The sequence below is a fragment of the Bifidobacterium sp. ESL0732 genome (genome assembly GCF_029395535.1).
GTDB lineage: Bacteria > Actinomycetota > Actinomycetes > Actinomycetales > Bifidobacteriaceae > Bifidobacterium.
Genome location: NZ_CP113920.1, coordinates 1 through 115,343, shown reverse-complemented (window position 1 = coordinate 115,343; position 115,343 = coordinate 1). Strand labels below are relative to the sequence as shown.

61 protein-coding genes, 3 tRNA genes and 1 pseudogene (1 of these 65 running past the window's edge) are annotated in these 115,343 nt (G+C 55.9%); 30 read left to right on the top strand and 35 right to left on the bottom strand.

Annotated elements, in window-relative coordinates:
- Positions 1-1,256, top strand: partial view of a serine/threonine protein kinase gene (locus OZX70_RS00325; protein WP_277181015.1) — the 3' portion only. It extends 1,228 nt beyond the left edge of the window; the window shows 1,256 of its 2,484 coding nt (coding positions 1,229-2,484); its start codon lies off the left edge, out of view; the stop codon is at positions 1,254-1,256.
- A 217-nt stretch (positions 1,257-1,473) separates the two neighbouring features.
- Positions 1,474-2,430 carry a thioredoxin domain-containing protein gene (locus OZX70_RS00320; RefSeq protein ID WP_277181013.1) on the top strand — a complete coding sequence of 319 codons (957 nt, stop codon included), beginning with the start codon at positions 1,474-1,476 and terminating at the stop codon, positions 2,428-2,430.
- A 239-nt stretch (positions 2,431-2,669) separates the two neighbouring features.
- Here OZX70_RS00320 and OZX70_RS00315 read toward each other — a convergent pair whose 3' ends face one another.
- Positions 2,670-3,665, bottom strand: a complete 996-nt coding sequence (locus OZX70_RS00315) for a DsbA family protein (RefSeq protein WP_277181011.1) — start codon at positions 3,663-3,665, stop codon at positions 2,670-2,672.
- A gap of 524 nt (positions 3,666-4,189) precedes the next feature.
- Here OZX70_RS00315 and OZX70_RS00310 point away from each other — a divergent pair.
- The 4 genes from OZX70_RS00310 (at position 4,190) to OZX70_RS00295 (ending at position 8,328) form a co-directional block, all read left to right on the top strand.
- Positions 4,190-4,263, top strand: a tRNA-Thr gene (locus tag OZX70_RS00310).
- 551 nt (positions 4,264-4,814) lie between these two features.
- Complete coding sequence (locus OZX70_RS00305; protein WP_277181009.1) at positions 4,815-6,245, top strand: G5 domain-containing protein; 1,431 nt, start codon at positions 4,815-4,817, stop codon at positions 6,243-6,245.
- 158 nt (positions 6,246-6,403) lie between these two features.
- The gene (locus OZX70_RS00300) at positions 6,404-7,504 is read left to right on the top strand and encodes an rRNA adenine dimethyltransferase family protein (RefSeq protein ID WP_277181007.1); all 1,101 of its coding nucleotides are present in this window, start codon (positions 6,404-6,406) and stop codon (positions 7,502-7,504) included.
- A gap of 194 nt (positions 7,505-7,698) precedes the next feature.
- Complete coding sequence (locus tag OZX70_RS00295) at positions 7,699-8,328, top strand: LytR C-terminal domain-containing protein (RefSeq protein WP_277181005.1); 630 nt, start codon at positions 7,699-7,701, stop codon at positions 8,326-8,328.
- Between the two features lie 98 nt (positions 8,329-8,426).
- Here the strand turns inward: OZX70_RS00295 and OZX70_RS00290 are convergent, their stop codons facing one another.
- Entirely contained in the window at positions 8,427-9,851 is a 1,425-nt protein-coding gene (locus tag OZX70_RS00290; protein ID WP_277182208.1) for a CCA tRNA nucleotidyltransferase, read from the bottom strand.
- 410 nt (positions 9,852-10,261) lie between these two features.
- On the opposite strand from OZX70_RS00290, the gene OZX70_RS00285 reads away from it, so the two are divergent.
- From OZX70_RS00285 to OZX70_RS00250, 8 genes are all read left to right on the top strand, one after another.
- On the top strand, positions 10,262-10,918 hold the full coding sequence (locus tag OZX70_RS00285) for an NUDIX hydrolase (RefSeq protein WP_277181003.1): 657 nt from the start codon (positions 10,262-10,264) through the stop codon (positions 10,916-10,918).
- The gene (locus OZX70_RS00280; protein ID WP_277181001.1) at positions 10,915-13,779 is read left to right on the top strand and encodes a DUF6049 family protein; all 2,865 of its coding nucleotides are present in this window, start codon (positions 10,915-10,917) and stop codon (positions 13,777-13,779) included. The genes OZX70_RS00285 and OZX70_RS00280 overlap by 4 nt, the downstream gene beginning before the upstream one ends.
- Positions 13,776-16,385 (top strand): murein biosynthesis integral membrane protein MurJ, encoded by a 2,610-nt coding sequence (gene murJ, locus OZX70_RS00275; protein WP_277180999.1) that lies wholly within the window; start codon positions 13,776-13,778, stop codon positions 16,383-16,385. Before OZX70_RS00280 ends, murJ begins: the two co-directional genes overlap by 4 nt.
- A gap of 161 nt (positions 16,386-16,546) precedes the next feature.
- Entirely contained in the window at positions 16,547-19,024 is a 2,478-nt protein-coding gene (locus OZX70_RS00270; RefSeq protein WP_277180997.1) for a hypothetical protein, read from the top strand.
- Between the two features lie 451 nt (positions 19,025-19,475).
- Positions 19,476-24,407 (top strand): BspA family leucine-rich repeat surface protein, encoded by a 4,932-nt coding sequence (locus tag OZX70_RS00265; RefSeq protein WP_277180995.1) that lies wholly within the window; start codon positions 19,476-19,478, stop codon positions 24,405-24,407.
- 7 nt (positions 24,408-24,414) lie between these two features.
- Positions 24,415-24,588 carry a hypothetical protein gene (locus OZX70_RS00260; RefSeq protein ID WP_277180993.1) on the top strand — a complete coding sequence of 58 codons (174 nt, stop codon included), beginning with the start codon at positions 24,415-24,417 and terminating at the stop codon, positions 24,586-24,588.
- Positions 24,589-25,057: 469 nt separating this feature from the next.
- Entirely contained in the window at positions 25,058-26,533 is a 1,476-nt protein-coding gene (locus OZX70_RS00255) for a PLP-dependent aminotransferase family protein (RefSeq protein WP_277180990.1), read from the top strand.
- 14 nt (positions 26,534-26,547) lie between these two features.
- Positions 26,548-27,579: a D-alanine--D-alanine ligase gene (locus OZX70_RS00250; protein WP_277180988.1), complete on the top strand. Its 1,032-nt coding sequence runs from the start codon at positions 26,548-26,550 to the stop codon at positions 27,577-27,579.
- 258 nt (positions 27,580-27,837) lie between these two features.
- On the opposite strand, the gene OZX70_RS00245 is transcribed toward OZX70_RS00250, so the two are convergent.
- The gene (locus OZX70_RS00245; RefSeq protein WP_277180987.1) at positions 27,838-28,491 is read right to left on the bottom strand and encodes a rhomboid family intramembrane serine protease; all 654 of its coding nucleotides are present in this window, start codon (positions 28,489-28,491) and stop codon (positions 27,838-27,840) included.
- A 334-nt stretch (positions 28,492-28,825) separates the two neighbouring features.
- Here OZX70_RS00245 and OZX70_RS00240 point away from each other — a divergent pair, with 334 nt between their 5' ends.
- Together OZX70_RS00240 and OZX70_RS00235 are read left to right on the top strand one after the other, a co-directional pair.
- The gene (locus OZX70_RS00240; protein ID WP_277149531.1) at positions 28,826-29,041 is read left to right on the top strand and encodes a hypothetical protein; all 216 of its coding nucleotides are present in this window, start codon (positions 28,826-28,828) and stop codon (positions 29,039-29,041) included.
- A 103-nt stretch (positions 29,042-29,144) separates the two neighbouring features.
- Positions 29,145-29,561, top strand: a complete 417-nt coding sequence (locus OZX70_RS00235) for a sterol carrier family protein (RefSeq protein ID WP_277180984.1) — start codon at positions 29,145-29,147, stop codon at positions 29,559-29,561.
- Positions 29,562-29,614: 53 nt separating this feature from the next.
- Here OZX70_RS00235 and OZX70_RS00230 read toward each other — a convergent pair whose 3' ends face one another.
- The 4 genes from OZX70_RS00230 to OZX70_RS00215 form a co-directional block, all read right to left on the bottom strand.
- Positions 29,615-30,448, bottom strand: a complete 834-nt coding sequence (locus tag OZX70_RS00230; RefSeq protein WP_277180982.1) for an amino acid ABC transporter permease — start codon at positions 30,446-30,448, stop codon at positions 29,615-29,617.
- Positions 30,439-31,122, bottom strand: a complete 684-nt coding sequence (locus OZX70_RS00225; protein WP_277180980.1) for an amino acid ABC transporter permease — start codon at positions 31,120-31,122, stop codon at positions 30,439-30,441. The genes OZX70_RS00230 and OZX70_RS00225 overlap by 10 nt, the downstream gene beginning before the upstream one ends.
- Positions 31,123-31,596: 474 nt before the next feature.
- Positions 31,597-32,562: a glutamate ABC transporter substrate-binding protein gene (locus tag OZX70_RS00220; protein WP_277180978.1), complete on the bottom strand. Its 966-nt coding sequence runs from the start codon at positions 32,560-32,562 to the stop codon at positions 31,597-31,599.
- A gap of 570 nt (positions 32,563-33,132) precedes the next feature.
- Positions 33,133-33,546: a DUF3073 domain-containing protein gene (locus OZX70_RS00215; RefSeq protein ID WP_277180976.1), complete on the bottom strand. Its 414-nt coding sequence runs from the start codon at positions 33,544-33,546 to the stop codon at positions 33,133-33,135.
- Positions 33,547-33,687: 141 nt separating this feature from the next.
- On the opposite strand from OZX70_RS00215, the gene trpS reads away from it, so the two are divergent.
- Positions 33,688-34,797, top strand: coding sequence for a tryptophan--tRNA ligase (trpS, locus tag OZX70_RS00210; protein WP_277180973.1), 1,110 nt, complete (start codon positions 33,688-33,690; stop codon positions 34,795-34,797).
- A gap of 88 nt (positions 34,798-34,885) precedes the next feature.
- Here trpS and OZX70_RS00205 read toward each other — a convergent pair whose 3' ends face one another.
- Positions 34,886-36,688 (bottom strand): threonine/serine exporter family protein, encoded by a 1,803-nt coding sequence (locus OZX70_RS00205; protein ID WP_277182207.1) that lies wholly within the window; start codon positions 36,686-36,688, stop codon positions 34,886-34,888.
- A 653-nt stretch (positions 36,689-37,341) separates the two neighbouring features.
- Between OZX70_RS00205 and OZX70_RS00200 the strand changes: the two genes are divergently transcribed.
- Together OZX70_RS00200 and OZX70_RS00195 are read left to right on the top strand one after the other, a co-directional pair.
- Positions 37,342-40,209: a phosphoenolpyruvate carboxylase gene (locus tag OZX70_RS00200; protein WP_277180971.1), complete on the top strand. Its 2,868-nt coding sequence runs from the start codon at positions 37,342-37,344 to the stop codon at positions 40,207-40,209.
- Between the two features lie 321 nt (positions 40,210-40,530).
- Positions 40,531-41,844: an ATP-binding protein gene (locus OZX70_RS00195; RefSeq protein WP_277180969.1), complete on the top strand. Its 1,314-nt coding sequence runs from the start codon at positions 40,531-40,533 to the stop codon at positions 41,842-41,844.
- 350 nt (positions 41,845-42,194) lie between these two features.
- Here OZX70_RS00195 and OZX70_RS00190 read toward each other — a convergent pair whose 3' ends face one another.
- From OZX70_RS00190 to OZX70_RS00175, 4 genes are all read right to left on the bottom strand, one after another.
- Positions 42,195-44,018: an FAD-dependent oxidoreductase gene (locus OZX70_RS00190; protein ID WP_277180967.1), complete on the bottom strand. Its 1,824-nt coding sequence runs from the start codon at positions 44,016-44,018 to the stop codon at positions 42,195-42,197.
- Positions 44,019-44,188: 170 nt separating this feature from the next.
- Complete coding sequence (locus OZX70_RS00185) at positions 44,189-45,976, bottom strand: FAD-dependent oxidoreductase (protein ID WP_277180965.1); 1,788 nt, start codon at positions 45,974-45,976, stop codon at positions 44,189-44,191.
- Between the two features lie 125 nt (positions 45,977-46,101).
- Entirely contained in the window at positions 46,102-46,665 is a 564-nt protein-coding gene (locus tag OZX70_RS00180; protein WP_277180963.1) for a redoxin domain-containing protein, read from the bottom strand.
- Positions 46,666-47,220: 555 nt separating this feature from the next.
- Complete coding sequence (locus OZX70_RS00175) at positions 47,221-50,415, bottom strand: BspA family leucine-rich repeat surface protein (RefSeq protein ID WP_277180961.1); 3,195 nt, start codon at positions 50,413-50,415, stop codon at positions 47,221-47,223.
- An 872-nt stretch (positions 50,416-51,287) separates the two neighbouring features.
- Here OZX70_RS00175 and OZX70_RS00170 point away from each other — a divergent pair.
- The 5 genes from OZX70_RS00170 (at position 51,288) to OZX70_RS00150 (ending at position 57,735) form a co-directional block, all read left to right on the top strand.
- A complete protein-coding gene (locus tag OZX70_RS00170; RefSeq protein WP_277182206.1) occupies positions 51,288-51,995 on the top strand; it encodes a carbonic anhydrase in 708 nt (235 codons plus the stop codon).
- Between the two features lie 129 nt (positions 51,996-52,124).
- Positions 52,125-53,477, top strand: a complete 1,353-nt coding sequence (locus tag OZX70_RS00165) for a hemolysin family protein (protein WP_277180959.1) — start codon at positions 52,125-52,127, stop codon at positions 53,475-53,477.
- 171 nt (positions 53,478-53,648) lie between these two features.
- Positions 53,649-54,725, top strand: coding sequence for a Fic family protein (locus OZX70_RS00160; protein WP_277180957.1), 1,077 nt, complete (start codon positions 53,649-53,651; stop codon positions 54,723-54,725).
- A 545-nt stretch (positions 54,726-55,270) separates the two neighbouring features.
- On the top strand, positions 55,271-56,824 hold the full coding sequence (locus tag OZX70_RS00155; protein WP_277180955.1) for a helix-turn-helix transcriptional regulator: 1,554 nt from the start codon (positions 55,271-55,273) through the stop codon (positions 56,822-56,824).
- Between the two features lie 413 nt (positions 56,825-57,237).
- Positions 57,238-57,735: a DNA starvation/stationary phase protection protein gene (locus tag OZX70_RS00150; protein WP_277180953.1), complete on the top strand. Its 498-nt coding sequence runs from the start codon at positions 57,238-57,240 to the stop codon at positions 57,733-57,735.
- Between the two features lie 334 nt (positions 57,736-58,069).
- Here OZX70_RS00150 and OZX70_RS00145 read toward each other — a convergent pair whose 3' ends face one another.
- The 3 genes from OZX70_RS00145 to OZX70_RS00135 all read right to left on the bottom strand — a co-directional run bounded on the left by OZX70_RS00145 (position 58,070) and on the right by OZX70_RS00135 (position 61,694).
- Positions 58,070-59,653, bottom strand: a complete 1,584-nt coding sequence (locus tag OZX70_RS00145) for a sugar porter family MFS transporter (RefSeq protein WP_277180951.1) — start codon at positions 59,651-59,653, stop codon at positions 58,070-58,072.
- Positions 59,654-60,022: 369 nt separating this feature from the next.
- Positions 60,023-60,850, bottom strand: a complete 828-nt coding sequence (locus tag OZX70_RS00140; protein WP_277180949.1) for an SDR family oxidoreductase — start codon at positions 60,848-60,850, stop codon at positions 60,023-60,025.
- Positions 60,851-61,097: 247 nt separating this feature from the next.
- Complete coding sequence (locus OZX70_RS00135) at positions 61,098-61,694, bottom strand: YgjP-like metallopeptidase domain-containing protein (protein ID WP_277180947.1); 597 nt, start codon at positions 61,692-61,694, stop codon at positions 61,098-61,100.
- Positions 61,695-61,875: 181 nt separating this feature from the next.
- On the opposite strand from OZX70_RS00135, the gene OZX70_RS00130 reads away from it, so the two are divergent.
- From OZX70_RS00130 to OZX70_RS00110, 5 genes are all read left to right on the top strand, one after another.
- Positions 61,876-61,949: transfer RNA gene (locus tag OZX70_RS00130), tRNA-Ile, on the top strand.
- A gap of 58 nt (positions 61,950-62,007) precedes the next feature.
- Positions 62,008-62,080 (top strand) — tRNA-Ala (locus tag OZX70_RS00125).
- Between the two features lie 213 nt (positions 62,081-62,293).
- Entirely contained in the window at positions 62,294-62,533 is a 240-nt protein-coding gene (locus tag OZX70_RS00120) for a ferrous iron transport protein A (protein ID WP_277180945.1), read from the top strand.
- A gap of 39 nt (positions 62,534-62,572) precedes the next feature.
- Positions 62,573-65,296 (top strand): ferrous iron transport protein B, encoded by a 2,724-nt coding sequence (gene feoB / locus OZX70_RS00115; RefSeq protein WP_348519434.1) that lies wholly within the window; start codon positions 62,573-62,575, stop codon positions 65,294-65,296.
- 190 nt (positions 65,297-65,486) lie between these two features.
- On the top strand, positions 65,487-66,023 hold the full coding sequence (locus OZX70_RS00110; RefSeq protein ID WP_277180944.1) for a hypothetical protein: 537 nt from the start codon (positions 65,487-65,489) through the stop codon (positions 66,021-66,023).
- Between the two features lie 131 nt (positions 66,024-66,154).
- Here the strand turns inward: OZX70_RS00110 and OZX70_RS00105 are convergent, their stop codons facing one another.
- From OZX70_RS00105 to mscL, 5 genes are all read right to left on the bottom strand, one after another.
- The gene (locus OZX70_RS00105) at positions 66,155-69,289 is read right to left on the bottom strand and encodes a CshA/CshB family fibrillar adhesin-related protein (RefSeq protein ID WP_277180942.1); all 3,135 of its coding nucleotides are present in this window, start codon (positions 69,287-69,289) and stop codon (positions 66,155-66,157) included.
- A 504-nt stretch (positions 69,290-69,793) separates the two neighbouring features.
- Positions 69,794-73,549, bottom strand: a complete 3,756-nt coding sequence (locus tag OZX70_RS00100; protein ID WP_277180940.1) for a CshA/CshB family fibrillar adhesin-related protein — start codon at positions 73,547-73,549, stop codon at positions 69,794-69,796.
- 545 nt (positions 73,550-74,094) lie between these two features.
- Positions 74,095-78,039 (bottom strand): CshA/CshB family fibrillar adhesin-related protein, encoded by a 3,945-nt coding sequence (locus OZX70_RS00095; RefSeq protein WP_277180938.1) that lies wholly within the window; start codon positions 78,037-78,039, stop codon positions 74,095-74,097.
- Positions 78,040-78,505: 466 nt separating this feature from the next.
- A complete protein-coding gene (locus OZX70_RS00090) occupies positions 78,506-79,348 on the bottom strand; it encodes a helix-turn-helix domain-containing protein (protein WP_277180936.1) in 843 nt (280 codons plus the stop codon).
- A 413-nt stretch (positions 79,349-79,761) separates the two neighbouring features.
- Positions 79,762-80,220 (bottom strand): large conductance mechanosensitive channel protein MscL, encoded by a 459-nt coding sequence (gene mscL, locus OZX70_RS00085; RefSeq protein WP_277180934.1) that lies wholly within the window; start codon positions 80,218-80,220, stop codon positions 79,762-79,764.
- A gap of 329 nt (positions 80,221-80,549) precedes the next feature.
- Here mscL and gdhA point away from each other — a divergent pair, with 329 nt between their 5' ends.
- Entirely contained in the window at positions 80,550-81,896 is a 1,347-nt protein-coding gene (gdhA, locus tag OZX70_RS00080) for an NADP-specific glutamate dehydrogenase (protein WP_277180932.1), read from the top strand.
- A 222-nt stretch (positions 81,897-82,118) separates the two neighbouring features.
- Here the strand turns inward: gdhA and OZX70_RS00075 are convergent, their stop codons facing one another.
- From OZX70_RS00075 to dnaA, 15 genes and pseudogenes are all read right to left on the bottom strand, one after another.
- Positions 82,119-83,258 (bottom strand): VanZ family protein, encoded by a 1,140-nt coding sequence (locus tag OZX70_RS00075; RefSeq protein WP_277180930.1) that lies wholly within the window; start codon positions 83,256-83,258, stop codon positions 82,119-82,121.
- A 354-nt stretch (positions 83,259-83,612) separates the two neighbouring features.
- Entirely contained in the window at positions 83,613-87,470 is a 3,858-nt protein-coding gene (locus OZX70_RS00070) for a BspA family leucine-rich repeat surface protein (protein ID WP_277180928.1), read from the bottom strand.
- A gap of 416 nt (positions 87,471-87,886) precedes the next feature.
- Positions 87,887-88,489: a signal peptidase I gene (gene lepB / locus OZX70_RS00065; protein WP_277180926.1), complete on the bottom strand. Its 603-nt coding sequence runs from the start codon at positions 88,487-88,489 to the stop codon at positions 87,887-87,889.
- Between the two features lie 154 nt (positions 88,490-88,643).
- Positions 88,644-89,201, bottom strand: coding sequence for a DUF3566 domain-containing protein (locus tag OZX70_RS00060; RefSeq protein ID WP_277182204.1), 558 nt, complete (start codon positions 89,199-89,201; stop codon positions 88,644-88,646).
- A 219-nt stretch (positions 89,202-89,420) separates the two neighbouring features.
- A complete protein-coding gene (gyrA, locus tag OZX70_RS00055; protein ID WP_277180924.1) occupies positions 89,421-92,153 on the bottom strand; it encodes a DNA gyrase subunit A in 2,733 nt (910 codons plus the stop codon).
- 112 nt (positions 92,154-92,265) lie between these two features.
- A complete protein-coding gene (gyrB, locus tag OZX70_RS00050) occupies positions 92,266-94,386 on the bottom strand; it encodes a DNA topoisomerase (ATP-hydrolyzing) subunit B (protein ID WP_348519433.1) in 2,121 nt (706 codons plus the stop codon).
- A 298-nt stretch (positions 94,387-94,684) separates the two neighbouring features.
- Positions 94,685-95,182, bottom strand: coding sequence for a DUF721 domain-containing protein (locus OZX70_RS00045; protein ID WP_277180922.1), 498 nt, complete (start codon positions 95,180-95,182; stop codon positions 94,685-94,687).
- 65 nt (positions 95,183-95,247) lie between these two features.
- Positions 95,248-96,510 (bottom strand): annotated as a pseudogene (recF, locus tag OZX70_RS00040) (DNA replication and repair protein RecF); the annotation flags it as partial.
- 112 nt (positions 96,511-96,622) lie between these two features.
- Positions 96,623-97,744 (bottom strand): DNA polymerase III subunit beta, encoded by a 1,122-nt coding sequence (gene dnaN, locus OZX70_RS00035; protein WP_277180918.1) that lies wholly within the window; start codon positions 97,742-97,744, stop codon positions 96,623-96,625.
- Positions 97,745-98,328: 584 nt separating this feature from the next.
- Entirely contained in the window at positions 98,329-101,043 is a 2,715-nt protein-coding gene (locus OZX70_RS00030; protein WP_277180916.1) for a BspA family leucine-rich repeat surface protein, read from the bottom strand.
- Positions 101,044-101,381: 338 nt separating this feature from the next.
- Entirely contained in the window at positions 101,382-103,697 is a 2,316-nt protein-coding gene (locus tag OZX70_RS00025; protein ID WP_277180914.1) for a hypothetical protein, read from the bottom strand.
- On the bottom strand, positions 103,676-104,410 hold the full coding sequence (locus tag OZX70_RS00020) for a response regulator transcription factor (RefSeq protein WP_277180912.1): 735 nt from the start codon (positions 104,408-104,410) through the stop codon (positions 103,676-103,678). Before OZX70_RS00020 ends, OZX70_RS00025 begins: the two co-directional genes overlap by 22 nt.
- 271 nt (positions 104,411-104,681) lie before the next feature.
- A complete protein-coding gene (locus OZX70_RS00015; protein WP_277180910.1) occupies positions 104,682-110,945 on the bottom strand; it encodes a BspA family leucine-rich repeat surface protein in 6,264 nt (2,087 codons plus the stop codon).
- A 338-nt stretch (positions 110,946-111,283) separates the two neighbouring features.
- Positions 111,284-113,413, bottom strand: coding sequence for a hypothetical protein (locus OZX70_RS00010; RefSeq protein WP_277180908.1), 2,130 nt, complete (start codon positions 113,411-113,413; stop codon positions 111,284-111,286).
- A gap of 6 nt (positions 113,414-113,419) precedes the next feature.
- Positions 113,420-115,339 (bottom strand): chromosomal replication initiator protein DnaA, encoded by a 1,920-nt coding sequence (dnaA, locus tag OZX70_RS00005; RefSeq protein WP_277180906.1) that lies wholly within the window; start codon positions 115,337-115,339, stop codon positions 113,420-113,422.
- Between the last annotated feature and the right edge of the window lie 4 nt (positions 115,340-115,343).

The following is a 115,343-nucleotide window of genomic DNA, read 5'->3' as shown; positions in this document are numbered from 1 at the left end:
CAATGGCAAATCCGCAAACCCAGCCAGCGCAAAAAGCCGGATATAGCCGAAATCAGCCGCTGCAAACGCGGTCAACGCAAGGCAGCAACCCAGCCCCAGATGAGGACGCGACGGAGACCCTGCCCGCTCCTTCGCCGCAGGACCTCACCGCGACTTCCGCGATGGCTCAAGGCGACTCGAGCGCCAACGCCGCCGCAACGATGCCGCTCGGCACACCGATGACGCAAAGCCTCGAGCAGACTTCAACGCTCCCCGCTTCGAATCCGCATGCAGCGCAACAGGCCGAAGACGCCACGATGCCGCTCGCGGTTGCGCCAACACCTTATATATATGGTCAACCGAATAATCAACCGAATAATCAACCGAATGGCCAGCCGGCACCGGGCTACGTGCCGGGGCAGGCAGCAGCGGGAGCCCAGCCAATGCTTCAATCGCCGGAACCTTTGGAGAATCCGGCAAATATCCGGCGCGGCAAGCTCATTTCCCGCTCAATCTTGCCATTGTGGCTTCTGGCGATTCCGCTTGCGCTACTTTCGGCCTCGGCACCAATCATCTCGATATGCTGCGCGACGGCCCTGCTCTGGTTCCTCCTGGCGCTCGGTTACAGCGAAGAAGGGCAACTCGAGCGAGAAGGCCGCCGCGGCGGCATCCGCAAAGGCGGGGACTTTGCATTGCGCACCGTAAGCCTGCCTTGGCACATTCTCAAAGCCCTGATTTTCACCATTCCACGAGCGCTGATCCTCATCGTCATCGCCGGCGTGGGACCGGTGGTCGTGAATCTGGTCTCGGGGCTCCCCACGCACATGGTCGCCCTGACCATCGCTTCCTGGCACCTTCCGCTTCCCCTCCCGGCCGACGTTTCGATTTCATATTCGAGCGCATCGTTGGCAGTATTCATGGCCGCCGCGTGGCTGGTCATCGTCTTCGGCCCGAAAAACACGCTGCTACGCATCGGTGCCGGCAGGCTGCGCGGAGCCGCTTATCCCAAGCCAGACAGCGCGACGCAAACCCAACCGAGACCTCTTGCGCAGTCGCCCGCCGAGAACGAATACGATAATGAACCCGACGACGAGAACGATACGTACGACATCGTTGACGGTATTGATGAAATCGAAGGCGACGGAACCCCCAAACGCCATTCGGCCCGACGCTGGGTGCTTTTGGCGATTTGGGCGGTAGCAACACTGGTGGCGCTGGCGTATGTCCTTATCAACCATCAAATCGACTGGGTACCTCTTCCCAACCCCCAATTGTGATACAATTTTTTTACGAACGCACGTCTAACAGTTATTTGGGCAAAGTGGCAATATCTGCAAGAAAATTTCAGAGTACTCAGCTCTTGGGCTATTTCATCCACCCATACGTGCAAAATAGTAGAGCATTAAGTCTATTTGAGTACGTTAGTTGCTTTAGTCGCTATAACGGTGGACGAACCGGCGATTGACAGCATTTTGCAATCACAAAGAAGGGCATATGGCACAACAGGGCAATAAAAAAGCGCAAAAACGCCAGACACGAGCCCGGCGCAAAGCCGAAGAAGAGGCACGGCAGAAGGCCCTCGAAGAGGCCGCCGCGAAGGAACGCAAGCAGCAGACCATCATCGGTGCCCTTGTCGTCACCATTATCGTCATCCTCATAGCTATTGTCGCCGTGGTCTCGCTTCGTTCCATCCACAAGAAGAACGAGGCAAATAAGGTTACCGCCGACGCTTCATACAGCGCCCTGCAAAAAGTGAAAACCAAGCCCAAGTACGCCGACGACAAAGGCGGCATCCTGATTTCCAAAGACGGCTTCGACAAGAAAATCGACAAAGCGCCAACCCTCGAGATTTACATGGACCCGCTTTGCCCCGGTTGCGGTTCACTTCACCGCCAGATTGATACCGACCTCGATAAATTGGTAGATTCCGGCCAAGTCAATCTCGTTTATCATTTCATGAATTTCCTAGACGCGGATTCAACCGACCAGTATTCAAGCCGCGCTGCTGGTGCCATGCTTTACGTCTCCAGCCATGACCCCAGCACACAGCACCTGCTTGATTTCGTGAGCAACCTTTACAAAAAGGACTATCAGCCCGCAGAAGGCCCCGATTACAAGGCGACCAGCAACGACAAGATCAAAGCGCAGGCGATTGCCGCCGGCGTCCCTGAATCCATCATCGACAAGGCGTTCAACGGAACTTACGGCAAGTGGCTTGAGGCATCCTACAACTACACGATCAAGCGTAAGGAACTTTTGAACAGCTCTGGGCAGATGAGCACTCCGGCCGTCACCATCAACGGCAAGCTCATGGATATGTCTGAAGTCACCCAGTTGGGCCTCACCCAGCAGCAGGCCTTGCTGAAGTCCCTTGGCATCAAGGAATCTCAGGTCGGCAAGGAGGGCGTCATGCCGAAGATCGGCACCGGAGCACCTGAATCCTTGAGCTAACCAGCCAGTTCGGCTTCACGCCACGCGCTCGACGTGCGTCTAAAAAACCGGCGGCAGATTCACGATATTGTTCGTGATCTGCCGCCGGTTTCGTTGTTTGCAGCAAGGTTTTGGCGCTTAACCGACCGTCAATCAAGAACGAACGAAGGCAAATTCGTATCCGATATACCCATCTTGCGGCATAAACTTTAAGGGGAAAGCCAGGAAACGACAACGCCGCAGCAGGCCCGCAGCAGATATCAGGCCGAGGGGTGCGTCTTCGGGAACGTCGGTTCGCCGTTGCTGCCGATGGCCGGCTGCGCGCCAGCCCGGCCGATATTTTCGTTGGAAAGGCCGATGGACTGCAAAACGGCCTCCTTATACGTGAGTCCTATGTCGGAAATTCCCGAAATATCAAGCATCTTGCCGTTGATCACCACCACCGGGGTAGTGAGCTTGCCCTTGAACTGGCCGGCTACGTCCTTGAGCTCAGGCCGGCGCAATGTGTATTGCGCGGCCGCGGAAAGCCAAGGTTCGTACTCATTGCCGAACGCCTTGGCCGCAATAGGCGCGGGAACCCCGGATGCCACAGCCTGTTGCTGCAGCTGATCATTGCTCACGGGCTTGTAGTTGGCTGCTTCCTCAGGTTGGAAAGAATCAGAATGAATATTGGTGAGGAAGTCCAGGAGATGATCAGGGTTCGGATCATTGGAGGAAATATAGGCCACACCGTTATCGGCACGCGATGAATAGTGATCGGATGACATGCTGTCGAGGAACGTCACCGGATGAACTTCAAGGTTTATCTGGCCGGAATCCAGCAGCGCACGGAACGTGGAATCCATCTGCTGGTGGAGGACGGCGCAGCCGGGGCACATAGGATCGGTGTAGATTTCCAGCGTCGGAGCATTGGGGACCTTCTTGCCGTACCCAAGTTTCGAAAGAAGTATGCCACCTTTGTCATTGGCATACTTCGGTTTCAGTTTTACAGCCTGCAAAGCGTTGTAGGCCTGGTCTTCGGTAATATCTTGTGCTGCATTGCGCTTGGCGATGGAACGGTAGCTAACCAATCCAATAACGGCTACGAAAATGACGACGATGGTAAAAGCAATGAAGCCGATGATACGACGCTGTTTGCGCTCCTTGGCTTCCTGAGCCCGGCGCGTCTGAATTAACAAGTCCCCGGCGTCGACACCACCATACCAAGAAGTATTAGCTGCCGACTGTGCGTAGCTATTGCTTGTATGCCGAGCCATACCCCGTCCTCTATACCTTTGCGCTAACAACGTCGTCCATGAACCGGGCCCTTGCGGGAAACCGGCTGATTATGTCCTAACATTCCTACCCGCAACAAACTGTATGACGTTTAAAAAACAACAACGCCAATCAAAATGTGTGAGAAGTAGCGTTTCTAACAATATAATACCAGTTAAAATGCCAACGAATCCTCTATCGTCTAGCGAAGTTGTTTTGCGCGAAACGCAGTGTTGATCGATGTGACGTAAAATGTTATATACTCCAGAAATCAATAAATATCAGCAATTATTCACTTTCGATAATCCAAAATGATTCCTGGTGCAAAAACGTGGAACGATTTATGTTTTTCCGAGATTTTACGAGTTTAACTTTTAAGTGACGTACCTCACAAAAGGTTTATCCAAAGAAAATTATCAATCCCATCTCCCCTCCTTTCGGAACGCCACGAAGCCTGCTAGCGTAATCGAGCCTTGCTGTTAAAGTAATAATCTGTCTGGTTTTGTCGGATACGATTGAAACCAACGCCTCCTTAGCTCAGATGGCCAGAGCGGCCGCCTTGTAAGCGGCAGGTCGTCGGTTCGATCCCGACAGGAGGCTCACCGGCGCGATGTCGCGGTGAGAGACGGTTGAGTAGTTTGCAGTTGAGGTTTGTTTGTGCTGTGGTTGTTCGCGGTTGAAGCGGGCAGTGCGCTTCGATTGAAGCAGTAATGGATTTTGTTGCAGTAAGCCCGCGAAAGTGGGTTGCGTGAGTTGTGGCGGTTCGTAAACCTTACGTCCACAACGATTCCGGCGTGAAGGAGGCGCCGACAGTATTACTCGTGCTCGAGTAAGTAAGCGTTGCTTCTCTTCCATATGAGAGCAACGTCCAAGGGCGAAACTTCCCCCAATTTGCTTCGCCCTTTAGGGGCGGGAATATCCCCTTCTCTCCCGCCCCTTTTCCCTTCTTTAGAGCAAAAACCATTCTGCGGTAAAAGCGCCATTCAGTACGCATACCCACGAACGTTGTGCTTTCTTTGCAAAATCTTGACTTTATAGACCTAATACGTATTGCAATCCCCACGGCGAAACCGATAGACTGTAGACTGGATGAGACAGCGGGCATACGCGGCAATCGCGGTATGTCTGATAAATTACTTCAGGGGGTTTGGATGGCACGTCGATGGACTCCACGACGGTTCGTCACATTGCGCAGGGTTCGCGTAGCGATTTGTGTGGGAGTAGTGCTGCTGGCCAGCATCGTCTTCTTCGCCATTTCCGCACGTAAAACCGTCGCCCTGACGGTCAACGGGCAGACCAAAACGGTCACGACCTATTCTGCTTCTGTGCCCAGATTCCTCGAATCACAAGGTGTAAAAACCAAATCTCACGATTTCATCGACTCCACCGACGATAAGGCAGGCCTCAAAAACCACGACGTGGTCACCGTGCGCAGCGCCTACCAGGCCACCATCAACATTGAGGGCCAGGATGTGCCCTTCTGGACGTACGCCACCAGCGCCAACCAGCTGCTCGGCTTCTTCAAGGCCAATGACAAGAACGCCACGAAGGTGTCGGTCAACGTCACCAACGTATACAACCAGCTCACCGGCGGATTCGTAATCAACAAGGCCGGCCCGGTCACCGTCATCGCCGACGGCAAGACCAGCGTGGCACCCAACGGCAAGCTTACGGCCGCCTCGATTCTCGATTCCAAGAACATCACCATCGGCAAGGAAGACCGCGTCAACGTGAGCGAGGAAGACGGGCAGACCATCCTGCGGGTCCAACGCGTCACGCACGGGCAGGAGACGAAGGACGTCGCCGTGCCGTTCGCTACACGCACCATCGTCGATCCCAACCTGCAACCCGGCCAAACCGAGATTCGTCAAGCAGGCCAGAACGGCAACAAGCAGCAGACCTACGACGTCACCTACGTCGACGGTCAGGCCGAAAGCTCGACGCTCAAATCGGAAACCATTACACAGGCGCCGCTCGAAGAGATTGTGGCCGTCGGGCCCGCAGCGCCTGCCACTCCTGCACCTTCTGCTGGAGGCAGCGACAATGGCAATTCCGGCACTGGTTCAAATAGCGACAGCGAGTCCGGTAAGAGCAAAGACAAGAACAATGGCAAGGACAACTCCAGCAACTCGACTCCTTCCGCTCCCGCGCCTTCAGCACCTGCGGAGCAGCCGAGCCAACCGTCTCAGCCTTCAACGCCTGCTCCAGCTCCAACTCCAACTCCAGCGCCTGCACCTGCACCTTCAGCTCCTTCTGGCGGCGGTGGTCTCTGGCATCCGACCCCAGGCCAGGCACAGGACTACGCCAGCGCAGTGGCGGCACAGATCGGATGGACCGGAAGTAATTGGGATAATCTCGTCTGGATTTGGAACCATGAATCAGGGTGGCGCTGGGACGCTCAGAATCCAAGCTCCACTGCTTACGGCATCCCGCAAATCCTTTATTACAACGAATACACCAGCGAGACCGACTGGCGGGATAACGCCGCCACGCAGATTGCCGCAGGCATAACTTATATCAGAGGCCGCTACGGTGACCCTAATGGTGCACGAGTTTTCTGGAACGCACACAACTGGTATTAAATCCTCAATCAAGGAATCCGGCAGCATATATCCGCCTTCAGCTCCAAGCCCGTCTACCAAAGTTATAGCTGACACTTCTGGCTATTCACCCCTGCCAGCCTCGGGGTCCTTAAGCCCACGAACACATCGATTCGCGCGCCAAGGGTATCTTTGAAACTATGAGTGAGCAGACAACGGACGGGGACAGTTTGACAGACGAGGCGACGGCACATACCGGCCACCTGCTGGGCGCAGGGGATATCAGGCGGATCGCGGCGGACGCCGGCATCAGCCCGACCAAGAAATTCGGACAAAACTTTGTCATCGACCCAGGCACGGTGCGGCGCATTGTGCGCGAAGCCGGCGTTACCGCCGATACGCACGTGCTTGAAGTCGGGCCGGGGTTGGGCTCGCTTACACTGGCTTTGCTTGAAACTGGAGCTGCGGTCACCGCTGTCGAAATTGACCCGGCGCTGGCGGCACGTCTGCCGAGAACCATCGCCGAATTCATGCCAGAAGCAACCGACCGACTTACTGTGGTCACCGCTGATGCGATGAGTCTGAGTCCCGAAACGCTGCCGGAGTTTGCGGCGGACAATGTTTCTCGTCGTAACCAAAATCATTCGGCAACCAATACCAGCACGGGCTCAGATGCCGACGATACCGATGACAAGCCATCGTCGAACATCGAGGAAAACGAACAGACACAACGCGAAACCTCGCCCGCTGACCGCAATGCCGATACCGAAAAATCACTATCTGACCAACCAAATGCCACTGACGGCAATCCGTTCACGCTCGTTTCCAATTTGCCATACAATGTGGCGACGCCAATACTGCTTACACTGCTCGAACAATTCGATAATCTTGATCATTTCCTCGTGATGGTACAGAAGGAAGTGGCCGACCGGCTCGCGGCCAAACCGAGTTCCAAAATCTACGGCACTCCGAGCGTGAAACTGGCATGGTATGGCCGGGCCGAGCGTGTGGGGTTGGTTGGCCGCAACGTCTTCTGGCCTGCACCGAACGTCGATTCCGCACTGGTTTCGTTCAAGCGTTACGACGAAAACGAGCAAAACAAACTGGCCTCGAAAGCCAGCCGCGAGAAGGTGTTCCAGCTTATCGACGCCGCTTTCAGCCAACGCCGCAAGACCCTGCATGCAGCCTTGAAGAAGCTGGTACCAGCGGAAGCATTCGCAAAAGCCGGCATCGATCCAACGAGACGCGGCGAGACTCTGACGATCCATGAATTCGTTGCGTTGGCCGCCGCCGCAATCTAGCCAAGCAATAGCGTGGCACCCACGCCTCTTAACACCGTTCAGCGGCCCAAAAATAGCGCAACCGAGCAAAGCAGCTGAGCGTCACACTCTCACGGTAAAGTGGAAACGTCGATATTCGCCAAATTCTTTGCACGTCGGTTGAGCCCAGCCGCCTGCGAGGAAGCGGCGCAGGCACGGGTTGACAGGAACGAAACATGCAGCAATATAGTGACGAACGCCAGGCACGCAAGCAGTATGTGCATCACCGTCAGGTACGCGTGTTTTCAACGATCGCAGCCATCCTAGTCGTGGCGCTAGTGGTTTCAGTCTTCGTATTTTTCCATACGATCGGCAAAAGCAACGCCGATGTGCCGCAGGCACAAACCAATTACGGAGCGCCGCTCGTTTGCGCTACCAATGATCCGAAAAAAAGTCCGGTAGCCTATATGCAAAACGGCAACGTAGAGGTCAACGTACTCAACGGAACCAAAGCGGTCGGCCTCGCCAGAGCGGTCGGTGACGCTTTGGTCAACCGGCATTTCAACGTATCCAGCGTCGGAGATTTCACTTCTCGAAAAGTCGAACGGACCACCATCTACTACGGAATGAACAATATTGCGCAAGCCTATACGGTCTATAGCAATTTCACCGACGCAAAACTGGTGATGGACAATAGGCAAGATGGGGTTGTGAGCCTGGTCATCGGTTCGACGTTCAACGATCTGACGAAAAAAGGCGCGACGCCCGCCGCCGGTGCCCAGATCAAGAACATCAAGGGTTGCACGCTGCCAAGCAAGGTCGACCAGGCAAAGCTCCCTCAGGATTTCCGCCAGCCCAAGAAGTAACCGCCGCTAGTCGCAAAAGCAGCTTCGTCAGTAAAGACAAACATCAAACCCAAACGCCAAACATTCCTCAGACTGGCTTAGACTGCCGAACAATTCGATCAGGCGCTTAATCCCTCTTCGCCAGCCCAACGCTTGAGCTCCGCGACGGCGGTATCGTGATCGGCAGGACCGTGATCCAAACGGTAATCGAGCATGTGCTTGTAGGCGCGGCCGACGGCCGGGCCCGGCTTGATTCCAAGAATTTCGATGATCTCGTTGCCGTTGACATCAGGGCGAATCGAATCGAAGTCTTCCTGCTCCTTAAGCTCCTTGACACGAGCCTCGAGCTCGTCCATCGCCTCAGAGAACATCAACGCCTTGCGCTTGTTCTGCGTAGTGGCGTCGGCGCGAGTAAGGCGGTTCAAGCGCTCGTAAAGATGGCCGGAATCCTTGACATACCGGCGAACAGCCGAATCCGTCCAAGGCTCATCGACGTAGCCGTGGAACCGCAGATGCAGGTTCACCAGTTCGCTCACGTCGGAGACGATATGGTGGTCGAAACGCAACGCTTTCAGGCGCTTGCGTACCATTTTCGCGCCTACCACGTCGTGATGGTGGAAGCTCACTTTGCCGTGAGGCTCGAAACGACGGGTCGCTGGCTTGCCGATGTCGTGCAGGAGGGCAGCCAAGCGCAACGTCAAGTCGGGCCTAGGTACGGGGCCATCGGGGCCGGTTTCCAATGCAATCGCGCGGTCGAGCACCATCAGCGTGTGCTCGAAAACGTCCTTGTGGCGATGATGCTCGTCGATCTCCAGTTTCAGCGCCGGAATCTCCGGTAATACAATATCAGCCAAACCGGAATCGACCAACGCCTCGATGCCCTCGTGCGGACGTTCGGAAAGCAACAGCTTGGTGATCTCGTCGCGCACGCGCTCGGCGGAGACGATGGAAATACGATCGACCATATCGGTGATGGCTTCGGCGGTGTCCGGCTCGATGCGGAAGCCAAGCTGGGCGACGAACCGCACCGCGCGCATCATACGCAGCGGGTCGTCCTCGAAAGACTGCCGCGGATTGACCGGCGTACGCAAAATACCTTTGGCCAAATCGTTAGCGCCGCCGAACGGGTCGACGAATTGCAGGTCGGGCACGCGCAACGCCATCGCGTTGACGGTGAAATCGCGCCGCGAAAGGTCACCTTCCAGCGAGTCCCCATACTCAACGACCGGCTTGCGGGAATCGGGATCATATTTATCGGAGCGGTAGGTGGTGACTTCGACCTTGACTTCGGTACCGTCCTTGCGACGCCGCATCGCGCCCAAGGTGCCGAACTTGCGGCCCATATCCCAGAAACCATCGTGACCGAAACGCTTGAGAATCGGTTCGAACTGCTCAGGTCGGGCGGAGGAACAGAAATCGAGGTCGTGACTTTTGCGGTGCAACAGCAGGTCGCGCACGGGCCCGCCCACCAGCGAAAGCTCGTAGCCCTGCTCCGCGAACATGTGCCCCAGCTCAATGGCCTCAGGCCACACCTCAAACTCCACGATTTGCCTCCAACGCTCGAATTTCACGCGCCTTCCAGCATACCGTCACCGTTGCACGCACACGCAGGGATCGAAAAATCGACCACATGCACCGCAACCACAGCAGGGAAGCAGAAGATCACAGTAAAAAATAATTCCGTGCTACAGATGCGCAGTAATCGAAAATGCAATTCGTTGATATTCCGACATTTCTCATTTCCAATGATGCCACATATAAAGCAGGGAAACGGTTTTGACGATTGAACGGCGTTCCATGCTATGCCTCGCTACAAATCCGACATAATTACCGCACATATTTACGGCATCAGCAACGCGCCCGCCAAAGCCGCCTGAGAACCTAGCATGGCCTTATCACAGCGAAAAGCATTCCGTTACCCTACCTGCACATCCTTCTGAGTAAGCTGGGAGATATGATTACGCCCGCAGACCTGGCTCGGATGATAGCCAACGCCTCGGGCGACCATGCCCAAAACGAGGATAAGCAAGACAAACTCCTTTATACTTCGGAGTCCGCGGGGCGCACCGTCCGCTTCATCGAGCCGGACGGCGCGCCGACGCCAAAGATGATGCCGCACCACCGCGCCTTCCGCGGACCGATGAAATTCGCCACGTTGGACGCTCAAGAGCTGCCCGTGGCCCGCGAATATTCAGCCGGCGGCTTGATTTTTGATTCCCACAACCGCGTCGCGCTTATCGCGCGCCATTCACGCAGCGGGCACCTCGAATGGTGCCTGCCGAAAGGGCATATCGAAAAGGGCGAGACCCCGGAGCAGACTGCCGTTCGCGAAGTCCACGAAGAGACCGGGATATTGGGCGAGGTTGTGGATTCCATTGCCACCATCGATTATTGGTTCACCGGTCAGTCCGAGCGCGTTCATAAGTTGGTCCATCATTTTGCATTACGACAGATCGGCGGCACGCTGACGGTGGAAGGCGACCCGGATCACGAGGCCGAAGACGCCATCTGGGTGGATTTCGATGACCTTGACAGAGTGCTGAGCTATCCTAACGAACGTAAAATCGCGTGGCTTTACGCCAAGAAACTGAACAGGCAGGCAGAAGGTTGAAACACTCGCACTCCTGCGTTTCCGACAACAATACGCACAAAAAGCAATCGCCCATATCCACTCGGATTTCGGCGATTGTTTCGTCGGTCATAGTCTTGCTGTGCTCGTCCGCGCTCATTTTCTCCCCAAATGCCGCATTCGCCGTGAATCCCGCAGAAGCGACCCCACCTTCTAGCGGTACCTCAGGATCAGACGGATCCAGTACTTCGCAAACCCCCTCGCCTTCCACGCCGAACGGCAATGCCAATACGAACCCGGCCCAGCCTTCGCCCACTCAACCAGATTCATCGCAGCAAAACGGATCTTCGGCAAACCAATCACCGAGCCAACAGACGACATCGCCCCGCTCCTCGAATTCCTGGCCTTCCAAGCGTTCGGTCCAAAACGGCACGGACAACACCGACCAGGACGATCCGTCACCCAGCGGACAAGACACCGCCAACGCCGAGAATGAAGCCACCGTGACCGTTGCGGCCTCGACGCCCGTGGTCACTTCGAATTCCGGCTACCACCTGAGCGTGGCCATCAAAAACCTGAGCAACAACGCATTACCTGCAGGCACATTGAGCGTGGCCGTCAATGACTATTACACCTTTGTCTCCCTGACGGATCTGCAGCAATGGGCACAGGGGAATTCGCGAATCCAGGTACCCAACCAAATCGGGCAGGTCAACGTCCCACCAATCGCAAAAGGCGAGAAAACGAGCGTGACCATCGATGCAAATCCTGACCAGGAAAGCTTGAAAAACATGCTTTCGTGGGGTCCGAAACCGGTACGCATCGACTATTCCTTTGTGCGGGATTCCAACGATGACAGCAACACCTCTTCAAAATCGCAGAGCCCTTACCTCAATGTGACCCACACGTTCCTGACGCGTTCCACCGACGGCCTTCAGACGGCCAATACCCCGCCGATGGACATCACGATGGCCATGCCTTTGACCAGTGACAGCTGGCAGGTCGACGGCCAGAAACTCACGCAGTTCATGACCGCGGGGGAGGGCGATACGGCAAAAATCCTCAGCACCCATAAGCTTTCGCAGACTGTGGAACAATTGGTGAACAAGCATCCGGGCCTACAAGTCATCACGGATCCGACACTGGCCCAAAGCCTTCCCGTACCGCCAAAAACCAGCGGCATCATGCAACCTGGCAATTTCGATATCACCACATATTCGGCCGTTAACGACGGCAGCGCTTACGAAAAAGCCGGCATTGCCGACTCTACGTGGAACGCGGAAACAGGATTGAAAGAATACCGCGACGCTCTCGGTGACGCGAACGCCAACGCGCCGGCTTATGCATGGCCGGGGCGCGGGCAGTGGACGATGAGTTCGTTGACAACGGCCAGACAGCAGGGATATACCACCGTCATCGCGTCCGATGCGACGGGCGCCGGCGACAGTAATACAAATTCCACCATTCGTACGGGAAAATACATCATTCACACCTCTGCGGGCGACGTCACCGTCCTCACCGCGCAGAACGAACTGAGCCGACTGGCGCAAGGCAAACCTACCGACAAAACCGTTGACGGGGAATCGAGCTCCGCCGGCAGACTTGCACGCTTCATGGCCCAGAGCGCCTTCTACCAGATGGAAAGCCCTTACGCCACACGCAATCTGCTGGTCTGCTTCGACACCGCCACCACCGGCTCGGAAAACAGCGCGCAGGATGCGGACACGTTGATGCAGACGGCGGAGCAAGCGCCTTGGCTGAAGCTTAGGAATATGGGCGATCTGGGGCAGGCCGATGCCTATCTTTCCGGGGAAAAGGCAGCCGATATGGTGCCCGATTCATCCGACATCCACGCTTCCACGCTTCAAAACATCCGCCAGACGCTTGCCGCACTTACCGCAAGCAAGAATGACATCGATAGATTCAGCAACTCCATTCTTGATGAATCTTCATCTAATTCGTCAGACTCAGGAACATCCGGGAAATCAGAGACATCAGGAACCACGGGCGATTCCAACAATTCCGGGGCTTCGAAAACGCAAGGTGGGAAAAACGGTTCGTCGGGTACCAAATCGGGAACCGCGGCGGGCTCGGGGTCTGGCTCGACTTCCGATTCCAACTCAGGCACAGGCTCGAGCTCAAACGGCACTGCAAGCCAGCCCGGAGATTCTTCCAAAACCGGCGGCTCCAATAATTCCAATTCCGCGAAAACCGCAACGCCGTCCCCTTCAAACGCAAACGGCAGCAACGGGACCAACGACAACTCCAACAATGCCAACGGCAAAGCCAACGGTGGCAAAACCGATACTGGCGACGCGCAGGCCCTGGCCCGCCAAGACGCAGACACAACGGCAAAGCGTTCCAAGAACGGCTGCGACTGGATCGCTGCCATCTCCACCATGCAAAACTCCATCGCCCTGCATGCACTTTCCGACAGCGACACCACCGCCAAACGCATGAGCGCGAGCGCCCAGAACCTGGCCTCCCAGCTGATGGACGGTATCAAAATCACTCCTTCGGAATCCATCACCGTGTTAAGCGAATCCGCGAAAATGCCGGTGACTGTGAGCAACAACCACCCCTACCCCGTAACGGTCAAAATCTCCTCTCTTTCCGATTCGATGGAAATCGTTACGACGCGTTTCGCAACCCTTTCCATACCTGCTCGCAGCGAGGCTCAGACCACGTTCAACGTCCGAGTCTCCACTTCCGGCACCGCCACGGCACATCTGACGCTCACCGACCGCCGAGGAGACGTGTTCTCCGCCCCACAATCGACACGCATCACCAGCACGTTGCGTTTGAGCGACATGAGCGGCATCATTTTCATAGCCGTTGCGCTGGTCCTGGGCGTTATCGGCCTGTGGCGCCAATTCAACCGTAAGAAAGATCCCGACGAATGAGTTCATCTGTAGGTCATAATTCGATGGTTATGGCCGTGGGGACGGCGGCAAGCCGCATCACGGGCCAAGTTCGCACCATCCTGCTCGCCGCGGCCCTCGGAACGACGGGCATGGCGGCCGACGCCTACCAGGCCGGCTCGCAAATTCCCCAGGTCATCTTCACGCTCGTTTCCGGCGGCATCTTTAACGCGGTACTCGTGCCGCAAATCGTGCGCACGCTCAAGAAAAAGGACGCGCAAGATCGGCTCAACAAGCTCGTCACCCTTGCCATCGTTCTACTGCTGGCCGTGACACTGCTCGTGGCGCTGCTCACCCCTCCGCTAACGCGCCTTTACGTCAACGGCAATCACGACATGCTGGCCCTCGCCACCTCGTTCACCTTCTGGTGCGTCCCGCAAATCTTCTTCTACGGCCTTTACACCGTTCTCGGCCAAATCCTCGCCGCCAAAGACCATTTCGGCACCTACGCCTGGAGCTCGGTGGGCGCCAACGTCATCAGCTGCATCGGATTCACCGCGTTTATCTTCATGTTCGGCCGCGCAAACACGCAGCCCCTGAGTTTCTGGACCAGCGAGAAAATCGCCTTGACGGCGGGCGCATGGACACTGGGTGTCGCTTTCCAAGCGCTTATCCTGTTCCTTCCACTGCGCAAAATCGGACTTCATTACCGGCCAAGCTGGGGCATCCACGGCTTCGGCCTGCGTTCGATGGGTTCGGTGGCGGCCTGGGGCATTGGCATCGTCATCGTCGACCAGCTGCAGACCATCGTCAACCAGCGCGTGCTCACCAGCGTGCCCGGCAAGGCGGCGCAACTTCATCTCAACGCGCTCGATATGGCCGGCAACGCGAGCTATTGGAACGCCAATACCATTTACATCCTGCCCTATTCGCTCATCGCCACCTCCGTCGCCACGGCGATGTTCCCCAAGATCTCGCAGGCCATCGCCGACCACAACATTGACGCCGCGCGAGAGGACCTCAGTGGCTCGCTGCGCAATGTCTGGCTGATGATGTGCCTTTTCAGCGTGCTGTTCATCGTCATTCCCACGCCGATCACGCTCGCTCTACTGCCCAGCGTCAGCGTCAAAGAAGCCGTCCTGATGGCCGGGCCTTTGGCCGCGCTGTCGATCGGCCTACCGTTCTCCTCGACCTATCTCATCATTCAGCGGACGTTCTATGCGTTCGAAGACGGCTACCACCCCTTCTTCTTCACCCTGTTGGTCTCGGGCGGGCAGGCGCTGATGATCGTCATCGCGATCCTGTTCATCTCGCCGTTCAACTGGGCCACCACGGTTGGCGTCACGATGTCGCTGTCCTTCATCTTTGCCTTCCCCGTCATCGTCTATATGGTGCGCAAGCGTTTCAACGGCAGGCTCGACGGAAAGCGCATCGCCACCGCGTTCGCCAAAGGCATTATCGCCTCATTGGTCGCGAGCGCAGGCGGCTGGCTGCTGCGCTACCCGGTCTACGGGCTTTTCGGAGCCGATATCGAGCCGGGCGCAGGCGTGCGCGGCGGGCATATGAACTGGTTCCAGGCCGTCGGCGTCTGCTGCGTGCTCGCCATCGTCATCGGCCTGCTTTATGTGGGTACGTTGTGGGTACTTCGCACGCAGGAATTGATGCCAATTGCCCGCTCGCTCGCCGGTAAATTCGGTATCAGGCTTCCCGGCGCCGGCAACGACAATGGCGAGGATTCTTCCGATAGCCGTCAGAAAGACGATTCTGCGAAGGTGGAGGAAATCGAAAACGCAGGTATTCCCGGCAATATGGATGTACCTACGGAACCTGACACATCACAAACGTTCGATCCAGGTATACCCCACCCAGCCGAGCCGGACACATACCATGCAAATGCCCATAATATGGCACAAAGTCAAGGAAAACTCGACTCGTCACTCACAGACAACACAGCTACAGTAGAGGGCATGCCTTTCACGAACGCCAACAGCACCAACACGGAAACGAGGTCCCCTCAATCCGCAGGGAATAAATTCCCGTTCGGCGTAGGCCGTGCACGGCATTATGCCCCGATCAGCTTCAATCCATTAAATAACATTCCATCAGATGATGATATTTCGCGCGGCAATGCGCTTGCCAATGGAAGCGCAAACGATATCGCCGAATCTGTGCCGGCGTCAGCATCGCAAGATACGAGGCCCTCGATAGGTGATTCCGAACCCGAAGAACAGGGCCGATTCCCGGATTCGGAGATATCAGACGATTTGACGTTCTCTTCCATTTCCGCAATTTCAAGATCAAGGAACGCGAACGAAACGGAGCTTCCGTCGCTTCCCATCGAACCCATCAATTCCGCCAATTCGCCTTATGCCGAGCGCCCGGCTTCGCAGATCAAGCCGCTTTTCGGTTCCGCAGACATGTCGCACGGGCACGCCAATGCCGGTGCCGAAACTGACGCTGATGCCGCCGGCGACGATGCAGATGCTCAATCGCGAACCCCAGCCGAACCCGGCACCGAGCCTCTATCTTCAGCCGATAATTTTGCCTGGCTTACCACGGAGTCGCTGGGCTTGCCGCCCCTGACCGAAAACGAGGAAACAACCGTCGAAGGCGAAGTCTCCAAAACCGCCCGCCACCGCGCACGCTGAAACGACGGTAATTCTGACTAGATCAGGCCAAGAGCATACGACAAATCGACACGAAACATTGCCACAAAAACTTCCGTCACGGCTACGGCCACGGATAGAATAAAAGAGGCGGTTTGCCGCCTGGTACTTTTTACATTTGTTTGCGTAGGGTCGAGGACATTATGAAGCCACAGCTGGGAGATATCGTCATCAGCAGATACACGTTGGTGTCACCGCTGCGTAGCATACCAGGGCTCGAGGCATGGAAGGCCAACGACCGCATCCTCGCGCGTGACTGCCAACTCTTCATCGTCACCAACAAGGCCGCGATTCCCAGCTTTGAGGCCATTGCGTCGACGCTCACTCTTTCGCGCAACCCCCATTTCACCCAAGTCATTCAGATGCAGCACGTCGGCGATATCCCCGTGCTCATCACCCAGCTCGACCAGGGGCTTTCGCTCAATAATTTCATCGGACACGGTTCACGTAAGCTCGGCTACGAAGCCATGCGTTCCATCATCGCCGAAGTCGCCGATGGGCTGGAAACGCTGCTGCGCGACGACGTGAAAATGCGCGCCCTTAGCACCGATATTATTCGTATTACATCCAAGGGTGTTCAGATTGCCGATGCCCCGCTTGAAGCGATGTTCATCAGCAACCCCGACGAACAGAATCTGGAACCGGAAATGCTGGCCGTCCACGAACTTGCCGGCTTGCTTTACGCCATGCTCACCGGCAAATGGACTGCGGAAATCAAGGATTTCGACCTTTCCGCACTTCCCGAAGACACCCCGGAAGAACTACACATCATCTGCGAACGCGGTCTGCCCATCAAAAACGTGAACGGCAGCCCCACTCTTTCCATGGTCTCCTTGGCCGAGCTCGTCGCTTTGCTCGGATCCGTCAAACCGCTGGCAAAGCTTCCTACAAGCGAAGTGAAACGACCGAATTCGGACGGCGAAGCTTCCATTTCGAGGCTTCCGCTGCGCAGGGCACGGCGGGCCAACCTACTTGATTTTCCGCAGGATCTTTCGACCAATCAGTTGCAGTTCCGCGCACGCCAGGCGGCCAGCGCCGCAGAGTCGGCGGTGGCCAATGGCGTCGCTGCGGCGGCGGGAGTTGGCGCTTTGGCCGATGAAGCACAAAAACGGGCGGGCGCAAAGGGCACTCGTACCAATTCTTCTGCGACTCCTGGGACTTCTACTACGGTTACCGCGAAGGGGAACACCAGCCCGGTAAAACCCGGCTCCCAGAACCACGCGAATTCCGCAAACGCGAATACCAACGGCGACGACGGCGACGTGTCAACCGCTCCAAACGCAACTTCGCCGCAAAACGTCTCGTTGCCATTGCCTGCCGAGGGCGCTACGTCAGGCACTACAGCCAGTCCAACGGCTTCCGGCGCAAACAATCCGAGTGCCGATTCCAACGCCACGCAAAACGCGAATCCGGCCTCCCCCGCGCAAGACAAATCCTCGAAATGGTGGCATCAACGCGGCAAGTCCGGCAACAATCAGAACGCTTCCAACGACCTCAGCAACGCCGCAGCCCCGCGTATGGATCTGCACGATCTGACCGCCGCGGAAATGGCGGACGCTTTCAAATCCTTCGATTCCACGGCCGACGATTTCATTTTCCCAGACTTCGACCAGGACACCGTACAGACCACCAATCCCACGATGCAATTCGACTTCGCGATGAAGGGCAACACCGCCAGCGCGCACGACAACACTCCCGGCAACCGCACAGAGGCAACAGGCCGCATCCCGCTGCTCGACGCCGACGGCAATTTCATCGAACCCGGTCATGAATCAGCACAGGCACTTCAGGCCGAGCAGGAGGCCATCGATGCCGCCAACCCGGTGATCACCCCTCCCAGCTTCACACCTGCGCAGAAAACCCAGCAGGAATCTGACAATCCGGGCAGCGACGATATCGCTGACACCCCGCTCCTGGGCAAGCTCACGACCAAGGTCGTCGCCATTATCGCCATCATCGTGCTGATTCTCGCGGCCGCAGGGGTCGCCGCGTTCGTGCTGATCGACCACAACAACAAAAGCACCGGCGGCTACCAGCAATCCAGCTCCGACCCATGGCCCAAGATGAACCTCAACAACGTGCCGTTCGGCGCGGAAGGCAATGGAGGCGGCAACGAGGACCAAAACGCCAACGGAACCGATAATTCCAGCAATGCCAATAAGCAGGGCGGCACTTCCTCATCCGAATCGTCGGACGGATCTGCTTCAAAGTCCGAAGCCGGTTCCAGCGCCAAGGTGAAGACGGCTGACAAGGTCGCCAAGGCCGTGCCCGCGCCTTCGATTCCGATGAACAATACTCCGTTGACCATCGACAAGCAGGAGTTCTATCAGAGTCCGGCCGGACAGAACGGCTTAGCGTATTACATGCACATCAGCCAGCCGGCCACCGTCACCCGCTTTGTCGTTCAGATTCGTACGTCCGGCGGCACGGGCTACCTCATCGCAAACTCCGCGCAGGACCCAAACGCCGGCCAGCGGGTCGCTCAGTTCACCTTCGACCAGAGCGGCACCACCGAGGTCAAGCTGCAGAAGCCGGTCAAGTCGCAGGACTTCCTGCTCTGGGTCCCCATGGACTCCCTGCCGAACCATTCCCTCTACATCAACCACGTCGCGCTGTACTAAGAGAGCGACGCGGGCGCGCGGCACGTGCATTGCATGGACTTTAATATTTCCGACCAATTATCATTAATCATGACTTATAAATTTCAAATCACTGACATAGAAATCTCCACAATCATGACATAGCAATTTTCAAATCACTGACGTAGTGGGCTCTGGGACGCTCAAATCCGCCACCCGCCGACAAGGGCGCGCCACACTTCAAAAGCCTATTCGACGTTTTGCTTTTTCCGCCAATCCTTTGGTAACCTAGTAATAGGCGGTGTCTATACGGCACGGCGATACTGATATCGTGTCCCCGGTTCTTCCGAATCGGGGGCACGGTTGGTTCTTAATCCGTAGCATCTAGAAAGCACGCTGAAGCATATTGTGATGATTCCTTGGCGTAAGACATGTTTGTACCGCAGAAACGTTATTCTTGAATTTGTATGGTTTGTTAGGTGCAGTGTTGGATGTGGCTTTACGAAGAGGTGTGTTGATGATGTTGCGACGCGGTGGAATTACAAGCAAGATTGCGGTTCTGTTTACCGCACTCGCGCTGCTGTCCGCCAATGCCCCCGCGCCGGAAACCGGCGTCGCAGACGTGCAATCGAGCACTCCCCAGTCGTCAATTTCTGAAAATCTGACAGCTCAGCAGACTTCGGAATCCGAACAAAGCAGCAAAAATACTTCAAAACAGCCAAAAGCAATACCCCCAGCGTCAGGCACAACACCTGTAGCCGTTGATGCTTCTAAACCTGATAGTAAGGAATCATCGGCTAAAGGCACTTCTACAAAAAATACCGTTAGGCCGCAAGACGGTACCTGCACGCAACCTGGCGAGCATCCGTGGGAAACACTAACTTGGAGTGAAACCTCCATCAGTGATGGGTGTCGACTGACATTGATCTCTGGCTCGGTGCCAAACCATGCAGGTTCAGATGCCAACACGGGAGTTCCATGGACTAGCCACAACATCACCTCAGTCTATGTCAATTCGGGTGTGAAGCTCTCATCCGGCAGCAGCGGCTTATATCTGTTCGGCAATATTCCCAATCTGACAACCGTCGATGTCACCCATTTAGACGTTACGGATGCCCAGAATTTCTGCAATATGTTCTGGAATGATCCCAACCTAATAAAAATCGACGGACTCAACACATGGAACATGAGCAATGCCACCAACATAAGCTTCATGTTCCGAGATTGCACAAGTCTTTCAGCGCTCAATCTAACTAGCTGGGATACCAGCAACGTTACTTATATTAATTACATATTCGACGGATGCACCAATCTCAAAACCATCGGTAATCCTGGACTCGATGTCCCCGAAACTACCGATCCACAAACCAACATGTATACGGGTTCAGGACTCGTGTGCAGCAAAGCAGGCCGTCACCACTGGAGCAAAAACGGTAACACCCTCAACTGGCAAGAGACCCCGAACGAGGCACTGACCGAATGCACCCTCACCCTCACCAGCGGTATAGCACCCAAAAACTCAGGCACGGATACCAACACGGGAGTCCCGTGGACCAGCGACAATGTCATCACCGCCACCGTCAATTCAGGCGTAAAACTCGCTCCCGGGCAGAGCGGCACATACCTCTTCGGAAACCTTCCCGCACTGACGACTGCGGATGTGTCTCATTTGGATGTCACCGATACCGACAATGTGAGCAACATGTTCTGGAAGGATCCGAATCTAATAAGGATTGACGGTCTTGAAAACTGGGATACCCGTAACATAATCAACATAAGCTACATGTTCTGGGATTCCTCCAATCTACCCACCCTTAATCTGACCAACTGGAACACTAGCCGTGTCATCTACATCGATCACATCTTCGACGGATGTACCAAGCTAAAAACTATTGGCAACCCTGGCCTCGATATCCCCGAAAACATACCCCAAGCCGATATGTACACGGGCTCGGGACTCGTGTGTCCGAAAGCCGGACAACATCACTGGACCGAAAATGGCAACACTCTCAACTGGCAAGAGGCACCAGACGACGAGCTGACTCAATGCGCTCTCACCTTCACCAGCGGCGTCGCGCCCGACCATGCAGGAACCCCCGAAACCCCAGGCTGGCCGTGGAGCGGCGACGTCAGGGTAACAAGCGCAGAGGTAAAAGAAGGCGTAAAACTCGCGCCGACCGGCGGCCGTCTGCTAGTCAGCACGTTGCCCGACCTAAAGACCGCTGATGTCAGCAAACTCACCACTACCGGTTCCACGGACCTGTTTGGCATGTTCTACTTAAACCCTAAGCTCGAGCGGATTGACGGACTCAGAACGTTCGACACCACTCGCGTTACCAACATGATCGGCGTGTTCAACACCACCAATCTTGCCAGCATCGACCTGTCGACCTGGGACACAAGCAAGGCCACCGACGTAGGCAGCCTCTTCGCCAACGACACCAGCCTTACCACTCTTAATCTCAACGGCTGGGACACCCGCAAGGTGACCGAAATGGGCAACATGTTCTTCAACGACACCAGCCTTATTACGCTTGATCTCAACGGCTGGGACACCAGCAGAGTTTCCAGCATGAACGGCATGCTGCCGCCAAATCTGAAAGCGCTCAGGTTGGGCAAGAAGACCATACTTAAGAACGCCATCAACAACGCCGCGTTCGGCCACGTGGCCCAGTCCGGCACTTGGATCGACAAAAGTGGGAGCCACAACCCTCCTAACAGCCTCAACCCGTCCTGGAGCGGCAGCACCGCCCAACTGGCCGCACGCGCGGCGACTGACAACCCGATCGGCGAATACGTCGTCGGCAGCTACACGTTCCCGACCGCCTGCACCCAACCCGGCACACACACCTGGGGCACCCTCACCTGGAGCGAAACGCTCGAAGGCGAGGACGAGAACACGGAATGTGTGCTCACACTCGAAAGCGGCACCGTACCCGAAAACTCCGCGGGCAACACCACGACCACAGGGGTCCCTTGGAGTGACGACAGCGTCACCAAGGCCACCGTCAAGCCCGGTGTCAAACTCGCCCCCAACACCGGCGAAACCACATACGCCGGCGGTGCCTTCCTCTTCGGCAGACTGCCCAAAGTCAAGACCATCGACGTCACCAACCTCTCCACTGCCGGCAACACCAGCATGTTCGGCATGTTCTGGGAAGACCCGGCGCTTACCACAATCACCGGGCTGCAGAACTTCGACACGAGCAAAGTCACCAACATGAACGGCACGTTCAACGTCACCAACCTCGTCAACCTCGACATCAGCAGCTGGGACACCCACAACGTCACCGACATGGGCAACATATTCGCCAACAACCTCAATCTCACCGCCCTCGACCTCAACGGCTGGGACACCCGCAAGGTGACCGAAATGGGCAACATGTTCTTCAACGACACCAGCCTTATTACGCTTGATCTCAACGGCTGGGACACCAGCAGAGTTTCCAGCATGAACGGCATGCTGCCGCCGAACCTGAAGGCGCTGAGACTAGGCAAAAAGACCAAGCTCATCAACGGGGCCTTCACCAATGTCGTACAGGCTGGCACATGGGTTGATAAGAGCGGTAGCCACGGCCCGGCCTGGAGCCTCGACCCGGCGTGGAGCGGCAGCACCGCTCAACTGGCCACACGCGCTGCGACCGACAACCCGATCGGCGAATACGTCGTCGGCAGCTACACGTTCCCGACCGCCTGCACCCAACCCGGCACACACACCTGGGGCACCCTCACCTGGAGCGAGACGCTCAGCGGCGAAGGCGCCAATGCCGAATGCACCCTCAGCCTCGACAGAGGCACCGTACCCAACAACTCCGCAGGAACCACCCGCGTCACAGGGGTCCCCTGGAGTGACGACAGCGTCACCAAGGCCACCGTCAAGCCCGGTGTCAAACTCGCCCCCAACACCGGCGAAACCACATACGCCGGCGGTGCCTTCCTCTTCGGCAGACTGCCCAAAGTCAAGACCATCGACGTCACCAACCTCTCCACTGCCGGCAACACCAGCATGTTCGGCATGTTCTGGGAAGACCCGGCGCTTACCACAATCACGGGGCTGAAGAACTTCGACACGAGCAAAGTCACCAACATGAACGGCACGTTCAACGTCACCAACCTCGTCAGCCTCGACGTCAGCGGATGGGACACCCACAACGTCACCGACATGCAATGGCTCTTCGGACATAACCCCATCACCACACTCGACCTCAACAACTGGGACACCAGCAATGTCACCAGCATGTACGGAATGCTACCCATCAATTTGAACGCACTACGCCTCGGAAAGAAAACCAAACTCGCCAACGACACCGGCAACAAGGCATTTTCAGACGTCACACAAACCGGAACATGGATCGACAAGAGCGGAAGCCACGGCCCGGCCTGGAGCCTCGACCCGGCGTGGAGCGGCAGCACCGCTCAACTGGCCACACGCGCTGCGACCGACAACCCGATCGGCGAATACGTCGTCGGCAGCTACACGTTCCCGACCACCTGTACCCAGCCCGGCACACACACTTGGGGCACGCTCACCTGGAGCGAGACACTCACCGGCGAAGGCACCGCCAACGCCGAATGCACCCTCAGCCTCGACAGAGGCACCGTACCCAACCACCCTGCAGGAACCACCCGCGTCACAGGAGTTCCCTGGGCCGACGACAGCGTTACCACGGCCACTGTGCAACCCGGCGTCAACCTCGCTCCCAACACCGGCGAAACCACATACGCAGGCGGTCGTTTCCTGTTCGGCAGGCTACCCAAAGTCAAGACCATCGACGTCACCAACCTCTCCACCGCCGGCAACACCGACATGTACGGCATGTTCTGGGAAGACCCGGCACTCACCTCCATCACCGGGCTCAAAGGCTTCGACACCAGCAAGGTCACCAACATGGGCGGCGCGTTCAACGTCACCAACCTCGCCAGCCTCGACGTCAGCGGTTGGGACACCCACAATGTCACCGACATGCAATGGCTCTTCGGACACAACCCCACCCTCAACACACTCGACCTCAACAACTGGGACACCAGCAAGGCCGGAGGCAGCATGGACGGGATGATGCCGATAAACCTCAAAGCCCTCCGCCTCGGCAAGAAAACCACACTCACTAACACCACCGGCAACAAGGCATTTTCAGATGTCACGGAAACTGGCAGATGGGTCGACAAAAGCGGCCTGACCAATCCGGCATGGCGAGGAAGCACAAGTGACCTCGCTTCACGCGCCGCAAGCACAAAACCAGCGGGGGCATACGTTGTTGATGGCTTCAATTTTACGTTCCCGACTCCGCTTTCCGCGCTGCCCTTCACGGGTCTTACCCGTCAGCAGATTTTGCGAGGTCTGCTGATCGCTGCCGGCGCAGTCCTCGCCCTCGCCCTGGCCGCCGCCGCCCGCCGCGCCCGCAACCGCCAAGCCACTCGTCGCTGAGACAGCTATGCTAAAAATCCGCGAATACGTACAGGAATTCGTCACTCGTTCCGCTGAAGGCGGTGACATCCGCACTGATACCGTCTGCAAGACACCAGACGAGACCCGCGACTTCTTCAACAAGATTTTCGCAGAGGCTAAGGCTCGTCGCCGCCCAAGATTACGTACGGTTCGAGGGTGAGGGACGAGCCTGAGCCTGCGCACCATCTGCGATTCGTCACCACGATAAACGATAAGTCGGTTGGAATCCGGAATATCCAGAGCGTCGCCAATGTCCGTCAAAATCTTGCCCTGTCGCCCTCGGAAATCACCGGAAGCCTTGACCTCCACAATCCGACATTAGAAGTATCGACAATCCTACATTAGAGACATCAATAATCTGACATTAGGAACATCGATAATCCTACATCAGCAATAGTGACAGATGTCTAAATAATATTATTGTCGGAAACTGACCCAACTTCAAAAACAGTACCGTCACCGTAGCGAATCACCGGAAGCGTGTTGAAGCGGTGCTGTTTTTTCGTTGGCAATTGCGCGGCGACGGATAGGGACTAGAGTCTTCTCTTATATTCTTTAAACACGCGAAATATGTTTGGAAAGCGGCACTCGTTTCAGGCAGGGCCGCAACCGAAGGAAGGGATGGGTTGATGTCTGAGACCAAAAACAATTCCGGGAAACCGAAGGAAGGCAAAGTCAACGCTTCCAAGGCAACGGCAGGCATCGCTAAAGCTGACGACATCAAGGCACCAGTACAGGCAACGGGCCAAAACGCAAACGGTGCAAAAACCTCCGAAAGCTCCAAGCCCAAGGTCTTCAACAGCGACCCGTGGTACGGTTCCTACGCGGCCCGCGCCGACAACATGCGTGCCTCCGAGATCCGCGCGCTTTTCGCCACCGCTTCGCGTCCGGATGTGGTCTCGCTGGCAGGCGGCATGCCCTACCTCGAATACCTGCCGTTCAAGGAACTTTCCCAGCTCATCGCCAAGATGCTCGTCGACAAGGGTGACGTGGCTTGGCAGTATGGTTCGGCGCAAGGCGACCCGCATCTGCGCGAAGACGTGCTGCAGATCATGGCGCTCGAAGGCATCAAAGACGTGCAGCCCGACGACGTGGTGATTTCCAACGGTTCGCAGAACGCCATCGACCTGGTCACGCGCATCATGTGCGACCCGGGCGACGTGGTGATCACCGAGGCGCCGAATTACGTCGGCGCGCTCGGCGTCTTCTCGTCCTTCCAGGTCGACGTGGTCAACGCGCAGACCGACAAGGACGGGCTTATCCCCGAATCGTTCGAGGAGACCATCAAGGCCCAACTTGCGGCCGGCAAAAAGGTCAAGTTCCTTTATACCGTCCCCAATTTCCACAACCCCGCAGGCGTGACCATGAGCGTCGAACGCCGCCCGCGCATCATCGAAATCGCGCGCAAATACCATGTTCTGATCGTGGAAGACAACCCATACGGTCTGCTCGGCTTCAACGGCCAGACCTACCCCGCGCTGCGTTCGATGGACGCTGAAAACGTGGTCTACCTTTCCAGCTTCTCCAAAATCATCGCGCCGGGCATGCGCATCGCGTGGATCGTGGCGCCTCCGGGAATCCGCAAGAAGCTCATCCTGGCCAACGAGGCGTCGATCCTCTGCCCGCCAAACATGAGCCAGATGACCATCACCACCTACCTCGATAACTTCGACTGGAAGCATCAGATCAGCCAGTACCGCGGCATGTACAAAGAACGTTGCGACACCATGGACGCAGCGCTGAAGGAGTACCTGCCGTATTGCTCGTGGAACAAGCCCAAGGGCGGCTTCTACATCTGGCTGAAGATTCCCGAGGGCCTCAATTCCAAGGAAATGCTGCCTCGCGCCATCACCGCGAAGGTCGCCTACGTGGCCGGCACCGGCTTCTACCTCGACGGCAGCGGCACGCACCACATGCGCCTTTCGTTCTGCTATCCGACGCCGGACAAGATCACGCTGGGCATCAAGCGGCTTGCGGGCGTGATGAATAACGAGCTCAAGACCGCCGAACTTTTCGGTACCGCCAAGGCCGATGCAGACACGAGTCACGCAGCCAACGCCGCCGGCAACGCGGCCGCCACCGATAAGACGGACAAGAAAGACTGAAGGAGCATTCCATTATGGCAAAGCACATCAAAGCAACGAAGCACGCGGCCACAATCAAAGACCACGCTCCCATCGACCGCGCAGCGACGAAAGTACTCGTCATCTGCGGCGGCATGAGCCACGAGCGCGACGTCTCGATTTCCAGCGGTCATCGTGTCAGCGGCTACCTTGAAGATGCCGGGTGGGACGTTGCTATACACGATATGGACAGCGAACTGCTGCCGTACTTGAGCAACCCCGAAACCCGTCCCGACATCGTCTGGCCGCTGCTGCACGGCGCCAACGGTGAGGATGGATCGATCCGCGACATCCTCGAAATGGAAGGTCTGCCGTATATCGGCTCGCGCGCGAAGGCCTCGCGCACGGCCTGGAGCAAGCCCATCGCCAAGAACGTGGTGCGCAAGCTTGGTGGTCTTTCCACGCCGGTTTCGGTGGCGTTGCCTGAATCGACGTTCCGCGAGCTGGGCGCGAAGAAAGTAGTCGATCTACTGGTTTCCTCGCTTAAGTTGCCGCTTTTCGTCAAGCCGACGCAGGGCGGCTCGGCGATGGGTTGCACTCGCGTTGACAAGGCTGAAGAGTTGCCACAGGCAATGGTGAATAGCTTCGCATACGGCGACGTTGCGCTGGTGGAGCGGGCCGTCACCGGTACCGAAATTTCGGTATCCGTGCTGGAAATCGACGGCGAGCCGCTCGTTCTGCCGCCGCTCGAAGTGGCCACGCCCGATGGCGAATATGATTACGAAGCCCGCGTGACCCCCGGCCCTACCGATTTCTATGTTCCCGCGCGTCTGCCCGAATCCGTTCTCGAGGCGGCGCAGGAAGCGGCGCTCACCGCGCATAACACCTTGAGCCTGCGCGACATCTCCCGCACCGACTTCATCGTCGATTCCGCCGGCGTTCCGGAGTTCCTCGAGTCGAACGTGGCCCCTGGCATGACCGCAACTTCGCAGCTACCCCAAGCCGCCATCGCCGCCGGTTACAGCCTCTCGGACCTCTACTCGCTCCTGGTGGAATCTGTTCTGCGCCAGCATCGCGCGGATCAGTAGGAAATAGGCACCCTGATTCTCACGTTATTATGTGCAATCCGTCCGTTTCCGGGTTGCACATTTTACGTATTACGTCAAAAAAGTGCACCTTATCCGTGCTTAAGTGCACTTTTTCGACGCTACCGTCAGAAAAATGCAACTTACACACGCTAAAGTGCACTTTTTCGACGCTACCGTGGAAAAAGTGCATGCTGTAGGCCGAGAGCGCAGATTACCGTAATCATGCCCGGAACCGTCCAGCCAATAGGTCACTTGCCCTTACGGTACATACGTCGGAACGACATGCTGCGCTTGCTGCTCGATGCGAATCAGCCATTCCGGAGTCAGCGCCACCGCCAGCACCACCAGCAGCACCACGAGAATCGCACCGTAAATCAGCGTTCGCACCCATAGCGGGCGACGGCGCAGGGCAGGAATCCCGTCCAACAACAACCATCCCAGCACCAAACCAACCACGAAGCCACCGACATGTGCCTGCCATGCCACATGGGGCACGAACAGCGGCATTGCCAAATCGATGACAATCCAAACCACCATTCCGCGGATATCCGCGTGCGTGCGCCGGAAAACGAGAAGCACCACGGCGAAAAGTCCGAACAACGCGCCAGAAGCGCCATACGAGGACATAGCCCAATCGTTGGTGAAATGGCTATAGACGATCTGACCATCGGAGGCACCGAGCCCGCAGATCAGGTAGACGGCAAAGAAGCACCAGTGCCCGAGCAGACCTTCCAGATACGGCCCGATGATAATCAGCGTGAGCATGTTGCCCAGCACATGCAATACATTTGGGTCATGCATGAACATGGAGGTGAACCACGACCAAGGCTTCAAAAGCGCAAAACCGGAGGTGAACGATCCGTTGAAAATCAGACTGTTAAACTGCTGCGGCGAACCATATTTGAATAGCACTTCCACAAGCCATACCGCCACACAGGCAACGACGATCGCCCATGTGATTATTGGGCCGCCAGAACTCCATTGATACCGTAATTTCCGAAACCACCGCTGGATGTCGCCATTCCCATTGCTCATTGTTGCATTTTATCGATTCAAGCGTACAAGGTCTCATGTATTACATTAAGAAAGTCCTGATTGCCGCATCCAAGAATCTTGGTTCCACCTTCAAGAAACCTTGAAGTTTTCGATTTTCATGGGCTTTGCACCCAATTGTCACAAAACATCGGCTAGGATAGAAGCAACGTTGGCTTGGACGCGCAAGCCGGCACTTAAGAAAGGAGCCGTCATGGAGAACAAGTCTTCTAACGGTTGGAAGTTCTTTGCGCTGCTCTTCGGCGGTCTGCTTGCTGCAGTCGTCGGCCTGTATATGTACAAGCAGCAGAACCCCGACTATGATCCGTGGGAAGAGCCGTGGGAAAACAGCTCTTCGCCAGTCGATTTGGGTCTTGATAAGGAAGCAGATCCGAAGCCTGAAGAGGGCCCGGAAGCCGCTACCGCCTGACCTGTATTTATTTCATTATTCAAAACCGCCGCATCGCTCTTGTTAGCAGTGCGGCGGTTTTGCTTTGCTTTTAACCGTCCATAAGGCGAGGGACTATGACGCTATGGCAGCAATACGGGAACAGGATATTTCAAAGGGCATGGCAGCGTTGGACCAATGGCGCAAGGAGGCGGACACGCATCGTGGCGAACCGCTTGAGGCAAGGCTTGCGTTTTCGCCCAACGGTCTGCCGCGCAACACGTGGGCGATGGCGGTGCGATATTCGCTGTATCTCTTGGAGAACAAGGCTCCCGGCCCCGGCGTCGAAGTACGCGTGGCACCGTGGGGAGCGGTGAAAATCCTCGATGGCCCCGCTTCGGACCCGCATAATCTCACTCCGCCCGACGTCATCGAACTCGACCCGGACGTATGGCTGCGCCTGGCATGCGGCCTGACCTCATGGGCCGAGGAGAAGGACGCCGGCCGCATCACTGCGGTGGGCGAGCGCGACGATTTAGCGGCACTGTTACCGCTAGATTGACAATGACGTGGACACTTTTAGGTCCCCGCCCAAAGTGTCCACGACGTCAAACATCAAATCTGGAAATCGAGGCCAATCCGGTCGGAAAGCCAACGCGCGAACCACGAAATCGCGTAATTGATAAGCACGTAGATGATGGACGTCACCAAATAGACCGGCAACAGGCTGTTGTAGTTGGCGATAAGCACCTTCGTGTTCTGCATCATCTCGGGGTAGGTGACCACGTAGCCGAAGGTCGTGTCCTTGACCACAACGACGAGCTGGGCAACCATGGTGGGCACCACGATGCGGAACATCTGCGGCAGAACGATGGACTGATACATCTGCCAGCGGGTGAGGCCCAACGAAAACGCAGCTTCCTTCTGCCCGATCGGTACCGCTTCGACGCCCGAGCGGAAGACCTCGGCGAGCACGGCCGAAGCGTAGCTGGCCACGGGAATGACCACCATCCAATAGGTGCTCATATGAATGCCGAACTGTGCCGGCACGAGGAAGAAGAAGTAGATAAAGAGCAGCGTCGGGGTGCCGCGCACGAACTCGATGACGGCGGTGGAAAGCCAGCGAATCGGCGCGAATCCGGACAAGCGCCCGAACATCAGCACCAGGCCGCACACCAGCCCGATCGCGCCTGCGCCAAACGCTGCGCGTAACGTGCCGACTAGGCCCATTCCAAGGAATCCCCAGACCTTCGGATCGCCGAAAAGGCTCCAATACATGGGCGCAAATTGCCCGTTGATATACAACCGATAAACCACCCAGGCGAGCAACGCCACCAACGCGGCGACGGCCACGGCGGTACCCACGGCGATGCGGCGCTTGGTGCGCGGCCCTCCCGCCTCAAACAGCGCGGCCTCGGTGGGGCTCAACGATCTCGATTTCACCGACATAGTGCCACCTTCTTCTCGAGGAACCGGCCAATTGCAGCGATCACCAGGCCCGTGCACACATAGAACATCGCGGCGACGAAGAAGGTGGGGATGCCGAGCGCGTCTTTGGTGTTGATCTGGTTGACCAGGCCCGTGAGCTCGGTATGGGCCAGCGGCACCATCGCGCCGGTCGAGGAGCTGACAATCACCGAGATGAAGAGGGTGACCATGGGCTGCACCACGGTGCGCAGCGCCTGCGGCATGATGATGGAGGAGACGATGTCAAAGAACGTGAGGCCGAGCGACCGGGCGGCCTCCACCTGGCCCGGATCGATGGCGTTGATGCCGCTGCGCAGGGCGTCGCAGCCGAACGCAGAGGCCACGAGGATGAGCGTGACGATGACGCTGGGCTCGTAGTCGATCACCAGGCCGACCTCAGGAAGCGCGAAGACGATGAAGATGAGCAGCGCGAGCACCGGAATGTTGCGGAAAACCTCGACGTAGAAAGAAATAGCGGCGCGCAACGGGGGGATGGGGCTGACGCGCAGCGTGGTGAGCACGAACGCGAGCGCCACGCCTCCCACGAACGAGAGCACGCCAATGCGCAGCGCGACCCCATAGCTGGAGACGTACTGCCAGCCGTAGTGGGCGAGGAGGTAAACCAGCGACCCCCATAACGATTGATGTGTGGCCATATCTGCCCTTCTTCACCATCCGTGTTCGCGATGTCTGCAACGTTTGCGAGCTTCGCAACGTTCACGATTGTTTGTGATCATTCGCGATGCCTGCGGTGTTCGCCGCATCGCTTCACCGTTTCCGTCGGCTCGCAATCACTTTCATGCGCTTGCCGCATAGTCTTTTATTACATTACGCCCCGTGTGTTTCACGCCGAAGAAGATGTTTCGTAAATCACAGATATTGAGGTGAAACACGGCCAGAGACATTGAAACGATGGGACACAGCGATATCTCTTTCCCACCTGTATTCCACCGACATCTCACCGACATCTCGAACGCGCGAGATGGCGCCGCCGCCTTGCGAGACAGCGACGCCATCGGCGTACATCATGGTTTGATTATATTATCATTTCACCGTGTTCAAAGCTTGGCCGTATCCGTGGGGTGCCCGCGATACCCAGCACCGCGGCCGTATACGCGACCAAGTCTTGCTCACTCCTTGGTGATGGCCGGAGGCGTCGGCACCTTGGTGACGCCAGTGCGCTCGCCCACGGTGAGTTTCCAGAGCTTAGCCCACGTGCCATCGGCCTCGATCTTCTTGAGCCAGGCGTTAACGAACTCGGTGCCGTCGGAGCCCTTAGGCAGGCCGATACCGTACTCGTCCTTGTCGCCGAAAGGCTTGCCGGCGAGCTTCAAAGCCTGCGGATCCTTGGCGATGTCGCCGAGCACGAGCGACTCGTCGACCACGTAGGCGTCGATGCGGCCCTGCTTCAGGGCCTGCACGAGCTCGGCGTCGGTCTGGAATTCCTGTGCACTGGCCTTCGGCGCGAACTTCTTGACGATGGCCGGGCCGGTGGAGCCAGCCTGCACGCCGACCTTCTTGCCCGCCAGGTCACCAACGGAATTGATGGTCTTGTTGGTGGACTTGACGAGAATCGCCTGCTGGCTACTGAGGTAGGGGCCGGCGAAATCGATCTTCTGCTGACGCGCCGGATTAATGGAGTAGGTGGCGAAAACCGTGTTGACGGTGCCGTTCTGCAAGACGGCCTCGCGAGTAGATGAGTCCACCACGCTCACCGAGGTCTTCGCGTCGCCCAGGATGTAGCGGGCGAGCAGCTGGGAAAGGCCCGCGTCGAAGCCACGCACCTTATTGTCGTCAGGGCTTTGCAGCGAGAACAGCGCCGAGGACTTCACACCGCCGACCTTCAGCACGCCCTGCTCCTTGACGGCCTTGGCCCACTTGTTGGCGTTGACGGTGGAACCACTCGCCACCTCGCCGGAATCCACGAGCTTGTCGTAGGCCTTGGTATCAAGCGGCTTGCCCGTGGACTGCGCTGGCGCCGGGCTCTTGGCCGGCGCGGAATTGGTGCCGCCGCAGCCCGAAAGCGCGATGCCCAACGCGGCTACTGCGGCCAGCAAACCAACCGTTACCTTTTTCCTGGATTTCGAAAGCACCATGCGTACTCCTTTATTCTTTCCTGATCGCTTATTGTCGCGGAGCCGGCGCAACCACGCCAATCCGCACATATACCTCTTCGAAGCGCGATGCCTGCCACCCGTTTGTCTCCATTTTGGTTTCGCTGGGTTTGGAGAGAGACAGCTGGTGTCGCGCATCGGTTGTGGTTCAAGTCTAAACGCCGAGGCCGCTCTAATCTAGGGAAAATCATTCCAAATGGATATCGCGAATAGTTATGACGCTTCATCGAATGGTTGCAATCACAGTCAAATCCGCGTGCAATCGCGCCCGCAACACGAGTCACGGCCGCTTAGCCATCAGCGAATTGCAGAGACGCGACAGGGCCGGTTAGAGGCAAACAAGACCGAGACGTTAAGAGAATATCCTGACCCGATACCCCCGATATCGCCGATATCCTTGACGTCCCCAGATTTCCTCGAAGTCACACAAGTCCCTAGCAATCGCCAAAGTCCCTCGAATAAAAAAATCCGCGCGCCAACGAAAATGTGGTCACGCGGAAATTACGGAAATACCATGCCTACTATTGCTGTTCCAGCTCTGCTATCCTGCTATCAGGCCTTGTCTCCCTTGGGCTTTGGCTTACGAAGGGCGCTAGGCACAGGCATGCGAATCGGCTTGTGAGGCTTCGGCATTGGCGCCTTCTTGGCATTCGCGGATTTTGTGTTGTCGCTGCTGGAAGCCTTCGCTGCGGCCTCGGCGGCCCACTTGGCGTAATCGTCCAGGTCGTCGTCTGCAACCGGCAAATTCTCATGCTCGTCTGCGTCATCGGTATGCGCACCTTTATCAGGCTCGCCATGATTCCGCGAATATTCCTTTTCAACCTCAGTGAATGGGTCTGCCGATCCACTGCCCGGTTCCTGTGCGCCCAGCTCCTTCGCCAGCTCGTCATAATCGGTATCGGTTGTCAAATACTTCAGCTTACGGGCCATTTTCTTCTGTTTAGCCTTTTGACGTCCGCGGCCCATTTGACCCCCCGAATTATTTTCAGTCGCAATTTAATCCATCAATATAGTAGAATACCACCCAATCTGTTACGTTTCATTGTCGGCTCAGACTTTTACCATAAAAACAAGATTTTCAAGGATTCCAGACATTAAGGGCAGGTCATGGCGGACACACAGAACAGCGTGGAAAACGAACAAGTCACTGCGGCAGGCAACGAAATAAGCGCAAGTTTTGTCGAGGCAAAGAAGCGTTCCGACGCGGTTTTGGCCAAGCTCGAGAAGAATCCAGATAAGTTCACGATGCTTACCGGCGACCGGCCGACCGGACGCCTGCACCTCGGCCATTATTTCGGCTCGATTCGCGAGCGTGTCGCGATGCAGAACAAGGGCGTGCACACCAACGTGCTCATCGCCGATTACCAGGTGATCACCGACCGCGACACCACCGAGCACATTCAAGACAATACATTGAACATGGTGCTCGATTATCTTGCGGCGGGCATCGACCCGAACAAGACCATGATTTTCGCGCATTCTGCCGTCCCGAGCGAGAACCAGCTGATGCTGCCGTTCCTTTCTCTGGTCACCGAGGCCGAGCTGCTGCGCAACCCGACCGTCAAGGCAGAGGCGGAAGCGAGCGGCCACGCGCTGACCGGGCTTTTGCTCACCTATCCTGTCCATCAGGCTTGCGATATCCTCTTCTGCAAGGCTAACGTCGTGCCGATCGGCAAGGACAACCTGCCGCACGTCGAGATCACGCGCACCATTGCGCGCCGCTTCAACGAACGTTACGCCAAGAAGAACCCCGTCTTCCCCGAGCCGACCGCCATTCTTTCCGATGCGCCGGAGATTCCGGGGCTCGACGGCCGCAAGATGAGCAAATCCTATGGCAATTCCATCATGCTCGGCGCCACTGCGGAGGAAACCGCCAAGCTCATCAAGAAGAGCCCGACCGATTCCGAACGTCGTATTACATTTGATCCGATCAAGCGCCCACAGGTTTCCGCGCTGCTGACCACCGCCGGGCTGGTCACCGACCGCGACCCGAGGGATATCGCCGAGGAGATTGGCGACGCTGGGGCAGGCGCCCTGAAGCAGTACGTCACCAAATCCGTCAACGAATTCCTCGCCCCGCACCGTGAGCGCCGCGAAGAGCTGGCGAAGGACATGGATTCAATCCGCGACATCATCCACGACGGCAACAAGCGCGCCAACGAAATCGCCGCGGAGACCCTCGATCAGGTCCGCAGCGCCATGGGTATGAAGTACTAGAACTTTCAACACAAAGGTCGAGTGATTCGATTTTGGGAATGGCCATTTCTTGCCATTTCCGATCTCTTATCACTCGACCTTTGTGTTATCACACGTCATAGCGCCAAGACTTGTCGGTGATCACGCGGGCCATCGCCAGGCCGATCGGCAGGCAGAGGATGACCATGAAGGCGCGGAAGGCCCAGTCCAACGCGTTCAAAGTGTCGAACTGGCCGAGATAGAACATCGCGCGGTACATATACAGGCCGGGCACCATGATGACGATCGACGGCACGGTCAGGCAGATACGCGGGTAGCCGAGGTAGGGCGGAAGGAAGCCGTGCCGCACCGACGAACGCCAGAGCGAGGCAAGCAGGCCGGCGAGCATCGCGCCAAGGAACGCGGCGGCTTCCGGCGGCATGCCGAAATCGACGATGGTCAGGCGCAGGGTGTCGGTGATCGCGCCGATGACGGCGGCCGTGAAGCACATGCGCTGCGGCGAATTGAACAGTACCGAGAATCCCCAGACCCCGCCGAACGCGCAGACCGCACGCAGGGCGGCGTTGACCCAAGGGTTGAGGCCGAGCGGTTCGAAACCTTGCGGGCTCAGGTGGACGATGGACGCCACCATCCAGCCTGCGAGCGTGGCCATAAGGATGAGCGCGAGCGTATAAACCAAACGCTGAATGCCGCTGGGTAGGTCCATTTTGGCGATATCAAGGCCGCCGGTAATCAGCGGGAAACCGGGGATGACGAAGAGCATCGCACCGATATAGGCGGTGTCATGTCGCAGGGCCACCGGGTCGAAGACGCCGATCAGTCGCAGCGTACCCACACAAGCGAACGCGGCCACAGCAACGGCCACGAACGTAACGAAGAACTGGTTGAGGTGGTAGACGAACATCCGCCGTCGCACCCAATGGCCGATGCCGGCGCCGACGAACGCGCCGATCATGTCGTAAGGGCCACCGCCGAGCAGGAAGACGAAGCACGCGCATGCCACGGCGGAGGCGATGGCCGAGAACCACGGCGCGTAAAGCGGCTTGCGGTGCTGGATAAGGCTCAGCCTCTCGTGCGCCTGACGGACGGTGATGCCGCGGCTGGCGTTGGAAGAGGACTTAGACGTAACCTTGGCCCTGGATTGAGATTCGGATTTTGCCGATTTCGTTGCAGCAGAAGAATTAGCAGCGCTGGCACTATCGACATTTTGGTTTACTAAATCATTGGCATTGACGGAATTATCAGATGTCTGGTTATTACCCTCGACACTGCCAGAACCATTACGAATAGATTCAGAAGCGACATTCTTGTCGACAGCCGCAGCCTCACGCTCGGCGGCAATGTCTTCGCGGGTCTTGCCGATATGCTCGAAATGCGCCGCATACTCGCCCTTTGGTGGACGGAATCCGCGCTTTTGGGCCCGCTTGGCAGCCTTCTCATGCACCCGTTTACGCCGTTCTACCTCATGATGTGCCTTCTGCGTGGCCCGCAACATGGAATGTTCGGCGTCAGGATTGTCAAGCTGCTGCACCATCGCCTGCGAGACCGCGGTCTGGGCGTGGTAGGTGGTCGCCGGAGCGCCGATATTGACACTGAACCAGTCTGCGAAATGCTCAAGCAGCCAGATACGCTCCGTATTGACTCCAGTCGTCGGCAAATCGACAACTTGCGTAATCCTGCTGACACCGTCGCTGCACGACACATCCATATCGGTGAGGTTGATATTCGCCCGAACATGTACGCCGAGCGGGTAGCCGATGCGGTGCATCAGCTCGCGGATACGAAAGCTTCCCGTACCAGCGCGCAAGTCGAGCAGCCCCACCCGCGCGATGATGCTCGCCTTCGCCGCGATGCCGGCGTCCACCACCGGCGTATCCCAATCACGTTCGATGTCGGCGGTATCCAGCGGCATGTAATGCGTCAGCCGGTCATGTACCTTGGCTCGGTGATCGCCGCGAACGCCGCCGCCAGCCCCAGCGTCGTGGTCTTTATTCTCGTCAATCGAAGCCACCGCCTCGGCCACACGCCGGTATTCCTCGGAATCGGATTCATCCAATTGCCCGAAGATGTCATCGATGCCCTCGTCGCTACGCTCGGCATCATTGACGCCATCGGTCATATTGACCGTTTTCTCGATATCCTCAGCCACCGCGTCCATGTCGGCATTCTCGTCCGTCAAACTCGTCCCTTTCCTTGCCATGGCAGCCATGGCGACTTCCCCTCGTTTCGGCATCATTCAGCGCTTGTACACGTGCTTCCAGCCAAAATCTTCACGCTCAAATCGTATGAAAATACAGCGAATACCAATATTTCGTATAAAAATCTGATTTTTCCGACACTATATTTTTAGCACGCGCGAGGTAAGTCTCCGCCTCCCAGAAAACTCGTCCGGAATATGGCCATTATTGGGTTTTGTTACGTAAATGTCGATTAGGTCACCTTACAATCGAACAGGACTCGCCAAGCAATGGCTTTGGGTTCGCAACAGATGGCACCACAACCGCGGAGGAGCCGCGGAATGCCAACAGATCGAACAACCGGAAGCTTGGTTTGAAGGAGGTCTGAATGGCTGAGGATACCAAAAACAACAAGCCAGCAAAAAATCAACCGATCACGCAGCCTGATGCCGCATTATTCACTTCCGGGGTCGGGACCAAAGGCCCCGAGGAACGTGACCTTCCCGAATCGCTGAAAGACGATCTGGCACTCTGCCTTGAGATTCTGCGCACCGTGCTCGGGGAATACGACAAGAATCTGCTTTCCACATTCGACACCGTGCGCGGCTACGCCGTCAAGGCGAGCGCCGAACACTATGCGGAAACCATCGGCAAGGAACAGCCCAAGGAAGACAACCTCGAAAAGGCCGAAAAGGTCATCGACGCTCTGGACGTCCATCAGGCTCAGCTGCTTGCACGCGCGCTCACCACGTATTTCCATCTGGCGAATCTTTGCGAGGAGAACTACCGCGTTTCCGTGCTGCACAAGCGCGAGGCGAACGTGGGCGAGGATGCCGCGACCGATCCGGTCAACGAACTGACCGGTGCATATCACCAGCTCATCAACGAAATGGGCCCGGCCAAAGCCAAGAAGCTTCTGAACAAGCTTGAGTTCCATCCCGTCTTTACCGCGCATCCCACCGAGGCCCGCCGTAAGGCCGTCGAGGGCAAGATCCGCCGCATCGCCACGCTTTTGAGCGCCGGCAAGTTGATGGGAGGATCCGACAAGAAGGAGAACTACCGTCGTCTTTACAACGAGATCGACGCGCTCTTCCGCACCTCGCCGATTGGCGCCAAGAAGCCGACACCGGTTGAGGAAGCCGACACCATCATCGACATTTTCGACAACACGTTGTTCGATACCATCCCGCAGGTCTATCGTCGCTTCGACGATTGGATTCTCGGCGACCAGGCCGGAATCGCTGAGCCGCAATGCCCCGCGTTCTTCCATCCCGGTTCCTGGATCGGCACCGACCGCGACGGTAACCCGAACGTCACCGCCAAGGTCAGCCGCGCCGTGGCCCGCAAATTCAGCGACCACGCCATTGAGGCGCTGGAAAAGGCGACCCGCACCGCCGGCACGAACCTTACGATGGAAGCCGTCACCACGCCTCCGAGCGACGAACTTGTCAACCTCTGGAGCCATCAGAAGGAAATGAGCGAGCGCCTGACCGACAAGGCCGCCTCCACTTCATCGCACGAGTTGCACCGCGCGGTCATGCTGGTCATGGCCGACCGTTTGCATTACACTGTGGTGCGCGACGCCGATCTGATGTACAAGAGCTGCGACGATTTCATCGCCGACCTCAAGATCGTGCAACGTTCGCTGGCGGCAGCCGGCGACAAGCGCGCGGCTTATGGCCCAGTGCAGGACGTCATCTGGAAGGCGCAGACCTTCGGATTCCATCTCGTGGAGACGGAATTCCGCCAGCATTCGCTCGTTCACACTCGTGCTCTGGAGGACATCCGCGAGCACGGCCTGCACGGCGAGCGCGGCGAACTGCAGCCGATGACTCACGAGGTGCTCGACACCTTCCGTGCGCTCGGCGCCATCCAGAAGCGCAACGGTCAGAAGGCCGCCCGCCGCTACATCATCTCGTTCACCAAGTCCGCGCAGAACATCCGCGACGTCTACGAGCTCAATCGCATGGCGTTCTCGAACCCCGAGGACGTGCCGACCATCGATGTCATCCCGCTCTTCGAGCAGCTGCAGGATCTGCAGAACTGCGTTGACGTGCTTGACGAAATGATCAAGATTCCTGAAGTTCAGGCTCGCCTGAAGGCGACCGGCGGCAAGCTCGAGGTCATGCTCGGCTACTCCGATTCCTCCAAGGATGCCGGCCCGACCACTGCAACGCTCGCTCTGCATTCGGCACAGGGGCGCATTGCGGAATGGGCCGAGAAGAACAATATCGACCTGACGCTCTTCCACGGCCGTGGCGGCGCTGTCGGCCGTGGCGGCGGCCCCGCGAACCGTGCGGTGCTTGCGCAGCCCAAGGGTTCCGTCAATTGCCGCTTCAAGCTCACCGAACAGGGCGAGAGCATTTTCGCCCGCTATGGCAACCAGGCGCTGGCCATTCGTCATGTCGAGTCCGTGGCGGCGGCGACGCTCTTGCAGTCCGCTCCGAGCGTCGAGAAGACGACCACCGAGATGACCAAGAAGTACGCGCCGATGACGCAGAAGCTCGACGAATCCGCGCACAAGCGCTTCCTCGACCTGCTCAATACGCCTGACTTCACGCCTTGGTTCTCCACCGTGACCCCGTTGACCGAAATCGGCCTGCTGCCGATCGGTTCCCGCCCGGCCAAGCGCGGCCTCGGCGCCAAGTCGCTCGACGACCTTCGCACAATTCCGTGGGTCTTCTCTTGGGCCCAAGCGCGCATCAACCTGGCCGCTTGGTACGGCCTGGGAACTGCGTGCGAGGAATTCGGCGACCTGAAAACCCTGCGCGGCGCCTACAAGGAGCTGCCGATGTTCTCCACGTTCATCGACAACATCGAGATGTCGCTGGCCAAGACCGACGAGCGCATCGCCAAGATGTATCTGGCGCTGGGCGACCGCGACGACTTGCGCGACAAGGTCCTGAACGAAATGGAACTCACCCGCAAGTGGGTGCTCGCCATCGTCGGCGACGATTGGCCGCTGCAGCATCGCCACGTGCTCGGCCAGGCCGTGCGCGTGCGTTCGCCGTACGTCGATATCCTCTCCGTCATCCAAGTGCTCGCTCTGCGCAGCCAGCGCGAACTGCAGAAGAAGCAGGATGCACAGGCCGCCAAGGCAAAGGCCAACGGCGAGGCCCCGGAGAACGCTGGTGCCGTCGAGCCGAAGAAGACGGACAACGAGGAGCTGGCCCGCGACCAACAGCGCGGCGGCTTCACCTACCTCATCCTCTGCACGGTTTCCGGAGTAGCCGCCGGCCTGCAGAACACGGGCTGAGTTTTGTAAGCTAGTTCGTTAAGAAAGCGCCGCAGACGTTTGCGAATCATCCTTGATTCGGTATTCGTTGGCGGCGTTTTCTTATACCTCCTCTCAATGCAAATCGATGAAAATGTGTAAGCAACCGCCCAAAACAACAGTGAAAACGTGCGCTTAACCACCTAAAAGTGCAGTGAAAACGTGCATGAAAAGGCCTAAAATACCTATGAAAACGTGCAAAAAATAAGTGAATTTCTTCTAAAAGTGTGTAGAATATAGATATATTTGACTATGAAAGCGTGCAATAGTCGCACAGAAACGTTGAAATAAGGCGGAAACGGCATGAAGCGACAACTGATGGCAAAATTGGCCGAATGGCAGAGCAACCCACAACGCAAGCCGTTGGTACTCGATGGTGCTCGCCAAACCGGCAAAACCTGGCTGGCCCGAGAGTTCGGACGGACGCATTTCAAGCATCTTGCCTATGTTTCACTTCAAGACAACGAAGCCATGGAAACCTTGTTCACCGGCTCCCTGCTTCCCGAACGCCTCATTCCCGGCATCGCGTTGGCCGCGGGAACAAAAATCGATCCGAGCGATACGCTCATTGTGCTCGATGAGGTGCAGGAAGTGCCACGCGCAGTGGAGTCACTGAAATATTTTGCGGAACAGGCACCGGAATACCCAATCATCGCCACCGGGTCGACGCTTGGCATCACTATCCACCGCAATGTCTCGTTCCCGGTCGGCAAAGTCGACATATTGCGCCTCTATCCACTCACGTTTCGCGAGTTCCTTGAAGCCTGCGGTCAGGATGAACTGCTGCAGATTCTCGATAATGCGGATACCGACATGATGACCGTCTTCCACGAGAAGTTCATGGAATTCCTGAAATATTATGTGGTCGTCGGCGGCATGCCCGAGGCTGTGCAAACCTTTGTCAATACCTACCCGGGCGTTGATTTTACTGCCATCACTCATATCCAAGCCGCCATCGAGCACGGCTATCGCAGCGATTTTTCAAAATACCCTGACGATATGCCTCAAGGTTTTCCGCTGAGACTGGCGCAATTGTGGGACTCGCTGCCTCGCCAGCTTTCGCACGAAAACAAGAAATTCGCGTATAGCTCCATCAAGAAAGGAGCACGCGGACGCGAATACGACCTTGCGATCCAGCGTCTGCAGGATTCGTCGCTCGTTACAAAAATCCCACGGGTGCAAAACGTCGAATATCCACTGGCGATGTTCGAGGATCAATCGGCTTTCAAGCTTTTCGTGCTCGACGTAGGAATCTTACGTGAAATGAGCGGCATTGCACCACAAGTTATTCTCAACGACAACGAAGTATTCCGCACGGCAAAAGGTGCGTTGGCCGAGCAACTGGTGTGCCAAGAACTCGTCGCAGCCGGTTTCGCGCCATATTACTGGACCGACACCAACGCTACCCACGAGCTTGACTTCATCATCCAGCTCGCCGACAAGGTCGTGCCCATCGAGGTAAAAGCCGGCACGAACCTCAGCGCCGCCAGCCTCAAATATGCGATGAAAAAGTTCGGTCTGTCAACGGCCATCCGTTTCTCGGCCCTGCCCCAGCATCACGATGGAGCCATCTACGATTTGCCGCTCTATGCTGTAAGTACAATACGCAAATTTTGAGAATAACATAAAGCACTAAACTTTATTCATTAAAAAAGCAAAGCCACAGGCAGAAAGACGGTACTTTCGGTGTGTGTTTGACCGGAATTACCATAACTTAAGAAGCGTTGATTTTCCAACGGTTATCGCTGTCTATTCCACAATTAACATAGGGTCTACTACCCAATTAACATAAACTCTACTCCGCAATTAACATAAAAGGCCTCCGCCGGGATGAACCGGGGAGGCCTTGAGAAGATGGACTCGGCGCCTTACGCTCTAAGCCGCAAAACCGGAACATAACCGGTTTCGCCCTCGCACGCTTCAGGCGTGCTCAACGAAGCTACGCAAAGCCCACAGGGCTTTTCGCTTCACGCTTCGTCAATGAGATCGAGCATCTGGGGGACCGACTTCTTGCCGAACTCGACTTTTTGGGTGGTCGTGCCGTCGGCGGCGGTCTTGTTGACGACGATGCAGGGCACGCTCATCGCACCGTACTGCTTCTGCAGCTCGGGGAAGTGCGAGATGTCGTATGCTTCGGCGCGCACCTTTGGGTTGTCGGCGGCGATGCGCTGCGAGGAGAGCACCGTGGTCGGGCACATCGTGCAGGTCAGCGAGACGAGGACCATCACGTCGGTGGAGCCACCGTCCGCGTCCAACGCGTCGATGCGCTGCTGGGTGTCGTCGTCCACCTTCTGGCCCGGTCCGGCCGCATTATAGAGTGCCAGCACGAACGAATTGAACTCATGGCCGCTGGGGACGCCGTGGAACGCCAGACCCGTAGGCTCCACGCCGCCGTCGCCTCCCACCTTGCACAGACGCACGCAGGGGCGGGCCATCGGCATCACTTCCGCGGCATCGAACTTCGCGCGGCCTTCCGCGTCCTCGTCGCCCTCGGTGTCAGCAGAATCCGGCGCGACAACGGCGGAAAGCTTGCCGCCGCTCAAGCCGACCAGCTCGTCGATGAAGCCCTTGAGCTCCTGCGAAAGCTTGGTTTTATCGAGCGAAAGCTCGAGCACCAGCGGCTGGCTCATGCGGCCGAAAACCACATCGAGCTGCTTGCGGATGGCATCGTCGAAGAAACCGGAGATCTTTGCGCGCCCACTTTGAGCAGCAGCGCCGGCATCAGACGAGGACGAGGAAACCGGAGCCGGGGAGGTGCCGGAATTGGCGGCTTTCCTGGCCTCTTCGGCCTCACGCTTCTCGTAATTCGAACTGGTCGGGCGAGGCGGCACCAAGCCGGTCTTCTCGCTCAGGTCCTTGGCGTAACGCTCAAGTTCCACGCCGGCAACGGCACCGTCGGAAACGGCGGTGACCACCTGGCGCAGGTTTTTCTCACGCAGGTCGCCCGCAGCGTACACTCCGGCCGCGGTGGTCTCAAGATAACCGTGCGTGATCACGTAGCCGTATTCGTCAAGATCGACAACGCCCTTCAAGATCTCGGTCTGCGGCACGTAGCCGGCAAAGACGAAAACACCGAAATTCTTGCTTTTGGTCGGTGTCCATTCGGTGTCCTCGCCGGTCTGGTGATTGTGGAACACGGCGCTTACTAGGCCGCCTTCACCGGCCGAAACAGACTTCAGCTCGGTGTTGTAATGAATCTCGATGTTGGGATCGTTTTTGGCTTCGTTGGAGACGGATGCATCACAAGTGAAATCATCGTCGCGCACCAAAATCGTGACTTTGCTGGCATATTTGGTAAGGAACACCGATTCCTCGGCCGCCGAAAAACCGCCACCGACGACAATGACCTCCTGTCCATTGAAGAATTCACCATCGCACGTCGCACAGTAGGAGACGCCGCGACCGGCATACTCGGCTTCGCCCTCGAACCCGATTTTACGAGGATTGGCACCAGAAGCGACCAAAATACCGAACGTTTTGAGGTCGCCGCGATTGGTGTGAACGGTTTTGATGTCGCCTGCAACATCAAGACCCGTCGCATCGGCCGCCATAAACTCCGCACCAAAGTCCTCGGCCTGCTGGCGCATGGTTTCGGTCAATGCTCGACCGTCCGTGCGCGCAATACCGGGGTAGTTCACCACTTCATTGGTGATGTTGATCTGGCCGCCGAAATCCTCCTTCTCGAGGATCATTACACGATATCGAGCACGAGCCAGATACAGGCCTGCGGTAAGCCCAGCCGGCCCGCCGCCAATCACCACTACGTCGTACAAATCGTCTTGCTGCTTCATGTTGTCCTTTATATCGTATTCACTATTCGCAGGTCACCGGCCTTCTACGATACACCGATTCGCCGCAGGCACCAACGTTGGGAGGCATTCACCACCAAACAATTTGTATAACGCCATAGACGTCATACAAAATCTTTAATTATCCTTTTATAGGCCTTGATTTCCAAAGCTCACATTTCCTCAATCAAATCCAGGATTCCCGGAACCCCTTTCTTTCCGAACTTGATCTTTTGAGAGGTCGTGCCGTCAGGCTCGGTCTTGTTGATGACAATGCAGGGCACGCTCATCGCGCCATAATATTGCTGCAGGTCGCGGCAATGCGAGACTTCGTAGGCCTCGGCATGAACCCTGGGATTGCTGGAAGCGATGCGCTGCGTGGCCAGCACCGTCGGAGGGCATACCGTGCACGTCAACGAGACCAGCACCATGATGTCGATGCTGCCGCCGTCCGCACACAACTGGTCGATACGCTTCTGCACATCGTCGTCGAGCACTTGCCCCGGTCCGGCGACGTTGTAAAGCGACAACACGAACGAGCTGAACTCGCGGCCGCTCGGCATACCGTGGAACGCGATACCGGTGGGCACCGGCTCGCCGTCCTCGCCAACCCTGCAGACGCGCACGCAAGGCCGTACCATCGGCAGGTTCTCCTTGATGTCATACGCGACGTTGCCCTTTTCGTCCACCTCAACGCCGTCATCCGCAGGCGTGGAGGAGCGCACGGTCAGCTTGCCGCCGCTCAGCTCCGCGAGCTCGGTGACGAATCCCAGGACCTGCGGGGAAAGCGGGGTCTCGTCCAGCGCGACCTCGAGCATCAGCGGCTTGGCCATCACACTGAAGACGACCTTGAGCTGCTGGCGGATCGTGCTGTCGAAGAAACCGGCGGTCTGCACGTCTTTGGTGACGTCGGAATCCTTGCGCTGCGGCTTGAACTCGGTGTTGGACTCGTAGGCCTGCTCGTGCCGCTCGTACTTGGAATTGGTCGGACGAGGCGGTACCAGGCCGAGCTTCTCGCTGACGTCCTTGGCGTACCGTTCGAGCTCTACGGCCGCGATGCCTCCATCGGAAACAGCGGTGATCAGCTGGCGCAAGGTCTTGCGGCGCAGGTCGCCGGCAGCGTAGACACCGGCAGCGGAGGTCTCAAGATATTGGTCGGTAATGACGTAGCCTTCCTCATCGAGGTCGACCAAACCTTCGAGCAGACGGGTCTGCGGCACGTAGCCCGCGAAGACGAACACGCCGAAATGCGGGTTGCCCTCAGGCTTCCACTCGACGTCCTTGCCGGTCTTGCGGTCAGTGAAGACCGCCGAAACAAGCCCACCCCTGTCGGCGGAAACGCTTTTCATCGTCGTGTTGTAGCGCACCTCGATCTTCGGGTTGCTCTTGGCTTCGTCCGAGATGGATGCGTCGCAGGTGAAGTCGTCGCCGCGCACCAAAACGGTGACCTTGGTGGCGTATTTGGTGAGGAAAACGGACTCTTCGGCAGCAGTAAAACCGCCGCCCACGACGATGACCTCCTGCCCGTTGAAGAACTCGCCGTCGCAGGTGGAGCAATAGGAAATGCCATGGCCGGCAAACTCGGTCTCGCCTTTGAAGCCGACCTTGCGCGGTACGGCACCGGTGGCCAAAAGGATGCCGAACGTCTTCAGATCACCGTGGTCGGTATGCACGATCTTGATGTCACCATCGATATCCACTCCGGTGGCGTTCGCAGACATGAACTCTGCGCCGAAATCAGCGGCCTGCTGGTGCATGGTCTCAGCCAGTGCACGGCCATCGGTGGAAGCGATGCCGGGGTAGTTCACCACTTCACTGAGAATCGTGATCTGGCCGCCGAAATCCTCCTTCTCGAGGACAAGCACGCGGTATCGTGCACGGGCCAGGTAAAGCCCCGCTGTAAGCCCTGCCGGCCCACCGCCAATCACTATGACATCAAACAAATCATCTTGCTGCTTCATGATCCTCTTATCAATAACCGCTTCAACTCCACTAAAATCGCCAACAGCCGTGAGCCCAAGCCTGATCCTTTCGGATTCCGGCACACAGGTTCACGGCTTGACTCTTTGACGATTAATGCTTCGCTTTAGAGCTGGCCGACGAGGTCGAGGCTCGGGGCGATGGTCTCGTCGCCCGGCTCCCACTTCGCGGGGCAGACCTGATCGCCGTGCTCGTAGACGAACTGCGAGGCCTCGACGCGGCGCAGAATCTCTTCGGCGTTACGGCCGACGTTGGAGGAAATGACCTCGTAGGCCACGACCTTGCCTTCGGGACTCAGGATGAAATCGCCACGCTCGGCCTGGCCGTTGACCTCATCGTAGCTGTCGAGATCGCGGGAAAGCGTGTTGGTGGGGTCGGCGACCATCGGGAACTGGATCTTGGCGATCTTGTCGTTGGCCTCGTGCCAAGCCTTGTGGACGAACTCGGTGTCGTGCGAGACGCCGTAGATCTCGCAGCCGGCCTTCTTGAACTCGTCGTAATGGTCGGCGAGGTCCTCAAGCTCGGTGGGGCAGACGAAGCTGAAATCGTTCGGATAGAAGAAAACGAGCGACCAGTGGCCCAGCATGTCCGCCTTGGTGAGCTTGCTGAATTTGTTGTCCTGATAAATATTAGCGGTGAAATCGGTGATTTCATGCTGAAGCATGGTCATAGTTTGTACCCCTTTACCTCGAAAGTGCTATATATGTCTACGCGCGACTCCGGCCTTTATGATTCCGGCTGACGCTCTTTACGAACGTTCGTGACCAATAAACCCAGCACCCTAACAGGAGCGCCTATAGAACCTTTCGTCGTTTCGACCACATCATGGTAACGCCGAAAACAACAATATCGACAGTTAATATGCGTCTGAAGGCACTTCTTTTCGTGAACCGCAATAGACATGGGTTTATAAGCCTATTTGTGCCAAATAAAACATTAATAACTAGTCGAATTATTCTTATTTGCTATAATAAGATTTCTGACTATGAACATTTATTTTGTGCGCTTTTATATTTGATTTCGATATGCCGATTAGCAGTTGACCGACCAATAACGCAATACCGTAGCCGCACACCACAGTCCATGAGCTTCCTGCGCTGATTGTACATGGCCGCAGACCGCGAAACCGCAGGCTTTTCGTCACTAACCCGTACCTATATCACATACACGTAAAGGCGCGTCGGGAATCGCTACTTTCCCGACGCGCCTTCTACGGAAGAAACGATTAGAGCCTCTTGGCCTGATTACGTTTCTTCATCACGATGGCCAAACCCATAACGGCCGCAGCGAGCGCAACCACGACGAGCGTGGAAACCGCCGCCCCCGTCTTAACGAGCTTGCCGGACTTTGAAGCACTGGCGGCCTGACTGCCGGAATCCTTCTGCTGGTTGCCGGCAGGCGTCGACGGTATCTTGGTCCAGAGCGCATCCAGCGCGATGTCACCAGTGACCGGAGTGTTGAAATCATAGAGCGTCTTGCCGTCACCACCGTGAAGCGTCCAGCCAGCGAACTTGTAGCCGTTCCTAGTCGGATCAGCGGGCTTGGTGGCCTCGCCATGACCGTCGCCAACCCAGCTCAAGTCCTGGCCAGGCACCGACGTGCCGCCGTCCGAATTGAATCCGACATGGACCTTGTGCTGCACCGGCAACGGGCTCATCGGCGTGCCCGTGGTCTTGCCACGGCGGATACCCAGATTCTCGGTCTTGCTCCATGTGCCGTCGCCGTTCGAGCCCTGCGTGGCAGGCATGTCAAACGAAGCGCTGGTCCAGTCGCCATGCGCGTCGAACGAACCGCTCGCAGAATCGAAATCGGGGCCGTTGACAGTGTTCTGGAAACCACCGGCCTGCGGGATGCCGGACTCACCGGCCTTGATCCGCACGCGGTAGCCGGTTCCGGCGGGCAGGCCGCCGATTGACCACTTGCCGTTTTCGTCGGTGGTGGTGTGGGCAATCACGTTACCGTTGCCGTCGATGACCTCAACGCGCGTACCCTTCTTCATACGCGGCTCATTCTGGTCGATGGCACCGTTCTTCTGCGTATCGAACCAGACGGTGCCGTTGAGCGTGCGCTGCGCCACTTTGAGCACCGGGGTGAGCACGGAAGGTACGGCCTTCTCGCCGTAGTTCCAGCCAACGGTGTAGTCATATTGGGGATCCGCACTATGCGCCGACCATGGGCCGACTGCGTAGTGCAAGTTGTCACCATTATCGCGCGTGTAATACTCGATGTGAGCGCCATGCGACATCGTAGCGGGCAGGTTCGGGCCGTCGTTGGTCGCAGTTTTGTAGTGGAGTACGGTAGAAGGCTTAACGGTGATGGTCGCGTGCGCGCGGCGCCAAGTGCCCGAAGTCATAATGCCATTGGCCGTCACGTCATTGCCGGCGGTGTTGGGGTCGCGGTCGCGCAGGAAGTGAACCTCACCACCCATCTCGTAGAACGCGCCGCGATCGAACTTGCCGTTGGCACCCACGGAGAGCTTGTCGAGGAACTTGCAGCCCTGGAACATGCTGCCCACGTTGGTATCCGCGGCCGTGCTCCAATTGGTCAGGTCAAGGTCAATCAGAGCCGAATCACCTTGGAACATGCTGTACATGGCCGTTACGGCCGAAGTATCCCAGTCGTCGATACCAGTAAGTGTTTCGAGCTTGGGGCAATTAGCGAACATGCGGTTGTCGTCTCCGGTGAGCGTGGCGTGCCAGCCGGAAAGGTCGAGATGCGTCAATGCGGTGTCGCCATCGAACATGCTATAAGTGGTCGTAAGCGCCGGCGTATGCCAGCCGCCGATGCCGGTGATAACCGTCAGGGCAGGGCAGCTGTTGAACATCCAGCTCGTATTGGTGAGCGAGGTCATGACCCAACCGGTTACGTTCAGGTCGGTTAGCACGGTATCTCCGCCGAACATTCCGCCCATGTTGGTCACGCTCGAAGTCGTCCAGTTTTGAGTACCAGGCAGGCTAGTCAACGCACTGTCTTTTTCGAACATGCCGCTCATGCTGGTGGCTGAGTCAGTGTTCCAATCGGACACGTTCACGCTCTCAAGCTTCGAGCATCCATAGAACATGCTGTCCAGCAACTTGGCTTTGCTCATATCCCAATGCGGCATGCCCACAACCTTGGTAATCTTCGAGCAGCCTCTGAACATACCAATCAGATCGGTACCCATGTGCCAATTGCCCAGTCTGATGTCATTCAATGCTGTGGGCCCCGCGATAACTTGGGGATTACCGTTGGAATCGACAGTATCGGTGTCCATGTTGAACATATAGCTCATATTGAAGTCGCCAGTGACCGTGGTGTTGAGGTGCGTAGCCCAACCCGAAAGATCCATCGATTCCAGCGAGGAGTCTAGCGAAAACATATAGCTGATGTCGGATACTCTACTTGCGTCCGTGAACCAGCCGCCAATACCGTCAACGGAAGTAAGGGCATTGTCTCCGTCGAACATGTGCTTCATGTCGTAGACATAGTACGGGCGCCAACCCGTGGTGTCCACCGTCACCAGCTTGGAATCGTTGGCGAACATATAACGCATGTAATTGGGGGAACCCACATCAAGATTCTTCACGTCCGCACTGACGAGGTTGGGCATATCGGCGAACATGTAGTCAAGGGTTGAGGAGTCAAGCGTATAGACCTTATAGCCATAGGTATTGTTGTCGACGACCACCTTCGTGATGCTCTCGCGCTGACTGTACCAAGGCCAGAAGTCCCGGTGAGCGCTCTGGTGACCTAAAGAGTGATCGCCGTCATCGTTCGTGGCAATCTTTCCCCACCGGTCCTGATCGCCGTTATTGCCGATGTGCAGAACGCAGTCGGAACCTTCCGAGGTGATCTTCCAATACGCTCCTTTAAGCTTGTCGTTATGGTTGGGGTGAGCGTCACCGTCAGGCCCTACGGGATCGTAGAAAGTCGTCTCATCGGTCGGCGCGCACGTGGCTCTCGTCAAAGAACGGCTGCTATCGCTTGCCGTGCCGCTGTTTTTGGTCGTCGCCGCTGTCTGCGTGCTATGCGCGGCGTTACCTGAATTATTCGCATTGCTAGTTCCAGCAGACGAACCAGCTTCAGCAGTCTGCCCAGCACTGCTTGCCGCAACAGACGGGCCGGCTGTACCGCCATGCCGAGTACCGCTGGCCATGGCGGACGAACTGCCCGCACCACCAGACTCCTTCGCGCTCGACTTGACCTGCGTGCCCTGCCCGGCGTCATCGGTCTCACTAGCCACAGCAGACGCGTCTGGCTCGGCGGCGGATGCCCTCATGCTGGTCATCGGCGCAAGCGCCACACACATGGAGACCGCGGACAACAGTGCGATTGCGGCCGCCGCACCTCCGATTTTGTGCTTCAGATTACTGGCGATACCGTCCTCGCCTCGCCTCAATGACCTGTTGTCATACTTGCCATGCGGCCACGACTCACGCATGTCAATCCCTCCATTCCATGGCAGCGTTCCGCCGCCATTGCGACTACATGCCCTCGCTACTTCCAAGACCGAAGGCACTTATAGCAGTCATTCTCTTATTTTCGAACCATACGGATGCAGAGCATCCTCGAGATGCAGCCGTCGAAACGATTGACCGTATCGCCAATGCGTCATCGACACCGGCGAATTGAGGAAATGAACGCAATTGCGTAAGCCGTCGCCCTAAACGACGGCAGTGATTCATGATTCAATCATCATACTTGCGTTGCGATTACGCGACAGACACCATCCGCCGCGGGAAACAACGCTTCACTTCTATTGATGAAATCCCCCAATTTCACGGACTCATCCCCCATTATTTCCCCAAATTCGCCGACAAGCGAATACCAAAACCTCACGGCACGTCTGTATAACATCTCATATTTATTAGTTGTAGTACCTTAAACTGTCTAGCGCAAATTAGCCATCAGTAAACCCATTGATGCAATCTTTACATTTATACGTAACACAACAGGGTGAGGGTTCCACAAGGAGTGAAGCGACGTGGGCGCGCCTTCCAGACAGGTCAATTACCCTTTACAGGATGAAACACAATCGCGATGGCAATCCACAATCATTGCCTCATCCGCAGCAGCAGTTTTCGCAAGCAAGTACGTATAGCGACGACCGACATTTCGCAGGATGACGAACAGAGTAAAATCTTAAGAACCAAGGTGCACTTGCGCCTACGCCGTACGCCAAGGAGAGCCGATATGACCAACACTCATGAGACAGACAAGACCGCCAACGCCGAAAATAACCCACAGGCCAATGGCTCACAAGACAACAACCCGAATTCCGCCGAATCCACGGCCAATGCGACCTGGAGCCGTATGCTGCAGGGCAACGCGCGCTTCGCCTCGGGGCAGGCCGAGCACCCTTGGCAGGATCTTGAGACGCGTAAATCACTGATCGACGGACAGCATCCGGACGCGGCCATACTCTCCTGCTCGGACTCGCGCGTGCCGCCGGAAATCATTTTCGACCAGGGTTTGGGTGACATGTTCACCGTGCGCACAGCCGGGCAGACGCTGGATGATGCGGTCATTGCCTCGTTGGAATACGCCGTGACGCATCTGGGTGTGAGCGTTCTCGTCGTGCTCGGACACCAGCATTGCGGGGCCGTGGCGAGCGCCGTCGCGGAACTTGATACCATCGCTTCCGGAGCCGGCATCGACCTTGGCGCGGCTTTCGCCGCAGAAGTGACGGATTCCGAAATGATCGACCCTGCGGCAAACGATACAGAAGTTTCCCAAGCACGCACGGGTATCGACTCCGACGACGTCTTCGACAAGATGGAAGAACTTATCGCAGCCTCCGAATCCGTACTCGTCCGCTCGGTCGGCGCCTCCGTCCTGGCCGCGCAGGAGGCTGCACTCAGCGATACCGACGATTTCGAACGCGTCCATATCGCCCGCACCATCGAAGCTTTAGTCGATCGCTCAGACGTAATACAACGAGCGTTGGCGGCACAGCGACTCTCCATCGTGGGCGCACGCTACCAGCTGGACACCGGCAAGGTCGAGGTGCTTTCGTTCTAGCAGCACAAAGTTTGTTGGTTGCCAAAAGCAACCAACGGAAATACCGCATAATCACTTTCAGTAACCAGCAACCTTTGTGCTCACCGCCATTTCTATAGCACTATCCCGCGCCTCATCTAGACTTGAACCATGTCTTTGGCCTTGGATATCGTCTTCGTTTTCATCTTCTTCCTGATAGGCGGCGTGTTTTCATGCACCGAACTCGCGCTGGTGAGTTTGCGCGGCTCACAGCTTGACGAAATGGAACAAGGCGACGCGCGCGGAGCGAAAGTCGCCAAAATCGCCCGGGACCCGAACACGTTCCTTTCCACCGTGCAAATCGGCGTAACACTTTCCGGCTTCTTCTCGGCATCGTTCGGCGAGTCCGCCATCGCACCCTGGGTTGTGCCGGTCGTGGAAAACTGGGGAGTCCCGCACCATATCGCGGCACCCGGCACGACCATCGTGCTGACACTGGTCATTTCCTTCTGCGACATCATCATCGCCGAAATGGTGCCAAAGCGCATCGCCATGCAGCGCACAGAACAGATCGCGCGTGCCGCGGTGCCGGCCATTGACGTCTTCGCCAAAATTTGCAAGCCTATCATCTGGGCCATCGGCAAAAGCACCAACGGTTTGGTGCGGCTGCTTGGCTTCGACCCGAGCCAGACCGAAAGCGAGGTCAGCGACAAGGAACTGCGCGTATTGGTCAATTCCAACACCAACCTCAGCAAGGACGAGCGCACCATCCTTGACGACGTGTTCGACGCCTCGGAAACCATTGTGGCCGAAGTGATGCGGCCGCGCGCCGATGTGGTCTTTCTGGAGGGCTCGCAGTCAATCGAAGACGCGGCAAAATACGTGCGCGAGATGCCTTATTCGCGCTACCCCGTCACCGGCCGCGACTTCGATGACGTCATCGGCTTCGTCCACGTTCGTGATCTGCTCGACGTGCGTGACCCGAACGCCAAGACCGTCGCCGACGTGACCCGCGAAGGTATTTCTTTGCCCGGTACTTCGAAAATCCTGCCGAGCCTTGCCCTGCTGCGCAAACGCGGGATTCATCTGGCCGTCGTCATCGACGAATACGGCGGCACCGACGGCATCGTCACCCTTGAAGACATGACGGAAGAACTGGTCGGCGACATCCGCGACGAATACGATTTGCCTGACGACGGGAACGGCAGCGGTGCAACCAACGGCATCGGCGACGGGCACAACGGCAAATCTGCATTCGTGGACGGCGTGGCCACGGTCGATGGCGGCATGACCATCGAGGACTTCGCCGATCTCACCGGCATCGAGTTGGAAGACGGCCCCTACGAGACGGTCGCCGGCTACTTCCTCGCGCACACCGGCCGCATGGGCGAAGTCGGCGAAACCCTCCACTCCGACGACGGCTACGACATGATCGTCACGAAAGTCGACGGCCGCCGCATCGAGACGCTAGAAGTACGCAAAAGCGGTCTCGACGACGCAGACTCAAGCGAAGAGAGCAAATAGTAAAAGCTGATTCGTATAGCGGCACACTGTTCAACAGTTCAAAAAATGCAGTACATGCGGCAAAGAATATATCTCCGTATCTTTTCTGCCTCGATTAGCTTTTTTCTGCATCAGTTTGGTATAATATGATGCAGAAAAGTAATTAATGATGCAGAAAATGGTGCAGATAATATGCATACTTTTGACTACGAGCGGTCCGGGCGCAAACTGTTGACCCCGCAGACCGTGAACTTGCTCAATGCAATTCACGAAGCTAAAGGACGCCAGAATACCCAGCTACAAATCAGCCCGGATCTCGCCAAACCACTCGTCAACGTTGCACGCATCCAAAGCACAGACGCGTCGAATCGCATCGAAGGAATCTCAACCACCGACAAGCGCCTGGCAGGCATCGTCAGTGAAAAAGTGATACCTCGGAACCACGACGAGGAAGAAATCGCAGGCTATCGCGATGTGCTCAATACCATCCACGAAAACTATGCTTATATACCGCTGAAACCGAACGTCATCCTGCAACTGCACCACGATCTCTTTCGCCATACGCCACTTGCTTTCGCCGGCCATTGGAAAGACACCGACAACATGATTGTTGAGTCCGACGGGACAGGCCATGCAAAAGTCAGGTTCACACCGCCGTCTGCGCTCCAAACTCCGGAACTCATGGCGGAAGCCTGCAACGATTACAACAAAGCCAACGAATCTGGCAACATCGATTCCTTATTGCTAACCTGCATGTTCGTTTTCGACTTCACCTGCATCCACCCGTTTAATGACGGCAACGGTCGTATGAGCCGGCTGCTGACACTGCTTCTGCTCTACCGTTCTGGTTACGAAATCGGAAAATACATCAGCATCGAACACCTCATCGAGCAAAGCCGGGCCACTTATTACGAAGCGCTGGCAGCAAGCACCATCGGCTGGAACGAAAACACCAATGATTACGCGCCATTCGTCAACTATCTGCTCGGCACCGTTCTGACGGCCTACCGTCAGTTCGACGAACGGGCCGCAATCGTAAGCGCAAACGTTCCGGTTTCTTTGCACCATCCGACAACCAAAAAGCAGCGCATCGCCGACGTTCTCGCCCAAAGTCTCAGCCCACTTTCCAAGGCCGATATCCAGCAGACCCTTCCCGATATCAGCACTTCGACCATCGAACGCACGCTGAAAACCCTGCTCGACGACAATCAAATCCAGAAACTCGGCGCAGGCCGCACCACCAGATACGTGAGCCTGCATCGCCAATAAATGCATTAGATTCAGCCCGATCGAAGATATCGTGCGGCAACCAGAAAGAGCCTTCGTAACGTTTTGCCCAGCAACAGTGAGACTTAGTTACACTACCAATAAAATGGCGGAATAACAGGAAACCGGCAATAATGTTCAAAAAACAAACGCCCAATGTTCAAGTTTGCAAACGGCCAATGTTCAAAAAAGCAAATGACTGACGTCAAAGTTTGTAAATTGCCGATTAATAAAACACGGCCGAAACCAGGCTAATCTCAAAAAACGTGCAAATACCAATATCTGAAACATCGACCCCTCAGCAGTCGTTTGCTGGCACGAACTGAACAACATTGCCAATGAAGTGCCACTGACAGTTCGTCAACGGCCTTTTACCTGCACAACCGTCCGGATCCTGCCAACGAACAGTCACTGAGATGATACAAGTCCGATGCCAGCTCGCTGAATCGCAAAGGCCAGCACCCCCCCCCCCCGATTTTGACATGCCACGGCAATGCGGTACCATTTACTCTCAATAAGAGTACTAATAGTTAGAGTAAGGATAGTCTATGGCACTGCCTTCCATTGAACTCATGACACTCGGGGCGTTGAAAGACCATCCGATGAGCGCCTATGACATCAACAAATTCCTTGCCTCACGCGGTGTCAGCAACTGGGTTCAGGTCAGCGAGCAATCCGTCTATCGCATCGCCATCAAACTCTGCGACGACGGCTACACTGCAATTGACACAGATGATTCCGCAGCTTCCTCGCAAAAACGCGTCTATTCCATAACGCCAAAAGGCAAACGACATTTCAACGACCTTATGGACGAAATAGCCTCGGCACCGCCGCACATCGCCTTCGACTTCGTAGCGATGGTAGCAAATCTGTATCAAACCGACGAGGCCACCGGCCGCAGGCTGCTCACCACGCTCGAAACCAACCACCGCAGCGTTTCACAATGGCTCCGGCACTCAGTGGACGGCATGCCGTTCAGCGAGGCGAGCGAGACGGTACTGCTTTGCGCTGATACCTACGCCCTCATCGCGCGCTGGGCGCACCACTTTCAGGAACACTTTTACTCTGACTCGGCATCCGCTGATTCCGGTGAACACGCTGATTCCGATAACGGCGACGCCAACGATACGGAAAGCGCGAATCATTTAAGCAACTCCACCGATTTCGTCATCGTCGATTCGCAGCAAACCCGAAGCGACACAACAAACTCCGCAACGTCTTTTAGGCAAGAGTTCAGCGACACTCGCAGCAAAGTCGATCACGCAACGAGCACACCAAATACACCAAAATCTTCTGACCAAGAGCCAAACGAGAACGCCACTAAAACAAACGCCATCTCAAACAGCTCGATGGCTTTCAGCCAGACTCCGCATCAGAGCCAACCAAAGGCGAACGCCGACACGAACCAAGATGGCACACACAACAGCCCAACCGTCATAGTGAAGAATCAACGGTTCACCGGCTCGTTGCCGATTACGAAACTGGATTTCCACCTGCACTCCATGGCAGGCCACATCACCACTCGGTCGAATACAATCGCCGCAGCCGACGATTTCGAGATCCACTTCCATCACTGCCATGCTTCCGATTTCCAAATCGCCAACACCGCAGGGACGCTACACATCGCCAATACCGGCACGCCCTGGGACCATTTGTCGCTGACCGAAATCTTTAATCCAGCGCAATGGAACGCCTATGTCGAGGTCATCATCCCGGCCGGCCAGTCTCTGAGCCAAAGCTCCATCGAACTGCACAGCTGCGGACTGCTTGTCGCCGGTCTCGGCACCGACTCGCTCGACTTAGGGCTTCATAGCAGTTCCGCCAAGATCAGCGGCATATCCACGGACCTGGCCACCGTCGATCTTTACAGCAGCAGCATGAAGTGGGAAGGCATCGTCCGCGAGCGCATGGACCTGACCTGCCATAGCGGCAGTGCCCGCATCAGCGGCCTGCCACAAGACTTCGGCTATCGTGCGAACATCCACAACGGCTCGTTCACGGTCGCCGGCCGACCAATCATCAGCGGTCAATCCACTCTCGTCAGGCCTGGGACGCCGGCGGTGACGTTGGACCTGCATTCCGGCAGTGTCGCAATAGACTAAGACGCCCTGCTCGATGCCGCGGAACGTGTAGAATCCGCATTACACAGCACGCGTCTAAGCGGTTTCACAACCTATATGCATGTCTGCACACCAACACCAGCCTGCGTGTACGGCCATCGCGACGCAAGCCGGCCAACCGCGGCAAGACGGAAGGACACCCGCAGTCCATCCGACCGTCCGTCTCATCTAAGAACTCGACACCGAAAGTAACGTTGCACAAGCGCATGATTCAAACGTTGCAAGTAACGCAAATATTGCCGATATACGACGATGAGACTTATCTCACACATAGCGCAAAAACCCCGACATTTCAACCCTTTCAGCGATATTGGGCTACTGATGAATTTCTGTGTCCAATATCATAAATGACTAGAATGGAAACCAGCAATTATCCTCAACGAAAGGAAACAATTATGGCAGATGAATTTTTGAGCCCTGGCATTGATCAGGCAGCATCCGATAAGATCGTCTCGATTCTGCAGAACCGTTTGGCGCAGGAGGAAGAGGCTTCACTGATTCTCAAGCATGCTCACTGGAACGTCTCCGGTCCGAGCTTCATCGGCGTGCACGAAATGATCGACCCTGAGGTCGACGCCGTGCGCAACATGGCCGACGAGACCGCAGAACGCATCGCGACCCTCGGCGGCAGCGCCGAAGGCACCCCGGAGTCCATCATCAGCAACCGCACCTGGAGCGAGTTCAAGCTCATGGGCCGCCAGAACACCCAGGATTATCTGAAGGCTCTGGTCGACTACTACGCCGACTTCATCGTCGCCGAGCGCAAGGCCTATGAGGAGCTCGATCCGATCGACGTCATCAGCTCCAACATCATGCAGGACCACGTGCAGGAACTCGAGCACTTCAACTGGTTCATGAACAGCCACCTGATCGAAGAGACTCCGCACGCCTGAGCTTTAGGGCCTTTTGGTTCCGTGAAGTAATGTCAAATAATCACATTCGCACGAATCTTAGCGGATACCGATAATCGGATAAGCGATACACTCGCCGCACCCTTTCCAATATGGGTGACGGCGAGTTTTTATTGGCTCTTGTTCCGTCTCACCGCATCTTATTACGCAACTACTTCATTGCGAATCAGGCGACAGGCCCCGTGGAACTTCGATTTTGCGATTCCTAGGACACGGTGGAATTCCAACGGTCTCGAATGAGGCCCATCGGTAGAGCAGCGATTCAATCTGCCCAGCGAACGAAACCGAAGACGCAATCACCCACTCCAAGCATGCGTCAGGCGGAAACGCGTGCCCGCGCCTCATGCTCGATCTGATCCAGGGTTTTGCCGCGGGTCTCAGGCACGTACACCTTGCTGAAGCATGCGGAACCAACATTGATGAGCGCGAATATGAAGAACGTCCCCGCCGAGCCGACCGTGTTGAGCAACGGCAGGAACACCAAAGAAATGACGAAATTCGTAATATTGATGACGACATTCGCGTAACCGACACCCTTGCCACGCACAAAACTCGGGAATATCTCGGTTATCAGCAGCCAGGTAACGGGCGAGACCATCCCCTGCGCAAAAGCGAGGTAGCACATCACGAGGCCAATCAACACCCACGATAGCGCGGGATTCGGATGTTTCGAATCAATGAAAAGATAGCACAGACCAACTGCGGCCAAGAAGAACGAGGAACCGCACAAACCGACGATCAGGAACGTGCGACGGTTGATTCTGTCGATGAAAATGAGCCCGCCGATTATGGCCGCGACTGCGGAAGCGGCCATGACCGGCACCATTGCTACGACGGAGTTGTGGGGGTCGATACCGAGTGTGCTAGAAAACATGGTGGGAGCAAAATAGTTGATTGCATTACACCCGATGAGCTGATTAATCATCGCGACGCCGATGCCTACAAACAACACGCGACGCAACCAGGGGGCACGGAACGTCGGAGCTTTTGCCGCGCTCCTGTTTGCCTGATTCGCCGAGCGCGGCGATGTAGCCTGCTCCAGAACAACATTTGTATCAGAATCCGCTTGCGACGAAGAGTCTTGTTTGGGGGACGAAACCGTAGTCACGTCACGTTTATTTGACACATCGCTCTGCCGACCGCTGAAAGTCGGAGCCTCCTTGATGACCAGCGCAACGACCGTCAGCAGAACCGTAGGCACCACGGCCGCCCACACCATCGCGTGCCAGTCGGCGACGGACACCAAAACCGCGTTGACCAGCGAGGCCGCCAATTGCGCGACATTAATCATGACGGAATTGACCGAAACAATGAAACCACGACGATTGGCGGGAGCCATCTCACCGAGGTAAATGGGAATGACGCATTCGGTAATACCGATAGCGAATCCGACGATAAAGCGGCCCGCCAGAAATCCTCCGAAACTGGTCGCGAGCGCACACAGCAACGCACCGACCACCGCGGTGATGCCCCCGGCGATAATGAGCCGTTTACGACCGAAACGGTCCGCAAGCTCCCCGCCGACATATGACCCGATAGCACTGCCCAACAGCATCACAGCCGTCAGCACGCTCTGATCCCAGGCACTCAGCGGACGGTTGGAACCGTCGAAGTTCATGGAGACCAGCGCACCGGAAAGGAAGGTCAGCGTATAGCCATACAGTCCGCCGCCGCAAATGCCCAACGCAACAAGCACGGCCATATAGTGCCGGTGCGAAGAGGGAGGCGATACCACCGATGGGAGCTCGACAGAATCAGCAGACCCGGCCACCTCCACAGGTTGGGTTACACCAGCAGGCCTGGCCGAACCCGCGGAATCTATGGAATCTACTGAACCCGCGGAATCTACCGAGCTCACTGAATCAGCCGCACTTGGCCATCGAATCTGTTCAGATAGCATCAAAATCCCCTTTCTTAACAACCTCGCGTTCGCACTTCCATGCTTTTACAGGTTTCCATTTGTCTTCGCACAGTAGGTAATCGCCACAAACACGACTAAACGCTGAAATTCCAACATTCCCTCGGACAGCGGCCTTCATGCCTTCCACCAGAAAGCCTCTGTCTAATAGGAAAACAAACGAAACCCAACACAAAGCGGTAGAACAGATCGGTAGTTGCGCTCATCCTTACAATGAGTAGACGCTGCATTTGATGTGGGGAAGAACCGAAAAAACGCCGTATTTCGCAGCAGATAGGGCAGCAGACATTGTGCCTTCAGCCATCAATCCGGATGAAGGCACAATGTATATTTGCAAAGTTTTACCGGATTTCAGCTCTCCCGATAGACCCGCTGAGCGGAAGCTTGGGCACGCGGGCGAACCACGATCGAATCGATATCCACGCTGTCGGGCAAGTCAAGCGCCCACTCGATGCACTCGGCGATGTCGTCGCCGGTCAGTGGGCTCGGCACGCCGGCGTACACCGCGTCGGCCTTGGCCTGATCGCCGTGGAAGCGGTTGAGCGAGAACTCCTTGGTCTCAACCATGCCAGGGGAGACGTCGATGACACGCAGCGGCTGGCCGACCTGCTCAAAACGCAGTGTCTGCGCCAAAACGCGCTCAGCCGACTTCACGCCGCAATACCCACCGCCACCTTCGTAGGGTTCAATGCCTGCCGTCGAGGAAACGACGACGACCGTGCCGCCACCCGGAGCAGACTTGAGCGCCGGAAGCAACTTCTGGGTGACGCGCAACGTACCGAGCACATTGACGTCATACATTTTGCGCCAATCGTCGACATTGCATTCTTCAATCGGATCCTGTCCGATGGCACCGCCAGCGCAGTTGACCAGCGCCTTGACCGGCCCGCCGCGCAAAATCCTCGTGACCGCGGCTTGCGTCGAAACTTCATTGGTCACGTCACACACCACGTATTCGCAGGCGTCGCCAAGTTGGTCGGAAAGCTCGATGAGCTTGTCACGCCTACGCGCGAGCGCCACGACCTTCCAACCAGCTGAAGCCAGTTGCAGCGCGGTCGCACGTCCGATTCCGCTGGAAGCGCCCGTAACCACTGCACGCTTCGATGTAATCGTGTTCCCGAGTCGAATCTCGGATTTTCCTTCATTTTCCGCTGTGTTGCCAGCCAACGTTCCCACCATCGAAACCTCCTCGCCGATTTCCAGCGCGTTATATACCCTGCCGCCGCGTCACCGAGGTAGCAATACTTCAACAATAACGCTACCGCAAAATACGTCGTTTATCCCTGAACAACGCTCATAAAAATGCACAAATATCACGGGTATCCTGCCAGGAGGCTCGCCCCCAATCCACGGTTATCAAAAGATACTGTACGAATTCCAAGCGGTTACTTTTGGTGACCATGGGTTAGGGTGAGCCGACTTTTCGCTACCACACCATTTCACGGTTCAAATCGCGCCGCAGCACCCGCCAGTTCGGCAAATATCGGTCCATGCGCCGCTGAAATTCGGCACCGTGACCGCTTGCCCACAGATGCGTCAATTCGTGAACCAAAACATATTCCAGAAAGCACGGATCCATCAGCCCAAGCTGTAGGTTCAGGCGAATCCGTCCCGTCGGGGGTGTGCAGGAACCCCAACGCGAAGTCATCAGGCGCAAGGTGATATGGGTCGGTGTGCGGCCGATAAGCGGTTCCCAACGTTGAAGCAGGGCCGGCAGTTGAGCATTGATATTGGTTTCGGCCAAGCGCTTGCGTTCATCCGTCCATTCGAAAGAAGGGGAAACGCCCTTCTCCGCTATCAATTTCTTTTGCCGCTCAATCCAAGTCCGGCGTTCTCGCACGAATGCCGCGATTTTCTCATCGTTCATTCTCGCCGGCGCGCTCACTTCGATCTTGCCGGCCGGAGGCTTGATACGCAGGTACATATTGCGCATAGTCTTACGAGTCACGTTGACGTCCAGATCGTCGACGCGCAGCACAGTGCGTGAAACGGTTCTGGCTTTCGAACGGCGACGATAAGGCATATCCGCATTGTCTCGCGTGCGATTGACCAGAATCGCTTGGCAAAGGCACACATCGCGGTACTCGTTATATTTTCATCGCCCAATATCTTCAACAAACGTTCACGACACGCAAGACTATCGGGTTGACTAACGTCGTTCAGATGGTAAACTATCCCTTTGTACGCCTTAAAGCGTGCTGATTGGGCCCGTAGCTCAGCTGGTTAGAGCGCATCCCTGATAAGGATGAGGTCGGAGGTTCAAGTCCTCCCGGGCCCACGCAAGATTCCTGCTTTTCAATCCAAACAAGATTAACAGCGAGAATCGTTGTGTTTCTGGGGCTATGGCGCAGCTGGTAGCGCATCTGCTTTGCAAGCAGAGGGTCGCCGGTTCGAACCCGGCTAGCTCCACTTTCAAAATGCCCTGTGAGCAGCCGTTTCTGTCTTTTTATCCTTGATTATTCCATACTATGCCAAATCAAAGGCTATTTTGGAATAAATCTACTGAGCAACAAAAATATGGCTCCTACCAATGATTCTCAGCTCCCTCTCCCCGATATAATAAATTGAGATTTTCAGCCAAATCCCTTTACTCAGCACTCGCAATGAACTAAAGTCCGAAGTATGACCGAATCGTTGCGAACCTGCCCGCTCGGGGTTGAAGTGGAGATATGCAGGATGGATTTCGAGGCCCGCAGCCGCTTTAGACTCAACGAACTCGGATTCCGCTTGCACGAGCCGATTCGCGTGATCCAGAAAGCGATGTTCGGAGGGTGCGTGGTTGCGCACGGCGGCGAACGTATCGCCATCGACGGCGCCACCGCACGTCATATTTTCGTGTCACCTCGAACGCAACGTTTATAGTATCAAGTAGTAATTATTAGCGAAACTTGGCGGGCGAATATGGACAAGACGACTACGGCCACATCACCCGCAAAAACATTCAAAAGCAACAACAATTTGAACGATCCTGATCTGATGCCGGAACCAGCGGATTGCTGCGGTTCAGGTGGATCTGTCAGCGGTCCTGAAGGCGGGCATGGTGCTGATAACGCTGCCAGTGACGCGGGGCACGCAGGACACACCGGTCACAGCGGACACCACCATCGGCGCGGGCTTGCAGTGTTGCTTCCCCAACACCACGGCCACCAGCATCACGGCGATGAAACCCACGATATGGCCGGCATGGAATCGATGGGCAGCAAAGCCGGCAAGCCGAAGCCCGCGAATCCGCGCATCGTCTTCGTCGGCAATCCCAACGTCGGCAAATCCACGCTGTTCAACGCGGTGCTCGGCGCCAGCGCGACCGTAATGAATGCGCCAGGCACCACCGTTTTGGTGGAATCCGGCAGTTTGGAACGCATCGATGCCGCCACCAACAAGCACGAACGCTGGGACTTTATCGACACCCCCGGCACGGCCTCGCTCGATGCCTACAGCCCAGACGAACAGGTTGCGGGAGAGGCGGCGATGGGCCGTCGCGGCTATGCGAAGCCCGACGTCATCGTCTTTACATTCAACGCAACCTCACCCTCGAAATCGTATTACCTTCTGAGCCAGTTGATGGATCTCGGATTCCCTATCATCGTCGCGGTAACCATGCTCGATCTGGCGGAAAAGCAGGATTCGCCAGTCACCCTGCAACGGCTTAAGCGCACGCTTCCAGGCATCCCGATGGTCCGTGTCGACGGCCGCATCGGCGAAGGCAAAACCGAATTATTAGACACCATATCGGCGACCTTGACCGAAATCAAGGCACAGCGGACCGAGCGTAAACTCGAACAAACGGATTCGTCACCGAGTCTCATAACTCTGCCGGATACGGTCGAGGACGAAAATCCATCGCAGGGTTCGTTGGAAACAGAAGGTTCCCAGTCACTTCTCGTTCGGGAACATTCCGATAATGGCGACGATGAGGATAAACAAGGACACGACACTAAGCAAAACCACACTACCCAAAAACCAGACACGCTTACAAATACAGGTCAGGCTACCGGTCAGACCACCACGCAGACACGACAGGAAACCGCCAAACAAGTGGTGACCGAGGCTGCACATAAGGCCTCGGAAGTCGTAGAGGCCACGCTGGAAAAGGCGGAAAATGCGACACCTATTTTGGATGATGGTGGAGCGGATGTTTCGCGCGAGATTCATGTGCAACTGACGCCGACCCCCGTCACGAGCATTCCCGCGCCACCCGCGAGCGCTACGCAGGAGGAAGTCTCGCAGTGGGTGCGTAAAACGTCTGATGAACGTTTTGAGTGGATTGCCGAAAAACTTCGGGAAATCAACAAAGACCTGCCACAGGGCGCGGCGGCCACGGCGAACCACGAGACGTTCTCCGACAAGCTCGACCGCGTACTGCTGCATCCTGCGATTGGTCTGGTGGTCTTCCTAGTGACCATGTTCCTCGTTTTCGAGGCGACCACGACGCTGGCCGGCCCGCTGCAGGACTGGTTCGACGTCACGCTGCGCGGCTGGTGCACCGACGGCATCGCCTGGATCTTCACCACCATCGCAGGCAAAGGCGCGCTCGACGGCTGGCTCTATTCGCTGGTGGTCGACGGGTTCCTGAACGGCGCGATCACGGTGTGCACGTTTATTCCGCCGATGGGCATCATGTTCATCATCCTTTCGTTGCTTGAGGACTCGGGCTACCTGGCCCGCGCGGCGTTCGTGATGGATCGTGCGATGCGTATGGTCGGCCTCGACGGACGCGCATTCCTGCCGTTGGTAGTCGGCTTCGGCTGCAACCTGCCCGCGTTGGCCTCCACGCGCACGCTGCCGGACTCGCGGCAACGTCTCCTGACCGGTCTCCTGATCCCCTTCACGTCCTGTTCCGCGCGCCTGAGCGTCTACGTGGTGCTCGCCTACGCGTTCTTCGGCAAGTTTGCTGGGCTGGCTATCTTCCTGATGTACGTCAGCTCCATCGCCATCATCCTGGCAGTCGGCTTCGCACTTCGCAAGACGCAGTTCAAAGACCTCAAAACCCAGCCGTTCGCCATGGAACTACCGCCCTATCAGATGCCGCGGCTCCTGCAACTGCTGAAGTCCGTCTTGCAGCGCCTCTGGTCGTTCATCACCGGCGCGAGCTCCGTCATCGTCTCGATGCTCATCGTCGTATGGGTGCTTTCCGCTATTCCGATTTCCGCTGGTGCAGCGGGCGCGGCCAACCCCAATTCCTTCGGACACGTCGACAAAGTCGAAAATTCCGTATTCGGCGCGGCTTCATCGGCCATAGCGCCCGTTTTCAAACCGGCCGGTTTTGACGACTGGCATGCGGCCTCGGCGTTGGTCACCGGATTTGTGGCCAAGGAGGTCGTCGTCGGCTCACTTTCGCAGAGTTACGCCATCAACAATTCTGGCGACCAATCCGAGCAGGCGCAGGGCCAGGGGAGCCTCGGTCAGGCCGTGCATCGCAGCTTTGAGAAGTCCAGCGACGGACACCCTAACGCCGCTGCCGCAGCCTTTATGATCTTCATCCTCGCCTACACGCCGTGTCTGGCCACGGTGGCCGAGATGAAACGACAATACGGCATGAAAACCGCGTTGCAATCGGTGGCAACAGGGCTGATGGTGGCCTATATCCTTGCCATTATCGTCTTCCAAGTCGGGCGATTATTATGACATATATCAGCCCAGCCGTATTGCTCTGCGGGTTCCTTCGGTCTCATGTGGTCGCTACGTCGGATGCTATATCCGTGAATTTCAACGCTGTGGTATTCACGTCACAGCACCGAAAAACGTTAAGGCAGGTTTTATCGTTTCCGTGCTACAAGCATAAGAAGAATATACTATTCAAAAAATCGAGATCCGCATGATACCAACGATCTCCGATCTCTCTATTACTAGCTTCGATAGCACTGAACACAGGGAACATCCGTCTGAGGGATTCCGTGCTACACAAGCAGGCAAATCATCACATAATCATCGTAATTGGGTAACAGCCTCCAGCTGCAATGCAAAGCCAGATCGTGCTGATCGGCCGGTATCACACCGCAATGGTCGAACATCATCATCTCGCCATAATGAAACCACGACAGCAAGCAGAAAATCGGCGGCACCCATCGCGGCCACCATCATCAACGAACTCACCCACGGCCAGACACCGCGTATGGTGGCGGACAGGTTGGGCCTTCCGCTTGACTTCGTGAATCTGGTCATCGAACGCGAGCGCCGAGCCGGCCGCCTCAATATCTACGACCTGCGATCCTGCAACTCCACCACCGGCGAAGGCTGCGATCCTGACCCGGACAGCCTGATCTGCGCCGGCTGCCCGATTCTCCCCGCCGCCATCCGCCGACGCCAATCCCTCTTCGGCCGTCTCAAGGCGAAGCTGCGCACTGGGATATAGGCCAAAAATGCGGATAATGCTTGCCAAAAAGGCTCAATAGCACCTACGTAAGGACCCTGAGCAACTCCGGGAAAGCCATCATGCCGCCTCCCCGGTAATCCTCTCTACCAATTTTTACCAACCCTATCAGCCTACCGGCGACCATACCGCTTGATCGCAGCGGACAGTGCGAGACCGGCTAGCAGCGTGACGATTGCAAGTGCGGCAATACCGGCGACGTCGGAACCGGTCGCAGGTATGGCACGCTTGGGTTGCGAATTTGCATTCGGCCCCGCGGGCTGCGAAGGCTGCGCAGGTCCGCTTGGCCCTGTCGGCCCAGTCGGCTCAACCGGCTTCGGACGCGGAGCCACCGTCTGCTCACAAACCACGCTTTGGTCGTTGGGAAGATCGAGTTTGCCCTCGTCGAGCGAAACGTCTTCGGAGTTGTTGATGACGCAGCTCATGGCTTTCGTGACGTGGTAATCCGGCTCGCGCGACATGTCGGTTACGATCTTATAGTTGTCGGCGAGCACGCTGCGCTCGGCGTTGTCAGGCAGAGCGATGTCCGAACCACCGGTTGACCCGGCGGTCGATGGAACGAGATCAACTGGGAAGTCGGCGGGGGTCACGTTGCTGTTGCCAGACCCGTTGTCGTTGCCTTCAACGTGCGTAATCACCTTGATCTTTGCAAGCAAGGAACGCACGGTGCGCACGCCGACGACCGCATGCCCGTTGGCAATGGCGATTTGCGCATTGGCGGGTGTCAACGGCCTGTTGGCGGTGGTATCCGTGTATGCGATATCCCCGATCTGTTCGTAACCAGCCGGCAAATTGGAACCCCGAATGGTATATGTGCCCGCATTGACGTCCCGGCTCTCGCCTTCGGTAAACGGCGTGGTATCCGAGCGGTCGCCGCCTTGCGCAGTCACGGAGAAGCTGAAATCGCTGGGTTTGGCGCTGCCGCCGTTGCTCGGGTCAACCACGGTCTTGAGCGTCAGGTTGCCCGGCAGATCCTCCACCACGCGCGTACCGACAATGTGCTCGTGCACACGCAGCACCGGCTTGCCATCAACCAGATCTGCAGGCGTTCCGGTGGCGTCGTTGACGTAGGTGATCGGCCCGACCTCGCGATACCCATCGGGAACCGGGGAGCCGGTGATGGTGTAATCGCCCTCGGCGACCCGGTACGAATCCCCACCTGCCGTGTTCTGGTAACGGTAGGTACTCGCGGCAGAATTGTTATCGGTGGCGGTGAACGTGAAGTCACCTGGCGTCTTGGTGCCGCCGTGGCGGTTATGGACCACGGTGACCAGTGTCAGCGCAGGGTCGGGAAACGCTTTCTCACTATAGACGCACTGCACGTTGGCGTCATAATTATTGGGTATCTGCAGCTTGCCGCTGGAGTCCAAGGCCACAGACGCATTGTTGTTATTGTTCACATCGACGCATTTGACAGTTTGAGTGTAGTCATTTGGCTGTGTAGACGGTGCGGGAACAAGCGTGGATGCTATCCGGTATTCGCTACGCGGCGCGACGCTGCGTGGACCGATCTTCGCAGCCTGAATGCCGTTTTCCGACCCGCTGGTGGTCACGCTCAAATCCTGCGTGCTGGGCGAGACGGCTTGGGCGTTCATCGTGAATTGGTCACCTGCGTTCTTGCGACCGCCGACGATGTTGGTAAGCACGGTGAGGGTCGGCACGTGAACGTCGGCCCGATAATCCTCGACTTCGCCGGAACCACTGGCCAAACCGGTCGGAGCCATCGGCGAACCCGTATTACTGGTGATGCGAAGGCGCAGATACGAAGGATTGCCACTAGCAGAAATCTGATTCTGGGCATCGTCGGGGACCTGCCAGTGAAGGGTCGCAGAACCGGCGGTGCAGGCCACCTGATCGCTCGCCTCGGCGTTCCTGTCCCTGCCAGAACTAGCCTGAGCCTCGTCGAACTTGCCGTTGTGGTTCCAGTCGATCCATCCGCGCACGTCGCCGGTACCACTGCACCGGACAGGCAACGAATAGCTGCCGGACGAATCGGGGGTCACGTTGATGGCCTTGGTATCGGCGGGAATATCCACACCGTCCTCATCGTTGATGACTTTGCCATCAGCGCCGACATCGCCATGGGCATCATCCCAATTGGCTCCAGAACTGAAGTGCGGCTCGGCCTCGGAATCCTCACGGTCACCCAATCGCGGCTCGGGTTGCGCGAAATTCGCAACGGTATCCGAGCTGGCAGATGCTGCGGCAACGTCACGCGCCTGGGAAAGATTGAAGGACTGTGCGCCCACCATGGAGGAATCGGGATCGATGGGGTCCTTTTCACTATACGTCGTGCCGGTAATATCGGAACCAAGAGCGCCACCGTGCCATTGCGGCTGGAAGAGCGAGCCTGCGGCCCCATAGCTTTGCGGAGCATCGCCGAAATCAGAGGCGACAATAGTACCCAGCGCCACAGCAGTCTCACCGCCGCCCCTGAACGTCACCTGAGCACCGGTGGAACCTTGCAGGAACATGGCCGACGACGGACCGGTACCGCCGTGATTGGAGCATTGCGGGCCGTCGGAGCGGAAGCGCAGCGTGCGATCCTTGAGCTCGGCGATGGAGTTCGTGCGGCATCCGGGCGTGCGGTAGCTATCAAGCAGACGCCAGGTCGGATTGCCGCCTTGAGGCGTGGCCTTGATGTATTCCTGCTGGTGTCGCGTCCAGTTGTTGGATTCCGCGTCCGCGAACACCAGACCTTGCAGAGGCACCGGAACGAAGCTGCCGGTATTGGTGCCGTCGTTGAGCGTGGCCGACGGATCGACGGACGAAGGAATAAGGTAAGCGGCGCAACCAAAATCGAAGGTCACCGTCTCGCGATTGTTGACGTTGGCGAGGCCCGCAGTGAGCTGGTTCTCGTTGCCCGAACCGCCTTTGTAATACATTTGAGCCAAGGCGTCACCACCATATACGCCCGTCCTGTAGGCCTGAATCGGCAACTTGTCCGAAAGGGCGGTGTCGACGCCGCTTGATGGCTCCAACGAGCAACGGGTCGAAAGCCAGTGGCCACCCCCTATTTCGATCGGCGTGGTCCACGTGACCTTCTTGCCGGTGATCCGCTCGCCGGCGTTGCCCCACTCGACCCAGTTGATATTGGAGAGCATACGTCCGTTGCCTCCGGTCGCCGAAACCGCGTTCGCCGGTTGGGCCGCCACCACGAGTCCCGTGAGCGCCATGGCTGCCGTAGCGGCAATCGCCGAAATCTTACGGAATATGCCATGCGGCTGTTTTGCTTTCCTGCGTGTCACGTCACACTCTTGTTGATATTTCGACACTTCTTCGTCCCCCGTCTCAGATGTGCATGAAAAAGAAAGTGCTATCTGATAATATTTTTCCTCATTCTCAACTACCTTCTCACAAGAAATACAGCGATTTTTCATTTAAGCGAGGGGAGAAGCCATACGGTTATCTTTTGTATAAGAAATACGTTTATTCATACGTATTGCATAATAATGGGGATTGATAGGTGTTTTTGTCGAAATAATATTCGCATCTTTGTAAATATACATATCCTATGCAAGTAACCAAATCATTACTGCTTCAACCGCCGAATCGACCATACCCGGCAACAGGGATTCTCCATTGAACCCGCTATAAAGCCGCCGTTTTAACTCACGGCCGCTCTTTCATTGACTTCGGACAGACAAAAGACGGCGGGTAGCAGGAAATCAAATCCCTTGCTACCCGCCGTCAGGCCAATCTGATGAACCGACATCTACAGACTCATCAGATTGTTTATTTATTCACTTCATTCACTCGTAGCGATGCAGCGCCTTGCGTGTTCCGGTAGCGAGCGCCATACCAGCCATCAGCGTGATGAGCGCAACCGCCACCACAGCGATAACGTCGGCACCCGTGGCCGAAAGCTCTGGGCCACTTGCGGTCTTACCGTTCTGGAACACATTGGACCTTACCAGACCAGAGCCGTCACCGTTGTTTGCAGACGGATCAATCGTCAGCGTCACCGGTTTGGTGAGCTCGTGGCCAGCCGGGGCCTTCGTCTCGGCAACCGTCCACTTGCCCCACTTGAGGCCCGTGACCTTGAACTTGCCAGGCGTCGGATCCTTGTCGGCACCGGTGCATTCAAGCGCCGTGCAATCCTGAACCTCAATCTTTTCGCCGTTCGGACCGGTCAGCTCCCACTCAGAACCGCTCAGCAGCGTCTTGCCGTCCCCGTCGTAGCGCGACCATTCCAGCGTGCCCGGCACGTCCACGTTCTTCAGATCGACACGCACGTGCGAGCCTGGGGCAACGTAGAAAGTGCCGTCTGGGTTGAGCGTAACCGGCTGCGGGTTGCTGCCGTCGGCATCGGTGGTGTAGACCTTGATGCTTTCGAGCTTGTAGCCCGCGTTGAGCGCCTCTTCGACGGAGTACCTGCCCGAAGAGACCTGCTTGCTCTGGTCAAGCGTCACGTCCTGCGACGAACCGCCAACCGGCTTAATGGTAATCTTCGAGCTGGAGCCGGCAGCCGTGCCGCCGTACTTGTAGTCGGTGTCGAGATGAACCGTGAGCGTAGGCTTCTGGGCGATGGTGCGCACACCGGTGACATGCTGTCCAGCGTCGAGCGCAATCTGCGCCTGCTCCGGGGTCAACCTATTGCCTGTGGCGTCATCGGTGTAGACGATCTCGCCGACGTCCTCATAACCGTCCGGAAGTGCCGCACCGGTAACCGTGTACTTGGCGCCGCCTGGAATGTCGCCGGTGTTGCCACCGTTGGTAACGGGAATGCCAGTGCCATTCGCAGGTTTGACAGTGAAGTCCATACCGTTCGGCACAGCACTGCCGTCCTGCATCTCGGTCTTAAGCGTCAGCTTGGCCGGGGCACCTTGAACAACGCGCACACCAGTCACATTGTGACCGTTGGCCATGGCAGCTTGGGCTTGAGCCAACGTCAGTGGATTGGTATGACCAGGATCAGTATCGTCGTTATAGTAGTCGAAGCTGACCTGCGTATAGTTGGCCTTGTCAGAACCGGTCACCGAAGCGATACCGCCGGTAGGGGTAGTCACAATGCCACCTTGGGAGACTGTCTCGTTGGAGCCGCTCGTCGGAGCCACAGTGAAGTCAAAATCTTCTGGCTTGGCATTGCCGTTCTTCACCACCGTTTCCAGCTTCATCTTCGCGGCCTTAGGGGTCACGGTCTGCTCACATTCGACGTTCTGCCCGTTGGCCAAGGCCACGGTTGCGTCATCGACGGAAACCGGGGTGCTAGGGGTCCCAGGAACGACACAACTCAACGGGCTAGTGACTTCATAACCAGTCTGGCCAGACATGTCGGTGGCAATCTTGTAGGAGCCCTCATTGAGAGAAACTGCATCTCCATCACCCATACTGGTTTCATTTCCACCTGTGATCGGTGTCGCTGTCACTGGGAAGTTCGCAGGGGTAGCCGTGCCACCATTGACGTGCGTGGTGATCTTCAGCGTCGGATTGGCTAGCTTTGTCTTCACGTAGGTGCATTGCACATCTGCGTCATACGCACCAGGCATCTTGATTTTGCCATTTTCTACAGGTACAGCAGCATTCGGGGTTTTAGACAAGTCTAAACACTGCAGTTCAGTCTTATAACCACTTTCTTGACTTGCTGAACCGTTTGCCAACGAAGCCGATAATGTGTATTCATGGTTCGGTCCCACGCTGCGAGGACCAATCTGATTCGTCTGTATACCATCATTCGTACCAGAGGTTGTTGCGCTGTCCACCTGATTGCCATTCGCATCCTTGATGGTCATATCAAACTGATCAGTGGAATCTCTACGTCCTTCAGGCAAATTCATCAACACGTGAATGGTAGGAATATAGACATCGACAGGGTAATCCTCAACCTCGCCATCCGTAGTTGTAATTCCGGTTGCCTTGAGTTCGATAATCCCATGATTCTCATTGTCGAGAGGACTCTTCTCCCCGGTGATACGTAAGCGCTCAAATGATTGATTTGCTCTGCTCGTAGTACTGACAGCCACACCTCGTTTAGCATCATCCGGTATAGTCCACTTCAATGTCGCAGTACCTTGTTTGATGCCGCCTGAACCGTTGGGACCAGAATCAAGGCATTTCACTTGGTTACTGGCTTCCGTATTCTCGTCAAAGACACCGTTATGGTTCCAATCAATCCAGCCTCTGACTTCAGCATCACCATCTGCCGCACAACTGACAATCTGTGTAAAATCGCCACTTGGATCAGGCAGAATCTTCACATTACCAGTTGTTTCGTTTTTCGGTGCCTCAGCCAGACCATCCTCGTCGTTGAGCATTGTGCCACCATCTTTGTCACCATTCAAATCATCCCAGTCGGCGTTTGGCGAAAGGTGACTTCGTGATTCTGGATCCTCATGCACGCCAAGTCTTGGTAAAGGCTCATCCATATCAGCGAATTTTTTGTCTGTACGAGCTTGAGTCAAATTGAATACCTGAGCACCAGCCATACTTGGGTCAGGATCATCAGGTTCAGTGGAAGCACCGGCGCTTACAATATCAGTACCCAGTTCGCCGCCTTTCCACTGGGGTTGTACGAGGGAGCTGGCAACCTGGTAATTGTGGTCAGCATCGTATCCCGCATCTCCAGGTTGGGATCCTGGTACGCGTCCGGGGGCGTCACCGAAATCGGTGGCCGCTACAACACCAAGTGCGATGGCTGTCTTGCCGCCACCCTTTATTTCCACTCTGGCCTTCTCAGAGTTCTGCAGGAACATCACTGATGATGGTCCACTAAACGAGTAATTGCTGTCAGCGCATTGCTCTCCGTCGGAACGAAAACGCATGGTCTGATCAGCCTTCAGTTCAGCTACTGAATTCGTAGTGCAACCAGTAGTTCGATAGCTGTCAATCAATCTCCAATCAGGCGTTTTCTGGTCTTCAGCAGTTGGAGTAACTTTAATGTATTCCTGCTGACCGGCACTTCCTGTCCAGTTATTTGATTCGGCATCGGCGAATACCATGCCTTCGAGCCCGACTTCTTGGTAAGTACCAGCTGCAGGTCTCTCATAACTTTCGCCATATTCAGGACGGTTCTGGGAAGTAATGAGGAAAGCCGTGCAGGAGTAATCGAAACTGACTCTTGCGCCATCTTCCTCGTTTGCCAAGCCAATGGTCAACGTATTTTCATCATTTGAGTTCTTACGGTTGTAAAGATTGATAAGACCATCGCCATACCATTCTCCTGGCTTATAGGTAGTCATCATGTTGTCTGACGATAACGTGTTGCTATCGCCAGTAGGATCAATTTCACAACGAGTAATCAGCCAATGACCATCACCTGCATTCGTCGCCTTACCCCAATGGACTTTCTTACCGGAGATGTTAACATCGCTATTTTGATCCCACTGCACCCAGTTGATAGCTTCGCTGAATCGCCCGTCACCGCTGGTGGCGGAGATCTGCGGGCCTATTGCGGGATGGCTGGCGGGTGACGCAGCGTTTGCGGTGCCGGTCACCAACATGCCTGTCAATCCCATAGCGATGGTGCCGACCACACCGGCCAGCCTCGCTAATCCTTTGTGCTTCACCATTATCGTCTCCTCTCAATGAGACTTAATCAAAGGCAAATCTTGACGCGAACAACCTCTCACCTTCGAGATACTTACATTGTAATATTTTCATAAAAATACCAAAAACCGACGTTTATGCACAAAATGGCGCTTTTCATGCGTTCCTCGAAAGTAATGCAAACTGCAAAACACAACGAAGGAAAATGGCCGTTAAACGTTATATATTATGAAAAAATTGGAATTCTCCATATTTGTCGTTCAAAAGGCAAACGAAACATATAATCAAAATTATCTATACATTTATTCATACCTCGTCGGTATCCGCAGTAAATTCGACAAGGTCAACCAGACAGAAAACTTTCGGAATTTCTCAAGGTTTTCGTTACCAGCATATAATCCTAGACGTTTCAAGGACTGGCGTATATCAATTCAGACACGAAACGAATCGACACAAATGTTTCCCATCGGCCGCGCAAAAATAAGGTGGGGCAACGGAAAGTGCCTTCCGTTGCCCCACCTGAATCGCAAGTCAACTTTGTATTAAAGCCCGCTTGCGAAATTTCAGCTCACCAGCGCTCGCCCCATTCGTGACTTGCGTGGCGCGCCTTGCGCGATGCTCTGACCCCCCGAATACCGAGCGCCAGTATCAAAGCGACCAACGCAATGACCGCAATCGCTGTGACTGCCGAGCCGGTCGTCGAGAGCTTCGGTGCTTCGGCTGGGTTGGGTTGCTTCTGCCCCGAAACCTGCGGCCGAGACGAAGGTTGCTGGCCACCGTTGCCCGGTGTGATGACAACCGGTTTCTTGCCGTCCTGGAACTCCGCATGCTGCAGCAGTCCATCGGTGGGATTTAAAGGCAAACGTACGGGTTTCGTAAGCTCATGGCCGGCCGGAGGGGTGATTTCGCTAATCGTCCATTGCCCCCACGGCAGGTTCGGAACCTTGAATTTGCCGGGCGTCGGATCCTGATCGACGCCAGTGCAAACCGCAGCCGTGCAATCGGTGACGTCGATGCTCGCACCGTTCGGGCCGTCCAGATGCCAGACCGAACCAGGCAGCAACGTCTTGCCGTCTTCGTCAAAACGGGACCATTCCAACGTTCCTGGTTCATCCACATTCTTCAAAGTGACGATGACATTCATATCACGGGGAACCGCAAACGAACCGTCGGCATTGACCGTAACGGGCGTGCCGTTGTCAAGTTTGACGTCGACGGATTCTTGTTTGTAACCAGCGTTCAGAAGCTGCTTGACTGAGTACGTCCCTGAAGCGACGTGCTTGGCCGAGTCGAGTATGACGTCCTGCGCGGATCCGTTTGGCGCAACAAGACTGATTTTGGAGCCGTCACCCGCAGCGGTGCCGCCATAACGGTAATCGCGCTCAAGCTTGACGGTCAAAACCGGTTGGTGGCTTTTCACGGTACGCACGCCGGAGACGCTCTCGCCGTTGGCAATGGCGGCCTGAGCCTCTCCCAGGGTCAACGTGACGCTGGGATCGCTGTCCTTGTGGTAGACGATGTCGCCGACCTGCTCGTAATCGGGCTTGTCGCTGCCGACCACCGTGAAGTTGCCGCTGGGTGCATCGTGTGAGACGCCTTCCTTATAGTTCTGAGCACTGCCACCGACCGGGGTGACCGAGAAATCAAAATCGTTGGGGGTAGCGGTGCCTTCGCCCTGAACAACCGTCGAAAGGGTCAGGCGTGCTCGGCCCGGCGTCACCTCCTGCGTGCAGGCAACATTCTGTCCGTAGCTGAGCGGGACCTTGCCGCTCACCAGAGGCAACGGCACGGAGTCGTTCAGCACACAGCTCAGCTCGCTGCTGATGGCATAACCTGGCCGACCGCTCATGTCCGTGGCGACCGTGTAACTATTGCCAGGGAAGTTATGGGGTACTCCATCGGGCATTGAAACCGTGGCGCCGCCGGTAGGGGTCGCGGTCACGGGGAAGTCCCCGGGAACCGCGCTTCCGCCACGAACCACTGTCGTGATCGTGAGCTTTGCAGGCTTGCTGGCCACTTTGCGTACGCCGGTGACCGACTGGCCGTTGGCGATGGCGATCTGCGCAGCGCTCGGAGTCAGGGGCAGATGGCTGACGTCATCAGTGTATGTAATATCGCCTACCTGAACGTAACCGGGAACCGCGGAGCCGACAACCGTGTACTTGGCAGCAGAAACCTCTTTTTGATCGCCTTCATTGTAGACAACCGTATCGGTTTCATTGCCCCCGTCAGGTGTTACGCCGAATTGGAAATCATTGGAGGTGGCGGTGCCACCATTGGTGTTGTCGACCTGCGTAACCAGTTTCAGCTTGCCCGGTATATCGCGCACTATCCGCTTACCGGTTACATGCTGGCCGGGCGCAAGTGCGATTTTCCCATTCGAATCAGGATTTATCACACTTCCGTTGGAATCATCGGTATAGACGATATTGCCGACCTGCTCGTATCCTCCGGGAAGTGCCGTGGGGGTGATCAGATAGTTATCATCGCCCAACGAATGGGAGACGCTGCCGGTGCCATCGGTGCTATGGAAATCATTGGTTGTGCCTGGCGTGCGGTCGCCGACAACGCCAAAACCGAAATCGTTACCGTTCTTCGTGCCGCCGTGGCTGTTCTGCACGACCGTGGTCATGGTCAACGAAGGATCAGTATTACGCGTCAGCTGATAGGTACATTGAACGTTGGCATCAAAGCCGCCGGGCATGGTCAGGTTCCCGCTAGAATCTATCGGGACATCGGCATTCCCGTTGGATAGATCGACACACTTGACAGTCTTATTGTAATACTCTGCTCCGCTACCGGAACCATACGTAACGGGCGCAGAGACAGTATAGCCGTAGTTCGGCCTCACACTGCGGGGCGCAATCGCGGCAGGCTGCAGACCACTGATGTTGCCGCTGGTGGCCGCACTGCTGATTTCACTGCCGCCGTTGCCAACATTGATGGCCATACGCAATTGGTCATCCGGGCTCTTGCGGTCGCCTGCGATCTTGGTGCGGACACTCAGCGTCGGAATATGGACGTCGGCCTTATAATCCTCGACCTCGCCGCCACCGCTGGTCAAGCCGGTTGGCTGCATATCCATAATGCTGTTGCTTCCGGAAGCCTTCTGGTTGGTGATGCGAAGGCGCATGTAGGAAGGCGTGCCATCGCCTGAAATCTGACGTTTCGCGTCACCAGGCAAGTACCAGCTCAATGTCGCCGAATAGCCGGTGGAGGAGCTGGAATCCGGGGTGCAAGCCACCTGATTGCTTGCCTCGGCTTCCCTTTCGTTGGCTGCAGTCGCCTGAGCGGCCTCGAACGTCCCGTCATGGTTCCAATCGATCCAACCTCGGACATCGCCAGAGCCGTAACAACGGACTTTCTGGTCGAATGTGCCGGCCGCGTTGGGCATCACGTTGATGGCATGGGTCGTTGCCGGGATGTCGATGCCATCCTCGTCGTTGATCACATCGCCAGGGGCCACCGCGAATGCGGAATCGCTGTTGGCGTCATCCCAATCGGCGTCAGCGTCGAAATGAGGCCCGACCTCACCGTCCTCATTGGCCCCGAGTCTAGGGCTGGGTTCCTCGTTTTGAGCGATCAGACGCGAGTCGGTCGCCGCACCGTCTTTAGCCGCGGAAAGGTTGAAACGCTTTCCGCCGACCATGCTGGAATCGGGATCGTACTGATCCTTGGAGGTGTAATCGTTGCTCGGAATATCGCCGTTGCCAAGTTCTCCGCCCTGCCATTGCGGCTGGAACATGGAACCGGCCACGCCGAAGCTGGACGGAGCATCACCGAAATCCGAAGAGACGATGCTGCCCAGGGCCACAGCCGTCTTGCCGCCGCCTTTGAGCGTTACCGTCGCTTCGGTGGAACCTTGCAGGAACATCGTCGAGGACGGGCCGGTACCCCCGGAGTTGGCACACTGGCCGCCGTCGGAACGGAAGCGCATCGTGTTGCCCTTGAGCTCTGCGACCGAATTGGTGGAGCAGCCGGGAGTACGGTAGCTGTCAAGCAAACGCCAGACGGGACTGGTACCGTTTTTTGGAGTCGCCTTGATGTATTCGCTTTGGTAATACGTCCAGTTGTTGGATTCGGCATCGGCGAAGACCAGGCCCTGCAATGGGATATTGAAGAAGCTGCTGGCGTTGGTATCGGTGGAACCGTTGAGATTGGCGCTTGGATCCGTGGACGAATCGATCAGATATGCGGAGCAGCTGAAATCAAATGTCACCTTTTCTGCGTCATCAGCGGTCGCCAAACCGATCTTCATATTGTTGCCGTATCCGGGACCGCCATCAAAGTACATCTGCCCCAAGCCGTCGCCGCCGTAGCTACCCGGCCTGTAAACTTTGACGGTTCTGGATGACGAAAGCGCATCGCCGGCACCTGCAGCTGGTTCGAGCGAGCATCTGGTCGACATCCACTTGCTCGGGCCTGCCTGCGCCGGCTTGGTCCACGTCACCTTTGAACCAGAGATGGCGGATCCTTCCGCTCCCCATTCAACCCAGTTAATGCTTGGCGCCATACGGCCGTTCCCACCAGTTGCAGAAATGGCGTTGGCGGTACCCCCGAACGCCACGAATCCCGTCAGAAGCATGGCAACCGTACCGACAATCGCCGTGATTTCAGTGAATAATTTATTGTATATTCTATGAGAATTTAAGTACTTAGTCACTTCTTCGTCTCCCGTCGCTTTCTACGAACCTCGTGTAAAGCTAGCTGTTTCAAGTATTTTCAGCCATTTTTAACATTGTCACGAGAAACCGTTCAGTGATTCAGAAAATGAATATTATGCTTAAGGTGAAGTCATTTATACATTCAATGTACAACAAATCATCGTTAAAGAATCGTATTGCGCAATACAGCAGACAGTTGGTAAATATGAACTAAATTACATTTCAAGACGACACGCCGTCAGCAATGACAGAGTGCCAACACAACACGGGCGATTAGGAAAACCAATAAACCGCTCCCCGAGTAGATTCAAACGATTACTCTGAATCCACCCCGCGGTTTTCCATTTGTTCGTACAGCTTCAGCGCGCGGCGCAGCGAGGAAACCGAACCGAACCCACAACGGTCCCCAATCTCCACCAATGTCAACGACGGCTGGCTCTTGCGCAGCTCAAGTGCCGCATCGGTGCGGGCACGACGCACAAGCGCGGTGAAATTGGTATCCGCCTCCTGCAGCGCCAGCTGGACGGTACGCACGGAAACATTCTCGTGTTCGGCCGTTTTGGTGACACTCAACGTCGGATCCGTATAGTTTTGAGAAATATATTTACGCACCCGCTCGATCAGCGGCATCACGGTCATTCCCTGCCCGAAACACGCAATCAGCAGCGAACGCGCGACATCGTTGGCCACGTTTTCCAGCGTATCGACCATCTGCGAATGCGGGTTGTTGAGATTGCAGGCGCTGACCACGAAGGCGAGCAACGGCTGCAACGAAACAACATCGAGTTTCGAATTCTGGCCCATCATCAAAAAGGTCTTGTAATCAGGCAGAATCGTGGCGAACAGACGCGAGGAAAGACTCACCCCGATCAGCTCATTGGCGGGCGCGGTGGTTTTGAAAACGACATCGCCGGTTTCCGGAGGAATAAGGTACACGCCCGGATGACGTTTGAGGATCTTGTTATCTGGCGTGCTGATTTCCACATGTCCGTGAATCACAAAGGTCATCGTGGCCATTTCGGCAGTGGACTTCTCGCGATTCCACTCCAGCACCGTCGCCGGCAAATTGATATGCGAAAAACTCACTTCGGGAAAAATCGCGGAACGGGAGGTCATCTTCTTGTTTCCCGGAAGGGTGTGGAAGTGCGTATTGCCCACGGAATCAGAATCATAATTTTGGTTAGGGTCATGAACATTGTGAGAATAGTCCGTAGCGTTTATATCGTTCGTCCGCACCGAGTCATTGCCCTGCTTCGCAAGACGCACATTCCTCAGTTTGCCGTTCCTCAGCAAATTGTTACGGTCGAACATAGCCTGACCTTACCGCCTCTCATTGCCAAACAAGTGTCTGTAACCTAGCATACTATCCAACGCCACCAATGAGAAACAATTCTCATCTATTGCCCACGCAACGATAAGACCTCTATGCTGGAATCGCCGCTTCTGGCCTGTTTCCCGGTCTGCCCTCAGGTCGGTGCCGGCTTGGTTCGCTTCCAATATGTGTTATAAAACAACCAGTCTTAACAGCCTAATTTTATTACAAAACGATTGATTCGTCCTCCTTTAGTGCATTACCTGACGAGTTTGTTCCCAGAATTGTCGCCTTGAGGCGTCTGGGTCTTGAGATCCTTGAGCTCGGCGGAAATCTCTTTCAACAGGTCGACGGTCTGTTGGTCGGTACTGATTTCCTTCTTCTCATCCTGTTCGTCCTCTTTTTTGAAGAGCTTTTCGGACATGTCGCGGAATTTGTTGATCGGCACGAGAATGCAGAAGTAGACGGCGATGGCGACCAGAAGGAAGTTAAGCAGCGCCCCGAGAATCGCGCCGATCGATATGACGGCATTGTGATTCAAGGTAAACGTCAGGACGTTATCGAGGTCGGGCTTGCCGAAGATTGCGGCAATCAGAGGATTGATGAGGTTTTTGACCAGCGAATTGACCACGGAGGTCACTGCGGCGCCCATAACGACACCGACGGCCATGTCGATCATGTTGCCGCGCGAAATGAATTTCTTGAATCCCTTGAACATGGTACATCCCTTCTCGGTATCGTATTACTTCTATTCTACCGTTTTCAGAACGTGACGCCATACACAAACCGATCTGTTTCGCCCAATCCGGGACATATTTCTTCGCGTTCTGACCATGCTTATCAACCTGCCATCCAACGATCCGGCCATCACATGTCCGTCACTCGATTATCAAACCGACCGACATTGACCAACGCACCCCATTATCTATGTTTCCGTTTCGTTAACATCACGAAAAAATATCCGCTTTTTTTGAACTCGGCCTTTCGCCGGACTCGTGAGATTCTTACAATAAAAACCGGTAATAACCACTCAACGATGGAGTATCAATGCTGACCAACGAGTATGTCAAGCGCGTCTATGCGCAGGTTGAGAAACGCGACGGCGACCAGCCGGAATTCCTGCAGGCCGTCCGCGAGGTCTTCGAGACTTTGGAACCGGTTGTAGCCAAGCATCCGGAATATGAGAAGAACGGTATCCTTGAGCGGCTGGTCGAGCCGGAGCGTGCCATCAAATTCCGCGTCGCCTGGGTCGACGACGAAGGCAAGGTGCAGGTCAACCGCGGCTATCGCATCCAGTTCAACTCCGCCATCGGACCTTATAAGGGCGGCCTTCGCCTGCACCCTACCGTCACCGAATCCGTCATCAAGTTCCTCGGATTCGAGCAGGTGCTGAAGAACTCCCTGACCGGCCTGCCCATGGGCGGCGCCAAGGGCGGCTCCGACTTCGACCCACGCGGACGTTCGGACGGCGAAGTCATGCGCTTCTGCCAGGCCTTCATGACCGAGCTGCAGCGCCACATCGGCCAGTTCACCGACGTCCCCGCCGGCGACATCAACGTTGGCGCACGCGAAATCGGCTATATGTTCGGCCAATACAAGCGCATCCGCAACGAGTATTCCGGCGTTCTGACCGGCAAGGGCCTTGAGTTCGGCGGCTCGCTGGCCCGCACCGAAGCCACCGGTTACGGCCTCTGCTATTACACGCAGGCCGCACTGCGCACGCTCAAGAACGACTCGTTCGAAGGCAAGACCGTCGTTATCTCTGGCTCCGGCAACGTCGCCATCTTCGCCATCGAAAAGGCGCAGGAGATGGGCGCGAAGGTCGTCACCTGCTCCGATTCCAACGGCTATGTCTACGATCCGGACGGCATCAAGCTCGACGTGGTCAAGGACATCAAGCTCGGCCATCGTGGCCGCATCAAGGAATACGCCGACCAGGTGCCGGGCGCCGAATACCACGAAGGCAGCAAGGGCGTCTGGACGGTGCCGTGCGACATCGCGCTGCCGTGCGCCACCCAGAACGAGGTCGACGGCGAATCCGCAGCCGCGCTGGTCAAGAACGGCTGTAAGGTCGTGTGCGAAGGCGCGAACATGCCGTCCACACCTGAAGCGATTTCGACCTATCAGAAGGCCGGCCTGCTCTACGGACCCGCGAAGGCCTCGAACGCCGGCGGCGTCGCCGTCTCCGGTCTCGAGATGAGCCAGAACTCGTATCGTTTGAGCTGGACCTTCGAAGAGGTCGATAGCAAGCTCAAGGACATCATGGAGAACATCGTCGCCACCTCGCTCGCCGCCGCCAAGGAATACGGCCACGAAGGCGATCTGATGCTCGGCGCCAACGCCGCCGGCTTCGTGAAGGTCGCCAACGCCATGGTCGCCCAGGGCGTTTGCTGAGTCTAGTCTCATAAGCAAAACCCGCCGCTGGTATATATCAGTCGGCGGGTTTCGTATCTCTGCCGTCAAAAAAGTGCACTTAGACTACTGTAATGTGCATGTTTTCGACGCTACCGTCAAAAAAGTGCACTTAAACCGCAACAAAGTGCAGATTTCCGACGCTACCGTCAAAAATATGCAGATTAATCGCTGTAAAGTGCACATTTCTGACGGAAGCCAGAATTATTCGTCGTCGTAACCACCGGCATCCCAATCACGGCCGGGGATCAGGTCGTAGGGCATCTGGTGGGCGAAAAGCCAGAAGACGACGAGCACGAAAATAGTCACCATCCCAATCTTGATTGAGGACGTGCCGAACAAGCCGATGCCGTTGGAACCGCCTGTACTGCCGCCGCTGGCCCCGAAAAGTTGCAACGCCGCGAACAGTACTATCAGCCGCACCGCATAGAACGCGACGCGCATGCCGCCGTGCCGTTCCTTGGTCTCGCAGCTCATGTGCGTGAACATGCCGCCGAGCGTCTGCCCGCGGTGGGTGACGGGGATAAGCACCTCGAAGATAACGAACGAAAGCACCGTGAAGAACCGCGCCAGACCGTCCGATATGCCTGTGCCGAAGGCGTGTCCGAGGAACATATATGTGCCGTTGGGGAGGTATCTGGAGGATTTCTGGAAGAGGTAGATCGAGCCGAGTGTCAGCGATCCGTCCACGACTGCGATGAATACCAGATCGATCATCAGCGCGACGGCCCGATGCAGTAGACCTGGCTTTTCGATGACCTCGTTGCGGTCCTCAACTTTGCGCACCGGCACTAAGGCACCATATATCCACGCGATGAAACAGCCGATGACCGCACCCAGCGTATTGGTCAGCAGATCATCTACGTCGAACTGGCGGTACGAGCACGGATAGATATGCCAGACGCCCGTAAGCTGGGAGGTTTCAATAAAGAGGGATACCAAAAATCCGGCCGGAATCACCGCATAGAACTTCCAGCGGGCCCAGCGAGAGAGGGCAAACCCGAGTGGGACGAAGAAGGCGATGTTGAGCAACAGCTGGAGAGCCGCAGATTTGCCGCCGTACGCCAGATCGCTCATAAATCGCATTACATTAAGCTGCGGACGGTGAGTGTGTGTCAGGCAGTATGTAGCCGGGTCGTCAGGCATCGGGTAGAGCGTGAACGTGACCAGCCCGAGCGCGTAAAGCACGCACAGATACGCCGCGAGCACCGCGCTAGAACGCAGCCGGTGGTAGCGGTGGTACATTCCCGCCAGGATCGGCAGGGTCAGCACGGCCGAGAGGAACGGCCAAATCGCCATCGCGAGGATGAACGAGGTGCTGAAATTCCTGAAGTAGGCAATCACAACGGCTACTTTAGCGGACGCAGTTTACGAAATTCTGTGAATATAAAAAATAAATATGAGCAGAATTCCAACGATGGAACCGAAACGACGTTCACGACAACTGATATTGCAACGATTACCGAACCAAATCCTGCACACGATACCGAGGATATCGGCTGATACGAATAGCTGGCCCAAGATGGAGTGCAAAACCAGAGAAAACAAAAGTGCTGGATTCCATGTTTAAATGGAATCCAGCACTAAGCAGTCAGATTCATGTTCCGGTTTGGTTCAGAGCTGATTCAGCAACATGACCTTCAACTAGTAGCCGACAATCGCTGAGTCTGAACCAAGCCGAATCAAAGAATCATGCAATCAGTCTTGGCGCTCGTTGGCACGATGTTGCGCTTCAAGGGAGCTATTGCGCTTGACATAAATCCCATAAACAAGCGCAATCGCTACAGCAACAATAATCCACCAGAGCCAGACAGGCGCATTTGCATGTTGCGTCAAAGCCGCTGAAGCAGCAGTCTTCGGAGTTTCACATACATTACCGCTTGCCATCACGCGATAGCCAGCGACATTAACTACATAGGCAGCACCGGAAGTCTTGCATTCGGCACGGCGCCAATCCTTTGGAGCAGGAGTCTTCGGCACGGACGGAGTCCTATCATGACCGATCTGCGGTGCAGTGGTCATCGCCTGAGGAGCAGCACCAGCAACACCACGAGGAGCCACAGTCAAAGCCGACTGAGGAGACACAGCGGCGGCAACAGGCAATGCCGGAGCAGCCACTTGTACCGAACTGTTTGGATTCGTGGCAGCCGGAAGCGTCGCAGGATTCGTGGTCTCACTCGGAGAGGTCGGTCCAGCAGGATTCGTAACAGGCTCTAACTTCCAAACACCGTAAAGCGTCACATCCGAATTGTCACTCTTCAGCATGACGTGGTCGCCAGGCTTGTAGAGAGTTCCGTCTTGATCCTTCCAACCGGTGAACATATAGTGTCCGGTCTCGTCGAGATTCAAGCTGTACTTGCTCGGAATGGTCATCACCATCGTTTCGTCGGTGGTGCTTCCTCCGGAGACCGCGGCAAAGCTACGCGAGACCTTGGCCTTGTCGTTCTTGGACGTAGGCTGGAAACGCAGGTTGTAGTTGTAAACGCGGGCCCACTGACCAGTCAGCACGACATGCGGGTTGGCATCAGTCAAGTTGACGGTATCGCCAGCCTGATAAGTATGGCCCATGCCATCGCTCCAACCGGTAAACTGCCAGCGCTGCTGATCCTCGCGGTAATACTTGTTGCCCGCAGGAACCTTCAATGAAGCGGACTTGGCCGTGGTGGCCTTGCCCTTCACCGGATCAAACGCCTTGGAGGCGGTTCCTTCCGGCAGACCGGACACGAAGGAGAGCGAATACACATATTCAGGAACCCACTGTGCGTAAAGCGTCGCAGCCGGATTGTTCGAATTCAGCGTCAACGTATCAACACCACTCGCCGACACCGGGCTTTGACCAGTACCGTCGGCCTTGGTGTTCCAGCCGTTGAAGTGCCATCCTGCACGAACGAACCCATTGGCAGGAATCGTGAACGTGTGGCTCGTATCAGCCGTCGGGCCGACGGAACCGACCTGCGGCATGGAACCAGTTACACCCTTGGAGGCGTTCGCATTGAACTTCAGAGAATAGGTATAAAGCTTGGTCCAATGTCCCTTAAGCTCGGTGACACCAGGAACAACCGAAACCTGATCTCCAGGCTTGTAAACCGTCGTGCTGCCATTGAGCGTCCAACCGTCGAAACGGTAGCCATCAATGGCCGGATACGCCTGATGATCGATCTTGATAGCGTGCGGCTTGGTGATATCGGCAGGAGAATCAAGCTGGAACACCGAAGTGGCCTTATCAGGCGCAGCAGGCTCAGTCACACCGGAACCCGCAGGCGGATTCATCTTGAAGTCCAGCACGTATTTCGCATGAAGATCCATCGAAACACCAGGGGTGCCAATGCGCTTCCACTGGGCATACAGGGTAACGTCATTATTCATCGGCACATCCTGACCAGGTGCGTAGCTCGTACCAGTACCGTCCTTGCTCGTATTCCAACCAGTGAACTTGAAATACTTCGGGCTGTTGGCCGCGTTGTCGACACTCATATTGACATGCAGAGCAGTCTTATCAGGAGCCTTAAGCGTGCCGAATTGCATCTGCCACACGTCCTGCCCTTGGGCATTCTGAACGTATTTGAAGTGTCCGACAGCCTTTTGCGGGTCGGAGACCGTGCCCCACTTCTTGTCACCTACGGCATTCATATCGACCGAAAGCTTTGTGGAGTCGCTTCTTACATACGTGCCCGAACGTGAGGGGTCAGAACCCTGGGTCCGGTGCTCTACATCAAGCGAAGAATATTGCTTGGAAAGATTCGCCTCAGGAACCGCTGCACCGTTGACATCGGCCACGCGAACCCATGTCGCATCACTCATCAAAGGATCCTCAAGCCATATATCGCCCCACCATGTCCCGGTACTGGCAGGGGTCGGAAGTACGACGTTGTCGCCAAGCTTCAGCTCACGAAGATCAAATTGGTCTGGGTCACTGTTAGCAATTGAAAGCATATGCCTTACTTTGGAGACACCTCGCATATTAAAGTTTCGCAGATCCAATGACGTCAAAGCGCCGTCACTCATGAACATATCAGTCATATCGGTAACGTTACGCGTATTGAAATGAGAAACATCCAAAGACGTCAGGTCCTCGCAAACCGCAAACATACCACTCATGTTGATAACCTTGTGTGTATCAAAACCAGAAACATCCAAAGACGTCAGTTTCTCGCAACCACTAAACATTGACCCCATATCTTTGACATTGCCAGTCTGGAACTTTTGTCCAAGCTTCAACGACTGCAAATTTACACAGTCCTGGAACATGCCATTCATATCACGTGGGGTCCCTGCATCAACCCCATATGAATCTCTTCCAACTTGGCTCGTATCGAAGTTCGTGATATCCAAAGAGGTCAAACTACTGCAATTCTTGAACATTCCCGCCATGTCAGTCACGTTATGCGTATCAAAATGAGAGACATCCAAAGACGTCAGGTTATAGCAATATTCAAACATTCCCGCCATGTCAGTCACGTTATGCGTATCAAAATGAGAAACATCCAAAGACTTCAATTTGCTACAAAACATGAACATGGCAGTCATATTCTTGACTTTGGAAGTCTTGAAGTTTGCTCCAAACTTCAATGTCGTCAAACCTTCGGCCATATGGAACATGTAATACATATATTCTACGTTACTGGTGTCAAAACCAGAGAGATCCAAAGACGTCAAAGCTTGATCTCTCGCAAACATGCTCGACATGTCCGTCACCTTGTTGGTGACGAAACGTGGTCCGAATTGTATAGAAGCAGCTGATGCCCCGTAGAACATATCAGACATGTTTGTGACGCTGCTGGTATCAAAACTCGACAAATCCAACGATGGAATCCGGGTCGCTTCGAACATGCTGCTCATGTCCGTTACTGCACTCGTGTCCAAATGGTCAAGACCATCAATTGAACTCAATTTCATCATATGGTCAAAATAGCCATGGGCGCTAGCGGGAAGCTTAACTTTGCCGACACCATTAAAAATCACATGCTCAATAAACGCACGCTGATATGCGACGCTTGGTTCGCTATCGTCCAAAGTGCTGGGGATCACCGTAAACTGATACTCGTTGACCGGATCAGTGGCAGTGACTTCAAGCGTGCACTGTCCGTCTTTCATACCCAACGTCCAAGAGCCATTGGCGGAAGATTCGGCAGCGTTCCCACCTTTGTAAGGCTTGCAATCCGCTGTGGTCGGAAGCACTTCCTGAGGCCCAACCGTCGCGTTCTGGTTGCTCTGCGTTGACGGCGTAGGAGCGGCCGACGATCTTGTATTCGCCGTATTGTCGTCTTTCGCAGAAGAATTTGGAGTCGGCGCCTTCTGTTCCGATTTTGTCGTATCTTGAGGCGCTTCGTCCTTTGGCGCCTGTCCGATGACATTATTTTCATCGTTATTGAGATTCTTGCCGATATCCGACTTCGCGGCATCCTGTGTCGAAGCAGTGGAAACTTGCTGGCTTGCAGCCGAATTGGCGGTTGCATCCACTGGTTGCGCTGGTTGGGCACTTGCCGTGGCCACGACGCCGCACATCAATGCTGCGGTGGCCACAATGCCAATGAGTTTTCCCCCATTAAAACGCATTATTAATCCTTTCTGAAACTTCTACTTGATCGGACTTACACCCGATCCAGTACCCCCAGGATTTGTAGTAATACGATGCATAGACAAATAATGTAAAACTTTTTTAATATTTAGACAATACTTTAATTTGGAGTTATAAATAAACACTGTATTTACGCCATTGAACCATTCCGTACCAGTAATCTCAACCGGTTTACCATTGCCCCGTTGTCTGAGTGTATAAAACCATATTCATAGCAAGCCAACAATGACTCGAGATGGATAACGATGACCCTGAAATAAAAAGAATCACACTGCCAACGTCGGCAACATATACGCAGATATCCATTAAATCAAGAAAGGTAAAACGGGACAAAAGAAGAAACAAAAAGAAAACGGCACGAGAATTAACAAGCTCGTTCTATGCAGACTCGTGCTTACGAATGCGCGATGCCGCCGACTTTTGCGAACACATCGTGGTGGGCATGGACCACGCCAAACCTGCTGGTGGGCATGTAAGTGAGCATAGCGACGCCCTTGATGCGGTCAAGCGGGACGAGACCATGGTTGCCGTCATCGGGGTGATAACGGGAATCGGCGGAATTGGCGCGATTATCGCCAAGCACGAACACATTGCCCGGTGTAACCTTCATTTTAAAGGCGAACTTGCTTGGTTTTACCCCGGCTTTCAGGTACGAGGACTCGTCTATCGCCACGCCATTGACCGTCACAGGCTCACCGTAACCCTTGCAGGCCACCACATCGCCGGGCAGACCGATCAACCTTTTGACCAAATCGTTGGAGGCAAAAATGTTTTCGGACTGCAACCAATTCGCCGGATCCTTGAATACCACGACATCGCCGCGCCGCAGTTTCAGGACCGGTTTGGCTAGGCGGTTGGTGACGATGTGGTCGCCGATATTAAGCGTCGTTTCCATGGATCCGGAAGGAACGACGTAGAGTCCGATGACGAATATACGCAAGAGACTTGCGATGATGACCGCGATAAGGCAATAAATAAGGACAGAAATGATGTCCAAAACCCTCATTTGCCCTGTTGTATCTTTCGCGTGGGCGGGGCCGTTTTTCTTCTTTTTTCTGGAAGACTCATTGTCTAAAACATGTCGCTTTGATCTGCTCTTCGACCGTTTATTTTCCATTTATTTTCGTCCCATAATCGCCGATTACCCACTATCAGTCATCGCCGAGGGTGACGTGCACGCCCCCTACGAGCTGGCTGATTACATTATAAAGAGCCGCGATGATGACCGCGAACAACGTCGCTACAACAACTTCCACGATGGATAGAATCGTGACGGCACTGAGTACGGTACCCAGCGAGAAAACGCTCGCAAGGTTGAAACCGCCTGTGTCAAGACCAGTGGAGGAGACAATCTGCGTGACCTGATCGAAAACGCCGACCACGTTCAAAAGCGCCCAGATAAGCGCCACTGCGACAATCTGGATGATGCCGAACGCAACTGAAAGCAGAAGCGTTACTTTCGCCACGGACCAGGCGTCGACTCTGGTGAGCGAAAGACTCATGCGGCGTGCACGCGGGGTGCGCTTGCGCTGACGCGAGCTTTTACCGGCTGCATTGCCATTCAACGGCCACGCAGCGGACTCCGACTTGGGAGCTGACCCTTCTCCTAGAACGGAACGAGCCACACGGGGTGAGCGTTCGGAAGCAGAAGCGCTGTCACTTGCGTTTTTTGCCTGGCGCGACTGATTCTCGTCAACGTTTTCGTTCATCATTACTCCTTGAGCCACCACACGGACCGCATAAAATCGCATATTTCCGCGCAAAACAACCTGCTACGAGGCTATCAGTCTTCTGGGACGAAAATAGCCTGCAAGACTTGTGTATTCGTATGCAGATATGACGCTAAACGTTGCGGCCGCCAATACCTTTGGTACCAGCAGCCGCAACGTTATCATCTTGAGTTCGGGTTACGCCTCAACTACCTTGCGTCACTCGGTTTTGTCGTCACTTTTATCAGCTGACGCAGCCGAATCATCGGCCGCTTCGGCAGAGGCGGCAGTGGTGGAATCGGAGGTGCTTGCACTATCGGAACCTTCGTTTTCAGCCGACTCGCTGTTTTCGCTGTCCTCATCGTCATCATCGTCCGTATCGGTGTTACGCGCGATGGAGAGAATCTCGTCACCCTTGTCGGGCTTGGCGAGCGTCACACCTTGTGTATTACGTCCGGTGCGTTTGACCTCGGATACATCGGAGCGAATGACCTTGCCGGACTTCATGATGGCAAGGATCTGATCGGAGTCGGCCACGATGACCGCACCCACGAGTTCGCCGCGGTCTTCGTTCATCTGCAGTGCCTTGACGCCGAAGCCGTTGCGGCCCTGGAGACGGTACTGGCTGATGGAGGTGCGCTTGGCGAAGCCCTCGTTGGTGACCACGAGCAGGCTCAAGTCGTCTTCCATGTCGGCGCGGACCACGTCCATCGCCAACAGCTCGTCGCCGTCGCGGAACTTCATGCCCTGGACGCCGGCGGTCTGACGGCCCATCGGACGCAGCTGCTCGTCATCGGCCTTGAACTTGAGGCTCATGCCGTGCTTGGAGACGAGGATGATATCATCGTCCGCGTTGCACAGCGTCGCGCCGATCACCTCGTCAGCCGGCTCTCCGGTCTCCGGGTCCTCCATCAGGCGCACGGCTATGAGGCCACCCTGGCGGGTGGAATCGTACTGTGCCAGCGGGGTCTTCTTTACCTTACCGGAACGAGTCGCGAGCACGAGGTACTTGGCGACTTCGTAATCGGGGATGGAAAGCACGGCCTGAATGGACTCGTCAGGCGAAAGCTGCAGCAGGTTGGCCACATGCTGGCCCTTGGAATCGCGGGAACCTTCCGGCAGCTCGTAGGCCTTCAAGCGGAAGACACGGCCACGGTTGGTGAAGAAGAGAATCCAGTTGTGTGTGGAGGTGAGGAAGAAGTGGTCGACCACGTCGTCCTGGCGCAGCTTGGCGCCCTTGATGCCCTTGCCGCCGCGATGCTGGGCGCGGTATTCGTCGGCCTTGGTGCGCTTGACGAAACCGGAGTGCGTCACGGTGACGACCACGTTTTCGTCGGCGATGAGGTCTTCGTCGCTCATCTCACCGGAGAACGGCAAGATCTTGGTGCGGCGTTCGTCGCCATACTTGGCCACGATATCGTCGAGTTCGTCGCCCACGATCTTACGTTCGCGTTCAGGGCTGGCGAGAATGTCGTTGTAATCGGCGATCTTCTTCATCAGCTCGTTGTGCTCGTCGACGATCTTCTGGCGTTCCAGAGCGGCGAGACGACGCAGCTGCATCGCGAGAATCGCGTCGGCCTGCACATCGTCCACGTCAAGCAGATCCTCGAGGCCTGTGCGTGCGGTTTCGACGTCCTTGGAGGCACGGATGAGGGCGATGACCTCGTCGATCATATCGAGGGCCTTCAAATAGCCCTGCAGGATGTGGTCGCGGTCTTCGGCCTCGCGCTTCAAATAGCGGGTACGACGGTCGATGACTTCCATCTGGTGATCGACCCAGTGGCTGACGAAAGCGTCGAGCGAAAGGGTACGCGGCACGTTGTCGACCAGCGCAAGCATGTTGGCGCCGAACGTCTCCTGCAGCTGGGTGTGCTTGTACAGGTTGTTCAGGACGACCTTCGGCACGGCGTCGCGCTTCAGAATGAGCACGAGACGCTGTCCGGTGCGGCCCGAAGTCTCGTCGCGCATGTCGGCGATGCCCTGGATCTTGCCGTCACGCACGGCGTCGCGGATCGAGGCAGCGAGACGGTCAGGGTTGACCTGATAGGGCAGCTCGGTGACCACGAGGCACATGCGGCCCTTGATTTCTTCGGTGTTGACCACCGCACGCATGGTGATCAGGCCGCGGCCGGTGCGGTAGGCCTTCTCGATGCCCTTGTGGCCGAGAATCGTGGCGCCAGTGGGGAAGTCCGGCCCCTTGATGCGCTGCAGCAGCGCCTCGAGCAGTTCTTCCTTGGTGGCGTCCGGGTGGTCCAGCGCCCAATGCACGCCATCGGCGACCTCGCGCATGTTGTGCGGGGGGATGTTGGTGGCCATGCCCACGGCGATGCCGGAGGAGCCGTTGACCAGCAGGTTCGGGAAGCGGGCGGGGAGCACGGTCGGCTCCTGCGTCTTGCCGTCGTAGTTCGGCACGAAATCGACGGTGTCTTTATCGATATCGCGCACCATTTCCATCGCGAGCGGTGCCATGCGGCATTCGGTGTAACGCATGGCGGCTGCGGGATCGTCGCCCGGGGAGCCGAAGTTGCCTTGTCCGTCGACCAGCATGTAACGCATTGACCACGACTGAGCCATACGCACCAACGTGTCGTAGATGGCGGAATCGCCGTGCGGGTGGTACTTGCCCATCACGTCGCCGACGACGCGGGAGCACTTGTTGTAGCCGCGGTCGGGGCGATAGCCGCCGTCATACATCGCGTAGATCACGCGGCGGTGCACCGGCTTCATGCCGTCGCGCACGTCGGGGAGCGCGCGTTCGACGATCACGGAGAGGGAGTAGGCGAGATAGGACTCGCGCATTTCCTGGCCCAGGTCGATACGCTGAATACGTTCGCCCTTCATCAGGCCGTAATCGGTGTCGTCGGCCTCCTGCGGGCTCAATGGCTCAAGCGCACCACCAGGGACGTACTCGTCATCGCCGCTGTCATTGTTGTTATTGTTTTCGTCTGCCACTGTAAATCCTTATGTTTATTGATTCACTAAGTCTGTTGTGCCGTTTATACGGGGATATCGAATGGGACTATGATTCATTCTTTGATATCAATAGCCACATTCGATATGCCCATTAAGCGTCGATGAACTTCGCACTCGGGGCGTTGCGCTGAATGAACTCGCGGCGCGGGCCCACTTCGTCGCCCATCAGCATGGAGAAGGTCTCGTCGGCCTGGGCCGCGTCCTCGATCTCGACCTGCTTCAAGATGCGGTGCTCGGGGTCCATGGTGGTGCCCCACAGCTCTTGGTAGCTCATCTCGCCCAAGCCCTTGTAACGCTGAATGCCTTCGCCCTTCGGCAACTGGCGTCCGGCCTCCCTGCCCTCTTTGAGGACGCGGTCGCGTTCGGCATCGGTGTAGACGAAGCTGTGCGGGCCCTTGGTCCACTTGATGCGGTACAGCGGCGGCATGGCGACGTAGACGTAGCCGGCGTAGATCATCGGGCGCATGTAACGGAAGAAGAGCGTCAGGTTGAGCGTCGCGATGTGCGCGCCGTCGACATCTGCATCGGCCATGATAATCACTTTGTGGTAACGCACCTTGTTGATGTCGAAGTCCTCGCCGTACCCGCCACCGACGGCCGTAATCAGGGCCTCAATGGTATCGGATTTCATGATGCGGTCGATGGAGGCGCGCTCGGTGTTCAGAATCTTGCCACGAAGCGGCAGGATGGCCTGCGTGATCGGGTTGCGGCCCTGGATGGCGGAGCCGCCTGCGGAATCGCCCTCGACGATGAACAGCTCGCATTCCTCGGGGTTGTTGGACTGGCAGTCCTTGAGCTTGTCGGGCATGCCGGCGGTCTCGAAAACGGACTTGCGGCGGGTGTTCTCGCGGGCCTTCTTGGCGGCGATACGCGCGTGCGAGGCCTCGAGCGCCTTCTGGATGATGTTCTTGGCATCGCTCGGATGGGCGTCGAACCAGTCACCGAGGCGGTCAGTCATCACGCGCTGCACAAAGGTCTTGGCCTCGGAATTGCCGAGCTTGGTCTTGGTCTGGCCTTCGAACTGCGGGTTGGTGAGCTTGACGGAAACCACGGCGGTCAGGCCCTCGCGGACGTCGTCGCCTGAAAGGTTGTCGTCCTTCTCCTTCAAGAGGTTCTTGTCGCGCGCGTAGCGGTTGACCAGGCTGGTCAGCGCGGCACGGAAGCCCTCTTCGTGGGTGCCACCTTCCGTGGTGGAGATCGTGTTGGCGAAGGTGTGCACGGCCTCGGAGTAGGCGGTGGTCCACTGCAATGCGATTTCAGCGGAAATGCCGAGATTCAGGTCCTCGGCCTCAAGGTCGATGACCTCGTCCTCAATCGGTGTTGCCTTACGGGACTTGACCAGATAGGCGACATAATCCTTGATGCCGTTCTGATAGCAATAGGAAACAGTTTCCGGCTTTTCTTCGGTGGCGTCGTCTTCACCAGCGACCTCATCACCGGCAATGTTGTGCTTGCGTTCGTCGGTCAACGTAATACGAAGACCTTTGTTGAGGAATGCCATCTGCTGGAAGCGCGAACGCAGCGTTTCGAAGTCGTATTCGGTGGTTTCGAAGATCTTTGGGTCGGCCCAGAAGGTGACGGACGTGCCGGTGGACTCGCCTTCGGCCATCGGAGCACCCTGCTTCAAGGGAGCGACCGCGTGCTGGTCATGGAAGTTCTGCATCCAGTGATAGCCCTGACGGCGCACTTCCACGTCGATTTCGGTGGAAAGCGCATTGACCACGGAGATGCCGACGCCGTGCAGGCCACCGGAGACCGCGTAACCGCCGCCGCCGAACTTGCCGCCCGCGTGCAGCTTGGTCATCACCGTCTCGACGCCGGAAACACCTTCACCGGGCACCTCGTCGACGGGGATGCCGCGGCCGTTGTCGACCACACGCACACCGTTGTCCGGCAGAATGGTCACTTCGATATGCGTGGCATAGCCGGCGAGCGCCTCGTCGACCGAGTTGTCGACGATCTCGTAGACCAAGTGGTGCAAGCCGCGCGGACCGGTCGAGCCGATGTACATACCCGGGCGGATACGCACGGCCTCCAAGCCTTCCAAAACCCTCAGATCGCTGGCGTCATAGTGTTCTGGTGCAAGCGAATCGTCAAGCTGGGCGTCTTCGAGCTCATCGTTTTGAATGGCTTCCTGCGCCTTGGCTTCCTGTTCCGCTTTATTGACGGCAGCGTCATTGGCTTGTTCTTCATTCATTGCTGAATCTGCCACAAGGTTCCTTCCTGCATTTTCCCTCGCACGAAAGGCTTCCCGCGGGGGCGATACACTCTAGAAAGCAAATAATGGGGTCTTCTAGAGGTTTAACCATATAATGGTCATTTTACTCGGATATGGGGACTTTCAAGGCATTACCCCCAAAAGATGAAATTTCGAAAGATTGAATTTTATTACACTAGATAATAGCAGGCAGATTCCACGGAACGAATCAATATCAGTTACATTTTCTGTTGTAAATATGTGTTGTTTGAATATGTGACTTCATTGCCCGACTGTTGCCAATCGCCACTGATCAGCGACGCATATAGCGATTCGGATAACGCCGGCCACCGGCCCCATGCCTGAAGTTGTGCGATTGTGGACCGGTGACGCGGATTTCGCGGATTTCCAGACCCTTGAGCCGCTGACGGATGGTTGTGGTGAGCTGAGGAATGAGATAGGTCAGCTGTGTGGCCCAAGCGTTGGATTCGGTGTTGATGGTGAGTACGCCGTCGCGGAAATCGGTGACCACGGAATGGCCGGCAATGGCCGGCCCGACCACCTGATCCCAGTGATTGCGCAGTTGCGCGAGCTTCAGGTGTGGGGTCCAGTCGCCGTCGGTGGCGATAACGGACAGGACCCCGCCAAGCTTGCCCGGGTCGCGTCCGGGTTTGCCGAAGTTGTTCCACGCGTTCTCTTCGCGCGACTTCCACTCCTTGCGTGCGCCGGCGCGGGAAGAGAGCCGATTGAAGACTTCCGCAGGCAGCTTACGTTGGTCGAGATGCAGTTGTTCGGCAATCGGCGGTTTCATGATTCCGCTCCGTCGTTGTCTTTACTGTTTTCCCGCGCGGCCTGCAGTTGCGCCACCAGATTCGCGTTCTCGTCTTCCGCACCAGCCTTAAGATCGGCCACGTCTACAATGGTCGCCTTACCGGATTCCGCGACGTTCAGCGGGATATCGCCAGCCGCAGCTACGGTAATCAGCACCTGATCCTGTTGTAATGCAAAGTCGAGGATCTGCCGCCGCCGGGTTTCGTCAAGCTGTGCAAAGACATCATCCAAAATGACAATGGGTTTGACCTGTTGTACTTCAACGATTTCGTTGAACAACGCCATTTTCAAAGCCAGCGCCATGGTCCACATCTCGCCGTTGGAGGCGAATTCGCGGGCGGGCATGCCGTCAAGTGTCAAGGTCATATCGTCGCGGTGCGGACCGATAAGGTTGCGCCCACGTGCGATTTCGCCGGCATACAACCGTTGGTAATGCTTGCTGATCTCCGGTTCCGGCTGCTCGAAATCGAGCACTTCCTCGAATGAAGGTGCGTACTCCAACCCTGCGTGCTGCGGTTTGCCGGCAAGTTCGTCATAAATGCGTGAAAAAGGCCCAGCCAAATGTTCAATCAATCCGGCGCGGGCACGGGTCAGAGTAACCCCAACACCAATGAACTGCCCAGTCCATATTTCCAGCCCGTTAAGTGCGGCATTCTGCGCATCGGCAGGTTCGCCGCGTTGTCCAAGTTGCTTCAAAAGCGTAGCCCGCTGCTTGGCGATTTTGTTGGCATTGGAAAGATTGGCGGCATAACCGGGAATCAACAACGATCCTGCTTGGTCAAGAAATCCGCGTCTTCCGGCCGGATCGCCCGCCACCAATCGTTGGTCGTCAGGCGTAAACGAGACGCTGGGCACCTTGCCGACGATATCGCGCATATAGAGCGAATTCCCGCCGTTGATGCGCCCTCGATTGGCTCCCCGCGCAGCAATGGTCACCTCATAAGTGGTTTCACGAGTCGTATTCTCGGCGACAGGGTTCTGATTTCCAGCGTTCTCGCCGGTTTTATTGGCTCCCTCATTCTCGGCAGCTTGATGAACATCACTTTCGACTTCGACAAAAACCGGCTCAGTCTCATCATCTTCATCAACATTGGCACGAATGGTCGCCTTGGTTTCGCCTCGTTCGATTAGCGGCAACGAACTGGAGACGCGGTGGCTGGAACCGGTGGAAAGCACTTCGACGGCTTCCACGATGTTGGTCTTGCCCAGTCCGTTCGCGCCTTTGAGGATGGTCACCCCGGACGTGAAATCGACGACAAGGTGCGACCATGAACGGAAATGGTCAAGCGCCAGCCGCGAGATATACACCCGAACCCCTTACCTTGTCTTTTTGGATAACAATAAACCTTAAAAGAAAAATATCTTACGATGTGCAACTAAATTAGTGAACATCGTAAGATAAATTTCATACTTCAAGAAATCAGTTGAACCGCATCGGCACGAGCAGATAGCGATAATCCATCGATTCATCGGAATCTGCTTCTTGTTGCCCGTTGAACTCGACCGGCTTGACGGCGGTGGTCATCTTCATCCGCACGAACGGCTCGGTAATCGCGCTCAAGCCTTCAATCAGGTATGAAGGGTTGAAAGCGACAGTGATATTTTCGCCGTCCATGTCGATGTCGAGCACTTCCTTGGCCTGGGATTCGTCGGCGGTTCCCGCGGAAAGCGTCAAGGTCTGGCCTTCAAATACCATACGAATCGGTGCATTACGTTCCGCGACTAGTGCCACACGTTTGATAGCGCCGAGCAGCGCTTCCTTGGAAATAACAGCCTCAATCGGGTATTCATCGGAGAACAGCCTATCGACCGCGGGGAATTCACCGTCGATGAGCTGCGAGGTCGAAACGCGTCCGGCATTCTCAAAACCAAGCAATGACGGGCTTTCCGGGTTGAAATCGATAACGACATTTTGGTGTTCGTCAACTGCTCGAGCCACATCGCGCAACAGCGAGCCGCGAACGAGCGTTTCGGTTTCCAAATCGTTGTCCTGCGGGGTCCAGGTGAAGCTGGAACGGGAGAGACGGAAGCGATCCGTCGAGGTCATCACGACTTTCTCGCCGTTGAACTGGATACGAACACCGGTCAAAACCGGACGATTTTCCTCGTGGGAGACTGCGACCGAAGCCTGTGAAACCGCCTGAACAAAAGTCGGCGCATCAACCTGGCCGAGCATGGCCGGGGCTTCGGGGAGATCCGGGTATTCGGATTCCGGCATGAGCTGCAGGTTGAATGTCGACTTGCCCGAGGTAATGGTTAGTGTCGTCTCGGTGGTGGAAAGATAGGCTTTTTCCTGCGGCAGCGACTTGGTGATATCGGCGAGCAGTTTGCCTTGAACCAGCACTTTTCCGGCTTCGTCGACGCCCGCTTCGATGTGGTGGCGGGCGGAAATCTCATAGTTGAAGGCGGAAAGTTGCAAAGTTCCGTCTGCGGCTTCGAGCTTGATGCCGGCAAGAATCGGGTTGGCAGGTCGTGCGTCGATGACACGGGTAGTCCATGCAACCGCGTCCGCAAGTGCGGTGGAGTTGATTTCGACTTTCATAATGCTCCTACTTTGGGTGATAACTGGTTTCTATTCTAGTTGCTTCTTTTTATCGTGAGATACAGATTCAACTTGTTCGCGTCGCTGACAATGATGAAACGTAAGTTTGTTCTAGTAATCAGGATAATAAGCACGGTGAATATGTGGATAACCTCTTAAACCACTTACGAACAGCGTTATCCACAGCATGAGAGCATGTGGATAACTAAGAGAGGAATTGTGGATAAAACGTTAAGTTATCCACCGCAGAGGTTTCGCGCTTTTTCTGTCCACACTTTTTGAAGAGTCGTCCACGACTTTTCCACAGGGTTTATCGGTGGTATCCACGACTTATCCGCCGAGTTTACCCCCATTTGTGAATAACTATGTGGATAAATTTTCCTGAATTTCTTTCCACAGTCGGTGTGTCGCTCAGTGGATAAGGTAAAAACAGTGTCAATTTCGGTCTCTACGGCCTTCTCTCAGATGCTCTTTTTTGAACGCGTGCACGAAAACGAAAGAATGACGACTGAGCGAAAAACGTTAAACAGTGTAAACTATTTTTTTGCGCAAAATCGCATGTTTCTTGTATATTCGTGTGCCGATTACTCGTCACTGCTTGTTGCGTTGTTTTTCCTCTTGCAGGTGTAAAGGTACCCTGCTATAAGGCATGCAATCGTGATGATAAGCACAAGCCCAATCATCCATGACCAAGCAGCGGGATGCCTTGATGAGGCGCTCCTTGCGCCGGCTGTGGTCTTGTCCCTTTGACGATGGTGCGCATCACTGTTTTGATTGCCATTTTGGGAGCCGTGCAGAGAAGGCTGCGTATCATTGCTGCGTGCGTTGAGGATTGCACCGTTGAAGTCATTGGATTCGTCGACATTTGTCGATTGCTTCTTGCCGGACGGCGACGGCACCTGTCGGCGTTGTAACGACGATGGTGAATCTTGGTTGTTGCCGTTCGATGAGCCGTCTGACTTCTTGTCGCTGTCGGCCGAAGATCCATTGCCTTTATCTTTTGCGTTTTTGACTGTATCATCCTTGCCGTTATGGCTGCTGTTTTCCTCTTTTTTGCCTTCGGTGTTGCTATGTTCACTATCGCTGGTGATGCCCGAGTCACTGCCAGACGGCGTTGGCTCAAGGCCGGCGATAGTGTCGATCAGATGCTGCCAGGCGTTGTCGATGATGTCTTGGGTGGTGTTCGAGTCGTTCTGCGTATCTTCCGCGAGATCCAGGGCGCCAAGGAAATTTCTCCAGGCCGTTTCATCGTATCTACCGTCTTTATTGCCTGTTCGTTTCTTGTTCTCAGCCTCTTTGATGGTATCGCTTAATACGGTTTTGTCATGGCCGTTGTGGTTTTGGCGTACCAGACTTTTCATGGCTTGTGTCAGGTTCCTGACGGCTGCGGATATTTCATCTTGAGTCGAGTTGTGGTTGTCGAGTACGTTTTTTGCGGCTGTCAGGGCGTGCTGCAGGCTATTCCATGAGTCGCTGGTGTAGTCGTTTTGAGTGAGTCTGCCGGCTTGGTCGACCAGTATCTGCAAAGGGGACTTGTCAAGTTTTGATCGTGCATCGCAGAGGTTGGCGAGAGTCGTGTCGACGTTGGTTTGCCCCTTGCTGCCGTCGGCGAGCACGTTCCCCGCGGCGTTCAGGGCCGTCTGGAACGCGTTCCACGTGGCATTGGTGTAATAATGGTCATTCGTTATGCCGGAATCGACAATGTATTCGTCGTTGAGACTTCTGGAATCCCTGTTCCTGTTCCAGTTGGCTTTCAGTGTCACGCTATCCGCGGTAAGGGTGACGGTATCGCCTGCGGGGTAGATCCTGTTGGCCACCGCGTCCTTCCAGCCTACGAAGGTGAAGTCTTTGGTCTCGTGGCCTCCGTTGGAGTAGGTGATGGTGTTGCCGGGAAGCGTGACTTTCATTTCACGATTGGCGACATACGCTGTTCCCCCGTCCCCGTCGGGCAGGTTAGCGTCAGCATTATATCCGAGGGCGACCAGCGGATTTGGCGCAGTCGATGGTGCGGTGGTCGACGAATATCCATCTTCTGGTGCCTCGTTGTCCAGCAGCGCAACGCGCTTTATTTGCCGGAGGTAAGTGCCCTTCACATCGGTAGAGGCCGCATTGACGTGGTCGATTAGCTGGGAGGTGGTGTATGACGCATCGTGGTCGAAGCTGACATATGGGCTGGTCACCTGTGTCCAGGTGAATCCGGTCGCGGCGACAGGAAAACTGTCACTGCCCAAACGAGTTGTCAAACTGACGGTCAGTTGGGTGAGGTTGGCAGGAAGTGTAATCGGGGTGGGGGCGGCCTGGCCCGGTGGCAATGGAGATCCTGGAGAAATCTCGGTTTTGGTCATGTCCCAGGTGGTCAGGTCCAGTGTGGTCAGAGGGCTCGTCGCGAACATGTTGTGCATGTACTTCACCTTGCCGGTCCTGAACGCGCTGAGGCCCTCGATGTTGCTTACGTTGGCGTTCGCGAACATGCTGTCCATGTTTTCCACGTTTTCGGTGTCAAAAGTGGACAGGTTGAGATCCATGGGCGTGTTGTTTCCGCTGTTGAGTCCGGCGAACATGCCCTGCATATTTTTGACGCTGCTGGTATCGAAGCTGCTGAGGTTCAGTTGATTGAGGAGATGGTCGCCGTAAAACATGTTCTGCATGTTGGTGACGCCGAGAGTAATGAACATTCTCAGGTCAAGATCTCGCATGGATACATTGCCGTAGAACATGTTTCCCATATCGGTGACGCTTGTGGTGCTGAAGTTGCTGATATTAAGGTATTGAAGGGCGATATCGCTGGCGAACATGCTGTTCATGTTGGTCACGTTGCTGGTGTTGAAGCCGGCGAGGTCGATGCGTTGAAGCGCTGTATCGCCCATAAAGAGGAAGGCCATGTCGGTCAGCTGCGAGGAGTCCACCAGACTCGCGCTCGTGAATGTCACCAGGTTGGGTTTGGAGCTGAGATTGAGGCTAGTAGTATCGCTGAATACGGTCTTGGAGGGGCCTGCGAAGGTGACATGCTGCACCTCGTTGCTCACGGCATTGGGCATCGCGTTGTTGGTGCCCTCGGCTTTGACGGTCAGGGTGCAGCCTTCAAAAGTGTCGGATTTTCGCCATCCGGCATGCCCGTCAGTAGCCGGGGCGGAGAATGGTGCGACACAAGGTATTGGTTGGAGAGTGTCCTGAACGTGGACTTGGGAATGCGTCTCGCCGGAACCTGTGTCGATTCCGTCGGCGTTGGCCAGCACAGGTGCCGTCAGTGAGGCGATTGCCGCCAGCGCGCCGATCGCGGCTTTCCAATTGTTCTTCATGAACTTCCTTCGTCGTTCTTCCCACTTGGCGCATGACATCTTTGATTTCACCTGTTACGACCTGTGAGTATTACAAATAAATATTATATTGTATTGCCTTAGATCCTCGAGCTTCTGATGCATAGTGTAATGTGCCGGCAGAGTGATGTTTTTAGGGGGATTCCGGGCTTTTTATGACGTTTTGCAACGAGGTAATAGACAGTTCGCTACTTTTTGTTTTCAATTTGTAGACAAATATCTATATCCGGTAGACGTTTGTCTATTTATCAAGAAAACGGAGAAAATCCGCACTGCGATACGTTCTCAATGTTGAGAAATTAAAATTCACCATATCTTTACTATTGTCCAACCTTTGAATGGTCTTTTTGCTTGGTTGCAAGCGGAATGGTGCAATTGACAATCCACGAATCGTCTTCGGCCGCCGTCTCGAACGTGCCACCCATGGCTTCCACCGAATCCTTATGCAACCCAAGTCCTTTGCCGTGTTCCACTCCCTTGAGTTCGAGGCCCGAACCGCTGCAATCGTTTGTTTCCGTGATGCGCAGCCATCCGTTTTCGAGTTCGGCGACAAGCGCATAACCGTCGATACCAGGGCTTGCGTGCCGAACAATGTTGGTATAGATCTCGGTAAGCAGGTGGTTCGCCATCCCTATGGACTCCATATTCGCCTTTTCGCCTTTACCCAGGCCGCCGCGCACCTGCGATATCCCGGTATAGCCGAGGGCGTGAAGCGACGAATCCTCGTGGGCGAGCCGTGCGACCAGCCATCCGTGAACATCGCGGGTGGCGTCATTGAACTCGTTGGGTGTGTTGCCGGTGCCGTTGAGCAGATCGATGACCTCTCCGATGTTGTCGAACGCATCCTGAGCCGCGCGACCCACCAGTTGCAAGGTTTGGTTCGTCCATTTCCTGTTTGGGTCGTCGGTGAGCAAAATGATGGTGGAAAGCTCGTTGGTGATGGAGTCGTGGATGGCCTCGGCAAGTATGCCATCGTAGTGTTCCTTGTTGAGCTGGGTCGTTTTCGTCAACAACTGGCTGTTGATCCATGCCGCATGGTTCAGCCCCTGTTGACGTCTGGCATACCGTCCGATTTTCCATGGGGCAAGAGTAAGGAGTGCCATGGTCAGTATGCGGGCCAATATGTCGTGTTCGACCAGGATGAGATCGCCAAGAAACACCACGGTCATGGCCACGCACAACCAGAGGCTCCAATGCCGGCCGCGCCGCGAATAGCCCAGCAGGATGCCGCTGCAGACGGTCATGATGTAGGCGGCCACATGAGGGATTCCCGGTATCATGATGAGGCTTACGGCCACGATGAACGCGATTGCCGCGCCTGCGGTCGGCAGGAACACCATGAGCAGCGATAGCAACGCCATGAGCGCGGTCATCGGCAGCGAGAGCGACGGAGCATAGGGGGAGGGTATGAATGTCGAGACGATTATTGCCGTCAGGCTGATGGCGATGGTGGGTGCCGTAAACCGGTCAAGACGAAGGCTGTGACTGACTTTGCCGTTTGTTTTAGCGGTTATTTTGCGGTTTGTTTCGGTGCGTGGTCCGTGGGTGGTTTCCGTGGCCGGCGCGACGGCGTCATGAATGTCGGCTGAGGCCTTGCACCTATTGGATATGGGCCTGTGTTGCAAGACGGTATGCGTTGCCGTTCGCGATGTCGTCGGCACCCCTTGTCGCGCCGGATTTTCGCGTTTTTCCTTGATTCTTGGCATGCGCAGGAGATGCACTATTCGCGCCACCTTGCCGTATGTCGCTGTCCCGTTGCCAATCGGCTCACCGGCGTCGGAAATCTCATCGAAGAGATTGATGACCTGATGCATCTCGTTCAGTGCCTTTTTCGCTTCTCCTGCGATGCGTTGGCGCCCGTCGGCGGTCAGTGCTTCGGCTTGGCCGGCAAACACGTTGATGGATTTCAGCTCTTCCATGACCTTGTTGTGCAGAGTTGCCGCCATTCGGCGGTTCTGACGCGTCGCCTCGAGCCGTATGGTGGCCCGACGCAGTTCGTCCTCCTTGCGCATGGTGCCGCGCATATCGCTCTGCTGTCTGGCAATCATGCCCAGAATCCAGGGGAAAATGATTACCAACATCACGCCGAGCAGCCCGCTGTCCATCGCATATCTTGGTTTTCCGGGTGCCGCATTATCGCTGACGAGCGTGATGATGATGGCGATTGCCAACGAAATCGGCATCAGACACGCCAGTTTTTTCCAGCGTTTGAGATACCCCAACATCAGCTCGGAAGCGATCAGCATCACCAGTACATCGGTCAGCACAAAATTCGCAATGGTGTCATTACCTTGTTGCTGGAGTCCATACGAAACATATATGCTGAAAAGTGCTGCCAGAAACGAAGCTATAGCACCGATTGTCGGCACGAACAGGCTGCTGAGCAATGCCGCTATGAGTATGATAACGACAATTCCGGCAGATTCGGCGGAAGCGAATAGGTCGCCGAATATGCTTACAGCCAAAAGAACAATGGTGCCGCAGACCGTTACTGCGATGACGGGTGGCTCGGCCTTGATGCCGTGCCTGAGTTTCTCACTTATGAACCGCAGAGCATCCTTGATGGTGAAAGCCGCTGACGAGCGGCCATCCATCGAGGTGTCGCCTGCTTTGTTCACTTGTGTTCCAACATCCATACACCTACGCCCTGGCTCAACGTGGAAGCACCTAGCTTTTTGATCGCGCGATGTGCGCCGGTGCGTATGGACGATTCGCTGATTTCCATTTCGTCAGCGATCTGCTTGTATCGTTTGCCCTGTGCCAACAGATCCATGATTTTCTTCTCATGTTCCGTCAGTTGGACCTTGTCGTTTGAAGGTTCCCGGCTTATGCGGTTGTATGCCTCTTGGGCGCTCGAAAAATGAACGTCGTTGAATACCGAATAGATGTTGCCCTGCGAGATGGCCTGCAATGCCGTCTGGAGTTGGGGAATATCCGATTTGGAGACCAGACCTTGTGCGCCCGCATCGGCCAGATCCGCCGCGTAATGTTCCAATGAGTAAGAGGTGATGCCCAGCACTTTCACCTTCGGTGTTACCTTGCGAATGGCGTGGCAGACTTCAGGGCCGGTATAGGTCGAACTCAGCGACATGTCGAGAATGAGTATGTCGGGCATCGAGGCGGGTTCCGTTGCTTTGGCAATGGTGTCGGTGGCCGATGTGGAGCTCCATATCACGATGGAGTCGGGCACGGTATGCGGCAGAAGATTTGCGAGCGTCATCAGGGCGAAGTTGTCATTGTCGGTGACGGCGATACGTAATGGTCGCGTCCTGCCGGCCTTGTTGTGCACATTCTGGGACGCGAGGACGTCATCTTGTCGGACGGAGGTATCCCCTGTACTGCTATACATCGTGCACTTCCTTTGTGTTCTCTGTTCCGTTGTGTAAGTATGGCATGCTTATACAGTGTTTATAGAAATGTAAAACGGAAAACGATAAACAGAATCGTCAATCCTTTTAAACCGATTTCCCTTATTCCAATAGACTATTATAGTCGGTTTTAAGCCATTTTGTCGTTGTTTTTGAAATACGAATTCGTCCCACCGAATGGTTGGTTCGATGGGACGAATTCACACGGGTGACGTATCTGGGGACACGCAGACCGTCACCAGGTTGCTGGCATCAGACTTCCGTACGATGCTGGGCAGTGGGTTCTCCGTTCTCGGACTCACGGTTGCGTGCATACCAAACGCCGAAGCAAACCGCCGCGACGATGAGTACCAGCAACAGGAGCCACAGCCAGTTGAACCCATGTGAGGTCTTCGTAGCAGGGGTGGCGACTGCTGTTTCGCAACGAGGGATCTTTGCCATATCGACGCTGCCATCCGAGGTTGTCCATGCAGACATCTCGACGATGTCGCCATCGCTGTTCACACAGACCTTGGAGCCGCCTCGCTTGGACTTGCTGCCGCTATTGGAGTCCTTCATGGAATCACGATTGCTGGAACCGTTGGATCCGTCGGAGGAGTTCGTGTTCGAACCGTCGGTTGCATTCGGATTCACGCCATTGGCACCGTTCATGCCAAAAGTCCCGTATGGCAGTCCACGATAGAGATAAATCGGGGAGCGACCTGCAACCAAAACACCTTGTCCGCCGTTGCCTGCGCCGTTACCGGAACCACCGTTACCGGACCAGTTTCCGCCGTTACCGCCGTTTCCGCCGTTGCCGCCGTTGCCAGCGTTGCCACCGTTGGAACCGGAACCGCCGTTACCGCCGTTGCTGGAACCGCCGTTGCTGGAACCGCCGTTGCCGGAACCGCCATTGCCGGAACCACCGTTACCGGTGTTGGAACCAGCATTCGTTGGCTGAAGGTTGGTCACAGCGTCGATCAGGTTCTTCCAGGCTTGGTCAATGACAGCCTGAACGGCGTTCGGGTCACTCTGCACCTTCTTCGCATCTGCAAGTGCTTGGGCGAAATGCTTCCAAGAATCTTCCGTGTACTTCGATTGGTTTGGAATCTGCTTGTTGGCTTGCTTAATGATTTCGTCCAGAACCGTCTTATCGCCCTTGGCGACGAGGTTGCCTTTGGCGTCATCGAGTTGGTGCTTGGCTTGGTCGACCTCTGCCTTGGAGGGTGCGGGCGTCTTGCCGATCACGTCTTTGGCGTGGTCGATGGCGGCCTGCACGGGCTTCCATGACTCGTCGGTGTACTTGCCCTTGTCCTTACTGATTGCGTCGATCTCGTTGGCGAGGTCTTGGCGACCGTTGGGTGTGAGGTTGCTGACGGCGGTGATAAGGTCGGAAAGCGCCTTGTTCACGTCTTTCTGGGTCGCGTTCTTGTCGTTAAGCACCTTGTTAGCTTGCTGCATTGCGGCGGTAAACGCTGGCCAGTTAGCGGGATCGAAGTCAGCTTCTTGCTTCGCCTGGTTCTTGTTGTACAGGTCCTGCAGCGTGCTCTTGTCAGGAATCTCGGTCAGACCGTTCAAGGCGTTCTGCAGATCTTGCTTGGCCTTGTCGATTTGATCCTGAGTGGCATCAGCAGGTAGCTTGGTAGCTGCGGTGATGGCATCCTGGACTTTGTCCTTGCTGTTCGGAGTGTACTTGTCCTTGCCCTTGTCGAGCTCGTCCTTGGCTTGGCTAATCAACTCATCTAGGGCGTTGTGATCGCCCTTGGCGACGAGGCCGAGCTTGGCCTGGTCGAGCTGTTGCTTGGCCTGGTCGACGTCCGCCTTGGAGGGTGCGGGTGTCTTGTCGATCACGTCTTTGGCGTGGTCGATGGCGGCCTGCACGGGCTTCCAAGAGTCGGCGGTGTACTTGTTCTTGTTCTCGTCCATGTTGGTAGCGTTGACATCGTCAACGAGGTCTCCACGGCCGTTGGGCACAAGGTTGTTGATGGCAGTCGCAAGGTCAGCCAAAGCGGCGTTCACGTCCGATTCGGTTGCATCCGGATTGCCGAGAACTTCTTCGGCATGTGTCAATGCGTTCTGGAACGCGGGCCACAGACTCGTATCCGTCGGGTCGAAGTCGGCCTTATTCTTGTCCTTGTTCTTGTCGTACAGGTCCTGCAGCGGCTTCTTGTTGCCTTTTTCAACGAGGTTGTCCAAGGCGTTTTGCAGATCCTGCTTGGCCTTGTTGACTTGGTCTTTGGTAGGATTGTTGTCCTCAAGAACCACCTTGGCTGCATTGATGGCCTGCTGTACCTTGTCCTTGCTCGTTGGGGTGTACTTGCCGTCCGTCTTGTCCTTGTTGAGCTTATCCTCAGCCTGGTTCACGGCAGTTTGTAGTGCGGACTTGTCAGCCACGAGGCCGGCGAGCGCGTTGTTCAGATCATTCTCGGCAGTTAAGACGTCGGACTTGCTGGCTTCAGGATTGGCAACCACGGCGGCTGCCTTGTCCAGCGCATCTTTCAGTGCTTGCAAGGAGTCAGCGGTGAAGCCGTTCTTATCCTTACCTTTGACCAAGGCGATGTCTGCTTCCAACTTGGACTTGTCGACCTTGAGCTTGCTCATCGCATCATTCAGGGCATCGAGTGCCGAGCCGATGATGGATGCAGAAGCGGTATCGTCCTTGTCCACGGCTGTGGCGTTAGCAAGTGCGCTTTGTAGAGCTTGCCAGGAATCATCGGTATAGCCGGGCTGCGTCTCCTGTTTGGCCTTGTTGATGGCTTCTTCAAGAGCAGTCTTGCTTGGCTTGAGCTTGTTGATGGCGTTGCTGATGCCGTCGATGGCTCCGTTCACCTCATCCTTGGAGGGATCAGGCTTGCCGGCGATTTCCTTGGCGTGGTTGATGGCTTCTTGCAAAGCATCCCAGGTAGGCTTGGTGTATTTGTCCTTGTCCTTGTCCGCGGGCACATTGCTGATGGCAGTATTGAGAGCGCCCTTGTCGCCCTTCTCCTTCATACCGTCCATGGCGTTGAGCAAATCGTTCTGTGCCTTGTTGATATCGGCTGCAGAAGAGTTGTCATTAATGTCCTTGGCCTTGTTGATCGCATCTTGTAGAGCAGCCCAGGAATCATTGGTGTAGTTATCACCAGAAGGATACTTGGTTTGGGCTCTGTTGATCAAAGCGGTTAGGTTGCTGCGATCCACCCTGGGCTTCAGATTGTCTTTGGCCTTGTTCAGCGCGGTCAGTGCAGCCTGCAGGTCCTTGTTGGAAGCGACATCGGGTTCGGTCTGTTCGACCTTGCCCTCTGCGGCGGCGATAGCGTCCGTCATATCCTTCCAGGAATTCGGCGTGTAGATGTTATCTGACTTCGGAGCGGCGGCAATGCTTTGCTCGATCTTGTTGATCAGTTCCCAGCGGTCGCTGTGCTTGAGTCCCTGCAGTGCCTTATTGACATTGGCGGTGTCGCTGTTGACTTTCGTCTGGCTGGCTTCAGGATCCTTGTTGGTCTTGTCGGCCGCGGTGAGCGCGTCCTGCAAGGCCTGCCAAGTGTCATTGGTGTAATCGAGCTTGTTGAGCCCGGAGGTGCTGTTGATGGCGGACTGCAGCAGCGACTTGTCGGCGCGCTCCTTCATGCCCAGCACGGCCTTGTTCAGGTCTGTGATGGCTTTCTGGATTTGTGCGTCCGTGGCCTCATCGTCAATGGCAGTGAGCGAACCATTGTAAATCGGGCCCCTGTCGGCTGCTGTTCCATCACCCCACAGTCCCTTCCAGGAGCTGGGCGTGTACTTGTCCTTGTCTGCGGCGGGGAATTGGGTTCGGGCGTCGTTCAGCAGTTGCTTCAACGCATCGTTGTTGGCTTTGGCCTTCAACGCATTGAGCTTGAATTCCAACAAGTTGTATGCCGCGTTCAGGTCAACTACATTTGCGTCCGTGGGATTCGAAAGATCCTTCTGGTCGGCAAGCACCTTCTGGGCCTTTTCTTTGGCGTCGGTCATTCCACCCCATGAACTCGGTGTGTAGGGGTCCTTGCTTGCAGGAACCTTGGCCAGCAAGCCATTGAGACGATCCAGCGCGATCTTCCAAGCACTGGGCTTCATAGCGCCCATCGCAAGTCTCAGAGCGTAACTCTTGGCGTTGATCTGGTCCTGCGTGAGGTTGGCGTTCTCGCCTTCGCCCTTGTTGGCGGTTATGGCGTTGTTAAGCGCATCTTGCAACGGAGTCCAAGTATCTTTCGACCAATTCTTTTGGTCGCTCGAAGGATAGTTTTGCTGGGCTTCGTTAATCAGGTTGTTGAGTTCAGTCCTGTCGGGCTTGTTCACCAGCTTGTCTTTGAGCGCGGAGAGCTTTGTGGTTTCCGCAGCGACTTGCGCGTCAGTGGCGTTCAGGTTGTCATTGACGGCCTTGGCCTTGGTCACCTCGTCCTGGAGGGCTTTCCAAGGGCCCGGCGTGAACTTCTTTGAGTCCATTCCGGCGATTTCGCTGAGCAAGTTTTGCAGATCAGTTTTATCTGCGCGCTCCTGTAGCTTGTTCATCGCCTTGTTCAACGCTGCCGTGAGGGCATCGACATCGTCTTGCGAAGCGGTTTCCTGTTTGTTGGCAACGGCATCCTTTGCGTTTCCGAGAGCTGTTTCAAGCGGTGTCCACGAATTAGGCGTGTAGTCGTCCTGCTTGTACTTGTTCGCTTCGGTGATGGCATTGTTGAGAGCGGTGAAATTAGCTTTCTTCTTCAGACCAGTAATGGCATTGTTCAGCGTATCGAATGCATTGCTGACTTGTTGATCCGTAGCGTTTACATCGTCCAGAACCGTTTGTGCTGTATCTTTGGCACCAGGCAATTTTTTCCAAGTGTCCTTGGTGTAGTCACTCTCTTTCAGCTGGTTTGCTTGGTTTATGAGCACCCGAAGTCCCTCTTTGCCGGCTTTCAGCTGCAGCTTGTCCTTCGCGTTCTTAAGGTTAGTTCGAGCCGTGTCAACGGCATTCTGATTCTTGCTGCCGTCGCTGAGCACATTCTTGGCCGCGTTCAGAGCATTCTGGAATTCTTGCCAGGTTTTCTCGGTGTATGCCCCCTGAGTGAGGGATTTATCCTCGTTGTAGTCATTATGCAGGCCGCGGGAATCACGGTTCTTGGTCCATTGTGCCTTAAGGGTCTTGTCGCCGGAGTTCATGTCGACTGCTTCACCGACGTTGTAAGTCTTGCCGTTGCCGTCGGACCACCCGCTGAACGTGAAGTCTTTAGTGTCGACATGGTCTGTGTACTGGACGGAGAATTCGTTTTTGGGGATATTGACAGTCTGGTAGCGCGGGCCATAGGTCGAGCCGTCTGGTGTGGTGTCTCCGTCATAACCGTCGCTCTGTATCGGAGCCATCGAGCCAGCCAGTGTGTATCCGTCTTGTTTGTCGCTTTGCAGGGTGAGAGTATGTTGCTGCTTAATGACGTACGTACCAAAAGTACCGGAATTGTGGCTATCAACTCGTGACGCCAATGCATCAGGGCTGTAGAAGGTGTCATGGTCGGCTGAACCAGGCAATGCCTGTGCCCACTTGCTGGAAGAATCTTTGAAGCTTAAGGCCTTCAGACTCGTTTCCGGGCCAGTGGTGATTTGCTTAAGGTTATCGGGAAGGCTAATCGGAGAACTGACATGGATCATGTTCCACTTCGAAAGATCCAGCTTGTTCAGCACTACGTTTGCTGTGAACATGCCGGTCATCAATTTCACCTTGGAAGTGTTGAGATTTTCCAGACCCTTGATGTATTTCACCTTGCTGGATTCGAACATGCTGGTCATGTCTTCAACATTCGCGGTATTAAACTGCGACAAGTCCAGATCTGCTGGTTGCTGATTGTAGCTATTTATACCTACGAACATGTGGCTCATGTCAGTTACACGGGAAGTGTCGAACTTATCCAACCCTGTGATGTTGTGAAGATGGTAAGTGGCTGAGAACATGCTGTCCATGTTGGTGACTTTTGATGTGTTGAAGCCGCTGAGGTCGATATCTGTCAGCTTGCCGTCCATACCGAACATGGTGTCCATGTTGGTGACTTTTGATGTGTTGAAGCCGCTGAGGTCGATGTTTGTCATTGCGGTGTCGGCGTAGAACATCCATGACATGTTAGTGACGTCAGATGTATCCACAAGTCCGTTGCTCCGGAACGACAGCAGATTAGGTTTCAACTTGAAGGCTTGTGTGGCTGAGACGTTGTCGAGTTTGGTCGGTGTAGTTCCCGAGAAGGTGACGTGTTGTACATCGTCGGTCACTTCACTCTTCTCGGTGCCGGCATCGAATCTGATCTTATTGTTTGCGCCTTCGGCCGTGAAGGTCATCGTGCAGCCGTCCGCGCCGTCGGTCTTCTGCCATCCAGCATAACCGCCGTCCGCTGGTCTGCTCTTCGTACCTGCGCAAGGTATGGCCGCTTGCGTCCCTACAGTGTTTGTCGCCTGGCTTTGTGACTGCCCCGGGTCAGAGCCCTGGATGTTGTTGGCATCGGCTATCGCCGGTGCCCCCAACGTGGCGATCGCGGCCAGTATACCGACCGCGGCTTTCCATGATTTTCTCATTTTCTTCCTTCCTTGATTCCGCGTCATTTTCAGAGACGTGGAACCTTTCTCTCGCGCGCGAGACAGGTCATTTGTAAAACAAAAAACGTTACGATATGTAAGATTATCTGCCTCACGTTTATCGGGATTCAATGTGAAAATAGATATAAATTAAGCCGATGAATAGTTTAAAAGCGTAAAAAAAATATCAAGATAGACAAAGCGCTATTTTTATTTTTGGCAAGTGGACAATTGTCTAATTGTGTGACAAATGGCTAATAGCTGTAATCGCCCCTGAATTTTCGTCGTTTGGAAAAAATTTTACAGAAAAATCACAATTTAAGTAAGAGATGCCGTTGCTATTGTGTCAATACAAGCGGAATAGTGCAATTGACGATCCATGAACCGTCTTCGTCGACGGTCTCCATCGTGCCGCCCAAAGCCTCGATAGACTGTTGATGCAGTTCCAGACCTTTGCCGTGAGCGATCTGCGTAAAACCCGCAACAGGATCACTGTAATCATTGGTTTCAGTGATGCGCACCTGCCCTTCGCCGAGCTCGACGACAACCACATAACCGTCGATGCCGGAGCGTGCGTGGCGAATGATATTCGTGTAGATTTCGGACAGCAAACGATTGACGGTTTCCACTGCCTTTGCGTTGATTTTACGTCCCTCAACCAAGTCGCCGCGCACTGTTGAAATGCCGGAGTATCCAAGCGCATGAAGCGACGAATCCTCTTGGGCGCAGCGGTTGACCAACCATTCGCGTATGTCGCGGCTCTTCGCCTCGGACGTCACGGTTTGCTTCTTCTCGCCGTTGAGCAGCTTGACCACTTCATTGATGTTGCCAAGTGCGCCAGATGCCTTACGATTCACCGTGTGCAGAGTCTGGGCGGTCCAGGGTTTGGCGACATCGTCGGTGAGCAGAATGATCGAGGAGAGCTCGTTGGTGATGGAATCATGGATGGCTTCGGCAAGCATGCTGTTGTAACGTGCGTTGTCGAGCTGAGCGGTTTTCGTCTCCAGTTTCTCATTGTTGCGCATCGTCTGGTTCAGGTTTTCCTGGATCCTGAAGAAGCGTCCTATCAATACAGGGTTGATGTACATCAACACCAGCATCAATATGGTGCCGATACCGCCGCGGCCCATCATGGCAAAGCCGTAATAAAGTGCTATGCTCGTCGCCGCGCACACCGCGACGCCCCATGTCTCGTTGCGTCGTAAATATCCCAGCAATATCCCGCTGGCGATGGCCAATATGAACACCGCTGCTCTTGCGGTTCCGGGTATGAGGATGCAGATTCCGCTGGCGACAAAAGCCGCGATGGCTCCGCCGGTCGGCAGAAACATTGCGGAAAGTAGCAGCAAATCCGATACGATGGTTTGCCCCACCGTTGTTGAAAGCACGGTTCCTGGGTCGCCCGCGATTCCCGACACCGTGACCAGTGCGACGCCGATTGCTATGACCGTCGTCGACAATTTGTCGCTCCGGATGCGGTTGGTGGCGGTGGACGATACGTTTGTGATGTCTCGGTTTGCATGCTGTGAGCTGATGCGGATGGTGGATTGCGCCATTCTTTGCCTTTTGTGCCATCCGTGGATTCGGCGGACGATTGCGGCTGGTCTATACGATACCGGCCGTGCCGTCGCCACCTGCGTATCGGTGTTTGCTGCATGGCTTTGGCCCTTGATTGTATTGCTGCAGTGATTTGACGTCTCGCTGCCTTGTTGGCTGTCCAAGAGATTGATGACTTTGTGTATTGCGTTGAGTGCTTTTTTCGATTCTTCGGAAATCTGCACGCGGGCAGTATCTGCTGGATCTTGGGGCATCCTCGTCAGTTGGATAATGGACTTCAGTTCTTTGGAAACGGAATTCTGGATTGCTCTGGTCATCTCGCGGCCGCGCTCCACCTGCTCGAGTTGCATCGTGGTTTGTTGCAATTGATCTGCAGCCTGGGCCGCCTTGCGGATATCTTGCTGTTGCATGGCGAGGCGGCCCAGCAGCCAGGGGGAGAGGAACAGGAGGACTATGCCGAAAAGCCCTGTTGCCATGGGGCTGTTGGCATCTTGGACGACGATATTGTCGTAGAAGATGTTGCCCATTCCGGCGACCGTAAATGCTAGGGGCAACATGGAAGCCAGTTTTTTTCGCCGTTTTTCACACCCCAACATAAGGCCTGAGCCGATCAGCGTGATTATGATAATCGTCAGCAAAGAAGTCGAGATCGTATAACCGTTGTGTATCTGGGAGGCGCTTGCCGCCAGTGTCGCCCCCATTGCCGCGACCATGGCCGTCATGGGTGCGGCCAAGGGGAAAAACAGCCCGAAAAGCATAATCACGGACAGCATGAGGGCGGTGATTCCTTCAGCGGCAGGGGGCGTCAGCAGACCAGTGAACAGGCTGATGATCAGGACGATCGCGACGGTGATGAGCGATACGACCACAGTGGGGCGTTCGCCTTTGATGACATGCCCTACCGGCTTCATGACCGCTCAGCCTTCCGGGTGTTGCTTCAAGCGGACGGTCAGCTCCATGACGTAGTTGTAGATCTCCTGCTTTTCCTGCATCTCGTTGGAGATGCGGGTATAGGCGTGCATCACGGTGGTGTGGTCACGGCCGCCGAAGACCTCGCCGATGTCGACCAGGCTCATGCTGGTCATCTCGCGGGCCAGATACATGGCAATCTGCCGTGCCAGCGCGACGTTCTTGGTGCGTGCGCGACCGACGAGGTCGTCGAAAGTGAGGTGGAAGTATTTGGCCACCTGTCCGATGATGTCGGTCGGCTTGATTTCGACGTCGGTGGTGAAGAAGTCCTGCAGGGTTTGCTCGGCCAGAGCGCGCGAAACCGGCTGGTTGCTCAAGCTTGCCACGGCGGTGACGCGGGTCAGCGCCCCTTCCAGCTCGCGGATGTTCTCCGTGAAGCGTTCGGCGATGAGGTCAAGTACGTCGTTGGGGATGTTGGAATGGTTCATCGAAGCCATCATGCGCAGGATGGCGATGCGGGTCTCGAGGTCCGGCGGCTTGACGTCGACGGTCAGGCCTGATTCGAAGCGCGAGATCAGGCGGGCCTCGAAGCCCTTGAGGTTCTTGGGCGCCACATCGGAGGCGATGACGATGCGCTTGCCGGCCTGATAGAGCGCGTTGAAGGTGTGGAAGAACTGCTCGAGCGTGGCTTCCTTGCCGCCCAGGAACTGGATGTCGTCGATCAGGAGCACGTCGACCTCGCGGTAGCGCCGGTTGAATGCGGCGATCTGGCCCTGGCTCTGGTTCGGGGTCTGCAGCGCCTCGATGAACTCGTTGGTGAATTCCTCGCTGGTGACGTAACGGACCTTGAGGCCGGCGTCCTTGACCAGCGCGTAGTTGCCGATGGCGTTCAAAAGGTGCGTCTTACCCAGCCCCGAACCGCCGTAGATACACAGCGGGTTGAAGTCCTTGCCGCTGCCCTCGGCAACTGCCAGCGCCACCGTGCGGGCGAACCGGTTGGAATCGCCGGGCACGAAGGTGTCGAAGGTCGCGTTCTTGTTCAGGTGCGTTTCCGGGTCGCGCGTGGTTTTCTGGTCGTCCACCTCAAACTGCGGGACGGGTTGGGAAACGGGTTGCGGAAGCGACTGGGTTGCGCCGCCAGTAGACCGTGAACCCGACGGATGCGATACCGGGAACGACGATTGCTGCGGGGCCGATGTCGATGTGCGTGCTTGGTTCGCAGGGTTGTTGGGATTGCCAAGGTCGCCCGCGAAATTCGTATTGTTCGCTACGTTCTGGGATTGCCCGTTCGAATTGACCAAGGAGTTGGCATCGTTGCCATTGTTGGCTGCGGAAGTCTGATTTCCTGCAAAATCCGGTTCGTCAAAGGAAAGCTGCGATGCATGTGGGGCGTTGGTCTCGCGCTGGTACTGCTGGTAGGAACCGGTTTGGCCGGTCTGTTCGTTCTGCCCGCCGGTTCCGTTCGACGTATTAGCGGCGCCAAAGCCGTTGTTTCCCGCTACCTGGCTGGGGTTCGTCGGCCTGTTTCCGAAGTTTTGCGATGTCGGATAAGTCGTATTTTGTTCTGGTGCTGCAAAATCGGTATTGTTATTTGCAGTGCTGTTTTCAGGAACGTTTTCCTGCACGTTTTGAGGGCCGTTGGTTTCAGCCCCGGGTTCCGCGATCTTAAAGGCGGGGAACATGTCATGGCCGGTCGCGAGCTTCAGCGCGCCAAGCAGCGCATGGTTGAGTTCGCCTTGCAGGGCTTGTTGGGTTTCGGTATTGGCCACGCAGAGCACAATGGTCGGGCCGAACACGCCTTCAGGCTTGACCCCTTCAAGCCAGCCTTTGCTGCGTGGGGTGATCGAAGTATCCTGACGCAAGACCGCAAGGGCGTCATCCCAAATCCGTATGGCTTGGGTTATAGGGTCGTTCGACTCATCTGCCATGGTG

Excerpts from the sequence above, each read along its gene's own strand:
- OZX70_RS00305 (WP_277181009.1), top strand. The coding sequence starts at position 4,815 with ATGGCACGTCGATGGACTCCACGACGGTTCGTCACATTGCGCAGGGTT.
- OZX70_RS00285 (WP_277181003.1), top strand. The coding sequence starts at position 10,262 with ATGATTACGCCCGCAGACCTGGCTCGGATGATAGCCAACGCCTCGGGC.
- OZX70_RS00150 (WP_277180953.1), top strand. The coding sequence starts at position 57,238 with ATGGCAGATGAATTTTTGAGCCCTGGCATTGATCAGGCAGCATCCGAT.
- OZX70_RS00140 (WP_277180949.1), bottom strand. The coding sequence starts at position 60,850 with ATGGTGGGAACGTTGGCTGGCAACACAGCGGAAAATGAAGGAAAATCC.
- OZX70_RS00170 (WP_277182206.1), top strand. The coding sequence starts at position 51,288 with ATGCTGCAGGGCAACGCGCGCTTCGCCTCGGGGCAGGCCGAGCACCCT.
- murJ (WP_277180999.1), top strand. The coding sequence starts at position 13,776 with ATGAGTTCATCTGTAGGTCATAATTCGATGGTTATGGCCGTGGGGACG.
- OZX70_RS00205 (WP_277182207.1), bottom strand. The coding sequence starts at position 36,688 with ATGCCGCTGGATACCGCCGACATCGAACGTGATTGGGATACGCCGGTG.
- OZX70_RS00145 (WP_277180951.1), bottom strand. The coding sequence starts at position 59,653 with ATGCTATCTGAACAGATTCGATGGCCAAGTGCGGCTGATTCAGTGAGC.
- dnaN (WP_277180918.1), bottom strand. The coding sequence starts at position 97,744 with ATGAAAGTCGAAATCAACTCCACCGCACTTGCGGACGCGGTTGCATGG.
- gdhA (WP_277180932.1), top strand. The coding sequence starts at position 80,550 with ATGCTGACCAACGAGTATGTCAAGCGCGTCTATGCGCAGGTTGAGAAA.
- OZX70_RS00010 (WP_277180908.1), bottom strand. The coding sequence starts at position 113,413 with ATGAAGCCGGTAGGGCATGTCATCAAAGGCGAACGCCCCACTGTGGTC.
- OZX70_RS00095 (WP_277180938.1), bottom strand. The coding sequence starts at position 78,039 with ATGGCGCCAAGCATTAACTGGGTTGAATGGGGAGCGGAAGGATCCGCC.
- OZX70_RS00185 (WP_277180965.1), bottom strand. The coding sequence starts at position 45,976 with ATGAAGCAGCAAGATGATTTGTTTGATGTCATAGTGATTGGCGGTGGG.
- OZX70_RS00135 (WP_277180947.1), bottom strand. The coding sequence starts at position 61,694 with ATGCCTTATCGTCGCCGTTCGAAAGCCAGAACCGTTTCACGCACTGTG.
- OZX70_RS00320 (WP_277181013.1), top strand. The coding sequence starts at position 1,474 with ATGGCACAACAGGGCAATAAAAAAGCGCAAAAACGCCAGACACGAGCC.
- OZX70_RS00060 (WP_277182204.1), bottom strand. The coding sequence starts at position 89,201 with ATGAACGAAAACGTTGACGAGAATCAGTCGCGCCAGGCAAAAAACGCA.
- OZX70_RS00155 (WP_277180955.1), top strand. The coding sequence starts at position 55,271 with ATGGCACTGCCTTCCATTGAACTCATGACACTCGGGGCGTTGAAAGAC.
- OZX70_RS00025 (WP_277180914.1), bottom strand. The coding sequence starts at position 103,697 with ATGGATGTTGGAACACAAGTGAACAAAGCAGGCGACACCTCGATGGAT.
- OZX70_RS00250 (WP_277180988.1), top strand. The coding sequence starts at position 26,548 with ATGGCAAAGCACATCAAAGCAACGAAGCACGCGGCCACAATCAAAGAC.
- OZX70_RS00195 (WP_277180969.1), top strand. The coding sequence starts at position 40,531 with ATGAAGCGACAACTGATGGCAAAATTGGCCGAATGGCAGAGCAACCCA.
- OZX70_RS00015 (WP_277180910.1), bottom strand. The coding sequence starts at position 110,945 with ATGAGAAAATCATGGAAAGCCGCGGTCGGTATACTGGCCGCGATCGCC.
- OZX70_RS00070 (WP_277180928.1), bottom strand. The coding sequence starts at position 87,470 with ATGCGTTTTAATGGGGGAAAACTCATTGGCATTGTGGCCACCGCAGCA.
- dnaA (WP_277180906.1), bottom strand. The coding sequence starts at position 115,339 with ATGGCAGATGAGTCGAACGACCCTATAACCCAAGCCATACGGATTTGG.
- OZX70_RS00260 (WP_277180993.1), top strand. The coding sequence starts at position 24,415 with ATGCTAAAAATCCGCGAATACGTACAGGAATTCGTCACTCGTTCCGCT.
- OZX70_RS00190 (WP_277180967.1), bottom strand. The coding sequence starts at position 44,018 with ATGAAGCAGCAAGACGATTTGTACGACGTAGTGGTGATTGGCGGCGGG.
- OZX70_RS00160 (WP_277180957.1), top strand. The coding sequence starts at position 53,649 with ATGCATACTTTTGACTACGAGCGGTCCGGGCGCAAACTGTTGACCCCG.
- OZX70_RS00220 (WP_277180978.1), bottom strand. The coding sequence starts at position 32,562 with ATGGTGCTTTCGAAATCCAGGAAAAAGGTAACGGTTGGTTTGCTGGCC.
- OZX70_RS00295 (WP_277181005.1), top strand. The coding sequence starts at position 7,699 with ATGCAGCAATATAGTGACGAACGCCAGGCACGCAAGCAGTATGTGCAT.
- feoB (WP_348519434.1), top strand. The coding sequence starts at position 62,573 with ATGGACAAGACGACTACGGCCACATCACCCGCAAAAACATTCAAAAGC.
- OZX70_RS00270 (WP_277180997.1), top strand. The coding sequence starts at position 16,547 with ATGAAGCCACAGCTGGGAGATATCGTCATCAGCAGATACACGTTGGTG.
- OZX70_RS00230 (WP_277180982.1), bottom strand. The coding sequence starts at position 30,448 with ATGTCGGTGAAATCGAGATCGTTGAGCCCCACCGAGGCCGCGCTGTTT.
- mscL (WP_277180934.1), bottom strand. The coding sequence starts at position 80,220 with ATGTTCAAGGGATTCAAGAAATTCATTTCGCGCGGCAACATGATCGAC.
- OZX70_RS00300 (WP_277181007.1), top strand. The coding sequence starts at position 6,404 with ATGAGTGAGCAGACAACGGACGGGGACAGTTTGACAGACGAGGCGACG.
- OZX70_RS00100 (WP_277180940.1), bottom strand. The coding sequence starts at position 73,549 with ATGGTGAAGCACAAAGGATTAGCGAGGCTGGCCGGTGTGGTCGGCACC.
- OZX70_RS00255 (WP_277180990.1), top strand. The coding sequence starts at position 25,058 with ATGTCTGAGACCAAAAACAATTCCGGGAAACCGAAGGAAGGCAAAGTC.
- OZX70_RS00165 (WP_277180959.1), top strand. The coding sequence starts at position 52,125 with ATGTCTTTGGCCTTGGATATCGTCTTCGTTTTCATCTTCTTCCTGATA.
- OZX70_RS00235 (WP_277180984.1), top strand. The coding sequence starts at position 29,145 with ATGGCAGCAATACGGGAACAGGATATTTCAAAGGGCATGGCAGCGTTG.
- OZX70_RS00030 (WP_277180916.1), bottom strand. The coding sequence starts at position 101,043 with ATGAAGAACAATTGGAAAGCCGCGATCGGCGCGCTGGCGGCAATCGCC.
- OZX70_RS00120 (WP_277180945.1), top strand. The coding sequence starts at position 62,294 with ATGACCGAATCGTTGCGAACCTGCCCGCTCGGGGTTGAAGTGGAGATA.
- OZX70_RS00110 (WP_277180944.1), top strand. The coding sequence starts at position 65,487 with ATGATACCAACGATCTCCGATCTCTCTATTACTAGCTTCGATAGCACT.
- OZX70_RS00175 (WP_277180961.1), bottom strand. The coding sequence starts at position 50,415 with ATGCGTGAGTCGTGGCCGCATGGCAAGTATGACAACAGGTCATTGAGG.
- OZX70_RS00020 (WP_277180912.1), bottom strand. The coding sequence starts at position 104,410 with ATGTATAGCAGTACAGGGGATACCTCCGTCCGACAAGATGACGTCCTC.
- trpS (WP_277180973.1), top strand. The coding sequence starts at position 33,688 with ATGGCGGACACACAGAACAGCGTGGAAAACGAACAAGTCACTGCGGCA.
- OZX70_RS00315 (WP_277181011.1), bottom strand. The coding sequence starts at position 3,665 with ATGGCTCGGCATACAAGCAATAGCTACGCACAGTCGGCAGCTAATACT.
- OZX70_RS00045 (WP_277180922.1), bottom strand. The coding sequence starts at position 95,182 with ATGAAACCGCCGATTGCCGAACAACTGCATCTCGACCAACGTAAGCTG.
- OZX70_RS00200 (WP_277180971.1), top strand. The coding sequence starts at position 37,342 with ATGGCTGAGGATACCAAAAACAACAAGCCAGCAAAAAATCAACCGATC.
- OZX70_RS00240 (WP_277149531.1), top strand. The coding sequence starts at position 28,826 with ATGGAGAACAAGTCTTCTAACGGTTGGAAGTTCTTTGCGCTGCTCTTC.
- OZX70_RS00180 (WP_277180963.1), bottom strand. The coding sequence starts at position 46,665 with ATGACCATGCTTCAGCATGAAATCACCGATTTCACCGCTAATATTTAT.
- OZX70_RS00225 (WP_277180980.1), bottom strand. The coding sequence starts at position 31,122 with ATGGCCACACATCAATCGTTATGGGGGTCGCTGGTTTACCTCCTCGCC.
- OZX70_RS00215 (WP_277180976.1), bottom strand. The coding sequence starts at position 33,546 with ATGGGCCGCGGACGTCAAAAGGCTAAACAGAAGAAAATGGCCCGTAAG.